The organism is Streptomyces sp. NPDC004031 (genome assembly GCF_053604375.1).
Genome location: NZ_JBSGHL010000007.1, coordinates 1 through 115343, shown reverse-complemented (window position 1 = coordinate 115343; position 115343 = coordinate 1). Strand labels below are relative to the sequence as shown.

The 115343-nt window shown below is 73.8% G+C and carries 94 protein-coding genes, 2 tRNA genes, 1 pseudogene and 1 riboswitch (1 of these 98 running past the window's edge); of the genes and pseudogenes, 34 read left to right on the top strand and 63 right to left on the bottom strand.

The features are described 5' to 3' along the window. From fxsT to ACWERV_RS06395, 7 genes are all read right to left on the bottom strand, one after another. A protein-coding gene (gene fxsT, locus ACWERV_RS06425) for an FxSxx-COOH system tetratricopeptide repeat protein (protein ID WP_452929503.1) crosses the window boundary here: on the bottom strand, window positions 1-3000 show its 5' portion. Its footprint begins 3 nt before the window's first position; only the first 3000 of its 3003 coding nucleotides appear in the window; its start codon is at window positions 2998-3000; the stop codon falls past the left edge of the window. A 279-nt stretch (window positions 3001-3279) separates the two neighbouring features. Then, window positions 3280-4692, bottom strand: coding sequence for an aKG-HExxH-type peptide beta-hydroxylase (locus tag ACWERV_RS06420; RefSeq protein ID WP_452929500.1), 1413 nt, complete (start codon window positions 4690-4692; stop codon window positions 3280-3282). Further along, window positions 4689-5867: an FxsB family cyclophane-forming radical SAM/SPASM peptide maturase gene (locus tag ACWERV_RS06415; RefSeq protein WP_452929497.1), complete on the bottom strand. Its 1179-nt coding sequence runs from the start codon at window positions 5865-5867 to the stop codon at window positions 4689-4691. The genes ACWERV_RS06420 and ACWERV_RS06415 overlap by 4 nt, the downstream gene beginning before the upstream one ends. A gap of 334 nt (window positions 5868-6201) precedes the next feature. Next, on the bottom strand, window positions 6202-6372 hold the full coding sequence (gene fxsA / locus ACWERV_RS06410; protein ID WP_398183095.1) for an FxSxx-COOH cyclophane-containing RiPP peptide: 171 nt from the start codon (window positions 6370-6372) through the stop codon (window positions 6202-6204). Between the two features lie 30 nt (window positions 6373-6402). Beyond that, window positions 6403-9810 (bottom strand): SAV_2336 N-terminal domain-related protein, encoded by a 3408-nt coding sequence (locus tag ACWERV_RS06405; RefSeq protein WP_452929495.1) that lies wholly within the window; start codon window positions 9808-9810, stop codon window positions 6403-6405. Between the two features lie 7 nt (window positions 9811-9817). After that, the gene (locus ACWERV_RS06400) at window positions 9818-10858 is read right to left on the bottom strand and encodes an AAA family ATPase (RefSeq protein ID WP_398183427.1); all 1041 of its coding nucleotides are present in this window, start codon (window positions 10856-10858) and stop codon (window positions 9818-9820) included. A 48-nt stretch (window positions 10859-10906) separates the two neighbouring features. Further along, window positions 10907-12970, bottom strand: a complete 2064-nt coding sequence (locus ACWERV_RS06395) for a VMAP-C domain-containing protein (protein ID WP_452929492.1) — start codon at window positions 12968-12970, stop codon at window positions 10907-10909. 136 nt (window positions 12971-13106) lie between these two features. On the opposite strand from ACWERV_RS06395, the gene ACWERV_RS06390 reads away from it, so the two are divergent. The 3 genes from ACWERV_RS06390 to ACWERV_RS06380 all read left to right on the top strand — a co-directional run bounded on the left by ACWERV_RS06390 (window position 13107) and on the right by ACWERV_RS06380 (window position 15250). Next, a complete protein-coding gene (locus ACWERV_RS06390; protein ID WP_398183086.1) occupies window positions 13107-13292 on the top strand; it encodes a DUF6104 family protein in 186 nt (61 codons plus the stop codon). Between the two features lie 156 nt (window positions 13293-13448). After that, on the top strand, window positions 13449-14285 hold the full coding sequence (locus tag ACWERV_RS06385; protein WP_398183083.1) for a DUF4097 family beta strand repeat-containing protein: 837 nt from the start codon (window positions 13449-13451) through the stop codon (window positions 14283-14285). Between the two features lie 5 nt (window positions 14286-14290). After that, window positions 14291-15250, top strand: coding sequence for a helix-turn-helix transcriptional regulator (locus ACWERV_RS06380; RefSeq protein WP_452929488.1), 960 nt, complete (start codon window positions 14291-14293; stop codon window positions 15248-15250). 11 nt (window positions 15251-15261) lie between these two features. Here ACWERV_RS06380 and ACWERV_RS06375 read toward each other — a convergent pair whose 3' ends face one another. The 3 genes from ACWERV_RS06375 to ACWERV_RS06365 are packed head-to-tail and all read right to left on the bottom strand — an operon-like array spanning window position 15262 to window position 18379. Then, window positions 15262-16227 (bottom strand): zinc-binding dehydrogenase, encoded by a 966-nt coding sequence (locus ACWERV_RS06375; protein WP_398183078.1) that lies wholly within the window; start codon window positions 16225-16227, stop codon window positions 15262-15264. Between the two features lie 20 nt (window positions 16228-16247). Further along, window positions 16248-17006, bottom strand: a complete 759-nt coding sequence (locus ACWERV_RS06370) for a hypothetical protein (RefSeq protein WP_452929485.1) — start codon at window positions 17004-17006, stop codon at window positions 16248-16250. Next, entirely contained in the window at window positions 17003-18379 is a 1377-nt protein-coding gene (locus ACWERV_RS06365; protein WP_452929484.1) for a right-handed parallel beta-helix repeat-containing protein, read from the bottom strand. Before ACWERV_RS06365 ends, ACWERV_RS06370 begins: the two co-directional genes overlap by 4 nt. Window positions 18380-18446: 67 nt before the next feature. Between ACWERV_RS06365 and ACWERV_RS06360 the strand changes: the two genes are divergently transcribed. Next, the gene (locus tag ACWERV_RS06360; RefSeq protein ID WP_452929481.1) at window positions 18447-19634 is read left to right on the top strand and encodes a Dyp-type peroxidase; all 1188 of its coding nucleotides are present in this window, start codon (window positions 18447-18449) and stop codon (window positions 19632-19634) included. 69 nt (window positions 19635-19703) lie between these two features. Here ACWERV_RS06360 and ACWERV_RS06355 read toward each other — a convergent pair whose 3' ends face one another. Then, window positions 19704-21911, bottom strand: coding sequence for an SdrD B-like domain-containing protein (locus ACWERV_RS06355; protein WP_452929478.1), 2208 nt, complete (start codon window positions 21909-21911; stop codon window positions 19704-19706). 331 nt (window positions 21912-22242) lie between these two features. Here ACWERV_RS06355 and ACWERV_RS06350 point away from each other — a divergent pair, with 331 nt between their 5' ends. Continuing rightward, entirely contained in the window at window positions 22243-22776 is a 534-nt protein-coding gene (locus ACWERV_RS06350) for a hypothetical protein (protein WP_452929476.1), read from the top strand. A 282-nt stretch (window positions 22777-23058) separates the two neighbouring features. Here the strand turns inward: ACWERV_RS06350 and sodN are convergent, their stop codons facing one another. Next, on the bottom strand, window positions 23059-23454 hold the full coding sequence (sodN, locus tag ACWERV_RS06345; protein WP_031522406.1) for a superoxide dismutase, Ni: 396 nt from the start codon (window positions 23452-23454) through the stop codon (window positions 23059-23061). 138 nt (window positions 23455-23592) lie between these two features. On the opposite strand from sodN, the gene sodX reads away from it, so the two are divergent. After that, on the top strand, window positions 23593-24018 hold the full coding sequence (gene sodX, locus ACWERV_RS06340; protein WP_398183062.1) for a nickel-type superoxide dismutase maturation protease: 426 nt from the start codon (window positions 23593-23595) through the stop codon (window positions 24016-24018). Here the strand turns inward: sodX and ACWERV_RS06335 are convergent. The 4 genes from ACWERV_RS06335 to ACWERV_RS06320 form a co-directional block, all read right to left on the bottom strand. Beyond that, window positions 23922-24554 carry a CGNR zinc finger domain-containing protein gene (locus ACWERV_RS06335; protein ID WP_452929471.1) on the bottom strand — a complete coding sequence of 211 codons (633 nt, stop codon included), beginning with the start codon at window positions 24552-24554 and terminating at the stop codon, window positions 23922-23924. The genes sodX and ACWERV_RS06335 overlap by 97 nt on opposite strands. Before the next feature lie 173 nt (window positions 24555-24727). Beyond that, window positions 24728-25534, bottom strand: coding sequence for an amino acid ABC transporter ATP-binding protein (locus ACWERV_RS06330; RefSeq protein WP_398183054.1), 807 nt, complete (start codon window positions 25532-25534; stop codon window positions 24728-24730). 3 nt (window positions 25535-25537) lie between these two features. Next, complete coding sequence (locus tag ACWERV_RS06325) at window positions 25538-26515, bottom strand: amino acid ABC transporter permease (RefSeq protein WP_398183050.1); 978 nt, start codon at window positions 26513-26515, stop codon at window positions 25538-25540. A gap of 1 nt (window position 26516) precedes the next feature. Then, complete coding sequence (locus ACWERV_RS06320; RefSeq protein WP_398183047.1) at window positions 26517-27494, bottom strand: ABC transporter substrate-binding protein; 978 nt, start codon at window positions 27492-27494, stop codon at window positions 26517-26519. Window positions 27495-27926: 432 nt separating this feature from the next. Here ACWERV_RS06320 and ACWERV_RS06315 point away from each other — a divergent pair, with 432 nt between their 5' ends. Together ACWERV_RS06315 and ACWERV_RS06310 are read left to right on the top strand one after the other, a co-directional pair. Continuing rightward, a complete protein-coding gene (locus tag ACWERV_RS06315; protein ID WP_398183044.1) occupies window positions 27927-29141 on the top strand; it encodes an NAD(P)-dependent malic enzyme in 1215 nt (404 codons plus the stop codon). Window positions 29142-29588: 447 nt separating this feature from the next. Then, on the top strand, window positions 29589-31619 hold the full coding sequence (locus ACWERV_RS06310; RefSeq protein WP_452929468.1) for an N-acetylmuramoyl-L-alanine amidase: 2031 nt from the start codon (window positions 29589-29591) through the stop codon (window positions 31617-31619). Window positions 31620-31688: 69 nt separating this feature from the next. Here the strand turns inward: ACWERV_RS06310 and ACWERV_RS06305 are convergent, their stop codons facing one another. Further along, window positions 31689-32606: a MurR/RpiR family transcriptional regulator gene (locus tag ACWERV_RS06305; RefSeq protein ID WP_452929465.1), complete on the bottom strand. Its 918-nt coding sequence runs from the start codon at window positions 32604-32606 to the stop codon at window positions 31689-31691. A 150-nt stretch (window positions 32607-32756) separates the two neighbouring features. Here ACWERV_RS06305 and ACWERV_RS06300 point away from each other — a divergent pair, with 150 nt between their 5' ends. From ACWERV_RS06300 to ACWERV_RS06285, 4 genes are all read left to right on the top strand, one after another. Beyond that, window positions 32757-33656 (top strand): 1-aminocyclopropane-1-carboxylate deaminase/D-cysteine desulfhydrase, encoded by a 900-nt coding sequence (locus ACWERV_RS06300; RefSeq protein WP_452929462.1) that lies wholly within the window; start codon window positions 32757-32759, stop codon window positions 33654-33656. A 55-nt stretch (window positions 33657-33711) separates the two neighbouring features. Continuing rightward, window positions 33712-34263, top strand: a complete 552-nt coding sequence (locus ACWERV_RS06295) for an N-acetyltransferase family protein (protein ID WP_452929459.1) — start codon at window positions 33712-33714, stop codon at window positions 34261-34263. Window positions 34264-34463: 200 nt separating this feature from the next. Further along, the gene (locus tag ACWERV_RS06290) at window positions 34464-34877 is read left to right on the top strand and encodes an ATP-binding protein (protein WP_031520302.1); all 414 of its coding nucleotides are present in this window, start codon (window positions 34464-34466) and stop codon (window positions 34875-34877) included. Window positions 34878-35000: 123 nt separating this feature from the next. Further along, a complete protein-coding gene (locus ACWERV_RS06285) occupies window positions 35001-36017 on the top strand; it encodes an RNA polymerase sigma factor SigF (protein WP_398183028.1) in 1017 nt (338 codons plus the stop codon). A gap of 272 nt (window positions 36018-36289) precedes the next feature. Here ACWERV_RS06285 and ACWERV_RS06280 read toward each other — a convergent pair whose 3' ends face one another. Beyond that, the gene (locus tag ACWERV_RS06280; RefSeq protein WP_452929456.1) at window positions 36290-36763 is read right to left on the bottom strand and encodes a hypothetical protein; all 474 of its coding nucleotides are present in this window, start codon (window positions 36761-36763) and stop codon (window positions 36290-36292) included. A gap of 48 nt (window positions 36764-36811) precedes the next feature. On the opposite strand from ACWERV_RS06280, the gene ACWERV_RS06275 reads away from it, so the two are divergent. Both ACWERV_RS06275 and ACWERV_RS06270 read left to right on the top strand, forming a co-directional pair. After that, window positions 36812-37780 carry a diacylglycerol/lipid kinase family protein gene (locus ACWERV_RS06275; RefSeq protein ID WP_452929454.1) on the top strand — a complete coding sequence of 323 codons (969 nt, stop codon included), beginning with the start codon at window positions 36812-36814 and terminating at the stop codon, window positions 37778-37780. Between the two features lie 320 nt (window positions 37781-38100). Further along, a complete protein-coding gene (locus tag ACWERV_RS06270; protein WP_031520293.1) occupies window positions 38101-38358 on the top strand; it encodes a WhiB family transcriptional regulator in 258 nt (85 codons plus the stop codon). A gap of 131 nt (window positions 38359-38489) precedes the next feature. On the opposite strand, the gene ACWERV_RS06265 is transcribed toward ACWERV_RS06270, so the two are convergent. After that, complete coding sequence (locus ACWERV_RS06265; protein WP_452929648.1) at window positions 38490-39941, bottom strand: sensor histidine kinase; 1452 nt, start codon at window positions 39939-39941, stop codon at window positions 38490-38492. Window positions 39942-40740: 799 nt separating this feature from the next. Continuing rightward, complete coding sequence (locus ACWERV_RS06260; protein ID WP_452929449.1) at window positions 40741-41826, bottom strand: SIS domain-containing protein; 1086 nt, start codon at window positions 41824-41826, stop codon at window positions 40741-40743. Window positions 41827-42010: 184 nt separating this feature from the next. Between ACWERV_RS06260 and nagB the strand changes: the two genes are divergently transcribed. Further along, window positions 42011-42796 carry a glucosamine-6-phosphate deaminase gene (gene nagB, locus ACWERV_RS06255; protein ID WP_398183016.1) on the top strand — a complete coding sequence of 262 codons (786 nt, stop codon included), beginning with the start codon at window positions 42011-42013 and terminating at the stop codon, window positions 42794-42796. Window positions 42797-43136: 340 nt separating this feature from the next. On the opposite strand, the gene ACWERV_RS06250 is transcribed toward nagB, so the two are convergent. From ACWERV_RS06250 to ACWERV_RS06235, 4 genes are read right to left on the bottom strand one after another with little or no spacing between them, the layout of a single operon-like run. Further along, window positions 43137-44759, bottom strand: coding sequence for a glycoside hydrolase family 3 protein (locus ACWERV_RS06250; RefSeq protein ID WP_452929445.1), 1623 nt, complete (start codon window positions 44757-44759; stop codon window positions 43137-43139). After that, window positions 44756-45640, bottom strand: a complete 885-nt coding sequence (locus ACWERV_RS06245) for a carbohydrate ABC transporter permease (RefSeq protein WP_452929442.1) — start codon at window positions 45638-45640, stop codon at window positions 44756-44758. The genes ACWERV_RS06250 and ACWERV_RS06245 overlap by 4 nt, the downstream gene beginning before the upstream one ends. Continuing rightward, window positions 45637-46638 carry a carbohydrate ABC transporter permease gene (locus ACWERV_RS06240; protein ID WP_452929439.1) on the bottom strand — a complete coding sequence of 334 codons (1002 nt, stop codon included), beginning with the start codon at window positions 46636-46638 and terminating at the stop codon, window positions 45637-45639. The genes ACWERV_RS06245 and ACWERV_RS06240 overlap by 4 nt, the downstream gene beginning before the upstream one ends. Before the next feature lie 41 nt (window positions 46639-46679). Continuing rightward, window positions 46680-47987 carry an extracellular solute-binding protein gene (locus ACWERV_RS06235; protein WP_452929436.1) on the bottom strand — a complete coding sequence of 436 codons (1308 nt, stop codon included), beginning with the start codon at window positions 47985-47987 and terminating at the stop codon, window positions 46680-46682. 319 nt (window positions 47988-48306) lie between these two features. On the opposite strand from ACWERV_RS06235, the gene ACWERV_RS06230 reads away from it, so the two are divergent. The 5 genes from ACWERV_RS06230 (at window position 48307) to ACWERV_RS06210 (ending at window position 55037) form a co-directional block, all read left to right on the top strand. After that, complete coding sequence (locus ACWERV_RS06230; protein ID WP_031520277.1) at window positions 48307-49077, top strand: GntR family transcriptional regulator; 771 nt, start codon at window positions 48307-48309, stop codon at window positions 49075-49077. Window positions 49078-49221: 144 nt separating this feature from the next. Continuing rightward, complete coding sequence (locus ACWERV_RS06225) at window positions 49222-49479, top strand: DUF3311 domain-containing protein (RefSeq protein ID WP_398182999.1); 258 nt, start codon at window positions 49222-49224, stop codon at window positions 49477-49479. Continuing rightward, window positions 49476-51128 (top strand): monocarboxylate uptake permease MctP, encoded by a 1653-nt coding sequence (gene mctP / locus ACWERV_RS06220; RefSeq protein WP_452929433.1) that lies wholly within the window; start codon window positions 49476-49478, stop codon window positions 51126-51128. The genes ACWERV_RS06225 and mctP overlap by 4 nt, the downstream gene beginning before the upstream one ends. Window positions 51129-51357: 229 nt before the next feature. Continuing rightward, a riboswitch (cobalamin riboswitch) is annotated at window positions 51358-51449 on the top strand. A gap of 151 nt (window positions 51450-51600) precedes the next feature. Next, window positions 51601-54003 carry a ribonucleoside-diphosphate reductase subunit alpha gene (locus ACWERV_RS06215; protein WP_452929430.1) on the top strand — a complete coding sequence of 801 codons (2403 nt, stop codon included), beginning with the start codon at window positions 51601-51603 and terminating at the stop codon, window positions 54001-54003. Next, the gene (locus tag ACWERV_RS06210; RefSeq protein WP_452929428.1) at window positions 54003-55037 is read left to right on the top strand and encodes a ribonucleotide-diphosphate reductase subunit beta; all 1035 of its coding nucleotides are present in this window, start codon (window positions 54003-54005) and stop codon (window positions 55035-55037) included. The genes ACWERV_RS06215 and ACWERV_RS06210 overlap by 1 nt, the downstream gene beginning before the upstream one ends. A gap of 18 nt (window positions 55038-55055) precedes the next feature. On the opposite strand, the gene def is transcribed toward ACWERV_RS06210, so the two are convergent. The 7 genes and pseudogenes from def to ACWERV_RS06175 form a co-directional block, all read right to left on the bottom strand. Further along, window positions 55056-55691: a peptide deformylase gene (gene def / locus ACWERV_RS06205; RefSeq protein ID WP_452929426.1), complete on the bottom strand. Its 636-nt coding sequence runs from the start codon at window positions 55689-55691 to the stop codon at window positions 55056-55058. Window positions 55692-55857: 166 nt separating this feature from the next. Beyond that, window positions 55858-56871, bottom strand: coding sequence for a tetratricopeptide repeat protein (locus tag ACWERV_RS06200; RefSeq protein WP_452929424.1), 1014 nt, complete (start codon window positions 56869-56871; stop codon window positions 55858-55860). A 348-nt stretch (window positions 56872-57219) separates the two neighbouring features. Then, window positions 57220-57768 (bottom strand): annotated as a pseudogene (locus ACWERV_RS06195) (HD-GYP domain-containing protein); the annotation flags it as partial. 392 nt (window positions 57769-58160) lie between these two features. After that, entirely contained in the window at window positions 58161-58445 is a 285-nt protein-coding gene (rsrA, locus tag ACWERV_RS06190; RefSeq protein ID WP_398182980.1) for a mycothiol system anti-sigma-R factor, read from the bottom strand. Next, a complete protein-coding gene (locus tag ACWERV_RS06185) occupies window positions 58442-59107 on the bottom strand; it encodes a sigma-70 family RNA polymerase sigma factor (RefSeq protein WP_398183420.1) in 666 nt (221 codons plus the stop codon). The genes rsrA and ACWERV_RS06185 overlap by 4 nt, the downstream gene beginning before the upstream one ends. Before the next feature lie 329 nt (window positions 59108-59436). Then, on the bottom strand, window positions 59437-60162 hold the full coding sequence (locus ACWERV_RS06180) for an alpha/beta hydrolase family protein (protein WP_452929421.1): 726 nt from the start codon (window positions 60160-60162) through the stop codon (window positions 59437-59439). Then, window positions 60162-60977: an SOS response-associated peptidase gene (locus ACWERV_RS06175; protein WP_452929420.1), complete on the bottom strand. Its 816-nt coding sequence runs from the start codon at window positions 60975-60977 to the stop codon at window positions 60162-60164. The genes ACWERV_RS06180 and ACWERV_RS06175 overlap by 1 nt, the downstream gene beginning before the upstream one ends. A 102-nt stretch (window positions 60978-61079) precedes the next feature. Between ACWERV_RS06175 and ACWERV_RS06170 the strand changes: the two genes are divergently transcribed. From ACWERV_RS06170 to ACWERV_RS06155, 4 genes are all read left to right on the top strand, one after another. After that, window positions 61080-61793 carry a M50 family metallopeptidase gene (locus ACWERV_RS06170; protein ID WP_398182970.1) on the top strand — a complete coding sequence of 238 codons (714 nt, stop codon included), beginning with the start codon at window positions 61080-61082 and terminating at the stop codon, window positions 61791-61793. Between the two features lie 286 nt (window positions 61794-62079). Continuing rightward, window positions 62080-63495 (top strand): 3-phosphoshikimate 1-carboxyvinyltransferase, encoded by a 1416-nt coding sequence (gene aroA / locus ACWERV_RS06165; RefSeq protein ID WP_452929418.1) that lies wholly within the window; start codon window positions 62080-62082, stop codon window positions 63493-63495. 3 nt (window positions 63496-63498) lie between these two features. Then, window positions 63499-64515 carry a ribosome small subunit-dependent GTPase A gene (gene rsgA / locus ACWERV_RS06160; RefSeq protein ID WP_452929416.1) on the top strand — a complete coding sequence of 339 codons (1017 nt, stop codon included), beginning with the start codon at window positions 63499-63501 and terminating at the stop codon, window positions 64513-64515. A 161-nt stretch (window positions 64516-64676) separates the two neighbouring features. Next, on the top strand, window positions 64677-65000 hold the full coding sequence (locus ACWERV_RS06155; RefSeq protein ID WP_398182961.1) for a DMT family transporter: 324 nt from the start codon (window positions 64677-64679) through the stop codon (window positions 64998-65000). Window positions 65001-65042: 42 nt separating this feature from the next. Here ACWERV_RS06155 and ACWERV_RS06150 read toward each other — a convergent pair whose 3' ends face one another. Beyond that, complete coding sequence (locus ACWERV_RS06150) at window positions 65043-65612, bottom strand: TetR family transcriptional regulator (RefSeq protein ID WP_398182958.1); 570 nt, start codon at window positions 65610-65612, stop codon at window positions 65043-65045. A 159-nt stretch (window positions 65613-65771) separates the two neighbouring features. Here ACWERV_RS06150 and hisN point away from each other — a divergent pair, with 159 nt between their 5' ends. Further along, window positions 65772-66572, top strand: coding sequence for a histidinol-phosphatase (gene hisN, locus ACWERV_RS06145; RefSeq protein WP_452929412.1), 801 nt, complete (start codon window positions 65772-65774; stop codon window positions 66570-66572). Between the two features lie 212 nt (window positions 66573-66784). Further along, window positions 66785-67183 carry a CBS domain-containing protein gene (locus ACWERV_RS06140; RefSeq protein WP_031520237.1) on the top strand — a complete coding sequence of 133 codons (399 nt, stop codon included), beginning with the start codon at window positions 66785-66787 and terminating at the stop codon, window positions 67181-67183. Between the two features lie 56 nt (window positions 67184-67239). On the opposite strand, the gene ACWERV_RS06135 is transcribed toward ACWERV_RS06140, so the two are convergent. The 5 genes from ACWERV_RS06135 to ACWERV_RS06115 all read right to left on the bottom strand — a co-directional run bounded on the left by ACWERV_RS06135 (window position 67240) and on the right by ACWERV_RS06115 (window position 74598). Next, window positions 67240-68403 carry a hypothetical protein gene (locus ACWERV_RS06135; RefSeq protein ID WP_452929409.1) on the bottom strand — a complete coding sequence of 388 codons (1164 nt, stop codon included), beginning with the start codon at window positions 68401-68403 and terminating at the stop codon, window positions 67240-67242. Between the two features lie 264 nt (window positions 68404-68667). Beyond that, window positions 68668-68744: transfer RNA gene (locus ACWERV_RS06130), tRNA-Met, on the bottom strand. Window positions 68745-68883: 139 nt separating this feature from the next. Further along, window positions 68884-70992, bottom strand: coding sequence for a tetratricopeptide repeat protein (locus ACWERV_RS06125; RefSeq protein ID WP_452929406.1), 2109 nt, complete (start codon window positions 70990-70992; stop codon window positions 68884-68886). Window positions 70993-71453: 461 nt separating this feature from the next. After that, a tRNA-Met gene (locus ACWERV_RS06120) sits at window positions 71454-71530 on the bottom strand. Window positions 71531-71571: 41 nt separating this feature from the next. Continuing rightward, window positions 71572-74598, bottom strand: a complete 3027-nt coding sequence (locus tag ACWERV_RS06115; protein ID WP_452929646.1) for a UPF0182 family membrane protein — start codon at window positions 74596-74598, stop codon at window positions 71572-71574. A 144-nt stretch (window positions 74599-74742) separates the two neighbouring features. On the opposite strand from ACWERV_RS06115, the gene ACWERV_RS06110 reads away from it, so the two are divergent. Then, window positions 74743-75309, top strand: a complete 567-nt coding sequence (locus ACWERV_RS06110; RefSeq protein ID WP_452929403.1) for a PPA1309 family protein — start codon at window positions 74743-74745, stop codon at window positions 75307-75309. Between the two features lie 90 nt (window positions 75310-75399). Here the strand turns inward: ACWERV_RS06110 and ACWERV_RS06105 are convergent, their stop codons facing one another. The 4 genes from ACWERV_RS06105 to ACWERV_RS06090 form a co-directional block, all read right to left on the bottom strand. After that, window positions 75400-76485 (bottom strand): YlbL family protein, encoded by a 1086-nt coding sequence (locus ACWERV_RS06105; protein WP_452929401.1) that lies wholly within the window; start codon window positions 76483-76485, stop codon window positions 75400-75402. A 70-nt stretch (window positions 76486-76555) separates the two neighbouring features. Beyond that, the gene (locus ACWERV_RS06100) at window positions 76556-76747 is read right to left on the bottom strand and encodes a hypothetical protein (RefSeq protein ID WP_452929398.1); all 192 of its coding nucleotides are present in this window, start codon (window positions 76745-76747) and stop codon (window positions 76556-76558) included. Between the two features lie 170 nt (window positions 76748-76917). Next, window positions 76918-77457: a molybdenum cofactor biosynthesis protein MoaE gene (locus ACWERV_RS06095; RefSeq protein WP_452929643.1), complete on the bottom strand. Its 540-nt coding sequence runs from the start codon at window positions 77455-77457 to the stop codon at window positions 76918-76920. Window positions 77458-77585: 128 nt separating this feature from the next. Then, window positions 77586-78689 carry an SDR family oxidoreductase gene (locus tag ACWERV_RS06090; RefSeq protein ID WP_398182935.1) on the bottom strand — a complete coding sequence of 368 codons (1104 nt, stop codon included), beginning with the start codon at window positions 78687-78689 and terminating at the stop codon, window positions 77586-77588. A gap of 167 nt (window positions 78690-78856) precedes the next feature. On the opposite strand from ACWERV_RS06090, the gene ACWERV_RS06085 reads away from it, so the two are divergent. Together ACWERV_RS06085 and ACWERV_RS06080 are read left to right on the top strand one after the other, a co-directional pair. Then, window positions 78857-80374, top strand: a complete 1518-nt coding sequence (locus ACWERV_RS06085; protein WP_452929394.1) for a zinc-dependent metalloprotease — start codon at window positions 78857-78859, stop codon at window positions 80372-80374. Beyond that, window positions 80371-80904, top strand: coding sequence for an NUDIX hydrolase (locus ACWERV_RS06080; protein WP_452929392.1), 534 nt, complete (start codon window positions 80371-80373; stop codon window positions 80902-80904). The genes ACWERV_RS06085 and ACWERV_RS06080 overlap by 4 nt, the downstream gene beginning before the upstream one ends. Window positions 80905-80979: 75 nt before the next feature. On the opposite strand, the gene ACWERV_RS06075 is transcribed toward ACWERV_RS06080, so the two are convergent. The 4 genes from ACWERV_RS06075 to ACWERV_RS06060 all read right to left on the bottom strand — a co-directional run bounded on the left by ACWERV_RS06075 (window position 80980) and on the right by ACWERV_RS06060 (window position 84772). Further along, on the bottom strand, window positions 80980-81744 hold the full coding sequence (locus tag ACWERV_RS06075; protein WP_452929389.1) for an AIM24 family protein: 765 nt from the start codon (window positions 81742-81744) through the stop codon (window positions 80980-80982). A gap of 16 nt (window positions 81745-81760) precedes the next feature. Next, window positions 81761-82444, bottom strand: coding sequence for an AIM24 family protein (locus ACWERV_RS06070; protein WP_398182923.1), 684 nt, complete (start codon window positions 82442-82444; stop codon window positions 81761-81763). A 6-nt stretch (window positions 82445-82450) separates the two neighbouring features. Next, window positions 82451-84100 carry a TerD family protein gene (locus ACWERV_RS06065; RefSeq protein ID WP_452929386.1) on the bottom strand — a complete coding sequence of 550 codons (1650 nt, stop codon included), beginning with the start codon at window positions 84098-84100 and terminating at the stop codon, window positions 82451-82453. 72 nt (window positions 84101-84172) lie between these two features. Then, entirely contained in the window at window positions 84173-84772 is a 600-nt protein-coding gene (locus ACWERV_RS06060) for a M48 metallopeptidase family protein (protein ID WP_452929383.1), read from the bottom strand. Between the two features lie 338 nt (window positions 84773-85110). Here ACWERV_RS06060 and ACWERV_RS06055 point away from each other — a divergent pair, with 338 nt between their 5' ends. Further along, window positions 85111-86484, top strand: coding sequence for an ABC1 kinase family protein (locus ACWERV_RS06055; RefSeq protein WP_398182914.1), 1374 nt, complete (start codon window positions 85111-85113; stop codon window positions 86482-86484). Between the two features lie 37 nt (window positions 86485-86521). Here the strand turns inward: ACWERV_RS06055 and ACWERV_RS06050 are convergent, their stop codons facing one another. From ACWERV_RS06050 to ACWERV_RS06030, 5 genes are all read right to left on the bottom strand, one after another. Next, window positions 86522-86698 carry a hypothetical protein gene (locus tag ACWERV_RS06050; protein WP_452929380.1) on the bottom strand — a complete coding sequence of 59 codons (177 nt, stop codon included), beginning with the start codon at window positions 86696-86698 and terminating at the stop codon, window positions 86522-86524. A 108-nt stretch (window positions 86699-86806) separates the two neighbouring features. After that, complete coding sequence (locus ACWERV_RS06045; RefSeq protein WP_398182908.1) at window positions 86807-87127, bottom strand: hypothetical protein; 321 nt, start codon at window positions 87125-87127, stop codon at window positions 86807-86809. Then, entirely contained in the window at window positions 87124-87483 is a 360-nt protein-coding gene (locus tag ACWERV_RS06040) for a WhiB family transcriptional regulator (RefSeq protein ID WP_031520210.1), read from the bottom strand. Before ACWERV_RS06040 ends, ACWERV_RS06045 begins: the two co-directional genes overlap by 4 nt. Window positions 87484-87643: 160 nt before the next feature. Beyond that, window positions 87644-87982 carry a hypothetical protein gene (locus ACWERV_RS06035; protein WP_452929376.1) on the bottom strand — a complete coding sequence of 113 codons (339 nt, stop codon included), beginning with the start codon at window positions 87980-87982 and terminating at the stop codon, window positions 87644-87646. A 137-nt stretch (window positions 87983-88119) separates the two neighbouring features. Further along, window positions 88120-90339: an ATP-dependent DNA helicase UvrD2 gene (locus ACWERV_RS06030; protein ID WP_452929374.1), complete on the bottom strand. Its 2220-nt coding sequence runs from the start codon at window positions 90337-90339 to the stop codon at window positions 88120-88122. 148 nt (window positions 90340-90487) lie between these two features. On the opposite strand from ACWERV_RS06030, the gene ACWERV_RS06025 reads away from it, so the two are divergent. Further along, on the top strand, window positions 90488-90745 hold the full coding sequence (locus ACWERV_RS06025; RefSeq protein WP_398182897.1) for a glutaredoxin domain-containing protein: 258 nt from the start codon (window positions 90488-90490) through the stop codon (window positions 90743-90745). Between the two features lie 87 nt (window positions 90746-90832). On the opposite strand, the gene nudC is transcribed toward ACWERV_RS06025, so the two are convergent. The 6 genes from nudC to ACWERV_RS05995 all read right to left on the bottom strand — a co-directional run bounded on the left by nudC (window position 90833) and on the right by ACWERV_RS05995 (window position 100964). Further along, a complete protein-coding gene (gene nudC / locus ACWERV_RS06020; protein ID WP_398183412.1) occupies window positions 90833-91774 on the bottom strand; it encodes an NAD(+) diphosphatase in 942 nt (313 codons plus the stop codon). Window positions 91775-91958: 184 nt separating this feature from the next. Continuing rightward, a complete protein-coding gene (locus ACWERV_RS06015) occupies window positions 91959-95432 on the bottom strand; it encodes a UvrD-helicase domain-containing protein (protein WP_452929371.1) in 3474 nt (1157 codons plus the stop codon). 90 nt (window positions 95433-95522) lie between these two features. Next, window positions 95523-96335 (bottom strand): hypothetical protein, encoded by an 813-nt coding sequence (locus tag ACWERV_RS06010; RefSeq protein ID WP_452929369.1) that lies wholly within the window; start codon window positions 96333-96335, stop codon window positions 95523-95525. 183 nt (window positions 96336-96518) lie between these two features. Next, window positions 96519-100157, bottom strand: a complete 3639-nt coding sequence (locus ACWERV_RS06005) for a UvrD-helicase domain-containing protein (RefSeq protein WP_452929366.1) — start codon at window positions 100155-100157, stop codon at window positions 96519-96521. A gap of 155 nt (window positions 100158-100312) precedes the next feature. Continuing rightward, window positions 100313-100570 carry a hypothetical protein gene (locus tag ACWERV_RS06000; RefSeq protein WP_452929363.1) on the bottom strand — a complete coding sequence of 86 codons (258 nt, stop codon included), beginning with the start codon at window positions 100568-100570 and terminating at the stop codon, window positions 100313-100315. 13 nt (window positions 100571-100583) lie between these two features. Then, a complete protein-coding gene (locus ACWERV_RS05995) occupies window positions 100584-100964 on the bottom strand; it encodes an MGMT family protein (RefSeq protein ID WP_452929362.1) in 381 nt (126 codons plus the stop codon). Window positions 100965-101137: 173 nt separating this feature from the next. On the opposite strand from ACWERV_RS05995, the gene ACWERV_RS05990 reads away from it, so the two are divergent. From ACWERV_RS05990 to ACWERV_RS05980, 3 genes are all read left to right on the top strand, one after another. Continuing rightward, the gene (locus ACWERV_RS05990) at window positions 101138-104170 is read left to right on the top strand and encodes a lysylphosphatidylglycerol synthase domain-containing protein (protein WP_452929640.1); all 3033 of its coding nucleotides are present in this window, start codon (window positions 101138-101140) and stop codon (window positions 104168-104170) included. Window positions 104171-104355: 185 nt separating this feature from the next. Then, window positions 104356-105054, top strand: a complete 699-nt coding sequence (locus tag ACWERV_RS05985) for a hypothetical protein (protein WP_452929360.1) — start codon at window positions 104356-104358, stop codon at window positions 105052-105054. After that, window positions 105042-106115: a hypothetical protein gene (locus ACWERV_RS05980; protein WP_452929357.1), complete on the top strand. Its 1074-nt coding sequence runs from the start codon at window positions 105042-105044 to the stop codon at window positions 106113-106115. The genes ACWERV_RS05985 and ACWERV_RS05980 overlap by 13 nt, the downstream gene beginning before the upstream one ends. 101 nt (window positions 106116-106216) lie before the next feature. Here the strand turns inward: ACWERV_RS05980 and moeZ are convergent, their stop codons facing one another. The 7 genes from moeZ to ACWERV_RS05945 all read right to left on the bottom strand — a co-directional run. Next, window positions 106217-107395 carry an adenylyltransferase/sulfurtransferase MoeZ gene (moeZ, locus tag ACWERV_RS05975; RefSeq protein WP_398182871.1) on the bottom strand — a complete coding sequence of 393 codons (1179 nt, stop codon included), beginning with the start codon at window positions 107393-107395 and terminating at the stop codon, window positions 106217-106219. Window positions 107396-107524: 129 nt separating this feature from the next. Further along, the gene (locus tag ACWERV_RS05970; protein WP_452929355.1) at window positions 107525-108364 is read right to left on the bottom strand and encodes a spherulation-specific family 4 protein; all 840 of its coding nucleotides are present in this window, start codon (window positions 108362-108364) and stop codon (window positions 107525-107527) included. Continuing rightward, the gene (locus ACWERV_RS05965; RefSeq protein WP_452929353.1) at window positions 108352-109266 is read right to left on the bottom strand and encodes an NAD-dependent epimerase/dehydratase family protein; all 915 of its coding nucleotides are present in this window, start codon (window positions 109264-109266) and stop codon (window positions 108352-108354) included. Before ACWERV_RS05965 ends, ACWERV_RS05970 begins: the two co-directional genes overlap by 13 nt. A 179-nt stretch (window positions 109267-109445) precedes the next feature. Next, window positions 109446-110402, bottom strand: coding sequence for a hypothetical protein (locus tag ACWERV_RS05960; RefSeq protein WP_452929349.1), 957 nt, complete (start codon window positions 110400-110402; stop codon window positions 109446-109448). Window positions 110403-110650: 248 nt separating this feature from the next. Beyond that, the gene (locus ACWERV_RS05955; protein ID WP_452929346.1) at window positions 110651-112330 is read right to left on the bottom strand and encodes a DUF3492 domain-containing protein; all 1680 of its coding nucleotides are present in this window, start codon (window positions 112328-112330) and stop codon (window positions 110651-110653) included. 690 nt (window positions 112331-113020) lie between these two features. Further along, window positions 113021-114595 (bottom strand): DUF3152 domain-containing protein, encoded by a 1575-nt coding sequence (locus ACWERV_RS05950; protein ID WP_452929343.1) that lies wholly within the window; start codon window positions 114593-114595, stop codon window positions 113021-113023. A gap of 8 nt (window positions 114596-114603) precedes the next feature. Continuing rightward, a partial coding sequence (locus ACWERV_RS05945) for an alpha/beta fold hydrolase (RefSeq protein ID WP_452929341.1) occupies window positions 114604-115343 on the bottom strand: 740 nt, incomplete at its 5' end.

Below are 115343 nucleotides of genomic sequence, written 5' to 3'. Positions count from 1 at the left end.
GGAGCTGAACGGCTCGAAGTCCCAGTAGGGCCGGGTACGGGAGCGGGCGGCGACGGTGTGCGGGTGCTGCGCGCCGAGCGTCCCGGACAGGATCGCCAGCGCCTCCTCCTCGACCTTGTCGGCCTCCGGGCGGCGGCGCAGGTTGCGCAGGTCGGTCGCGAGCGCGATCCGGCACGACAGCGTCAGCGGGTGGTCCTTGCCGAGCGCCGCGGTGGCGCGCTCGGTGGTGATCCGCGCCAGGTCCGCGGCGCCCTCGGGGTCGCTGGCGAGGTTGCGGGTGGCGGTGGCGTTCAGGGCGCAGCCCAGGGTCCAGGGGTGGTCCTCGCCGACCGCGGCCGTCATGGTGATCAGCGCGGACTCGATCTCCAGCTGCGACTGCCGGCGTTCGCCCGCGGCCCGCAGGATCAGCCCGTGGTTGCCGAGGATGCCCGCAGTGTAGGGGTGCTGCTCGCCGAGCTGGAGGCGGTACTCGCGCAGCACGAACTCGCCCATCTCGCGGGCCTGGTCGAGGTCGCCGTGCTCGCGCTGGAAGGCGGAGTAGCTGGCCTTGACGCGCAGCGTCTGCGGGTCGCTGTCGCCGAGGACGCGCTCGCAGCGCTCCAGCAGCCCCGCCATCAGCGCGGCCGCGCGCTCGCGGTCACCGCCCCGGTAGTAGCACTGCGAGAGATTGTGCTCGGCGCGCAGCGTCTGCGGGTTGTCGGCGCCGAGGACGTTGCGGTGCATCTCGCAGTTGCGCTCCTGCACGGAGGTCGCTTCCTCGTAGCGGCCCAGCAGGCGCAGGTCGTGCGCGAAGGAGTTCTCCGACGACAGCGTCCAGTTGTGCCGTTCGCGCAGCAGCTCGCGGCGGGCCTCCATGGTCGCCTGGTCCAGCCGCAGGGCCTGGTCGTAGCGGCCCAGCAGCCGGTAGGTCATGGCGAGGTTGTTCTGCGTGCTCAGCGTCCTGGAGTCCAGCTCGCCGACGAGTTCGCGGTAGCCGTCGCGGGCGAACTCCAGCAGCCGCAGGGCCTCGTCGAACTGGGCGAGGCTGCGCAGGTCCGCGGACAGGTTCCCGGCGGCGCGCAGCACCAGCAGGTCGCGGTCGCCGCGGTCCTGGCGGAGCCGGTCGTAGGCGTCGCGGTCCAGGGCCTCGGTGGCGCGGACGTCGCCGGTGGCGCGCATCAGGTTGGTCTGGTGGTGGATCAGGTCCCACAGCTTGGGGTGCCCGGCGGGCAGCAGCCGCGGCCACTCGGCGGCGGCGACCTCGGCGATGGCCAGCCCCGTGCGGTACTCGCCCGACAGGTACAGGTAGCGCAGGCAGTTGAGCACCATGACCTGGATCTCCGGGTTGGTGCTGGCCAGCGCGCCGGAGGCCTCCAGGTGCGGCACGATCTCCGCGTAGCGCGTCCACAGCCGGGTGTCGGCGGGCCGCGCGGGGTCGGCCGCGGCGAGGATCTTGCGGACGACACGGGAGTAGTCGGCCTGCTCGTCCTGCGGCATCTCGGCGCGGACGGCCTGGTGGACCAGCCGGTGCATCTGGACGACCTCGTTGGTGCCGACGGTCTCCTCGGCCGCGATCTCCTGCGGATCGACCTGGATGACGGACCACTGGGCGAGCTTGTCGATCGCGTTGTTCCACAGCACCGAGTCGCCGAGCAGCCCGGCGAGCTTCTCGGGGACGTCGCGGATCTGCATCTCGCGCAGCAGCCGCACCGGGATCGGGCCCGGGGCGAAGAAGACGCACAGCCGCAGCAGGTCGACGGTCTCGGGCTTGTCCTCGCGGAGCCGGTTGAGCAGTATCGAGAAGGCCGTGTAGTAGGTCATCTGGAAGTCGGCGGCGACCTTCAGCCCCGGTTCGACGTCCGCACCGCGGCGCAGCAGTTCGATGTACTCGTCGACGGAGGTGTTGGAGTCGTTGAGCGCGCCCGCGTTCTGGTCCAGGGCGAGCGCGAGGTCGCCGAGGGCGTCGGCGAGCCGGTCGGCCTCGGCCTCGTCCAGCCGCGGCGCGCGCCGGCGCACGAACGCCACCGACTCCACCCGGTCGTAGACCGGCACTTCGATGAGCGAGCTGTTGTGCTCGCCCCACTCCCGGTTCTGCGAGGTGATCAGTACGTGCCCCGGTCCGCTGGGCACCAGGTCGTAGACGTCGTCGGGCTGGTCGGCGCCGTCCAGCACGACCAGCCAGCGCCCGTACGGCTCCCCGCGGCGCAGCGCGTCGCGCACGGCGCGCAGCCGCTCGCCGTACTCGCGCCCGGTGACCAGTTCGAGGGCCGGGGCGAGGCCCGCGAGCTTCTCGCGCAGCGTGCCGCGCTCGGCCGCGCGCACCCACCACACGGCGTCGTACTCGGTCTGGAAGCGGTGGACGTACTCGGTCGCGATGTGTGTCTTGCCGACGCCGGACAGGCCGTAGAGCGTGACGACGGCGGCGCCGGGGGCGGCCTGCTGGAGGGTGGTGTGCAGCTCGCCGAGGAGTTCCTCGCGGCCGGTGAAGCGGGTGTTGCGGCGCGGCACCCCGCCGTAGACCGCGGGCTGCTCCAGCGGGAAGCGCGGACCGCCGGTGCCGCCGAAGGTGTCCCCGGCGGCGGCGCGCGAGGGGGTGATGCCGAGCCGGGCGAGCAGCCGCCGCTCGGCCTCGACCGCGCCCAGGCCCCACAGATCCGCGGCGGACAGCGCGACCGCCGCGCTGGGCAGCGCGGCCGAGGTCACCGAAACGGCGGCGAAGCGTTCGCTGTTGGGCGGGACGACATGGCGCAGCGCGGAGTTCCACTCCTCGTGGGTGCGCGGGCCGAGCCGGAAGTACCACTCGGACAGCACGATCAGCACCCGGCCCTCGGCCAGCAGCAGATCGCCCAGGACCTCTTCGAGGCTGGCCTCGGGAGTGATGTCGAGGCGCTGGAGCACCACCCGCACGCCGTGCTTCTCCAGCCTGCTGGCGATCCAGGAGGCCCAGGCGCGGTTGTACCCGGCGAAGCTGATCGTCACCGGTCCGCGTGCGAGTGCCGCCGTGCTGCGCCCTCCGGGCATTCGACCGTCTCCCTCGTGTGGTGCATGCGCCGTTCTGACGGGCCGCCAGGCGGCCTGGGCCAGAAACTACACTGATTGATCCCCCGTTGACGCGACGTCATGCCGTTTCGGGGGCGTTCCGGTCACTTCGGACCGCCGTCCGGTCGGCCGTTCGGTCGGCGGCCGGGTCGGGGGCCGGGTCGGGGGCCGGGGCGGGGGTCCGGTCGGGGGCCGCGGGTCGGGCGCCGGGGTGCCCGGTACGGCGGTGTTCCGCCCCGCGCCCCGCCGTCCGGCCCGGCCTCAGACGACCTGGCGGCGCCACATCACCCGGGACGTCTCGACGTAGGCGGTGGCCCGCGCCAGATGGCCGTCCGGCGGGGCGTGGTCCTTGAGCCGGGCGTGGTGCGCGGCCATCGCGGTGACCAGGGTGCGGCCCTGCGGCGTGAGCCGGCTGGACCCGAGCAGCTGCGGCAGCGCGGCCTCCACCTGCTGGCGGCAGCGGCTGTGGTCGGCCCAGGCCGCGTCCCGCACGGCGGGCGGCGCGCCGCTCAGCGCGACCCGCTGGTGGAAGTCGGCGAGCGCGAGATGGGCGTACGCGCCCTGGAAGAGCCCGTCGAAGGGACGCGGGTCGGGCCGCCAGGGGGCCCAGTAGCGCGGCTCGTCGCCCGCGGTGTGCAGCACGGTCACCGACGAGAGGGCCAGCAGCTTGGTGTGCTGCAGCTCGTGCACGATCGTCCCGGCCAGTTCCAGGCCGCTGCGCGGGACGCTGGTGAGCACCGCGCCGAAGGCGTCGCCGCGCGTCGCGCTGGAGCGGGCGGTGGGCGAGCCCGCCAGCGGGACGAAGCAGTCCAGCAGGCTGTCGGCCTCCACCGCACGCTCGCCCGTGCCGAGCAGCAGCAGCGGGCGGGCGTCCCGCCAGGCGCTGCGCCAGGCGGCGTGCCGGCTCACCCCGAGCGAGCCGGAGGCGCTCAGGCCGTACGGGTTGGTGCTGCGCTCCTCGTCGCGGTACGGGTCGCTGTCGTCGACCAGCACCGGGCGGCCGCCGGGCCCCCACAGCGCGCGGATCGGCCGCCAGGCCTCGGCGGCGGAGCGCCACACCCCGTCCGGCCCGCGCCGCACCTCGACCCGGGCGGCTCCGGTGGCCGTCCCGCCCGGGTGCGGGCCGTCGTGCCCGGCGGGGCCGTCCCCCGCGGTCGCCCCGCCCGGCGCCAGGTGCAGCCACAGCCGGTTGCCCTCCCCCGCCACCCTTACGGTGCCGGGCCCGCCGGGGACGGCGCAGCCGCCCAGGGTGGGCAGGGCCAGCACGCCGTCGTGCACGGGCACGTCCGCGGTGAAGCGCAGCCCGGCGCGCGCGGCCGCGGCGGCGGCCAGCGCCCCGAGGTGGGCGAGCAGGGCCGCGGGCCCCGGACCCGTCCCTTGCGTCAGGGCGCGCAGGGCGCGTTCGGCCCAGCCGCCGGTCAGCGGGTAGTCGACGACGCGCCGGGCGGCGGCCGGGTCGGCCCGCTCGGCGGCGACCAGCAGTTGCCAGTCGGCCTGCACGCGGGCCGCGGCGGCGGGCGGCAGCACGGACGGCGGGGCCTCGGCGACGGCGTCGAGCAGCGCGCGCAGCATCAGCCGCCGGCGGCGGCGCTGCTCGGCCACGAGCATCTCCAGCGCGGCGGCGTCACCGCCGGTGGTGCCGAGGGTGCGGAGCAGGGCATCGGGTACGTTCACCGGACTGTCTCCCGGGGGGCGTGGCCGCCGGATCCGGCGCCCGCCGCGGCGGCGAGCCGGGCGCCGATGTGGCGGATCAGGAACGCGAGGTCGGCGCAGTAGACGGAGGGGTTGCGGAACCCCTCGCCGGCCAGGTAGCGGTGGGCGTAGTGGCCGCCTCCGCAGACGGTCACCAGCGGGCAGGCCCGGCAGACCGGGCCGAGAGCGGTCAGGCCCGCCTGGCGGGCGGCCACTCCGGGGTGGGTAAGGACGTCGTCGAAGCTGTGCCGGAAGACGTCCATCCCGGTGGCGGCGGCGCCCTCGTAGGCGGACTTGAGTGAGTCGACCTGCTCGATGCTGCCGTCCGTCTCGACGACGACGGCGGTGAAGGGCTGCAGCCCGAGCCGCTCGGTGGCCGCGGGCACCCCGAGCAGCAGCGCGACGCACTCCTCGAACAGCCGCACCCGGGTGCGCCGCCGGTCCGCCTGCCACCAACGGTCGAAGACGGCGGTCAGCCAGCGGCCGTACGGCGCCGGGTCGCCCGGCGGCGCGGGGAGTCCCGGCGGCGGCGCGGACCAGTTACCGTGCGGCAGCAGCAGGTCGATCGCGGGCGGCCCGAAGTCCAGCAGCGACTCGTAGACCTCGACCGGGTCGTACCGCAGGTCCACGACGCTGAGCACCCCCGCGTACGCCTCCGGCGCGGTCTCGGCGAGCACCCGCAGCCCGGCGGACGCGGCGGGCCACCCCGGCCGTCCGGCGTGGTCCACCCGCGCGGTGTTGTGCGCCGCCCGCCCGCCGTCCAGGCTGACCCCGACACGTATCCCGGCCGCGGCGAGCGTACGGACGGCGTCCGCGGTCAGCAGCGTGGCGTTCGTCTGGACGGTGGCGTGCACGGTCGCGGGCACGGTCCGCCGGACCAGCCCGACGTCGTCGGCCAGCCGTTCGGCACCGGCCAGCAGCGGCTCGCCGCCGTGCAGGACGACGGCGACCTCCCGCAGCCCGTGCGCGACGGCGTGCTCCGCGATCCGCTCGGCGGTACGCCGTACGACCCCCGCGGCGGGCTGCCGCGGCCGCCCCCGCCACCCGTGGTCGGGCCCGGCGTAGAGATAGCAGTACGTACAGGCGAGGTTGCACCGGCTGTGCGTCTTGAGCACGAACTGCCGCACGGGCTCCCCGCCCGGACCCCCGGCCCCCATGCCCTTGGACCCCGCGCCCGTCGCGGCCCCGTCCTGCGTACCGGGCTCCCCCGCACCGCCCACGTCACCCGGGCGCGCGTCCCCGGGGCCCGGCGGGAAAACGTCCGGGGTGGCCGCAGGGGGCGGGGCAGCGGGGCGCGGGCCCTTGCGCGTCGGCCGCTGCGCCACTTCCGCCTCCCCCTCCGTCGGGGCCGCCCCGTCGGCCCACGCGGTGATTCCCGCCGGGTGGCGGGGTGCAAACGCGGTGCGCGGCTTTTGGCCGTAACTCCGCGACGGGCGTCCTGTTGAGGGGTGTTCCGGACGGGGTGCGGGGGGTGTGCGGGGACTGCGGGGGTCACATCGCGTTGTCGAAGCCCCACAGCGCGCCTCCGCCGGGGGCGGCGGCGCGCTCGCGCAGGTCCTCCACCAGGGCGGCGAGGACGGGGTGGTCGACCGTGCGGAGGGATTCCAGGTCGAGGGCGAGGACGTCGGGGGCGGGTTCGGTGTCGTGCGGGTCGGTGTGCATCGCGGCCCTCCGTCGGGGGGTGAGTCGGTTTCAGACGTCGTTGCTCAGTGCCGCCAGCCGCTCCGCGGACCGGCGTCCGGCCTCGCCGCCGTCGTCGGGCAGCCTGCGCCACCAGCCGGTCGCGGCGCGGTACGCGTCCGTCGCGGCCCGTCTGCGGTGCGCTGCTTCGTTGACCGCTCCACGCCAATGATGCGCCTGCGCGGCCAGCCGCACCATGGGCAGCGGGTCGGCCGCTCCGGTCGCGGCGCCGGACGCGGCCTCGGCGGCGCGCCGGTAGGCGTCGTCGGCGAGGTCGAGGCGTTCGCTCCGCCCGGTGTAGGCGTGGGCCAGCCGGTGGACCTGGCCCAGTTCGAAGGCGATGCGGGCGATCTGGGCGGGGTCGACGGCGGGCTGGGCGGCGCGGCCGAGCACCCACTCGGCCTCCCGCAGATCGACGAGGTCGCCCTCCGCGAGGTAGCGGAGCACGAGTGCCTGGCCGAGCATCAGCAGGCGCGACGGCAGCCGCGGGTCGCTCTCCGGGGTCTCGGTGCGGCATTCGCGCAGCACCTGCACGGCGGTGTTGACGAAGGTCTCGCCGCCGGGGAGCCCGGAGCGGTTCAGCAGGACGGCGCCCCATTCGGCGACCAGGCTGCTGTATTCGGGGCGGTCGCGCGGGGTGAGCCGGCAGGCCTCGGCGAACCGGCCCGCGGCGGCCTCCAGTTCGCCGGGCGGGCCGCCCTCGGTGTAGCGGGCGGCGCGGATCCGGCCGGCTCTGGCGAAGATCTCGGCACGCTGGAGGCGGTCGCGGGTCAGGCCGAGCGCCCGGTCGACGTGCCGCTGCGCCTCGGGCAGCCGGCCGCCGGCGGCGAGCAGCGCGTCGACGAGTTCGAGCAGCGCGCGGACGATGCGTTCCGCGCCCGCTCCCGCCCCGGGCGCACCACCCGTACCACCGGCGGCGCCAGAGGGAGCGGCGGAGCCCGCCCGTTCCAGTTCCTCCAGCGCTCCGGTGAAGGAGGCGGCGGCCTGCTGCGCGTACAGCTGCCTGCGTTCGGTGTCCGGCGTGGTGCCGGACAGCCGCAGGAGGGCGCGGCCGCGGGCGGTGGCCAGTGCGCTGGGGCGCGCCTCGGTGGGCGGCCAGGCGTCGGCGAAGGCGTCCAGCATGCCGACGGTCTCCTCCAGGAGCGCGGTGTCGCCGCTCAGCTCCCACTGGCTCTCCAGCACCTGGACCCGCTCCAGGGTGGCGCGCAGCACCCCGCCCGCCTCCAGGCCCGGTACGGCGCACAGCGCGGTGAGTTCGCGGTCGGCGCGGCGCAGGTGCTCCAGGGCGCCGCGGATGTCGCCGACCGCGGTGCGGTCGTCGGCGCAGGCGCGCAGCACCCAGGCGAGGACCTCGCGGGCGCGGACCGAACCGGGGTGCGAGACGGCGATCTTCGCGGCCTCCTGCGCCTCGCGGAGCAGCTCGGGGCTGCGGCGCAGCCGCCACAGCCGGATGAGCTGCTCGGCGAACTCGGCCCACAGTTCGGGGTCGGTGGCGTGCCCGCGCTCCTGCCGGGTGGCGGTGCGCAGCAGCGCCACCGCGTCGATCAGGTTCTGCACCATGTCCTCGGACAGGAAGGCCGCGACGAGTTCCCTGGCCTCTTCCAGTGCCGCCGCGCCGGTTCCGGTACGGCCCGCGGCGGTGAGACGGCCGCCGGACGTGCCCGGCGTGCCGTCGGCGCCGCCGTCCGTCCCGGCTTCCGTGCCGTCCGGCGCGACGAAGCGCTCCAGCACCCGCGCAGCCACTTCCGCGAAGGGCTGGGAGCCGTCGGCGCCCGCGGTGCCGCCCTCGGCGAGGGCGGCCCGGCGCGCGGCGGCGGCCACGGCGGCGTCGGCGACGGGGTCGGCGGGGCCGTCGGTGAGCTGGTTGACGGCCATCGCGAGGAAGTTGGGTCCGCCGCGGCCGAAGCGCTGCTCGACGTACGCCGAACAGTGCTTGAGCACCAGCGCGGCCTCGTCGCGGCCGAGCGGCAGCAGCAGTTCGTCGCGTACGCCGGGCGTGAACTCGTACCACCGGTGGTCGTCGCCGTCCGTGCGGACGACCAGTCCGCTGAGCAGCACCTCGGCCAGTTCCGCGGGGCCGGACAGCGGCAGCATGGTGCGCTGGACGATCTGCATGACGGGCAGGAAGAGCGGCGCCGCCGAGAGGTAGACGGCCAGGTGCGAGGCGGCGGGCGAGGCGGAGGAGCGGAACGTCTCGACGAGCGGGCCGGGCGGCTGCGGGGTGCGGCGGGGGCGGCCGGGGCTCGCGGGCTGGTCGGAGCGCACCCAGCCGACGGCGGCGGGCACCTCCCCGGCCCCCGTCCCGGCCAGCAGCCGCGCCCACGCGCCGAGCGCCTGCGCGGTGGGCGGCAGGACGGGTACGGGCAGGGCGTCGCCCGCGGGCGGGGTGGTGAAGCCCCCGGCGCCGGCGGAGAAGCGCAGTGCGGCGGCGGGCAGCGGCCCCTCCGCGCGGTGCAGCACCCCGTAGGAGACGGGCAGCCGGGTGCGGGCCCACAGCCGGGTCGGCAGCGGCTGGAGCACGGCGACGGGCCCGTACGCGGCGAGCCGGTGCATCAGCCGGTGCGCCTGCCCGGAGCGCCACAGCGGGCCCACGCAGTCGCTGACCAGCAGGGTGATCCGGCGTCCCGTGGGGTCGCCGAGCTGCTCGGCGGAGCGCAGTTCGGCGGGCTCGGGGTCGAAGTGGCGGCTGACGGCGGGGCTGCCCTCGGGCCCGGCGTGCAGGTAGCGGACCTGCACCTCGTGGAAGGCACCGAGGCGTTCGAAGACCCCGCCGAGGTCGCGCAGCATGCGTTCCCACACGTACATCGACGAGGACGCGTCCATGAGCAGCTGCATGGTGGCGTTGCCGCGCCGGTCGGGGCGGAAGACGGGCAGCAGCAGGCCGCCGGCCAGCGCGGTGCGCTCGGCGGTCGCGGCTTCGTCGAGCAGGCTGCGCAGCGGGCGGGCGGGCGTGTGGTAGCGCTGCAACGGGCGCAGGGCGGCCTGGAGTTCGAGCAGCCGGGGCAGCGCGGGAGCCTCGGGTACGGCGACGGCGAGGCCCGCCGGACCGGTCCGGGCACGGCCGGTGTCGCCGCCGCCCGGGTAGAGGTGCAGCATGCCGGGGGGCTCGTCCTCGGGCGGGGCGAGCCGGCTCCCGGCGCCGTCGCTGCCGTCGGCGGGCACCTGCGGCAGGTCGCCGGGGGTGCCCGCGCCGCCGCCACCGGTCGGCGGCCGGTCGACGGGGCCGGGCGGCGGGACGGGCTCGCGGGCGGTGGGCTGCGACCAGCGGGCCAGCCACAGGGCGTCGGCCAGTTCGTCCTCGCCCGGGTGCAGCCCGGCGCCGCTCAGCCGCCCGACGAGTTCGGCGACCGGGTCGGGCGGGCCGTCCGGACCGGGCCCGGCGGGGCCGGGCGGCGCGGAGGTCTCGTGCTCGGCGTCCACAGCCGCCTCACCTGGGCCGGTCGAGCCGCTGGATGAGCATGTCCGCGAGCCGGGAGCGGGTGGGGGGCGCGGCATGGTGGGTGAGGTAGATCGCGTTGAGCAGCTGGTCGGTGGCCAGCAGTTCGCTGCGCGAGCGGTCCAGGAAGCGGGTCACCAGCTCCTCGCTCAGCTCGGCCGCCTCGTCGCCGAGGTGGGCGCGCACGACGGTGGAGAGCCGCTGGTGGTCGGGGCGGTCCAGCTCCAGGTGGATGCAGCGGCGCAGCAGCGGCGCCGGGAAGTCCCGCTCGCCGTTGCTGGTGAGGATCACGAACGGGAAGGCGTGGCAGCGGATCCTGCCCTCGTTGACGGTGACCTTGGCGCCGTCGTCGGTCATGACGTCGACCTGCGGTTCGCGCTCGGCGAGCCGCTCCAGCTCCGGGACGCCGAACTCGCCCTCCTCCATGACGTTGAGCAGGTCGTTCGGCAGGTCGATGTCGCTCTTGTCCAGCTCGTCGATGAGCAGCACGCGGGGCTTCCTGGTCGGCAGCAGCGCGGTGCCGAGCGGGCCGAGCCGGATGTAGCTGCCGATGCCGCCGGGCGGGGCCGTCCCGGTGTTGGCGGCGATCTGGGTGTCCTGGAGGCGGGCGATGGCGTCGTAGCGGTAGAGCCCGTCCTGGAGGACGCTGCGGCTGACGATCGGCCAGTGCAGCACCCGGCCGAGGCCCAGTTCGTGCGCGACGGCGTGTGCCAGGGTGCTCTTGCCCGAGCCGGGGCTGCCGGTCACCAGCAGCGGGCGGCGCAGGTACAGCGCCGCGTTGACCATCTCCAGCTCCTCGGGGCTGGGGCGGTGCATCTCGGCCATGTGCCGGAAGGCGCCGAGGCGGCGGGTGGACGAGCTGTCCGGGCCGGGTCCGGGCGCGACGAGCGGGCCGCCGTCGAAGTCCCGCCAGGGTGGTGGGGCGGGCAGCGCGTCGATACGGGTGTGCGGCTCGCCGGTGCCGCGGTAGATGAGCCAGTCGCCGGCCTGTCCGCCCGGTGCCGCCTCCGCCGCGCCCGCCGTCTCCGGCACACCTGTGGTGTCGGCCGTCTCACTCACCGCGGTACCTCGCATCCGTCGTCACGGTGCCTCCAATAGGTCGTCCGCCCCCGGCAGGGGGCGCGTCGGATCCGTGCACAGCATCGTCAGCCCGGTCGCCCAGTAGCTCTCCGGCACCTTGCGGGCGACCTTGGCGCGCAGGTCGGCGAGGGCGGCGGGGAGCCGGCCCGCGGTGCGCGCGACCCGTACGGTATGGGCCACCCCGCGGTGGAAGTCGGCGCACAGCATGTCCTGGCCGACCGGTTCGTGACGCCACAGCGCGACGCTGTAGCCGCTCAGGAAGACCCGGTTGAGGGCGTCGTGCGCGGTGTCCGCGCTGCGGCACAGCACCGGCAGGGTGTCGTTGAGCCGGTCGCGCAGCGCGCTCTCGCCGGGCAGCTCGCTGGGAACGCCGTCGTCGCAGTCCAGGACGTCGGGGCGGGGGCGCTGGGTGGTGAGCGCGTCCCAGCGGGCGACCCGGCGAGCGGCCTGCTCGGCGTCCTCGGGGGGTGTGTCGGTGCGCCGGATCACGACCGGCCGGTCGGGGGTGAGGGTGCCGCCGCCCGGTCCGAACGGCCAGTCGGCGGCGGCGAGCGGGATGAAGTCGCCGGGCACCGCGAGCTGCAGCGGGGCCAGGACGCGGGCGGAGTCGCAGCGGCGGAAGGCCTCGCGCAGCGGCTGGCGCAGCGCCCCGGGCAGCGCGGCCAGCTCGGTGCGGAAGCCGTCCTCGATGACCTGCACCCGCCCTTCCGGGTGCATCACGGTGACCCGCCAGTCGAAGCGGCTGGGATCCCAGCCGTCCCCCGGGAAGAGCAGCAGGACCGCCTCGGGCCCGGTCCACTGCTCGGGCGTGAGGTCGACGCTCGTCCGGCCGCGCGAGCCCGCGCGCGAGCGCCGCTCCTCGCCCAGGGTGAAGCGGAAGACCCGTTCCAGGGCGGCCTCGCCCGCGTGGCCCTCCGCCCACTCCCACACCGCGCGCTCGGCGGGGTCGTCGAGGTCGCCGAGCCGGTCGGCGGTCGCGGCGAGCATCGCGTAGCGCAGCACGGCCTGCATCTCGGTGGTGCCGCGCCGCAGCTCGTAGAGCAGGCCGAGGCCGTCCCGCCAGGCGCGCGGGGCGAGGTCCACCTCGAAGGAGGTGCGGCGGGCGTTCTCGACGATCTTGCGCAGGGTCTCCGCGTCGGACGGCGGCGGGAGCTGCGCGAGCAGGCCGAGCAGCTTGGTGCGCAGGCCCGGGGTGAGGGCGCGGCCCGCGCACGCGTCGATCTCGCTGTGCACGTCGGTCCAGGTGTCGCCGCTGCCGCTGACGGAGTTGTGCCGGTCGGCGTGGTGGAGGTCGTGCGCCGACATCACCCGCTGGTAGAGGTCGGTGACCGGCTCCGGCTGGTGCCGGTCCACGGCCGGGCCCCGCTCGACGCCGGGCAGCCGCCGTAACTGCTGGACGGGGACGGCGAGCCCGCCGTCCTGGTGCGCGGTGCGCTGCGCCTTGACGACCCCGATGACCTCGCCGCGCACCAGGTCCAGCACCGGGCCGCCGGACACGCCGTGCGGGATCTCGTCGTCGCCGAGCCGCAGCATGCTGCCGAGCTGGCCGCGGACCGTGCAGCGGCCGTCGAACGCCTCGACGTCACCGGTCAGCTCGGTGTAGCCGAGGTACGCCACGAGGCTCGCGGGATACGTGCGCGGGGTGCGCTCGCTGAGGTACACGCACGGGTGGTCCACCGGATCCAGCAGCCGCACCAGGGCCAGGTCGGGCGCGGGCCAGGCACCGCGGCCCTCCCACACGGCGGGCTCGGCCCACTCCACGACACCGTCGAGCATGCGCTCGCCCCAGCCGACCGTGACCTTCGCCTCAGCGGCCTCCACCGGCTCGCCCGCCGCCGTCTCCTCCTGCGCCCCGTCCGGCCCGGCCGCCTCGCCCGGCGCGCGGCTCACCACATGGGCGCAGGTCAGCACCCACTGCGGGGCGACGAAGAAGCCGCTGCCGTAGAGCGGGTGCCCGGCGCCGGCCCCGTGGATACGGACGGTGGCCCTGCGGGCCAGCGGAACGAGGTAGTCGGCCGGGTCCGCGTCGTCGGCCGGGTCGGAATCGGCGCTGTGCGGTGTCACCCCGTCCCCCTCACGCCGTCGCTCGCGTCCCCCTCCGGGGCTGCTCCTATCCTTGCGGTTGCAGCTGTTTCCCGTCCCCGTCCTCCGCAGTTCTTCCCCGTCCTGTTACCGTCCCACCCCTGTTCTGGAGCAGATCTTGTACTTCACCGACCGCGGCATCGAGGAACTCGCCGACCGGCGCGGAGAGGAGGAGGTCACGCTCGAATGGCTGGCCGACCGCCTCCGCGAGTTCGTCGACCTCAATCCCGAGTTCGAGATCCCGGTCGAGCGCCTCGCGACATGGCTCGCCCGCCTCGACGACGAGGATGACGCCGACGACTAGCCCGCCGGTTGCGCCCCGGGGTGCCCCCGGATGCGCTTTTCGCGACCTTCCGCGCGCGGGGCTGGGCCTCTTCTTGACACGAGCGGGACGCGATATATCGTGTGACTCAAGCAGACGCGGTATATCGCGTCCCGCTCGCCCACAAGGAGGCGCACGATGAACGACCGCACCGTCAGCGAACCCGGCACGTTCGAGTTCGAGGGCGCCCTCGACACGCTCTGCGTCCGCATCGTCGGCGGCGCCGTCAACGTCGTGGGCACCGGCGAGGGCCCCGCCCGGATGGAGATCACCGAGCTGGCCGGACCGCCGCTGATCGTGACGCAGAAGGGCCGCACCCTGACCGTCGCGTACGAGGACCTGAACTGGAAGGGCTTCCTCAAGTGGCGCGAGCGGCACAGCTGGCGGCGGCGCGCGGTGATCTCGCTCGCGGTGCCGCAGCAGACCTCCGTGGAGGTCGGCGTGGTGACCGCGGGTGCGGTGATCTCCGGGATCAGCGGCTCCACCGTGGTGCAGGGCGTCAACGGCGACACCACCCTCGTGGGCCTCACCGGCCCGGTGAAGGCGCACACCGTGGCCGGCAACGTCGAGGCGCAGTCGCTGTCCGGCGACCTGCGGGTCAACACCGTCAGCGGTGACCTCACCGTCGTCGAGGGCAGCGGCCCCGGCGTGCACGCGGACTCGGTCAGCGGGTCGATGGTGCTGGACCTCGACCCCACGGCCGGTGCGGACGTCCACCTCACGACGGTCTCCGGCGAGATCGCCATCCGCATCCCCGAGCCGGGCGACGCCGATGTCGAGGCGAACACCACGAGCGGCAAGGTCTCCTGCGCCTTCGACGAACTGGAGGTCAGCGGCATGTGGGGCGCCAAGCGCATCACCGGCCGGGTCGGCGACGGCGGCACCCGGCTGCGTGCCACCACCGTCTCCGGCTCCATCGCGCTGCTGCGCAGGCCTCCCCTGGAGGACGCGCCCTCGTTCCGGAAGGACCTCTGATCACCATGGCGCCCGTCTTCGCCCACGGCCGGCTGCGGCTGTACCTGCTCAAGCTCCTCGACGAGTCGCCGCGGCACGGTTACGAGGTCATCCGGCTGCTGGAGGAACGCTTCCACGGCCTGTACGCGCCCTCGGCCGGCACGGTCTATCCGCGGCTGGCCAAGCTGGAGAAGGAGGGCCTGGTCACGCACTCCACCGAGGGCGGCCGCAAGGTCTACTCCCTCACCGACGAGGGCCGGGCGGAGCTTGCCGCGCGGGCCGACGAGATCGCCGGTCTGGAGGCGGAGATCCGCGCGTCGGTCTCCTCCCTCGCCGCCGAGATCCGCGAGGACGTCCGGGGCGCGGCGGGCGACCTGCGCCGCGAGGTGCGGGCCGCCGCCCAGCAGGCCAGGACGAAGCCGGAGGACGCGGGGTATCCGTACCGCGAGGCCACCAGGGAGTGGAAGGAGCAGGCCAAGCAGGCCCGGGAGGAGAGCCGCCGGGCGAAGGAGGAGGCGCGGGCGGCGCGCAAGCAGGCGAAGGACGCGCGGGACGCGGTGGACAGCGCGCGGGACGAGTTCCAGCGCATCGCGCACCAGGTGCAGAGCCAGGTCCAGGAGCACACCAGGACCGGCGACTGGCAGTCCGGCCTGCGCGAGGGCCTGGCCGAACTGAGCCGCGAACTGGGCCGGTTCGGCATCCCGGGCATGGGTACGGCCGCGGGCCCGGACGCGCCGAAGTCCCCGTGGGCACCGCCGCACGAGCCGCCCGCCGGGGAGGAAGCGGAGGACGGGCAGGACGACGCGCCGCCGTCCGACAACCCGGTGCGGGACCTGGAGCGGCTGCTCGACCGCTTCCGGGACGACGTGCGCGACACGGCCCGCGATCACGGGGTGACGGACCCGCAGCTGCGCGAGGTCCGCCGCCACCTCAAGGCGGCGGCGGCCCGTATCGCGGCGACGCTGCACGGCGGCAAGCAGCTCTGAACGGCCGGGCGTCAGCGGTTGGTGAGCACGATCTTCCCGAAGACGTCACCGCTCTCCAGCCGCTCGAAGCCCTCGCGGGCCCGGTCCATCGGCAGCACGCTGTCGACGACCGGGCGTACGCCGGTGAGCGCGCAGAAGTTCAGCAGGTCCGCCAGCTCTTCCTTGGAGCCCATGGTCGAGCCGACGACCTTCAGCTCCAGGAAGAAGATGCGGTTCAGCTCCCCGGCGGGCGGGTTGGGCCCGCTGGTGGCGCCGGAGATGACCAGGGTGCCGCCGGGGCGCAGGGATGTGACGGAGTGCGACCAGGTGGCGGCGCCCACCGTCTCGATGACCGCGTCCACCCGCTCGGGCAGCCGGGTGCCGGGCTCCACGGCGGCGTGCGCGCCCAGTTCCAGCGCCCGTTGCCTCTTCCCCTCGTCACGGCTGGTTGCGTAGACTCTCAGCCCTGCGGCACGAGCGAGCACGATCGCGGCTGTCGCCACCCCGCCCCCCGCGCCCTGCACGAGCACCGCGTCCCCGGGGCGCACCCCGGCGTTGGTGAAGAGCATCCGGTACGCCGTCAGCCACGCGGTCGGCAGGCAGGCCGCCTCCTCGAAGCTCAGCCCGGCGGGCTTGGGCAGCACGTTCCACGCGGGCACGCTCACCAGTTCGGCGAAGGTGCCCTGGTACTTCTCCGTCAGCAGCGAGCGCCGCTCGCGCGGGCCGACCCCGTGGCCGGTCTGCCCGATGACGGAGTGGACGACGACCTCGTTGCCGTCCTCGTCGGTCCCGGCGGCGTCGCAGCCGAGGATCATCGGCAGGCTCTCCTCGCCCAGTCCCACCCCGCGCAGCGACCACAGGTCGTGGTGGTTGAGCGAGGCCGCCCTGACCCGTACGGTCGTCCAGCCCTCCCGCTTCCCCGGCTCCGGCCTCTCCCCCGACTCCAGCCCGGTCAGCGGCTGCTTCTTGTCGATGCGCGCGGCATACACAGCAAACATCCCCGCACGCTAACGCACGTTCACGGGGTGGCGGCAGATGGCCCGGCCGGGGCCGGGCCGGGGTAGGGGGCGGTGAGGTCGGCGGTCATCCAGCCCGGGGAGCCGGGCAGCTCGGCGGAGAAGCGGCGCAGCAGACCGGCGGCGTCGATCCAGTAGCGGGTGTGGCCGCCGGCCGCGGGCGACGGCGTGCCCGGGGCGGAGGGAGCCGGTGTGCCGGGGGCGGCGGGGCCCGCGTATTCGGTGACGGGCCGTCCGCCGACGGTGGTGGCACCGATCCTGGCCGCCCCGCTGCGGGCGAGGAGCTGGGCGTTGTCGGGGCGGTCGGCGGCCAGGCCGAGGAGCAGGGCGAGGGCGGTGTCGACGGTCGAGGTGTCCGGGTCCAGGGGGCGTTCGGGGCTCCAGCCGCCGCTGGGCGGCTGCGCGGGGGCCGGGCCGGGCCAGTCGAAGTGCGCGGCGACGGTGGCGCGGTTCCAGCGCAGCAGGTGCTGCCAGTGCCGCGCGGTGCCGGGGGTGGCGTCGCGGAGCAGGCCGTAGCCGGTGTGGGCGCGCCAGTCCAGGCGGGCGTCGAGGACGACCCGGCTGCCGGGCAGCGGCACGGTCGCGGTGACGTGGGCGCTGCCCGCCCGGTAGTTGGTGAAGCGGGTGAGGGCGAGCGACTCGGCCTGCTGCCCGGTCAGCGGCGCCGGGTGCGGGGTGCCGCCGGAGTGGCCGCATCCGGCGAGCGGGAGCAGGGCGGCAATAAGGGCCGCCGTGAGGCCGCGGCGAAGGCGGCGGGTCATCGGCCCGCCTCCCGGGGGGAGTTGGTGCGGGCCGTGCGGCTGTCGTCGGCGAGCAGGCCGGGGCCGGGCAGCGGCACGCGCTCGGGGTGGACGGCCCCGGGCAGTCCGGTGGCGGGCTGCGCGGGGGCGGTGGCGGCGTGCGGCAACTGGGGCTGGGCGGGCGGCGGGGCGACGTCCAGGAAGGGGATCCCGGCGGGGGCGGGGGTGATGCGGAGGGCGGGCCCGGCGGAGCGGGTGTTGCCCCGCGGGCAGCGGGCGGTGGCGGCGAGACCGGCGGGGAGGGTGCTGTGCGCGGTGTTGTCCTGGAGGCAGTTGCCCTGGCCGGGGGCCCGCTGGGAGGCCTGGTAGGCGATGTCCACACCGTTGCCGGTCACGGTGTTGGCGGTGAGGCGGTTGCGCAGCGGGGGGAGGTCCTCGTTGGAGGCGAGGACGACGCCGGCGCGGGAGTTGCCGGTGACGAGGTTGCGCCGGATGTCGTTGTCCGTGCCGCCCGCGATCCCGATGCCGATGCCGAAGCCGCCGTCGGCCTGTTCGGGCGTGGCCGCCTCGGTGTTGTCGGCGACGAGGTTGCCCGCGACCGTCGCGCCGCTCTGCGGCACGTAGGCCTCCAGGTACTCGGAGTCGACGGTCATGCCGACCCGGTTGCGGGTGAAGCGGTTGCCGAGCACCCAGATGTCGCCGCCGGCGTTCGTCCCCTCGTAGCCGACGGCGTTGTACTCGGCGACGTTGCCGCGCACCAGGATGTCGCAGGGCCTGCACTGGCCGACGTAGAGGCCGGAGTCCGCGCTTCCGGAGGCGTGGTTGTCCTCCAGGACGCCGTGCCGGGCGTTGAAGGCGTAGATGCCGTAGAGGCCGTTGGCGTGCGCGGTGACGTAGCGGACCCGGAAGCCGGTCAGCGGCGGGTACCTGGCCGGGTCGAGGCGGGTGTAGCCGTCGCTGCCGCGGGCGATGCCGTCGGCGCCGTCCGTCATCCCGGTCACGAGGACACCGTTGAGCAGGTGGTTGCGCACGGTGAGGTTCTCCACGGAGACACCGGGGGCGGTGACGACGACGCCGTTGTTGCGGCGGCCCTGGCCGTCGATGACGACCCGGTTGCGGTCGGTGCCGCGCAGGACCACCCGTTCGGTGCGGATCCGGACGCTCTCGTGGTAGACGCCGGGCGACACCAGGACGAGGCCGCCGGGCCGGGCGCGGTCCACGGCGGCCTGGATGGTCGGCGCCTGCGCCGGGACGCGGATGACGCCCACGGGACCGCCCGCCTTGGCGTCCCCGGCCAGGGGACCGCAGCCCCCGCACAGCACGGTCAGTACGGCGGCCAGGGCCAGGAACGTCCAGCGGGCGGGCCCGCGGCGGCGGGGGAAGGCAGGGGGCACGGTTCGTTCTCCTCGGGCGGGGCGGCCCGGGTGCCGGCCCCCTCGGAGAGCACCTTAGAGTGTTCACGTGACTACCGAGAGTGCCGACATGACGGGAGCACCGGATCTCCGGCCCACCCTCCCCCGGCGCCATCTGCTGGGCGGCGCGGCCGTGTTGACGCCCGCCCTGCTCGCCGGGTGCACGACCGGGACGGCCCGCACCCCCGCGGCCGGGAGGGCGCCCGGCGCCGGGGGCGCGGCCGCGGTCGCCGCGCGGGGCGCCCGGCAGGCGGGGGTGGACCGGCCCGCCCAGCCGCAGCCGCACCTGGAGCTGGCGGTCTTCGACCTGCCCGGCGGCCGGGACGCCGCCCGGTCGGTGCTGGCGGAGCTGGGCGGCCGGATCGGCGGGCTGCTCGCCGGGGCGGACCCACTCCTGGCGGGGCTGCCGCCGGGCGATCTGACGGTGACGGCCGGGGCCGGTCCGCGGGTGGTGCGGATGGCGGGCGAGCGGCTGCCGGGCGCGCAGGCGCTGCCCGCGTTCGCGCGCGAGGCCGTCGCGGACGCGGACCGCGGCGGCGACCTGATGCTCCAGATCTGCGCGACCGACCCGCAGGTGGTGACGCTCGCGGGGATGTCGCTGCGCGCCCTGCTGGCCGCCCGGTCGGTCCGTCCGCGCTGGTCGCAGTACGGTTTCCGGCCGCCCGCGGCCGCGCCCGGCCCGGTGCGCAACCTGCTGGGCTTCCTCGACGGCGTCTCCGTGCCGCGCACCCCGGAGGAGATGTCCCGCGAGGTGTGGCTGCCGGGCCCCGCGCCGGTGCGGGACGGGACGGTCGCGGTGGTCCGCCGGATGCGGCTGGACGTGCCGGGCTTTCTCGCGCTGGGCGTCCCGGCACAGGAGCGGGCGGTCGGGCGGCGGCGCGCGGACGGGGCGCCGCTGTCCGGCGGGGGCCCGGACGCGGCGGTGGACCTCGGGGCGAAGTCGGCGGCGGGCCGGTACCTCGTCCCGGCGATGGCCCACGTACGGCGGGCGCACCCGGCCGAGACCGGCAGCGGCCTGATGCTGCGGCGCGGCTACAGCTACGCCAACTCCCCCGCGGACCAGGGCCTGCTGTTCGTGTCCTTCCAGCGCGAGCTGAGCACGTTCACCCGGACGCAGGCGCGGCTGGACGACGGGGACGCGCTCATGGCCTTCGCCACGGCGACGGCCTCGGGGAGCTTCCTGGTCCTGCCCGGCTTCTCGGCGGCGCGCCCGCTGGGGTCGTCGCTGTTCGGCTGAGCGGCCGTCACGTGCCGCGGGGAGGGACCGGTGGGGTCCGGTCCCTCCCCGCGGTTCACCCGTCCGGGGTCAGGTGCCCATCCACAGCCCCGCGTCGATCGAGTGGTCGACGGTGCCGGGCGGACCGGTCGTCACGGTCGCGACGGCGGTGTCGGACTCCTCGTCGTCACCGGTCGGCACCGCGTCGGAGTTGATGTCGTCCCCGGGGCGCCCCTCGCGGGTCCACCACAGCTCGCCCGGGTCGAGCGGGCCGTCGGGGATGGCCGACACGTCGGCGGTCGACTTGTCGAAGGTGAGCGTGTACGCGGTCTCCGGGCGCAGCCCGTCGCGGTGGTCGAAGTAGTACTCGCCGTTGGCATCGGTGCGCTTGACGGCCACGACCCGGCCGCTGCTGTCGCGCAGGGTCACGGTGACCCCGGGGATGCCGTGCGTCTCCTGGCTGCCCTGGGTGCCGCCGCCGTCGTCGTACCAGACCCGGTTGCCGATCTGCACCGGCGGCTCGTCGCACAGCAGCTCCAGGTCGCCGAGGCCGTTGGCCTTGCCGAAGCCGCCGTCGTTGGCGTAGACGACGCCGAAGCCCTGCTGGGAGGGGTCGTTGCCGCGGCTGCCGGTCTCCCGGTCGAACCAGCCGACGCCGCCGGCGAACAGCTCGCGGGCCGGGTCGAGCATGGTGCTGGCGATACGGCCGTTGCCGAGCGGCAGCGCGAGGGCGCCCTGCGCGGTCTCCTGGTGGTACTGCCCGGTGTAGTAATAGTCGCCGGTGTAGAACTCGTTGCCGCTGCGGGGGCAGCCGGGGCCGCCCTCCCAGACGAAGTCGCCGGCCGTGTCGCGGCAGACCTTGATGATGTCGCCGCCGGTGGCGTTGGTCTCCAGCTTGTCCGGGTTCGCGTTCGGGTTGGGGCTGTAGATCTGCAGCCCGTGCTGGTCGCCGGTGCGGTCACGGAAGCCGAGGACGAGCGAGCCGTCCCGCTCGACCTCGATGTCGCTGAGCATCGGCTGCGGGTAGGCCCAGGCCCCCGTCCCGGGGGCGACGGGGAACTGCGTGAGGTCGTCCCTGGTCCACGGGTTCCAGTTGCCGGGGGTGGGGACGACGGCGGGGTCACGGGGGAAGTTCAGCGGCTGGTCCACCAGCGGGGTGCCCAGGAAGGTGCCCGTCGCCGGGTTGAACTGCCACACCACGGCCTTGAGGTCGGACACGTTCTGGCTGGACTGCGCCGAGCACACACCGCCCGCGTACAGCACGCCGTCGCGCCAGCCGAGGCCCATGGGCCGCCAGTCGTCCGGGTTCGCGCACGCCGAGTCCGGGATGTCGACCGGCGCGCCGAGCGGGGCCGCGGCGGTGGGCTGGGCGGCGTCGTACGTGTAGAGCTTGCGGTCCTTCATGTTGACGACGTAGAGCCGCGAGCCGTCGCCGGAGATCTCGACGTCCCCCAGCGACTCCTGGCCGACGACCGCCGCGAAGGGGGCGTCGAGCCGGTTGCCCTGGTTGTGGGGCGTGCTGCCCGCGTTCGGCACCGTCGTGAACAGGGTGGTGGCGCCGGTGTCGCGGTCGGTGACGTAGATCGCGCCGGGGCCGCCGGGCCCGTAGGTGGTGTGCCGCTTGGCATAGGCCCCGGAGAAGATGCGCCGGTCCTTCTTGCGGTAGGCCAGCCCGTAGAGCGCGCCGGTCTGGCCGACGGAGGTCAGGCGGCGCGGGTTGCTCTGGTTGCCCTGGGTGTCGCCGCGCGAGCTGTACGGGAAGGTGACCAGGGTCTTCTGCCCGGGTTTGGTGGCCGCCTGCTGGCAGGGCGTCACCAGGTCGGGGTTGTCCTGGCAGTAGTCCTCGGGGTTCCAGACGCCGAAGTTCAGCGTGGCGTCGTTGCCGTCGTTGAGGTCCACGAAGGCCAGGTGGGAGGACAGCCCGGTGCCCGCCAGCGAGGGGCTGAGGAAGCCCTGCCCGGTCTGCGGGTCGTACTTGTTCGGCCAGTCCAGCAGCTCCACCTTGTACTGGCCGTTGGAACGGCTCCAGTTGGTGGTGTCGATGGTGACCGTGCCGTCGCGGCCGATCGGGTACTCGCGGCAGGTACGGCTGCGGCGGTCCTCGCACAGCCGTACCCGGCCGGGCCCCAGCGGGACCTGGATGGCGTCGTTGCGATCGCCCTTGGCGGCGAAGTCGCGGAAGAGGTTGACCGTCAGCTTGCCCTCGCCCGCCGAGGCGGTGGCCGGCTGCGGCGGCATCAGGGCGCCGGCCGCGCACAGCGCGCCCAGCACCCCCAGCCACGTCTTGCTCCTGAACACTTCTCTCCTGTGGTGGAAGCAGATGGAGTGGAACGCCAGGAGTCCCGCCGGTACGGGAGGAACAGGAAAATGCCGGACGGAACGCCGGGTGCCACCACAGAGAGTAAGGGAGAAACTACTCAGCGTCGCCTGTTCGGCCACAGGAAGCACCGAACAGGCGACGCCGGGCGCGGGCCGCGCACCCCGGGGGCCCGGACTGGGCCCCGGTGCCGTCGATCTCCGGCTGGTTCGTCCAGACCGTCAACAACCAGGGCACGTGCTCGACAGGGTTCGCTCCCGCGTGGTGCAGTTGGCCGAACCAGAAAGCGTGACGGTGGGAGGAGTTCCTGCGATGACGCACGTGATCGCCCCCCGGGGCCTGCGGATCCTCGGCATCCTGGGCATCGCCGCCTTCTCGGTGATCGGCCTCGTCGTGGTGGCCCACCCCGGTGTGGACGCGAGCCTGAAGGGACGGCTGGTCGCGGGAAGCGCCATGTCCGTCACGATCTGGCTGCTGTGGAACCTCGCCCTGGCACCCCGCATAACCCTGGAGCCGGGCGTCGTCGCCGTCCACTACCCGGGCATGGTCCGCAGGATCCCCGCCGCCACCATCGTCGACGTCCGCGTCGAACGCGGCGACCTGGTCATCAGGACAGCCGACGGACGTACGGCGAAACCCCCCACCCTCCGCGCCTCCGTCGCCGGGGCGGCGACCGGAAACCGCGGAGCACGATCCGTGCGCCACCAGATCCTCGACCACGCCCACCCTGCCTCCACCACAACGGCGGATTCCCCCACCCACACACAGACCCTCCTCAGACCCCGCCTGCCTGTACTCCTCGTCCCACTGGCAGTGCTGTGGACCGAAGCGTTCCTCCTGCACTAGGGCGCGTATCGAGTCGTGATCAATCTGCGGCATCCGCCTTCCAGCGCCTTCGAGGCCCTGCTGGAGGATCCGATCGCGGAAGCCGCGAAGCGGGGTGATGTCGATCTGTCTCCGGTCGGCATCGGGAAGGCGCACCAGCAGCAGGCCCATGCCCCGAGCGACAGACGGAGGAAGACCGCACCCGGTCCGCCATGGACGCCGTGCTCGGCGGCTTGCGGACCGGGTGCGGACCGAGTGACCAGACGATCAAAGAAACCGCAGGTCAGACGGCCTAGGCAAAGATCAGGCCTTCTTGGTCTCCCAGAAGATCTTGTCGATCTCGGCGATCAGGTCCAGGGCCTTCTGCCCGGTGGCCGGGTCGTTGGAGGCCTTGGCGGCACTGAGGGCCTTCAGGGTGTCGTTCACCAGCTGGTGCAGCTGGGGGTACTTCTCGAAGTGCGGGGCCTTGAAGTAGTCGCTCCAGAGCACCGAGACGTGGTGCTTGGCCAGCTCCGCGCGCTGCTCCTTGATGACGACGGCGCGGGTACGGAAGTCCGCGTCCTCGTTGGCCTGGTACTTCTCCTGGACCGCCTTGACGGACTCGGCCTCGATGCGGGCCTGGGCCGGGTCGTACACGCCGCAGGGGAGGTCGCAGTGTGCGCTTACCTTCACCTTGGGCGCGAACAGGCGAGTGAACATGGCTGTCCTTCCTCGTGATCGTCTTTCAGGTGGGACATTACTCCCTGGAGGAGTCGTTTTCTCGGGTGCCCCAGGTGGCTTAGGCCAAAAGTCTGGTGACACCCTGGGGCTGGTGGAGGAACGAGCCGGGAGGCGGTAATGCGGGAGCAGGGGGCCAGGCTGTCGTGGCAGCTGGTCGAGGTCACGGGCCCGTCGATGGCGCCCACGCTGCTGAACGGCGACTGGCTGCTGGTGCAGAAGATCAGCAGCGGCGCCGAGCTGGTACGCGAGGGTGACGTCGTGATCATGCGCCATCCGCTGCAACAGGATCTGCTGATCGTGAAGCGGGCCGTGGAGCGGCGCGAGGGGGGCTGGTGGGTACGCGGCGACAACACCTTCGTGCAGAACGACAGCCGGGAGTTCGGCGTGGTGCCGGACGACCTGATCACCGCGCGGGCCCGCGGGCGGTTCCGGCCGCCGCGCGAGCTTCAGCGGTCGGTCGCCGGGGTGGCCTCGTGGGCCGCGTCGTGCGTACGGCCGCTGCGGCCCGACCGGTCGCTCTCCAGGCGCTTGCGGGCACGGTAGGCGGCGACGTTGGCGCGGGTGGCGCAGCGGTCGGAGCAGTAGCGGCGGGACCGGTTCGTCGAGGTGTCGACGTAGGCGTTGCGGCAGGGCGCCGCCTCGCACACGCCGAGCCGGTCCACGCCCAGCGTGGTGAGCTGGAAGGCCAGGCCCATGCAGGCGGTCGCGGAGTAGCCCGCGGTGGCGTTGACGGCCTGGTCGGCGAGGTGCATGTGCCAGTCGGGCCGCCCGGTCTCGTCGTCCAGGGTGTCGTGGCCGGAGATCTGCGGGCTGACCGGGAATTCCAGCATCAGCGCGTTGAGCAGGTCGACGGCCCGTACCTCGTCGCCCTCGTCGGCGGCCTCGAACACGCCGCGCAGCCGGGTGCGCACGGCGCGCAGCCGCGCCACGTCCGCCTCCACCGCCCGGGAGGCGGCGTGGGTGCCGGGCCCGAGCAGCTCCCGTACGGCGTCGACGGAGGTGAGGGCGTCCTCGCCGCGCAGCGGCTGCTCGGTGTTGACCAGGCGCACGGCCAGGTCCGCGTAGTAGGCCAGATCCACGGTGGTCCTCTTGGTCCCTCGGTCCTCGTCCTCGGCGGGTGCCGCCGGGCCGCGTAACAGCCCGGTGGGCTTCCAGGCTATTACGACGGGCAACACGCCCGGGGCCACCCGTCCGGCGGAAGGGCGGCCCGGGGCGGTCCCGGCGGGTCCCGGCGGGTCCCGGCGGGCCGCCGTCAGAGCACCTTGGACAGGAACGCCCTGGTCCGCTCGTGCTGCGGGTCGGCCAGCACCTCGCGGGGGCGGCCGGACTCGACGACGACACCGTCGTCCATGAAGACGAGCGAGTCGCCGGCCTCCCGGGCGAAGCCCATCTCGTGGGTCACCACGATCATGGTCATGCCGTCGTCGGCGAGGCCGCGCATCACGTCCAGGACGTCGCCGACCAGCTCCGGGTCGAGCGCGGAGGTCGGCTCGTCGAAGAGCATGAGCTTGGGCTCCATCGCCAGCGCGCGGGCGATGGCGACGCGCTGCTGCTGGCCGCCGGACAGCTGCGCGGGGTAGTTCGCGGCCTTGTCGGCCAGGCCCACCCGCTCCAGCAGCGCCCCGGCCCGCTCCCGGGCGGCGGCCCGGGACTCGCGCTTGACCTGGACGGGGCCCTCCATGACGTTCTCCAGCGCCGTCATGTGCGGGAAGAGGTTGAAGCGCTGGAAGACCATGCCGATGCCGCGCCGCCCGGCGGCCACCTCGCGGTCGCGCAGCTCGTGCAGCCGGTCGCCGCGCTGCCGGTAGCCGACGAGCACACCGTCCACGTACAGCCGCCCGGCGTTGATCTTCTCCAGGTGGTTGATGCAGCGCAGGAAGGTGGACTTGCCGGAGCCGGACGGGCCGATGAGGCAGCACACCTCGCCGGGCGCGACCTGGAGGTCGATGCCCTTGAGGATGTGCGCGGCGCCGAAGGACTTGTGGACGCTCTCGGCCCGCACCATCGGCTCCACCCCGGAGACCGGGGGGGCGGACTTGTCGAGGCTGGGGGTGCTCATGGGTCAGCCCACCTTCGGTCGGCGCAGGGTGGCCATGCCGGCCAGGTTGGCCCTGACCTTCTGCCACGGGGTCAGCGGCAGCGAGCGCTGCGAGCCGCGCGCGAAGCGCCGCTCCAGATAGAACTGGCCGACGCTGAAGACGCTGGTCAGCACCAGGTACCAGACGGACGCGACGAAGAACATCTCCATGATCGCGTTGGAGCTGACGCCGATGTCGGAGGTGGCGCGCAGCAGCTCCGCGTACTGCACGACCGACACCAGCGAGGAGGTCTTGAGCATGTTGATGAACTCGTTGCCGGTCGGCGGGATGATCACCCGCATCGCCTGCGGGAGCACGATCCTGGCCATCGTGCGCGGCCCGGTCATGCCGAGCGCGTGCGCGGCCTCCGTCTGGCCCTCGTCGACCGACTGGATGCCGGCCCGGACGATCTCCGCCATGTACGCGCCCTCGTTGAGGCCGAGGCCCAGCAGGGCGGCCACGAACGGGGTCATGACGGCGACGGTGTCGTTCTTGTACAGCGGCATCAGGTTGATCGTGTGGAAGATCAACGAGAGGTTGAACCACATGAGCAGCTGCACGTAGACCGGTGTGCCGCGGAAGAACCAGATGTACAGCCAGGCGACCGCGCCGGTGACCGGGTTCTTCGACAGCCGCATCACGGCGAACAGCACGCCGAGCACCAGGCCCATGGCCATCGCGCACACCGAGATCAGCACGGTGTGCCAGACGCCGGTGAGCACCGTGTGGTCGAAGAGCTTGATCCCGACGGTGTGCCAGATGATCTTGCCCTGCGAGAAGCCGTACGCCAGCCAGCCCAGCAGCGCCACCACGACGACGGCGGCGACCCACCGCCCGTAGTGGCGTACCGGGACGGCCCGGATGGCCTCGTAGGGCAGCCCGGCGGGGGCGGGAGCCGGGACAGGTTCCGTGGAGGGGCCGGCCGCGTCCTCGGGGACGCGGCCGGCGGACGTCCCGCTCACGTCACGAGCCGCCGTTGATCGCGACGGCGGGGATCGCGCCCGTGGAGGCGTTCCACTTGTCCAGGATCTTCTTGTACGTGCCGTCCGCGACGATCGCGTCCATCGCAGCCTTCAGGGCGTCCCGCAGCTGGGGGTCGTCCTTGCTCACCGCGATGCCGAAGGGCCCGGCGTCGAACGGGTCGCCGGCCACCTCGAAGTCGGCGCCGTTGCTGGAGGTCTGGGCGATGTAGGCGGCCACCGGGGTGTCGTTGAGGTCGGCGACCGCGCCGCCGGCCTTGACCCGGGTCTGCGCCTCGGCGTCGGTGTCGAAGGCCTGGATCGTCAGGCCCTTGGCGCCGCACGCGGTCTTCTGCTTCTTGAAGGCGTCCTCGTAGATCGTGCCGCGCTGCACGGCGACGGTCATGCCGCACAGGTCGGAGAGCTGCTTGACGCCCTTCGGGTTGCCCTTCTGCACCAGGAGCGAGGAGCCGGAGTTGTAGTAGTCGACGAAGTCGACCCCGTTGCCGATCTTCTTGCCCTTCTCGTCCAGACCCTGCTGGCGGGCCTTGGTGTCGCTCATAGCGGACATCACGATGTCCGAACGGCCGGTCTGGAGCGACGTGATGAGCCCGTCGAACTTGCCGTTGGTGAACTTGAACGTCACCCCGAGCTTCTCGCCGAGCGCCGCGCCGAGGTCCGGGTCGATACCGACGATCTGACCGTCCTTCGTCTGCTCCATCGGGGCGTACGAGGCGTCCGTGCCGACCTGGATGACCTTCGAGGACTGGTACTTCTGCGGCAGCTTGGCGAACAGCGAGTCGGGAGTCGCGCTGGTCGTGGCGCCGTCGGCGGCCGTGGAGGGGCTGCTGCCCGCCGCGGGCGAGTCGTCCTTGGTCTGGTCGCCGCACCCGGTCAGGACCAGGGCACCGGCCGCCGCGACGGCGGCGACCGCACTGAGCCGGGACAGGGCGGTGGTACGCCGGGACATGCGTGCCGTCATCGCTGCGTCCTCCTGAAGAGGTGAGTGGTGGTGCTCGGGGCTGGCACACGCCTTCGGGTGTCGCCACCGTGTGTGATCTGTGCATCTTGCCATCCGGACTGCGCCGCTCGGGGTCCCCGTTGTGTCAAAATCGCATAACGGGCGATCCCCGGGCTCCTCTCGGGCCGGCACACCACGGCAGGACCACGAGGGGGCCATGCCCGTCAGGGCCGCACGGCCACACGGTGGTTGCGGCTCGCGGTAACAGTCATCCGGTAGAACGGATTCTCACCCCTCATCCGGGGCCGGTGCGCGTGCGGCGCACCAGGCGTCCCCAGTCCGCCGATTCGCTCACTCGTTCGCCGTGGGCAGGACGCCGGCCCGCCTCCTCCCGTGCGCGCGCTCGCGTGCGGGACGAGCATTTCCCTCAACCACTGACAAAGGGGTCAACACGTGGCAATCGAGACCGTCAATCCCAGGACGGACGGCGATACCGGCGGCGACGCGGAGGACATCCCGCTCGATCCGGTCTTCGCGCTGCACCGCGGCGGCAAGATGGAGATCACCTCCACCGTGCCGGTGCGGGACGCCGCCGACCTGTCGCTCGCCTACACGCCCGGGGTGGCCGAGGTCTGCACGGCCATCGCCGAGGAACCGGAGCTGGTGCACGACTACACCTGGACGTCGCAGGCGGTGGCGGTGGTCACCGACGGCACCGCGGTGCTGGGCCTGGGCGACATCGGACCGCGCGCGTCACTGCCGGTCATGGAGGGCAAGGCGATCCTGTTCAAGCAGTTCGGCGGGGTCGACGCGGTGCCCATCGCGCTGGACTGCCGGGACGTCGACGAGATCGTGGAGACCGTGGTCCGGCTCGCCCCGTCCTTCGGCGGGATCAACCTGGAGGACATCTCCGCGCCGCGCTGCTTCGAGATCGAGCGGCGGCTCAAGGAGCGGCTGGACATCCCGGTCTTCCACGACGACCAGCACGGCACCGCCGTCGTCACGCTCGCCGCGCTGCGCAACGCCGCCACCCTGACGGGCCGCCGGCTCGACGGCCTGCGGGCCGTCATCTCCGGCGCCGGGGCGGCGGGCGTGGCCATCGCGCGCATCCTGCTGGAGGCGGGCATCGGGGACGTCGCGGTCGCCGACCGCAAGGGCGTGGTCCACGCCGGCCGCGACGACCTCAACCCGGTCAAGCGCGAGCTGGCGTCGTATACGAACCGCGCGGGGCTGACCGGCTCGCTGGAGGACGCGCTCGCGGGCGCGGACGTCTTCATCGGCGTCTCCGGCGGCACGGTCGCCGAGGCGGCGGTCGCGAGCATGGCGCCGGGCGCCTTCGTCTTCGCGATGGCCAACCCGACGCCGGAGGTCCACCCGGACGTGGCACGCCGGCACGCCGCCGTCGTCGCCACCGGGCGCAGCGACTTCCCCAACCAGATCAACAACGTGCTGGCCTTCCCCGGCATCTTCGCCGGCGCCCTCCAGGTGCGGGCCTCGGCCATCACCGAGGGCATGAAGCTCGCCGCCGCGGAGGCGCTGGCCGGGGTGGTCGCGGCCGAACTGAGCGCGGAGTGCGTCATCCCGTCGCCGTTCGACCCGCGGGTGGCGCCCGCGGTGACGGCGGCGGTCGCCGCCGCGGCGCGCGCGGAGGGCGTCGCCCGCCGCTGAGGCACGACCGCCCGGACCGGCCTCGGGTGTGACGAGCGTCACATACCGGAAGGTGTCACAAAATCCGGGACGGCACAGTCTTAAGGCCGTCCGGAGTGACACCGGGCACCCCGAGCACCCCCGCGCGCCGGCTCCCCGTACCGGCGGACGGGGGTGCCGTACGTGACCGGCCCGCCCCCCGTACGGGGCGGGCCGGCCACCACCGCCGGGCCGCCGGCGTCCCGCCTCCCCGCCCGACGCCGCGCCCCGGCCGCGGGGCCACCGGGAAAACCGCCCGACACCGCGCACGGTTCTCCGGCTCCCACCGCTCCCCACCAGGACCTGGCAAAAACTTTCAGGATTTACGCCCCGGGTGTTGCTCGTTTCCACTCCGGCTCGTCAGGCTGCGCACTGCACGTATCTCTCCGCCTCTCACCGCACGCCCACCCGTACCGCGAGGGAGCCTGAATGCCGCGCCGCCCGCACCGCACCGCCCGCCACACCCGCGCCCTGACGCTCGCCGCAGCCCTGGCGCTGCTCGGCGGGCTCACCAGCGCCGCCGCCGGGGGCGTGGCGACCGCCGGGGCCGCCGACCCGCAGACCGGGCGGCAGGCGGAGTTCACGGCGGCGGCACGGGAGTTCGGTGTCCCGCTGCCGGTCCTGGAGGCGGTGTCGTACTACGAGACGCGCTGGGAGGCGCACTCCGGCCAGCCCAACGCCGAGGCGGGCTACGGCCCCATGAACCTCACGAACCTGACCGCCGCCACGCTCGACGACGACGGCCTGAGCACCCAGTCCCCGCGCTACGCCGACCTGCTCACCGCCCCCGCCGAGCACACCGCGGGCGCCGCCGCCGCGCTGCTGGGCGCGGACACCGCGGCCGTCACCGGCGACGAGGCGCAGAACATCCGCGGCGGCGCCGCGCTGCTGGCCTCCTACGCCCGCGGTTACGGCCACGGGCGGCTGCCGCGCACCACCGACGGCTGGTACGCGGCCGCGGCCCGCTACAGCCAGTCCACCGAGGACACCGTCGCCCAGGCCTTCGCCGACGGGGTGTGGTCCACGCTGGCCGCGGGCGCCTCCCGCACCACCGCCGACGGCCAGCTGATCACCCTGGCCCCCGTCCGCCACCTGCACCCGAACCGCGCGGACGTCCGCAAGCTCGGCCTGAAGGAGGTGACGCCGCCGAGGAGCAGCACCCCCGCCGAGTGCCCGAAGTCGCTGCACTGCGACGTCATCCCCGGCGCGTACACCCTGCTCGACCCCTCGGACCTCGCCGACTACGGCAGCCACGACCTCGCCGACCGGCCGAACGGCGACCTCGACATCCGCTACATCACCCTGCACAGCACCGACGAGACCTACGACGGCACCCTCGACCTGTTCCGGGACCCGACCTACGCGGCCGGCGCGCACTACGTCGTACGCTCCGGCGACGGCCAGGTCACCCAGATGATCCCCACCAAGGACATCGCCTGGGACAGCGCCAACCGGTCCTTCTACCAGCACTCCGTCGGCATCGAGCAGGAGGCGTGGGCCACCCACGGCGCCACCTGGTTCAGCGAGGACCTCTACCGCTCGACCGCCTCACTGGTGCGCTACCTCGCCGCGAAGTACGACATCCCGCTGGACCGCGCGCACATCCTCGGCCACGACAACATCCCCGGCGGCACCGAGGCGGGCATCGCCACCCAGCACTGGGACCCGGGCCCCGGCTGGGACTGGGAGCACTTCTTCGACCTGCTGGGCGCGCCCATCCGGGCGACCGCCCCGGCCGGCAGCCCCACCGTCGCCATCAAGCCGGGCTACGCGCACAACCTCCAGTCCACGACCTACTGCGACGACGTGCAGGGCTACAAGCAGTTCCCCGGCCCCTACCGCAGCTTCGACTGCCCGGTCTCCGCGCCCGGCCAGGCCGCCTCGTTCGTGCCGCTGCACACCGCGCCCAGCACCGACGCGCCGCTGGTCGCCGACCCGTACCTGCACCCGGACGGCTCGGCCGGGACGACGGCCATGAACGACTGGGGCGACAAGGCGCCCGCCGGTGAGCAGTACGTCGTCGCGGACCGGGTGCCCGGCTGGACGGCGATCTGGTGGGGCGGCACGAAGGCGTGGCTCCAGGACTCCGCCGCGCACCCCACGACCGTGCCCGTCAAGGCCGCGCGCATCGTGCCCAAGCCCGGCCGGACCTCGGTGCCCGTCTACACCACGGCCTACCCCGAGGCGTCCGCCTACCCCGCCGACTTCGTCGCCTTCGAGGGCGGCACCGCGCCGCGCCCGCAGCTGGCCCGCGCCAAGTACACGATCCCGGCCGGGCAGTCCTACGTCGCCGCCGGTCCCGCCGTGCGCACCGACTCCTACTTCGCCATCTACTACGACGGCTCGGCGCCGTACGACCAGCACGACTTCCTCGGGCAGACCAAGGTGTACGAGATCGTCTACAACCACCGGGTCGCCTTCGTGAACGCCGCCGACGTGGACCTCGTCCCCGCCGGCTGACGACTCCCGGTTCCCCGCGCCGATGGGGGGCGCGGGGGACCGCGGGTGAGCCCGTGCCCGCCGCCCGGGTCAGGCCGGGCGGTCGGACTCCAGGGCCTCGTGCGTCAGGTGCAGGGCGCGCGAGGACTTGTCGTACGTACGCTGCGCCACACACACGAACAGGCAGTCGACGACGACCAGCTGGCTGATGCGCGAGGCCATCGCGCCCGGCCGGAAGGTCGTCTCCCGGCCCGCCGAGACCAGCACGTGGTCGGCGGTCCTGGCCGCCGTCGACAGCGGGTGGTTGGTGATCACCACGGTGGTCGCGCCCTCGGCCGCGGCCCGCCGCAGCGGCTCCAGGACGTCGCGGCTCTCCCCCGAGTGCGACACCGCGAGGAAGACGTCACCGGGGCCCAGCAGCACCGCGCTGGTCAGCGCCGACTGCGAATCGGTGTGCGCGTGGCAGGCCCGCCCGATACGGGCCAGCTTCTGCTGGAGGTCCTGGGCGACCAGCCCCGAGGCGCCGACCCCCGCGATGTGCAGCTGCCCGCCGCCGACCACGGCGCGCACGGCGCCGTCCAGCGCCTCCGGGTCGAGCTGGGTCGCCGTCTCGCGGACGGCCTGGGTCTCGGTGTGGACGAGCTTGCCGATGACGGTGGCCGCCGAGTCGTCCGGGCTGATGCCCGAGCTGAGCGTCGAGCGCGGCTCCTGCTTGGCCGCCGACACCGCGAGCGCGAGCCGCAGCTCCGGGTAGCCCGCGAAGCCCAGCGCGCGGGCGGTGCGGACGATCGACGACTCACTGGTGCCGGCCAGCGTGCTGAGTTCGGAGATGGTGCTGCGGGCCACCTGCGCCGGATCCTCCACGATCAGCGTGGCGATCCGGGCGGCGGCGGGGGTGAGCGAGGGCAGCAGCCCCCGCACCATCGCGGTGAGAGCGTCGGCCGAGTCACTGGGCGCAGTGGCGTCGAGGGACCGGTCGGTGGGTGGTTCCTGGACTATGTGGTACACCCGACCAAGGATGCACCCGGCAAAGCCCCTTCTGGGAACCGTGGGGGCGAAATCCCGCCCCGTGGACGGCGGCCGCCGTCCACCGCCGGACGGCCCGGCCCGCGCTACGCGTGTCACACGTCCGGGTGACACCCGGGGGACAATGTCCGGGTGAGCACCCCCGCCCCTCCCCCGCCCTCACCGCTGGCCCCGCGGCCGCCCTCACCGCTGACCGAGGCCGAGGACGAACGGCTGGCCCGGCACGGGGTACGGCTGCTGCTCAAACGCGACGACCTGGTGCACCCCGCGCTGCCCGGCAACAAGTTCCGCAAGCTGCGGCCCAACCTCGCCGCCGCCCTGGAGCAGGGCCACGACACGCTGCTCACCTTCGGCGGCGCCTACTCCAACCACCTGCGGGCCGTCGCCGCCGCCGGGCGCCTGCTGGGCCTGCGCACCGTCGGCGTGGTCCGCGGCGAGGAGCTGGCCGGCCGCCCCCTCAACCCGTCCCTCGCGCGGGCCGCCGCCGACGGCATGGAGCTGGACTTCACCGACCGCGCCGCCTACCGCCGCAAGGACACCCCCGAGCTGATCGCCACGCTGCTGGCCCGCCACGGCCGCGCCTACGTCCTCCCGGAGGGCGGCTCCAACGCGGCCGCCGTACGGGGCTGCGCCGAACTGGGCCGGGAGCTGCGCGGCGCCGCCGACGTGGTGGCCGTCGCGTGCGGCACGGGCGGCACACTCGCGGGCCTGGCCGCCGGGCTGGACGACACGCAGAATGCCCTCGGCTTCCCCGTGCTGCGCGGCGACTTCCTCGACGCCGAGGTGCTGCGCCTCCAGCAGGCCGCGTACGGCGCCCGCCGCGGCCGCTGGCGGCTGGAGCCGCGCTTCCACCACGGGGGCTTCGCCCGCAGCACCCCCGAACTGGCCGCCTTCGCCGCGGACTTCGCCGAACGGCACGGCCTGGCGCCGGAACCGGTGTACGTCGCGAAGATGCTGCACGGCGTCATGACGCTGGCGGACGAGGGCGCCTTCCCGCCGGGCACCCGCGTCGCCGCGGTGATCACCGGCTGATGTGCTCCCGTGCGCCCCTTACGCCTGTCACATGAAGCGACCGTAATCTTGGGGCATGATCCGCGCCGCGACGCCCGCCGATGTGCCCGTCCTGCACGCCCTGATCCGCGAACTCGCCGACTACGAGAAGGCGTTGAGCGAGGCCAGGGCCACCGAGGAGCAGCTGCGGGAAGCCCTCTTCGGCCCCGACCCGGTCGCCCACGCGCTCGTCGCCACGGACGGCCCGGACGCCGAGCCGGTCGGCTTCGCGCTGTGGTTCCGCAACTTCTCCACCTGGACCGGCACGCCCGGCCTCTACCTGGAGGATCTGTACGTACGGCCGCAGGCGCGCGGCGCCGGGCACGGCAAGGCGCTGCTGGCCGCGCTCGCCGCGATCTGCGTGGAACGCGGCTGGTCGCGCTTCGAGTGGGCGGTGCTCGACTGGAACGAGAAGGCGCTCGCCGTCTACCGCGCAGTCGGCGCCCGCCCGCAGGACGAGTGGACCGTGCAGCGGCTGACCGGCCCGGCCCTGGCGGCGCTCGCCGCGCAGGCGCCCGGCGCCCCGGGCGCCCCCGGCACCGGAGCGGGCACCGGCACCGACAACCCGGCGAACCCGTATGCGAATTGAGACCCCCACCCCTGACGGACCGTCCGTACCCTTGCGCTTACCATGGGTGACAGCGCGGTATCGCGCTCGCACCCCGCGCGGACCGCGGACCGGTTCACCCATGGCGGCGACCGTCCTCCGTCCGGGCGACAGCAGGGCGCGGATCGCGATAGCGTCGCTGCGAACCAGAGCAATCACTGTGTGCCACCGTGGAGGTGAGGGTGTCCCAGAGCGCAGGCGACCCCGGGTCGAAGGACTTCGTCGAGGTCCGGCTGCCCGCGGCAGGGGCGTATCTGTCGGTGTTGCGGACGGCCACGGCCGGACTGGCGGCACGGCTGGACTTCACCCTCGACGAGATCGAGGACCTGCGGATCGCCGTCGACGAGGCGTGCGCGATCCTGCTCCAGCAGGCGGTCCCCGGCAGCGTGCTGAGCTGCGTCTTCCGGCTCGTCGGGGATTCGCTGTGGGTGACCGTCGCGGCCCCCACGACCGACGGGCGGGCACCGGAGCGCGACACGTTCGCCTGGACGGTGCTCTCCGCGCTGGCCGGCGAGGTGGACTCCACCGTCGCGGAGGACAAGACGGTCAGCATCAGTCTGCACAAGAAGCGCGGCGCCGTTCCAGGGCTGTCGTGACACCGGCGGGCGCGGCGGCGGCCCCGCCGCCCGCACCGCCCAGGTCAGCGTGTCCCCGGTCCAGCTGCGGGCCGGTGACGGTACAACCGTGCAGGAATCGACGGGGAAGACGGGGATATCGCGATGAGTGCTGAGCTGTCCCGGGACGAGAACCCCGGCACCCCCGCGGAGCGCGACGTGCCCGCGGCGCGCGGCCGAGCCGCGCTGCCCGCCCAGGCCCCGGACCGCTCGGCCCCGGCCGGGCAGCAGCGGCGGCACACGGCGGGCGAGGGCGCCAGGCCCCACCCCGTCGATCCCGCAGACCGGAACGACGTGGATGAAGACGCGGCGGAGCAGGCGACGACGATGGACCAGGAGCACGCGCACGACCAGCAGGAGCACGACCCGCAGGACCGCTCCGGGGCGCGGGCCCTCTTCGTCGAGCTGAGCAAGCTCCCGGAGGGCTCCCCCGAACGGGCCGAGCTGCGCAACCAGCTCGTCCGGATGCACCTGCCGCTGGTCGAGCACCTCGCCCGCCGCTTCCGCAACCGCGGCGAGCCGCTCGATGACCTCACCCAGGTCGCCACGATCGGCCTGATCAAGTCGGTGGACCGGTTCGACGTCGACCGCGGCGTCGAGTTCTCGACGTACGCGACGCCCACGGTCGTCGGCGAGATCAAGCGGCACTTCCGCGACAAGGGCTGGGCCGTACGCGTCCCGCGCCGCCTCCAGGAACTGCGCCTCGCCCTCACCACCGCGACCGGCGAACTCTCCCAGCGGCACGGCCGCGCCCCCACCGTCCACGAACTCGCCGAGCACCTCAAGATCTCCGAGGAAGAGGTCCTGGAGGGCCTGGAGTCCGCGAACGCGTACAGCACGCTCTCCCTCGACGTCCCCGACACCGACGACGAGTCCCCCGCCGTCGCCGACACCCTCGGCTCGGAGGACGAGGCCCTGGAGGGCGTCGAGTACCGCGAGTCCCTCAAGCCGCTGCTGGAGCAGTTGCCGCCGCGGGAGAAGACGATTCTGCTGTTGCGGTTCTTCGGCAATATGACGCAGTCGCAGATCGCGCAGGAGGTGGGCATCTCCCAGATGCACGTCTCGCGCCTTCTCGCGCGGACGCTCGCGCAGCTGCGCGACAAGCTCCTCATCGACGAGTAGCCGCCCGCGTCGGGCGGCACCCGTTTCTCCGGGGCGCGCCCCGGGGCCCTGCGTCGGGCAGCACCCGTTTTTTTAGGGGCGCGGGGAACTGCGCGCTCAGCCCACCACCGGGGTGCGGGTCGGATACCGACCCAAGGGGTCTCTTCGGTCCGTACCGGACCACCGGCCGGTGGTGGGTTGCTCGCGCAGTTCCCCGCGCCCCTGAAAAACGGGGGCCCGGCGGCGCAGGCGCGCCCTCGAAAACGCTCGGCCCCCTGCGTAAGGGGGAGGTCCTAGTGGTTGAGGCGGCGGATGCCGAGCGCGTCCGTGGTGGCCGGGTGGGCGAGGAGGACGAGGCCCGCGAGGGCCAGAAGGCCGAGCACGGCGCCGCCCGCCACCACCCCTCCGGAGGAGGAGCGCAGCATCGTCCACGCCACGGGCAGCGCCAGCAGCTGCATGATGAGCGCGGGGCCGCGGCTCCAGCGGCGCGCCTGCCGCAGCCCGTACGCCGCGGACAGCGGGATCGCCGCGAAGACCAGGACGGTGAGCCCGGCGAGCACCGCGTGGTCGCTGCCGGTGAAGAACATGGTGACGCCCCACACGGCGATGACGAGCCCTTCGAGCCCGGCGATGGCGGCGGCGCCGTGCAGCCGGGCGCGCCCGCCGCGCGTGGGGGCGGCCGGTACGGGCTCGGCGGCCTCTTCCGCGGGCTCCGCCGCGACGGCGGTGTCGAGGTCGGGCGCGGGGTCCTGGGGGGTCTGGCTCACACCACTCAGCGTAGCCCGAGCCGAAAAAGCGTAGGTACGCTATCGACCATGCGTGCACTTCTCGTCGTCAACCCTGCCGCGACCACCACCAGCGCTCGGGTGCGCGACGTGATCAGCACCGCATTGGCCAGCGACCTGAAGCTGGAGGTCGCCACGACCGAGTACCGCGGGCACGCCCGCGATCTGGCGCGGCGCGCGGTGGAGGGCGGTCAGACCGAGCTGGTCGTCTCGCTCGGCGGCGACGGCACGGTCAACGAGGTGGTGAACGGGCTGCTGCACCACGGCCCCGACCCGGAGGCGCTGCCGCAGCTCGCGGTGGTGCCCGGTGGCTCCACCAATGTCTTCGCCCGCGCGCTGGGGCTGCCCAACGACGCTGTGGAGGCGACCGGGGCGCTGCTGGACGCGCTGCGTGCCGGGTCGTCGCGCACGGTGGGGCTGGGGCTGGTGAGCGGCACGCCGGGGACCGAGGACGAAGGGGTGCCGGACCGCTGGTTCACCTTCTGCGCGGGGCTGGGGTTCGACGCCGGCGTGGTGGGGCGGGTGGAGCAGCAGCGGGAGCTGGGCAAGCGTTCGACGCATGCGCTGTATCTGCGGCAGGTGGCCCGGCAGTTCGTCGCCGATCCGAACCGCAGGAGCGGGACGATCACGCTGGCGCGGCCGGACGAGGAGCCGCTGGCCGGGCTGTCGACGGCGATAGTGTGCAATGCCGCACCGTGGACGTATCTGGGCAACCGTCCTATTTACGCATCTCCCGACGCATCCTTCGACACCGCGCTTGACCTGCTGGGCATTCGCAAGATGTCCGCATTGTCGGGAACGCGTTACGCTGCACAGTTGCTCCGGTCCACCCCGGAGCGCGGCCCGCGCGGCAAGCACACGGTCGCACTGCACGATCTGACCGACTTCACCTTGCAATCGCAGGCTCCACTGCCCTTCCAGGTGGACGGTGACCACCTGGGGCTGCGTACGAGTGCGACCTTCACAGGCGTACGCCGTGCACTGCGTGTGATTGTGTAAGTCGAAGAGCCTAAAGTCCTTTTACTCGAACGTTTAGGCTGCCCCGCACCCCATGGAAGTACGGCTGTGATCGACGCGACACCGAGGAATCAAAAAAAACTTCCTTGAAGGGGTTGTATCTCCAGCCGAGGTTTGCGAGTCTCTACATGGCGATCGGGACGGCCGACCAACCGGCCCCCTTGAGAGCCCGAATCTGAGACCTCACACCCGCGGGACTGCACCAGTGAAGACTGGGTGGCGTCCCGTTCCCTGTGAAGGGATTCGTGAAAGCGTTCACATTCACAAGCAACGAGCTTGTCACACGAGGAGTTGGAGCAGCCATGGACTGGCGTCACCGCGCCGTTTGCCGCGAGGAAGACCCTGAGCTCTTCTTCCCCATCGGCAACACCGGTCCTGCGCTGCTGCAGATCGAGGAAGCCAAGGCCGTCTGCCGCCGCTGCCCCGTCATGGAGCAGTGCCTGCAGTGGGCGCTCGAAAGTGGTCAGGACGCCGGTGTCTGGGGTGGCCTCAGCGAGGACGAGCGTCGCGCGATGAAGCGCCGCGCCGCCCGCAACCGGGCCCGCAACGCCAGCGCCTGACGCGCAACACCTTCCGACCGAGCCGCAGCGCGCAGCACCTGTCCCACGCGCAGCACACAGCATCCGGAAGCCCCCGTACCAATGGCGGTACGGGGGCTTTCGCGTGTCCGCGAACGGTCAGCCGCGAACGGTCAGCCGGCGAGCGGGAGTTCGAGGATGACCCGGGTGCCGCGGTCCGGTGCGGGCACCATGTCGAAGGTGCCGCCCAGCTCGCCGACCACGAGGGTGCGGACGATCTGCAGGCCCAGGTTGCCGGTCTGCTGGGCGTCGAAACCGGGCGGCAGGCCGCGGCCGTCGTCCTGCACCGTGATGGTGATCAGCTCCCGGCCGCGGGTCGCGGTGATGTCGACCGAGCCCGACTCCCCCGGCCCGAAGCCGTGTTCGAGGGCGTTCTGCAACAGCTCGGTCAGCACCATCGACAGCGGGGTGGCCGTCCGCGCGGTCAGCACGCCGAAACGGCCGGAGCGGCGGGCGGTGACCCGGCCCGGGGAGATCTCGGCGACCATCGCCAGCACCCGGTCGGCGATCTCGTCGAACTCCACGCGCTCGTCCAGCGTCTGGGACAGCGTCTCGTGCACGATGGCGATCGAGCCGACCCGGCGCACCGCCTCCTCCAGTGCGGAACGGGCGCTCGCCGAGTCCATCCGGCGGGCCTGCAGCCGCAGCAGCGCCGCGACCGTCTGGAGGTTGTTCTTCACCCGGTGGTGGATCTCCCGGATGGTCGCGTCCTTGGTCATCAACTCGCGCTCGCGCCGCCGCAGTTCGGTAACGTCGCGGAGCAGCACCAGCGAACCGGTGCGAACGCCCTTGGGTTTGAGCGGGATCGCGCGCAGCTGAATGACCCCGTCACCGCCCTCGACCTCGAACTCCCGCGGCGCCCAGCCGCTCGCCATCGTCACGAGCGCCTCGTCCACCGGCCCGCTCGACTCCGGGGCCAGTTCGGCGGTGGTCTTGCCCAGATGGTGGCCGACCAGGTCGGCGGCCAGCCCGAGCCGGTGGTAGGCGGACAGCGCGTTGGGGCTCGCGTACTGCACGGTGCCGTCGGCGTCCAGCCGGATGAGCCCGTCACCGGCCCGCGGCGAGGCGTCCATGTCGACCTGCTCGGCGGGGAAGGGGAAGGAACCGGCCGCGATCATCTGTGCGAGGTCGCTGGCGCTCTGGAGGTAGGTGAGCTCCAGCCGGCTGGGGGTGCGGACGGTCAGCAGGTTGGTGTTGCGGGCGATCACGCCCAGCACCCGGCCGTCGCGCCGTACGGGGATGGACTCGACCCGTACGGGGACCTCCTCGCGCCACTCCGGGTCACCCTCGCGGACGATCCGCCCCTCGTCGAGCGCGGCGTCCAGCAGCGGCCGCCGCCCGCGCGGCACCAGGTGGCCGACCATGTCGTCCTGGTACGACGTCGGGCCGGTGTTGGGGCGCATCTGCGCGACCGAGACGTACCGCGTGCCGTCCCGGGTGGGCACCCACAGCACGAGGTCCGCGAAGGACAGGTCGGACAGCAACTGCCATTCGGACACCAGCAGGTGCAGCCATTCCAGGTCGGAGGCGTCCAGCGCGGTGTGCTCGCGTACGAGGTCGTTCATGGAGGGCACGTCTGCGAGCGTACCCGCAGGCCCCAGGGGGGTGCGCCCGGCGGGTTTTGCGGGCACACTTTGTTCAGGCGCGGCACGAAATCGGGGCCGACCCATTTACAGGGCCCATTGGTCTAGTCCACAATGGGCGCCGGAACACGACGTCCGCCCTCCCCGCACAGGAGCGCGGAACGAGGCGGGGCGTTCTCTGCCCTGACTACGCCGCCGCCTCGCTGTCGGCGCCTAACGGGTCCGCGGGGACCGCACACCCCGTCGGCCACGGCCGCCGGCGCAAGCTCCGGGCTGCGGTGCGATGAGGCTGAGGGTCCTCTCTGCACCGCGGCCCGAAGTTGTCTCCGGGCCTCGGCGCAGACCCGCCCCCTCCTCTGCCCCGCCGGGCCACCCGCCCTTCCGCCCCTGCGGGGCACCCGTTTTCAGGCTGCACCTACGCTGCGGAGCTCCCCTCTTTCGGGCTGCGCCCGCGCGAGGGGGGTGAGCGTTTTTTCAGGCTGCGCCTGCGCTGGGAGCACCCGTTTTCGGGCTGCGCCCGCGCGGGGCACCCGTTTTCGGGGCTGCGCCCGCGCCGCAGGGCACCCGTTTTCGGGGCTGCGGCTGCGCCGCAGGTCACTCGTTTTTAGGGGCGCGGGGAACTGCGCGAGCAACCCACCACCGGCCGGTGGTCCGGATCGGACCGAAGCGACCCCTTGGGTCGGTATCCGACCCGCGCCCCGGTGGGGGCGGGCCGCGCAGTTCCCCGCGCCCCTAAAAACGGGTGCCCGGCGGGGCTGGGGTGCCGGCCGCCGGGGGAGGGTCAGCGGGTCTCCGTGATTTTGGCGATCGCTCGCGGGGAGTCGGGGTTCTGGCCGCGCGCCATCGCGACCTCGTAGGCCAGCCGCTGGAGGGGCAGGATCTCCAGGACGGGCTGCAGCGCCTCCTGAAGGTGCTGGGTGGGGAGGACGAAGCCCCCCGACGCCGCGCGGACCGCGGCTTCGGGGCCGACCACCACCAGGTCGGCCCCTCTGCTGCGGAGCCGGTCCAGGACCGGCTGGAGCGCCTGACCGCCACGCCCCTCCGTCACGATCGCGATGACCGGCGAGATGTTGTCGACCATGGCCAGCGGCCCGTGCAGCAGGTCCGCCCCGGAGTAGGACAGGGCGGGCACGTAGCTGGTCTCCATGAGCTTGAGGGCGGCCTCCTTGGCCGTGGGGTAGCCGTAGCCGCGGGACGTGATGACCATGCGCTCGGCGAAGCGGTAGCGGCCCGCGAGGTCGCGGACCTCGTCGCCGCGGTCGAGGACGCGCTCGGCGAGCTCGGGGAGGCCCTGGGCGGCGGGGAGGCCGTCCTGGCCGCCCAGGGCGGTCACGAAGAAGTACAGGGCCAGCAGCTCCGCCGTGTACGTCTTGGTCGCCGGGAGGGCCCGCTCCGGGCCCGCGAGGAGGTCGATGTGGAATTCGGCGACGTCGGCGAGCGGCGAGTCGGGGTTGTTGGTCAGCGCCAGCGTGATCGCCCCGGCCTCCCGGGCGGCCTGCGTCGTGGCGGTGAGGTCGGGTGACCCGCCGGACTGGCTGACGGCCACCACGAGGACGTCGGCGAGCTGCGGCCGGGCCCCGTACGCGGTGATCGTGGACATGGAGGCGAGGCCGCACGGCAGGCCCAGCTCGACCTCGATGAGGTACTTCGCGTAGAGGGCCGCGTGGTCGGAGGTGCCGCGCGCGCTGAGCAGCACGAAGCGGGGGCGGCGGGCCGCGACGGCGCGGGCGGTCGCGGTGATGTCGGGGACCGCCCGGTCGAGGATGCGCCGCAGGACCGCGGGCTGCTCGGCCATCTCCGCCGCCATGATCGCGCCGGGCCGTTCCGCGCCGCGGGCCGGGCCCGGGGGCGCCGTGCCGTCCGTCATGTCCACCCGCCTCCGTCCCGCCGGGGAGCACTCCAACAGTCGACCACAGGAGGCGGCGGCCCGCGCGCGGAGCGGGCCGCCGCGCGGGGTGCGAACAGGGGTACGGGTGGCCCTCGGCCTGCGGGGGAACACCTGCTAGATTGGTCTATACCACACTCACCGCTCCAGAAACGGCAGGCCCAGCGTGGAAGTTGTCATCGTCCCGGACGCGGCGGCAGGCGGCGAAGTGATCGCGGAGACCATGGCCGCGCTCATCCGCCGCAAGCCCGACGCGCTGCTCGGGGTCGCCACCGGCTCCACCCCGCTGCCCGTCTACCAGGCGCTCGCCGCCAAGGTCCGCGGCGGCGCGGTGGACGTCTCCCGCACCCGGGTCTGCCAGCTGGACGAGTACGTGGGCCTGCCGGCCGGCCACCCCGAGTCGTACCGCTCCGTGGTGCTGCGCGAGGTCGTGGAGCCGCTCGGGCTGTCCCCGGAGTCCTTCATGGGCCCGGACGGCAGCGCGGAGGACGTGCAGGGCGCGTGCGAGGCGTACGACGCGGCTCTCGCCGCCGCGGGCGGCGTAGACCTCCAGCTGCTGGGGATCGGCACGGACGGGCACATCGGCTTCAACGAGCCGTGCTCGTCGCTGGCCTCGCGCACCCGGATCAAGACGCTCACCGAGCAGACCCGGGTCGACAACGCCCGCTTCTTCGACGGCGAGATCGAGCAGGTGCCGCACCACGTCATCACGCAGGGCATCGGGACGATCCTGGAGGCCCGCCACCTCGTGCTTCTCGCCACGGGCGAGGGCAAGGCGGAAGCGGTGGCGCAGAGCGTGGAGGGCCCGGTCGCCTCGGTGGTGCCCGCGTCCGCGCTCCAGCTCCACCCGCACGCGACGGTGGTCGTCGACGAGGCGGCCGCGTCCAAGCTGAAGCTTGCGCCGTACTTCCGCGCGACCTTCGCGGCGAAGCCGCACTGGCAGGGGCTGTAGCCCCTGCCGCGTGGGGGCTCTCTGCGGCGCAGGGGGCTCGTTTTTAGGGGCGCGGGGGGGCACCTCCCAGGCGAAGCCTGGGGGAGAACTGCGCGGCCCGCCCCCACCGGCCGGTGGTCCGGAGCGGACCGTACTGCCCCTTCGGGCCGGTGACTACCCGCGCCCGGTGGGGGTTGAGCGCGCAGTTCCCCGCGCCCCTAGTAGTTGCCCGGCGCGGCAGGCGCAGACTGAAACGCTCACCCCGCGCCGCATGCGCAAGGCGAAATGCCGGACGCCGGGCTCGGCTCAAGGATTACGGCCGGGCCCGGCGTCCGGGTCGAGAGCGCCCCCCGCGAAGGGGTCAGCGCGCGCTGACGATCGCCTCCGCGGCAGCCTCACCGCAGACGCGGGCCGCGCCGTGCGTGGCGAGGTGGAGCGCTCCCGTGGGCGGGGCCTGCGGGACGCCCATCTCGACGACCACCGTGTCGGGGCGGGCGGCGACCACACCGGCCAGCGCCTCGGACATCCACGCGTGCCGGTGGACGTCGCGGACGACGGCGACGATCCGCCGCTCCCCCGCCGCCGCCAGGACCTGCGCGGCGACCTCGGGGGCCGCGGGGGCCTCGGGAACCTCCTCCGAAGCGTCGGCCGGCTCCTCCGCCGACTCCGCCTCCTCCGCGGCGCGGTACGTGCCGGTCTCCGTGCCCGGCAGCAGCCGTTCGAGTTCGGCGGCGACGCCCCACGGGGTGTCCTCGCCGACCGCGATGTTGGCCACCGGGGTGAAGGCCGCGACGTAGGGCGCGGACTCCAGGGGGGCGAAGCCCGGTGCGCGGGTGATGCGCAGGGCGCGGCGGGCGGCCTCCAGGCCGACCTCGGAGGCCTCGGCCTCGCCGGGGGCGGCCGCGGTGCTGCCGGGTGCGGTCCCCTCCGCTGCGCCCGGCCGCTGCGCCGCCGCCCACGCGGCGAGGTCGCGGACCCGCTCGGCCGCGTCGGCGAGCCGTTCGCGGGACAGCTCGCCGGCTTCGACGGCGGCCACGATCGCGTCCCGCAGGGCGAGTACGGTCTCCTCGTCGGCGAGGCCGCCGCCGACACAGATCGCGTCGGCGCCGGCGACCAGCGCGAGGACGGTGCCGCGCTCGATGCCGTACGTCGCCGAGATGGCCTGCATCTCCATGCCGTCGGTGACGATGAGGCCCTCGTGGCCGAGGCCGCCGCGCTCGCGGGGTGCGCGCAGCAGGCCGGTGAGCGCGGCGGGGCTGAGGGTCGCGGGCAGTTCGGGGTCGAGGGCGGGCACGAGGATGTGCGCGCTCATCACGACCTTGCTGCCCGCGGCGAGGGCGGCGCGGAAGGGCACCAGCTCGCGGGAGTGCAGGGTCTCCAGGTCGACGTCGATACGCGGCATGTCGTGGTGCGAGTCGACGGCGGTGTCGCCGTGGCCGGGGAAGTGCTTGACGCACGCGGCCACGCCCGCGGACTGCAGGCCTTCGACGTAGGCGGCGGTGTTGCGGGCGACCAGGTCGGGGTCGGCGCCGAAGGAGCGTACGCCGATGACCGGGTTGTCCGGGTCGGAGTTGACGTCGGCGGAGGGCGCCCAGTTGAGGTTCACCCCGCAGTCGGCGAGCCGGCGGCCCAGCTCGGCGGCGACCGCGCGGGTGAGCTTGACGTCGTCGACGGCGCCGAGCGCGAGGTTGCCCGGGAAGGACGATCCGCCGCGCGCCTCCAGCCGGGTGACGTCGCCGCCCTCCTCGTCGGCGGCAACGAGCACGTCCGGCCGCACCGCGCGCAGCTGGGCGGTGAGCGCGGCCAGCTGCGCGGGCGACTCGATGTTGCGGGCGAACAGCGCGACCGCGCCCAGGCCCTCGGCGAGCTGCCGCAGCAGCCACTCGGGGGCCTCGGTGCCCTCGAAGCCCGGCTGCAGGACGGTGAGCGCGTCGCGTACGAGCGACGGCGCGGGCGTGTCGGTGCCGGTGACGGCGGCGGTCATCCCTTCACCGCCCCGGCGGTGAGGCCGGCGGCCATCTTGCGCTGCACGAGCAGGAAGAGGATCACCACGGGGATGCCCATCATGGTGGAACCGGCCATCATCGGCGCGTACTCGGTGCCGTGCTGGGTGGTGAAGGTGCCGAGCCAGACGGTGGCCGTCTCGTGCTCCTGGCTCATCACCAGCAGGGCGTAGAGGAACTCGTTCCAGGCCTGGATGAAGCCGTAGATCGAGGTCGCGACCAGGCCGGGGGCCAGCAGCGGGAAGACGACGCGGACGAAGGCGCCGGTGCGGCTGCACCCGTCGACCATCGCGGCCTCTTCGAGCTCCTTGGGGATGTTGACGATGAAGCCGCGCAGCGTCCAGACCGTGAAGGGCAGGATGAAGGTCAGGTACGTCAGCACCAGGCCGCTGAGCTTGTCGATCTGGTGGATCTGGTTGAGCAGCAGGAAGACCGGGATGATCATCGCGACCAGCGGGACCATCTGCACGGTCAGGATGCCGACGATGACGGCCTTGCGGCCGCGGAAGGCGAAGCGGGAGATCGCGAGGGCCGCGAGCAGGCCGATGACCGCGCCGACCACGACGGTGGAGGCGCTGACGATCAGGCTGCGCTCGACCGGGCCCCAGAAGTCGGAGATGTTCAGGGCGCGCCGGAAGTTCTCCAGCGACACCGGGAACGGGAAGAAGTGCGGCTTGGGGTCGATCGCGTCCTTGGCCGGCTTGAAGGCCGTGTTGATCATCCAGTAGACCGGGAAGACGGTCACCACGAAGACCAGCAGGCCGAGGACGTTCCAGCCGATCTTGGCCTTGCGCCTGCGGCGCTCGGCCGCGGTGGCGGTGATCACCGGGGCGGCGCTCGGCCGCGAGGTCAGGGCGCTCATTCCACCTCTCCGATCTTCAGCATCTGCCGCATGTACACCGCGACCACGCCGAGCAGCAGCAGGACGGTCAGCAGCGCGATGGCGGAGCCGGCGGCGTAGTCGTTGACGCCGAAGGCCTTTTCGTACGAGTAGGTGGTCAGCAGCTGGAACTCCGGCTCGGGGTGGCCGCCGCGCATGAGCCAGACCTGGGCGAAGACGCCCATGTCCCAGATGACCGAGAGCGTGGTCATCATGACGACCAGCGGCTTGATGATCGGGAAGGTCACGTAGCGGAAGACCCCGAAGGCCGCGGCGCCGTCGAGCCGGGCCGCCTCCTCCAGCTCCTTGGGCACCTGGGTGAGGCCGGCGCCCAGGGTGATCACGACGAACGGGATCGCGCCCCACACCACCTGGAGCATGATCACCGACAGGCCCTCGGGACCGGAGGCGAACCAGTTGTGCCCGGTGTAGTCCACACCCGGCAGCTTGGTCAGCACCCAGTTCACGACGCCGTAGTCGCTGTCGAACATCCACTTGAAGACGGTGACGGCCACGACCACCGGCATGGCCCAGCTCGCGACGAGCGCGATGTTCACCAGGGTCCGCACCCAGCCGGACACGCGCTGCAGCAGCAGCGCGATCAGCATGCCGAACACCATGGTGAGGATGACCGCGGCGCCGGCGAAGACGATGGTGCGGACGACGACGTCCCAGAACTCGCTGTCCTTGAGGATCGTCGTGTAGTTGTCGAAGCCCACCCAGGTGGCGGGCTTGAAGCCCCACAGCTGGGGCTTCTTGTAGTCCTGGAAGGACAGGACGCCCAGCTTGATCAGCGGGTAGCCCAGCACCAGCACCAGCACGAGGAGGCAGGGTGCCAGCAGCAGCCAGGGGGTCAGCGCCCGGCTGATGTGGACCCGGCGACCGCGTGCGGCGCGGCGTCTCCCGGGGCCGTGCCCGGGAGGTGATGAGTGCCGCCGTGGCGGCGGCACCTTGGTGGTGGTGGTCTCGGCGGCACTCATCACGTGCTCCTCAGCGGTCCTGGTCTACGTTGCGAGGATGGTCAGTTCTTGACGTTGAGGACCTTGTCCATGGCCGCGTCAGCCGTCTTGGCCGCGTCCTGGACGGAGGCCTTGCCGGTGGCGATGTTCTGCAGCATGGTCTGGAGGGTCTGCGCCTTCTCCACGGTGCCCCAGCCGGGCGCGGTCGGAACGAACCAGCTCGAACCCGCGGCGGTCGCGGTGACCGCGGAGGCCGGGTCGCTCTTCAGCGTCTCCAGCTGCGTGTTGTTGTTCGGCAGGTTGCCCTTGCTCATGAGGACCTTCTGGCCCGCGGTGTTCGTGAAGTCGTTGATCCACTCGGCCGCCAGGTCGGCGTTCTTCGACTTCGTGGGGATCGCCAGGTCCGAGCCGCCGAGGAAGACCGGCAGGTTCTTGCCGGACGGGCCCGGCATGACGAAGTTCTCCAGGTTGTCCTTGAGCTTGCCGCCGGTCTTGTCGAACTTCGGGTCGGCCGCGGACGGGCCCTCCCAGCCGGGGGCGAAGATGAGGTCGGACTTGCCCTGGCCGTAGACGATGTAGCGGTCCGACTCGTCCTTGGTGAGGTCGCCGTGCATGTACTTGCCCATGGCGTCCTTCCAGGCGGTGAGGCCCTGGATGGCCTGCGGGCTCTCCAGCGAGCCCTTCCACTGGCCGCCCTCGTTGGTGGCGATGGCGCCGCCGGCGTCGTAGACGAAGGACATGGCCGCGTACCAGTCACGGGAGGGCTGGTACCAGGCGTTGAACTTCGCGCCCTGCTTGGACTGGATCTTGTCCAGGTCCTGCGTCAGCTCGGTCCAGTTCTTCGGGGTGGCCTTGATGCCGGACGCGGAGGCGATGTCCTTGCGCCACGTGGCGATGCGGGCAGCGGCGTAGTAGGGCACGCCGTACGTCTTGCCGTCGTAGCTGACGGACTGCTTGAGGGCGTCCAGCCACTGGGCGGAGTTGTCGAACTTCGACGGGTCGACCTCGGCGAACGCGCCTTCGGCCATGTAGGGCACCATCTCGGAGTTGCCCATCTCCACGACGTCGGGCGCCTTGTCGGTGGCGAGCACGGCGTCCAGCTTGGCATTCTTGTCCGGCCAGGCGTAGTACTCGTGCTTGACCTTCAGACCCGGGTGCTTCGCGGTGAGGGCGTCGTCAGCCGTCTTGATCAGTTCCGGCCAGTTGTGCTGCGCGTCCACCGTCAGCCAGACGGTGATCGACGACGCGCTGGACCCCTTGTCGCCCCCCGACGACGAGGCCTTGTTGTCGTCCTTCTTGTCCGATCCACATGCCGCGATACCGACGATCATGGTCGCGACGCCGATCGCCGCGATGAGCTTGCGCTTCACGCCACCCTCCTCAGGATGCCCGAAACTCCCCCCACCGCCGGAAATGCCGGACTCCGCGTACGCCGCGGAGTCCGATACTTGCTCGTGGGTCTGGGATTTGGTCGTTAATGGTTTAGACCAGTACCGGGAGCTTGGCCTAGACCTTTAGGGGTGTCAAGGGTGTATAAGAACACCCGTCGGGTCTGTTATCGGACCGACACCTGAGGGGGACCAGGACCCCGCCGCCTCTCTCCCGCGGAGCCGCGCGTGCCACCATGTGAGCCGCGATCAACGGAGGAGCCGGACCACGGCAGCACGAGCGCAGTCGGGAGTAGACGTCATGGAGAGCGACGCGGTCACCAGTGCGGAGACGACGACGGGCGGCACCGCCGGCCGTACCGCACGGGTGCCCAAGTACTACCGGCTCAAGCGCCATCTGCTGGACATCACCCAGACCATGCCGCCCGGCACCCCGGTCCCGCCCGAACGCACCCTCGCCACCGAGTTCGACACCTCCCGTACCACCGTCCGGCAGGCCCTCCAGGAACTCGTCGTCGAGGGCCGGCTGGAGCGTATCCAGGGCAAGGGCACCTTCGTGGCCAAGCCCAAGGTCTCGCAGGCGCTGCAACTGACCTCCTACACCGAGGACATGCGCGCCCAGGGCCTCGAACCCACCTCCCAGCTGCTGGACATCGGCTACATCACCGCCGACGACCGGCTCGCCGGACTGCTGGACATGAAGGCCGGCGGCCGCGTGCTGCGCATCGAGCGGCTGCGGCTCGCCAACTCCGAGCCGATGGCCATCGAGACCACCCACCTGTCCGCCAAGCGCTTCCCGGCGCTGCGCCGCAGCCTCGCCAAGTACACCTCGCTCTACACCGCGCTGGCCGAGGTCTACGACGTCCGGCTCGCCGAGGCCGAGGAGACCATCGAGACGTCGCTTGCGACCCCGCGCGAGGCCGGACTGCTGGGCACCGACGTGGGCCTGCCGATGCTGATGCTCTCCCGGCACTCGATCGACACCACGGGTGAACCGGTCGAGTGGGTGCGCTCGGTCTACCGCGGCGACCGGTACAAGTTCGTGGCCCGTCTCAGCCGCCCGACCGACTGACACGGGTGCCCCTACCGGTGCTTTCCGGTCACCCGCGCGGCTGACCTGGGAAGGAATCCGTGCACGGGTAGTGACTGCCGACGCTAGCCTCCCCTAGATTTCCTGGCCATTACACGCTGCTCTAGGGGACGGGAGCACCAGCACATGTCACAAGCACCACCGGACCCACGGCCACCGGTCGTCACCCCCACCCGGGTCGTCGCCGCGCTGTGCCTGCTCGCACCGTTCGTCGCCCTGCTGTGGGTGGACTCGTACGCCCGCACGACGCCGGCCTTCATCGGCATCCCGTTCTTCTACTGGTACCAGATGGCCTGGGTACCGGTGGCGGCCGCGCTCACCTTCACCGCCTACGTGCTCGTACGGCGCGAGGAGCGCGCCCGCAAGGGAGGTGAGGACGCGTGAAGGACGGCGTCAACGGCGTCGCGCTCGGCGTCTTCATCTTCTTCTTCCTGGCCGTCACCGTGCTCGGCTTCTTCGCCGCGCGCTGGCGGCGCGCCGCGAATCCGCTGCACCTGGACGAATGGGGCCTGGGCGGACGCAGTTTCGGAACCTGGGTGACCTGGTTCCTGCTCGGCGGCGACCTGTACACCGCGTACACCTTCGTCGCCGTGCCCGCCGCGATCTTCGCGGGCGGCGCCGCGGGCTTCTTCGCGGTGCCCTACACGATCATCACCTACCCGCTGGTCTTCCTCTTCCTGCCGCGGCTGTGGTCGGTCTCGCGCCGGCACGGCTACGTCACCTCCTCGGACTTCATCCGCGGACGGTTCGGCTCCAAGAGCCTGTCGGTGGCCGTCGCGATCACCGGCATCATCGCCACGATGCCCTACATCGCCCTCCAACTGGTCGGCATCCAGGCCGTCCTGGACGTCATGGGCGTGGGCGGCAGCGACGGCACCAACTGGTTCCTCAAGGACCTGCCGCTGCTCATCGCCTTCGGCGTGCTGGCCGCCTACACGTACTCCTCCGGGCTGCGCGCGCCCGCGCTCATCGCGTTCGTCAAGGACGCGCTGATCTACATCGTGATAGCGGTCGCCATCATCTACATCCCGTACAAACTGGGCGGCTTCGACGACATCTTCCGCAAGGCCGGCGACGCCTACGCCGTCACGAACAAGCAGGGCGTCCCCCGCGGCTCCCTGGTGACCGGCCCGAAGGCCCAGTGGGCGTACGCCACGCTCGCGATGGGCTCGGCGATGGCCCTCTTCCTCTACCCGCACTCGATCACCGCCGTGCTGTCCGGCAAGAGCCGCGACACCATCCGCCGCAACACCACTATCCTGCCGCTGTACTCCCTCATGCTCGGCCTGCTGGCGCTGCTCGGCTTCATGGCCATCGCGGACGGCGTCGGCGCGGGCAACCCGAAGTACAACAACCAGCTGGCCATCCCGCAGCTGTTCGAGAACATCTTCCCGTCGTGGTTCGCGGGCGTCGCCTTCGCCGCGATCGGCATCGGCGCGCTCGTCCCCGCGGCCATCATGTCCATCGCCGCGGCGAACCTGTTCACCCGCAACATCTACAAGGACCTCATCAAGCCGGACGCCACCCCCGCGCAGGAGACCGCGGTCTCCAAGGCCGTCTCGCTCGTGGTCAAGGTCGGCGCGCTGGTGTTCGTCCTCACCATGGACAAAACGGTCGCCATCAACTTCCAGCTGCTGGGCGGCATCTGGATCCTGCAGACCGTCCCGGCCATCGTGGGCGGCCTGTTCACCCGCTGGTTCCACCGCTGGGCCCTGCTCGCCGGCTGGGCGGCGGGCATGTTCTACGGCACATGGAAGGCCTACGAGCAGTCCAGCCCGTCGCAGTCGCACTTCGGCGGGAACGCGGACATGATCCCGTGGATCGGTGAGAAGGGTTACATCGGCCTGACCGCGTTCGTGCTCAACGCGGGCGTCGCGATCGTCCTGACGGTCGTCCTGCGGGCCCTCAAGGCACCTGCGGGCGCCGACGAGACCTCCCCGGCGGACTACACCGCCGAGTCCGCCCCGGAGATCCCCAGCCCCACCACGCCGCCCGACCCGGCCGTCTCCCCGGGCCTCCCCGAACCGGCGTAGGGCCCGCGCCCCGCAGGGGCGCGGGGAACTGCGCGAGCAACCCACCACCGGCCGGTGGTCCGGCACGAAACCGAACCGCCCCTCAGGGCCGGTGACGACGTGCACGCGGTGGGTGGCTGAGCGCGCAGTTCCCCGCGCCCCTTAAAAACGCGCTCCCTCACGACACAACATCTGGGGCTGCGCAGCAGCCAGCGGCACAAGATGTATGCTCAACTCCGCTGCCCGCAGGGGAAGCCGGTGCGAATCCGGCGCTGCCCCGCAACGGTGAGCTGCCGCGCGCCAAAGCGCACGGCGGCGGAGCCCGATCGCCTGCCGGCAGACGGCGTCCCGGTCGGCCGACCGCGGCGCCGCTGTGTCCGGGCCTCGTGGAGTGGGCTCAGCGGACGCGGCTCGGCATGCCCGCAGGGCGGTCGCGGCCCCCTCCGTCCCTCCCCGCGTGGCCGCCGCCGCTCACGAGGGAGACCGCATCACCGTGACCATCGCGCCAGAAGCCCCCGCAGCCCCCGCCGGTACCCCCGGTACCACCTCCGGCGCGCCCGACAGCGGCGACCTGCTGCGTACCCTCGTGGAGCTGTGTACCGACCTTCCCGACACCGACCCCGGCAGGGTCGCCGGTGCGGCGCTGCGGGGGCGCAGCGCGGCCGCGGACACGGCGGAGCTGCGGGTGCTGGCCACCGAGGCGGCGGCCGGGCTGATCTCGGAGGACCCGGCGTACTCGCGGCTCGCGGCGCGGCTGCTGACCGTGACGATCGCCGAGGAGGCCGCGTCACAGGGCTCGGTGTCCTTCACGGCCTCGATCGCGGTGGGGCACCGCGAGGGCCTGGTCGCCGACCGCACCGCCGACTTCGTCACCCGGCACGCGGCCCGGCTGGACGCCCTGGTCGAGCGGGCGCTCACCGAGGGCGCCGACGACCGCTTCGGCTACTTCGGCCTGCGCACCCTCTACACCCGCTACCTGCTGCGCCACCCGCTGACCCGCAAGGTCATCGAGACCCCGCAGCACTTCATGCTGCGGGTGGCCGCGGGGCTGGCCGAGGACGAGAGCGCCCCGGCGCTGGACGAGGTGGCCGCGCTCTACCGGCTGATGAGCGCGCTGGACTACCTGCCCAGCTCCCCCACCCTCTTCAACTCCGGTACGCGGCACCCGCAGATGTCGTCGTGCTACCTGCTGGACTCGCCGCTGGACGAGCTGGACTCGATCTACGACCGCTACCACCAGGTGGCCCGGCTCTCCAAGCACGCGGGCGGCATCGGTCTGCCCTTCTCCCGGATCCGCGCCCGCGGTTCGCTCATCCGCGGCACCAACGGGCACTCCAACGGCATCGTGCCGTTCCTGAAGACGCTGGACGCCTCGGTCGCGGCGGTGAACCAGGGCGGCCGCCGCAAGGGCGCCGCCGCCGTCTACCTGGAGACCTGGCACGCGGACATCGAGGAGTTCCTGGAGCTGCGCGACAACACCGGTGAGGACGCCCGGCGTACGCACAACCTGAACCTGGCGCACTGGGTGCCGGACGAGTTCATGCGCCGGGTCGAGGCGGACGCCTCCTGGTCGCTGTTCTCGCCCGCCGACGTGCCGCAGCTCGTCGACCTGTGGGGCGACGACTTCGACGCCGCCTACCGCGCAGCCGAGGCCGCCGGGCTCGCCCAGCGCACCATCCCGGCCCGGGAGCTGTACGGCCGCATGATGCGCACCCTCGCGCAGACCGGCAACGGCTGGATGACGTTCAAGGACGCCGCCAACCGCACCGCCAACCAGACCGCGCTGCCCGGCCGTACCGTGCACTCGTCCAACCTGTGCACGGAGATCCTGGAGGTCACCGACGACTCCGAGACGGCGGTGTGCAACCTCGGCTCGGTCAACCTCAGCTCGTTCGTCACCGCCGACGGGGACATCGACTGGACGCGGCTGGACGAGACCGTGCACACCGCGGTGACGTTCCTGGACCGGGTCGTCGACATCAACTACTACCCGACCGAGCAGGCGGGCCGCTCCAACTCCCGCTGGCGGCCAGTGGGCCTGGGCGTGATGGGGCTCCAGGACGTCTTCTTCAAGCTGCGGCTGCCCTTCGCCTCCCCCGAGGCCCGCGCGCTGTCCACGAAGATCGCCGAGCGCGTCATGCTGGCCGCCTACGAGGCGTCCTGCGACCTCGCCGAGCGGCACGGCCCGCTGCCCGCCTGGGCCGAGACCCGGGCCGCCGCGGGCGTGCTGCACCCGGACCACTACGGCACCGCCACCGCGTGGCCCGAGCGCTGGGCGGCGCTGCGCGAGCGCGTCGCGGCGCACGGCATGCGCAACGCGCTGCTGCTGGCCATCGCCCCGACCGCGACCATCGCCTCGATCGCCGGCTCCTACGAGTGCATCGAGCCGCAGGTCTCCAACCTCTTCAAGCGCGAGACGCTGTCCGGCGAGTTCCTCCAGGTCAACTCCTACCTGGTGGCCGACCTCAAGCGGCTCGGCGTGTGGGACGAGCAGACCCGCGAGGCGCTGCGCGACTCCTCCGGCAGCGTCCAGGGCTTCAGCTGGATCCCGGCCGAGGTGCGCGAGCTGTACCGCACCGCGTGGGAGCTGCCGCAGCGCGCCCTCATCGACATGGCCGCGGCCCGCACCCCGTACCTGGACCAGAGCCAGTCGCTGAACCTGTTCATGGAGACGCCCACCATCGGCAAGCTCTCCTCGATGTACGCCTACGCCTGGAAGCAGGGCCTGAAGACCACGTACTACCTGCGCTCGCGCCCGGCGACCCGGATCGCCCGCGCCGCGCAGGGCTCCGCCCCCGCCTCCGTCCCCGTACCCGCTCCCGCATCCGCCGCCGCGGCCGCCGACGCCGTCGCGTGCTCCCTGGAAAACCCCGAGTCCTGCGAGGCCTGCCAGTAATGACCAGCACCACCCCCACGAAGAACCTGCTCGACCCGGGCTTCGAACTCACCCTGCGGCCCATGCGCTACCCGGACTTCTACGAGCGCTACCGCGACGCGATCAAGAACACCTGGACGGTGGAGGAGGTCGATCTGCACTCCGACGTCGCCGACCTCGCCAAGCTCACCCCGGGCGAGCAGCACCTCATCGGCCGGCTGGTGGCGTTCTTCGCCACGGGCGACTCGATCGTCTCCAACAACCTGGTGCTGACCCTCTACAAGCACATCAACTCCCCCGAGGCGCGGCTCTACCTGTCCCGCCAGCTCTTCGAGGAGGCCGTGCACGTCCAGTTCTACCTGACGCTGCTGGACACCTACCTGCCCGATCCGGCCGACCGGGCCGCGGCCTTCGACGCGGTCGAGGAGATCCCGTCGATCCGCGAGAAGGCGCAGTTCTGCTTCCGCTGGATGGCCAACTTCGACGGTCAGGGCGCCGAGAAGATCGACAGCCTGGAGACCCACGAGGACCGCCGCAACTTCCTGCTCAACCTGATCTGCTTCGCGGCCTGCATCGAGGGCCTGTTCTTCTACGGCGCCTTCGCGTACGTCTACTGGTTCCGCTCGCGCGGGCTGCTGCACGGCCTGGCGACCGGCACCAACTGGGTCTTCCGCGACGAGACGATGCACATGAGCTTCGCCTTCGACGTCGTCGACACGGTGCGCAAGGAGGATCCGTCGCTCTTCGACGAGCGGATGCAGCAGGAGGTCACGGACATGCTGAGGGAGGCCGTCGAGGCCGAGCTGCAGTTCGCCCGTGACCTGTGCGGCGACGGACTGCCGGGCATGAACACCGACTCCATGCGCGAGTACCTGGAGTGCGTCGCCGACCAGCGGCTCGCCCGCCTCGGCTTCCCGCCGCTGTACGGCTCCCGCAACCCCTTCTCCTTCATGGAGCTGCAGGGCGTGCAGGAGCTGACGAACTTCTTCGAGCGCCGGCCCTCCGCCTACCAGGTGGCGGTGGAGGGCTCGGTCGCGCTCGACGAGGAGTTCTAGGACGTCCCGGGGGCGGCCTCAGTCGTTCGGCACCGTCGCGAACTTCGGGGTCGCCTCCGCCATCTGGCGCATGACGTCCTTGCGGTCGCGCTTGGAGAGCCGGTCGATGTAGAGCCGCCCGTAGAGGTGGTCGGTCTCGTGCTGGAGGCACCGCGCGAAGAAGCCGGTGCCCCGCACGACGATCGGATTGCCCTCCAGGTCCTGCCCGCGGACCACCGCGTAGTCCGGGCGCGGCGTCTCCATGTACGCGCCCGGCACCGACAGGCAGCCCTCGTTGGAGTCGTCCAGGTGCCGCTTGTCCGCGGGCAGGTCCTCCAGCACGGGGTTGCACACGGCGCCCACGTGCCGGACGTCGTTGTCGTCCGGGCAGTCGTAGACGAAGACCTTCAGGTCCACACCGATCTGGTTCGCGGCCAGGCCCACGCCCTCGGCCGCGCGCTGGCTGGCGAACATGTCGTCGACGAGGGCGGTCAGCTCCGCGCCGAAGTCGGTGACGTCACGGCACTCCCGGTGCAGCACGGGGTTGCCGACCACCGTGATCGGCCGCGCGGTGCCGCGCACCCGGTGGGCTTCCTCACGGGCGGCGCCGTCGGTCACGTCGTCGACGAACGTCTCCCCCTCCTCCGGAGGGGCGGTGTCAGCGGTCTGCGCCATCGTTCTGCTATCGCCTTCCAGGCCGGTTCACTAACCCGTCCAGAGTACGGGAGTGGACCGCGGGCCAGGCCGGGTACGCCCCCGGCCGCCCCGCCCCGTACGGCGCCGCCCGCGCCACCGGCGGAGAGCGGCACCCGGCGGGGTACACCGGCGGACCCGGCAGGGGTCAGCAGACCTCTTCCAGGTCGCGCCACGCGCGGGTGGCGGGCGAATCCGCGACCCAGCTGTCGAGCAGCCCCTGGACCAGCCCGGCCGGAGCGGCGATCCCGCACTCGCGTTCCTGCGACCAGTGGGACCCGCCCCCCGAGTCGCTGAGGTGGCTGAGATGCCCGGGGTGGCCGGGCTCACCGTGGTCGTGCGGGTCGCGGCGCGCGGAGCCGTCGTCCGTGGGCATGCGGCTCTCGGAGCACGTCCGGCACAGCAGCCGTACCGACGACGACCAGTCCTCGGCGGCGTAGCCGGCCTCCGCGGCGAGCCGTTCCAGGGCGTCCCGGTCCGCCGGGGCCTCCGCTTCGAGCAGCACCAGCCACGTCGGGACGGGGGACGGCGCCCACAGCTCGATCTCGTCGAACACCGGGTAGACCGCCCCGCCGGATCCGGAGCCGGAACCGGCCGCGGTGGCCCGCTCACCGTGCGCGACACCCTCGTGCAGCACGACCTCGCCCCAGCGCCGTCCGGACGACGGCAGCGGGATCGACAGCACCTCCACCCGGCACGGGTCGAGCCGGCGGCCCCACACGACCTCCGCCTCGCCCTCCGGCGACAGCCGCACCGTGGCGCTGCCCAGCGGCAGCCGCGCCGACTCCTCGCCGCTGCGGGCGGCGGTACCGGCCGGCATCCGCAGGCCGTACGCCTGCCAGGCGCGGCGGGCGAGGGGCCAGTCCTGGAGGGCGGTCGCGGCGATGCCGAGGTTCCACCAGTCGGGCGCGCCGACCGGCTTGTCCAGCAGGGCGACCGCGCGCAGCCCGGCGATCCGGGCCTGTGCCCAGTCGTGCCGGAACTTGTGCAGCAGTGCGAGGTTGTACCAGGACTCGGAGAGCCAGGGCTCCAGGTCGGCCGCCCGGGTCAGCAGCGCGCCCGCGTCCTCGTAGCGCCCGTCGTCGATCAGTGAGAACGCCTGGTCGGTGGCCTGCCGCCAGGTGGGCGACGGCCGGTGCCGCACTCTGCCGAAGATCTTCAACGTCGTTACCGCCTGCCCGCTCAGCCGATCACTGCCAGGACGTCGCCTTCCGCACCACGATCACGTCGTCCCCCGGAGGGCGCGCACCGCGGGGTGCGGCCCCATCGCGTACCGCCCGTACGTCGTCGGACAAGCGGCTCCACACACCAACCTCGCACATTTCGGCCGCGCTCTCAGCCCGACGTCCGTGTGCCTCCCGCCGCCGTCCGGCAGCGGGCTCTCCCTGCCTCCTTGCCATACCCGTGGGCATCCAACCATGCCGAGGCGGGCCGCTCCACCAGCACCCGGGCGAGTCGCCGTCACCCGAAAGGCCTACGAGCGGTAGGCGGGCCGCCCGTACACCGTGCGGGTCACGGGCGGTGGCCAGGGGTGACGCGCCAGGGCCCGGGAGAGCGCGGCGACCACCGACGGGTCGAACTGGCTGCCCGCGCACCGGCTCAGCTCCGCGAGCGCGGCACTCACCGGGCGCGCCGGGCGGTAACTGCGGTGGGAGGTCATGGCGTCGAGCGCGTCGGCCACCGACACGATGCGGGCCGGCCAGGGAATGCGGTGCCCGGCGAGGCCGTGCGGGTAGCCGCCGCCGTCGAAGCACTCGTGGTGGTGCAGCACCGCGACCCGGGCGACCGCGGGCACCTGGTTGCCGCTGACCAGCGCGTAGCCGTGCCGCGGATGCCGCCGTACGACGTCCTGCTCGGCGGGCGTGAGCGGACCGGGCTTGCGCAGCAGGCGGCCGGGCACGGCGAGCTTGCCGATGTCGTGCAGGGTGCCGGCGAGCCGCAGGTCGGCCACGAGGTCCTCGGCGAGGCGCAGTTCGGCGGCGATCAGGGCGCTGGCCTGGCCGACGCGGTCGCCGTGCCCGCGGGTGTAGGGGTCCTTGAGCTGCATCGCGGCGACCAGGGCCGCAGCACGAGGCAGAAAGCTTTCTGCCTGCCGCTCGGCCACGTCGCACCCCTCTTCACCGGGGTACGTTCCCCCGGCCCTCCCCACGCTAGGGGCCCGCCCCTGCCCCCGGGTCCCCTTACCCGGGCCATCCCCCGAACGGGGTACCCCCGTACGAATCCCCTCACGGGGGAGCTGACGCGCCGGGCGAGCGTTTTCAGGGGCGCGTGGGGGCACCTCCCAGGCGGAGCCTGGGGGAGAACTGCGCGGCCAGCCCCCACCGGGGCGCGGGTCGGATACCGACCCAAGGGGTCGCTTCGGTCCGATCCGGACCACCGGCCGGTGGTGGGTTGCTCGCGCAGTTCCCCGCGCCCCTGAAAAAACGGGTGCTGCCCGCCGCAGGGGGAGGGTCAGGCCGTGGGTTGTTCGGCGGCGGATTCGTCGGCGCGGATCGACTCGATCCGCATCATCACCTTCGACCGGAGGTCGGTCGGGACGTCGTCAGACCCACAGCACCGTTTGACGAGCTTCTTCACCGCCTGCTCCAGCCCGTACTTCTCCAGGCAGGGATGGCACTCCTCGAAGTGCTCCCGGAACTTCGTGCACGCGTCCTCGGACATCTCGTTGTCGAGGTATTCGTAGAGGTGCCCCAGCACCTCCGAGCAGTCCGTCTCATGCGCGTTGCCGCAACTCATGAATCCGCGCCCTTCTCGCTTCCCGCGCCCGCCGGGACCAGTCCGCGGTCACGTGCGTAGTCCTCCAGCAGCTCGCGCAGCTGACGGCGGCCGCGGTGCAGCCTGGACATCACCGTGCCGATGGGCGTTCCCATGATGTCGGCGATCTCCTTGTAGGCAAACCCCTCGACGTCCGCGAGATAGACCGCGATACGGAATTCCTCGGGGATCGCCTGGAGCGCCGCCTTGACGTCGGAGTCGGGCAGGTGGTCGAGCGCCTGCGACTCCGCGGAGCGCAGGCCGGTCGACATGTGCGACTCGGCGCGCGCCAGCTGCCAGTCCTCGATGTCCTCCGAGCCGCTGCGCAGCGGTTCGCGCTGCTTCTTGCGGTAGGAGTTGATGAAGCTGTTGGTGAGAATGCGGTAGAGCCAGGCCTTGAGGTTCGTGCCCTCGCGGAACTGGTGGAAGGACGCGTACGCCTTCGCGTACGTCTCCTGCACCAGGTCCTCCGCGTCGGCCGGATTGCGGGTCATCCGCAGCGCGGCCGAGTACATCTGGTCCAGGAACCCGAGGGCGTCCCGCTCGAAGCGCTGGGCGCGCTCCGCGCTGCTTTCCGCTGCTTCCTGACCGGACGCACCCGCGGTTTCCGCCGTGCTGTCGTCGGTGCCGGTGACCGGACCCACCTCCTCAGAAACGCCAGCGAGCCCCAAAGCGGACACGCTCGTCTCGGAGGATATTGCACTGGCGAGGGTCACGCCCGGTCCGCCCTTGGCGGCGTCCTTGCCCTCGCCACCTGTGGTCCAGTCGGCCCAGTTCAGGTAGGGCGCTGCCGCCGCCTGCTGGGCGGCGGCCTCGGCCCGGGGCCGGCATGCGGCTGAAACCATGCGGGTGCCTCTCTCGCCACTTCACCAAAGCTGCTGGGGTGCTGTTGTACGTTCTGACGCTTGCCACAACGCCGGTGCCGCCGCCCCCATTCCCGGCCGCCGCGGAACGCGGCCCGGGGGCGTGCGGCTCAGCGGCGGCCGCTGCGGGTGCCGGTGCGGCCGCCGGTGGGGCCGGTGGCGTGGCCGAGCCCGGCGAGCCAGTCGGTGACGGCCCCGGTCAGCAGGGCGAGTGCGGCCTCCTGGGTGAGGGCGGCGCGCTTGGGGACGGCGAAGGAGTGGTTGGCGCCGGGCACCTCGACGGGGCGGTGGCGCGGCGGGAATTCGGCGGGTTTGCCGAAGGGGTCGTTGCCGCCCTGGACTGCCAGCAGCGGCAGGACGGCGGCGGCCCCGGTCAGTTCGGCGGCCCGGGAGGATTCGGGGCGGCCCGGCGGGTGCAGCGGGAAGGCCAGGGCGAGGACGGCGGCGGCGCCGAGCGCCTCGCCGGTACGGCAGGCCACCCGGGCGCCCGCGCTGCGGCCGCCGGCGACGACGGGCAGGCCGGGGGCGGCGAGCGCGGGCCACAGGGCGGTCCAGGCGGTGTCGAGGGCGGCGGGGGCGGGGGCGAGCTTGCGCCCGGCGACCCGCCAGGGCTGCTCCACGAGGGCGACCTCGACGCCCGCGGCGGGCAGCGCGGCGGCGAGCGCGACCAGGTCGGCGGCCTCGATGCCGCCGCCCGCCCCGTGGCCGAGGGCGAGCACGCTGCGCGGCCGGGCGGCGCCGTACCAGCTGATGCGGGCGGGACCGGCCGGGGTGTCGACGTCCTGGACGCGGCCGGGCGTGGGGGCGGGGGCGGGCTCGGGTGGTGCGGGGGGCATCAGAAGAGGGTCTCCTCCTCGGGCGCGGGCAGCTCGTCCAGCAGTTCGGGCCCGTTGTTCGCGACGTTGCTGACCGCGGTGCCGACCGGGTAGGCGCGCAGCAGTCCGGGCGGCGGCGGGGCCAGCAGGTCCTGGAGGGCGTCCGGGTCGGTGGTGCGCGGGTCGAGCCACGCGTCCCAGTGGTCGGGGGTGATCATGAGCGGCATCCGGGGGTGGATGTCGGCGAGGGAGCGCGGGCCCTGGCCGTCCCACCCGGCGAGGTCGGTGGTCTCGGCGGCGGTCGTCATGACGGTGCAGGTGGTCCACCAGGCGCGCGGGTGGTCGTCGGGCAGCGTGCGGTCGCGCCAGAACTCGTACAGCCCGGCCATGGCGAAGACCGAGCCGTCGGCGGGGGTGACGAAGTACGGCTGCTTGCGGGCGCGCTTGCGCCTGCCCTGTTCCTCCAGCTGCCGCTCGCCCGCGCCGGTGACCCACTCGTAGTAGCCGTCGGCGGGTATCAGGCAGCGGCGGGCGGCCAGGGCGCGGCGGTAGGAGGGCTTCTCGGCGGCGGTCTCGGCCCGCGCGTTGATCATCTTGACGCCGACGTCGGGGCTCTTCGCCCAGGACGGCACCAGGCCCCAGCGCAGCACGCGCAGCTGCCGTACCGGATCCGGGGAACCGGAATCCTTCACCGGGCGGTCCAGTACGACAGGGACGTCCTTGGTGGGCGCCACGTTGTAGTCCGGGGCGAGGGCCTCGGTGGGCTCCCACTTCTGGACGTCGAAGATGCCCGTGAGATCTTCGGGTTTCCGGCTCGCCGCATATCGACCGCACATGAGTGACACACTGCCACGACCGCGGGCGGCACCGGGAGCCGACTCGCACGGACGTACGAAAAAAGCGGACGAACCACCGGCTTGTGGGGAAACGGGCACCGAATGAACGTCGCGGACATCAGCGAGATGTGGGACCGGCTGACCGGGACCCAGGCCGACCCGCCGCGCTGGCTCGTCGGGGCGACGGCGGCGGTGGCGCTCGCCGTGGTGCTGTCCGGCGGGGCGTGGCGGGTCGCGCGCAACGCGGTCACGATCGCGCACGAGGGCGGGCACGGCCTGGTGGCGCTGCTCATGGGGCGGCGACTCGACGGCATACGGCTGCATTCCGACACCTCCGGGTTGACGGTCTCGCGCGGCAAGCCGCACGGTCCGGGCATGGTGCTGACCGCCGCCGCGGGGTACACCGCGCCGCCGCTGCTCGGCCTCGCGGGCGCGGCGCTGCTGGCCGCCGGTCACATAACCGCACTGCTGTGGGGTGCGACCGCGCTGCTGCTGGTGATGCTGGTCATGATCCGCAACGCGTACGGCGCCCTCACGGTGGTGCTGACCGGGGCGGTGTTCCTGCTGGTGTCGTGGCTGACGAAGGCCGAGGTGCAGGCGGCCTTCGCGTACCTGGTGGTGTGGTTCCTGCTCGCGGGCGGTGCCCGGCCGGTCGCGGAGCTCCAGGCGAGCAGGCGCCGGGACCGCAGCGGGGCCTCGGACGCCGACCAGCTCGCGCGGCTGACCCGGACGCCCGCCGCGCTGTGGCTGTTCTTCTTCTACGGGGTGGCGGTGTGCGCGCTGGTGGGCGGCGGCCGCTGGCTGCTCATGCGCTGAACCGCTGGACCGCTGAGCGGCTCGTCCGCTGGTCCGCTGGTCCGCTCGTCCGTTCGTCCGCCGAGCCGCTGACCCGCCCACCCGATCGGCCGCTGATCGGCACGGTGCGCGCCGGGGCGGCCGGCGGGCGGGGCCGCGGGGGTGCCCGATGACCGGCGATGACCGTACGCGACCGCGGAATCAGAGCTTCCGGTCCTGATGGCCACCGTATGACCGCAGGTTTCCGGGAGGTTTCGACGTATTCGCCAACTTATCCCCCCGTACCCGAGCCACTACGCTGGGGCTCATGAGCGACAGCGCCGCGCACTCCCCCCTCTGGTGGGCCGCCCCCACCGCGCCGGGCGCCGTTGACGCGACCGTCACGGTGCCGGGATCGAAGTCGGTGACCAACCGTGCCCTGGTGCTCGCCGCGCACTCCGCGGAACCCGGATGGGTGCGCCGCCCGCTGCGCAGCCGGGACACCGTCCTGATGGCGGAGGCGCTGCGCGCCATGGGCGTCCAGATCGACGAGACCGTCAACCCCGACGGCGGCGAGGCCTGGCGGATCATCCCCGCCGGGCTGTACGGCCCGGCCACCGTGGACGTCGGCAACGCCGGGACGGTGATGCGCTTCCTGCCGCCGGTCGCCGCGCTCGCCGACGGGCCGGTCCGCTTCGAGGGCGACGCCCGCGCGTACGAGCGCCCGCTGCACGGCGTGATCGACGCGCTGCGCGCCCTGGGCGCGCGGATAGACGACGAGGGCCGCGGCTCGCTGCCGCTGACGGTGCACGGGGCAGGGTCGCTGACCGGCGGCGCGGTGGACGTCGACGCGTCGTCCTCGTCGCAGTTCGTCAGCGCGCTGCTGCTGTCCGGGCCGCGCTTCAACAAGGGCCTGGAGGTGCGGCACACCGGCCGCACCCTGCCCTCCGTACCGCACATCCGGATGACGGTCGACATGCTGCGCAAGGCCGGCGCCCGGGTCGATGCCCCGGAGGACGGCGGCGCCCCGAACGTCTGGCGGGTCACCCCGGGCGCGCTGCTCGGCCGCGACCTCACGGTGGAGCCGGACCTGTCCAACGCCGCACCCTTCCTCGCCGCCGCGCTCGTGACCGGCGGCAAGGTCACCGTGCCGGGCTGGCCGCGCCGCACCACCCAGCCGGGTGACGCGCTGCGGGAGATCTTCACCCGGATGGGGGGCGCGTACGAGCAGAGCGACGGCGCGCTGACCTTCCGCGGCACGGGCCGGATCCGCGGCATCACCGCCGACCTCGGCGCGGTCGGCGAACTGACCCCGGTGATCGCGGCCGTCACGGCGCTGGCCGAGGATCCGTCGGAACTGACCGGCATCGCCCATCTGCGACTGCACGAGACCGACCGGCTCGCGGCGCTCGCCAAGGAACTGGGCGCGCTCGGCTGCGACGTCGACGAGACCCCGGACGGGCTGCGCATCCGCCCCCGCCCGCTGCACGGCGGCGAGTTCCGCACGTACGACGACCACCGGCTGGCCACCGCGGCGGCGGTGCTGGGCCTGGCCGTGGACGGGATCTGGGTGGAGAACGTGGCGACGACCGGCAAGACCCTGCCGGACTTCCCCGAGCTGTGGACGGCGATGCTGGGCGGCGGCGACGTGGCCGAGGGCGACGCGACGGGCGGGGCCGCCGCGGCCCAGGCAGAGAGGGCCGCCGGTCCCGGCGGCCGTACGGGTACGGCGGGGCGGGGCTGAGCAGTGCGGCGTTACGGCAAGAACCCGGACGAGGACGACGTCAGAGTCCGCCCCAACCGCAAGGGCAGCCGCCCGCGGACCAACATCCGCCCGCAGCACGCGGACGCCGCCGAGGGCATGGTGCTCACCGTCGACCGCGGGCGGCTCACCGTCCTCGTCGGCGACCGCGAGATCACCGCGATGAAGGCGCGGGAGCTGGGCCGCAAGTCCGCGGTGGTCGGCGACCGGGTCGCGGTCGTCGGCGACCTGTCGGGCGCCAAGGACACGCTCGCCCGCATCGTCCGGGTCGAGGAGCGCCGTTCGGTGCTGCGCCGCACCGCGGACGACACCGACCCCTACGAGCGCGTCGTGGTCGCCAACGCCGACCAGCTGGCCATCGTCACCGCACTGGCCGACCCCGAGCCGCGCCCCCGCATGATCGACCGCTGCCTGGTCGCCGCGTACGACGCCGGGCTGCGGCCGCTGCTGGTGCTCACCAAGTCCGACCTCGCCCCGCCCGGCCCGCTGCTGGAGACGTACGGCGCCCTGGACCTGGACTACGTCGTGACCAGCCGCGACACCCTGCAGGCCGGGGGCGCTGACGCGGTGCGCGAACGGCTCGCCGGACGCGTCACCGCCTTCGTCGGGCACAGCGGCGTCGGCAAGACCACGCTGGTCAACGCGCTGGTGGAGCGGCAGCGCACGACCGGCCACGTCAACGCGGTCACCGGCCGCGGCCGGCACACCACCACCTCCGCGCTGGCCCTGCCGCTGCCCGGCGACGGGCCGGAGGGCGAGGCCGGATGGGTGATCGACACCCCCGGCGTACGCTCCTTCGGGCTGCACCACATCGACCCCTCCCGTGTCATCCACGCCTTCCCGGACCTGGAACCCGGCACGGTGGACTGCCCGCGCGGCTGCTCGCACGACGAGAAGGACTGCGCGCTGGACGCCTGGGTGGCCGCCGGACACGCCGAACCGGCCCGGCTCGACTCGCTGCGCCGCCTGCTGGCCACCCGGGAGCGTCGCGAGGGCGACTGACCGGTACGGTTTGGGCGTCCGCTCCACTTTCGGCCGCGCTGTGTGATGATCGGCAGCGCACGTGGGGACGAGCGGCAGCAACCCGCGTGCGCGGCGGTGCGACAGCTGCGTGCCGCGCGCGGTGAACGAGCCGACGAACGAGCCGAAACGGAGGCGCCCGGATGGCCTGGCTCCTGGTGGTGGTCGCGGGTCTCATGGAGACCGGCTTCGCGGTCTGCCTGAAGCTGTCCCACGGCTTCACCAGGCTGTGGCCGACGATCGCCTTCGCGGCGTTCGCGCTCGCCTCCTTCGGACTGCTGACGCTGTCTCTGAAGAAGCTGGACGTCGGCCCCGCCTACGCGGTGTGGACCGGCATCGGCGCCGCGGGCACCGCGATCTACGGCATGGCCTTCCTCGGCGACCTGGTCTCGTCGCTCAAGCTCGCCTCGATCTCGCTGGTCATCGTCGGCGTCATCGGCCTGCAGATCTCCGGCTCCTCGCACTGACACCGGCGGCCGGTCGCTCCGGTCCCGCCACGTTCGGCCGCGTCACCTGCGGCCGTGTGCGGGCGGGTCGAGCAGGCCGCGGATCAGCTGGCCGATCCGCAGGCACGACTCCTCGTCGTCGGCGGCCGGCGCGATCACGTACGACAGCGTGAGCCGCAGCGCCGCCTCGCACGCCCAGCCGACGTCCTCCGGGAGCAGCCGCGGGCAACCGTCGACCAGGACGGCGACGGTACGGGCGTGCACCGCGGCCACCAGCCCGGCGCCGGGGACCGGGGAGCCCGCCGGGCCCGGCCCGGTCAGCGCGGCGTGCAGCAGCGGGCTGCGGCGGGCGCTGCGCAGCGTCCACCGCGCGGCGGCCGCGAAGCACTCCCCCGCGTCGGCGCCCGCGCACCGGGCCGAGGCCAGCGCACCGTCCAGGCCCGTCAGGAAGTCCTCGGTCTCGCGCCGGGCGAGCGCCTTGGCCAGGCCGTCCTTGCTGCTGAACTCGTTGTAGAGGGTCTGCCGGGACACCCCCGCCGCGGCGGCCACCTCGGTCATGCGCACCGCCGCCCAGGGCCTGTCGCCGAGCGCGGCGAAGGCAGCGTCCATGAGTGCGTCTCGCGCGGTAGGCATCGGCGCCTCCAGGCGGTGCCTCCGGGCCGCCACGGCGGGCGGCGGGTCGGACGGACAGGCCGTACGGGGAGAATTGACGCACCACCAGGGCCTGTCAAGGCCCCGCGTCACGGGCCGGTGGCGGCCGGGCGCGCACCCCGCCGCGCTACTGTTCGGCACATGCCCGACTACAACGACGACCTGCGGCTCGCCCATGTGCTGGCCGACGCCGCCGACGCCGCGACCATGGCCCGCTTCCGGGCACTCGACCTCAAGGTCGAGACCAAGCCGGACCTGACGCCGGTCAGCGAGGCCGACAAGGAGGCCGAGGAGCTGATCCGCGGCCAGCTCGCCCGTGCCAGGCCGCGCGACGCGGTGCTCGGCGAGGAGTACGGCACGACCGACGGCGCCGGTTCGCGCCGCTGGATCGTCGACCCCATCGACGGCACGAAGAACTACGTGCGCGGGGTGCCCGTGTGGGCCACCCTGATCGCGCTCGTGGTGCGCGGCGAGCAGGGCGACGAGGGCGTGGTCGGCCTAGTCTCCGCCCCGGCGCTCGGCCGCCGCTGGTGGGCCGCGGCGGGCAGCGGCGCGTTCACCGGGCGCAGCCTGACCTCCGCGAGCCGCATCCACGTCTCGAAGGTCAACCGCCTGGAGGACGCCTCCTTCGCGTACGCCTCGCTCGGCGGCTGGGAGGACCTGGGCCGCCTCGACAACTTCCTCCACCTGTCCCGCAACTGCTGGCGGACCCGCGGCTACGGCGACTTCTGGCCCTACATGATGGTGGCCGAGGGCTCCGTCGACATCTGCGCCGAACCCGAGCTGAGCCTGTGGGACATGGCGGCGAACGACGTGATCGTCCGCGAGGCGGGCGGCCGCTTCACCTCCCTGGCCGGGACGCCGGGCCCCTTCGGCGGCAACGCGGCCGCCTCGAACGGCCTGCTGCACGACGAGCTGCTGGGCTACCTGGGCGACTCCTGACCCCACCCCCGGCGCGGAGGAGCGCGCCGCGCCGGGAGAGCACCTCCGCGCGCGGGCCGCGGGCGCCGCGCGCCTCCTTCCCTCCGCGGGCCGTGCGTGTGACTATGTAAGTGCCGCCGCTTGTGAATTTGTGAAGGCTTTCACGGGCATTCCACAGGAACGCAGCCGGTCCGGCACGCATGTCCGCCGCACAGCCAGGAGGTGCCCTGACCATGCTGGTCCGCGACGCGATGAGCACGGTGGTTCTCACCATCGGCCCCGCACACACGCTCCGCCAGGCCGCCCAGTTGATGTCCGCCCGCCGGGTCGGCGCGGCCATCGTCCTCGACGCCGACAACGACGCCTGCGGGCTCGGCATCCTCACCGAACGCGACGTCCTCGACGCGGTCGGCGCGGGCATGAGCCCCGACGAGGAACCGGCCCACGCCCACACGACGACCGACGTCGTCTTCGCCGCGCCCCAGTGGACGCTGGAGGAGGCGGCCGCCGCGATGGTCCGCGGCGGGTTCCGCCATCTCATCGTCCTCGACGGCCCCGCCCCGGTCGGCGTCGTCTCCGTCCGCGACATCCTCCGCGTCTGGGCTGCCGCCGGCTCGCCGGTCACGGTGTAGGACCTCCCCCCGCGGAGGGGCCGCGCCCCGAGAACGCTCACCGCGCGCGGCAGAGTTCACAGGCGGGCCGCGGCGCGGCGGACCGCGGGTTCGGGGCGGACGGAGCCGAGCCAGCGGATCTCCGCCGGGACCCCGCCCGCGGCCCGCGCGGCGAACGCGGCGAAGACCTCCCGGGCGACCCCGGGATCGGAGTCGTGGGCCAGCGGCCCGAGCAGGGCCACGAGTTCGGCCCGCGGCGCCAGCCGCCCCACCGCGTGGACCGCGGCACGCCGCACCGCCGCGGGCGCGGACCGCCGCCGGTCCAGCAGCCGCATGAGCACGGGCACGTCCCCCGCGTCCCCGCACTCCCCGAGCCCGGCCGCGAGACCGGCCAGGTGCCGGGCGGGTGTCGTCCGTCCCGCGCGGGCGATCTGCCGCCGGTAGACCGCGGAGGGCGGCTCACCGCGCCCGTACAGCAGCCAGCGGGCCGTCGCCCTTACGATGCGCGCGCGGTCCGCGAGCGGGGCGACCAGGCGGGTCGCGGGCACGTCCAGGGGCAGCGCCGAGACCGCGAGTTCGCGCACCCCCGCGTCGCGGGCCTGGAGGAGCCGGGCCGCCTGGCCGGGGTCGAGGTCGAGCAGGCGCTGCGCGCACAGCGTGCGGCACTCGTGGTCGTGGTGGTGCAGCGCCGTGCTGAGCAGGTCGCCGCACGCGTACTCCCCCACCTCCACGGCAAGTGCGAGGCCGAAGCGGCGGGCGGGCCCGTCCGGATCCGCCGCGAGCGCCCGCAGGGCCCGCCGGTACGGGGGGCGGCACAGCAGCCGGCGGTAGTCGCTGAGCAGCGCGCCCGTACGGCGGCGGCCCGCGAGCCGCAGCAGCACGCGGACGGCGGCGGCCACCTCGTCGGGGGCGCTTTGGGCGAGCAGCGCGGCCGTCGCCCGGGTCCGTACGGGCTCGACCCAGTCCGCGCTGCGCAGCGCCAGGCCCGCGGCGGCCGCGGGCCCGCCGCGGTCGGCCAGCCCCGTGACGGCGGCCTCCCGTACCCGGCCGTCGGGCGCGAACGACCGCAGGAGCAGGGCGAGTACGTCCCAGCCCGCCGCCTGCGGGGTGTCGGCGCGGCGGGCGGCACGGTCGAGTCGCAGCAGCAGCCGGGGCGGGGCCGCGCTCAGCGCGGCGAGGGCGGCCGCACGCTCGAACGGTGCGCCCTGGGCGGGCAGATCGAGCAATCGGTGGAGCAGCACCTCCGCGTCCGCGGCCCGGCCGCACTCCGCCTCCCGGCACCACGCGGCCCAGCGTGCGCCGGCCTCGGCGGCCGCCGTGCCCCGATCGCGCCGATCCCGACTCCGCAGCCACCGCCACACGCGCGCCTCCTGAGGATCCGTCAGTTCATCCTCTCTTCAGCATTCCCTTCCGGGGTGCCCGCCTCCACCTGATATGCCCGGACTTTGCCCGAAGCAGAACAAAAAACGAAGGCCCGGAGGCAGATGCCTCCGGGCCTTCGTCCGTGGTAGCGGGGACAGGATTTGAACCTGCGACCTCTGGGTTATGAGCCCAGCGAGCTACCGAGCTGCTCCACCCCGCGTCGTTGTGCTTTTACCTTAGCGGAGGGCTTTTGATCAGCGCAAATCCGCTGGGCCGCGGGGCCGACGATTCAGGCCGCGCCTGCGCCGCGAGGCGCCCCGCGGTGCAGGCGTGAGTTCGTCCCGGCCCGCCCCGTGGGGCTACGCCGTGAGTTCACTCGTCAAGGCAGCCGTCAGGCGGGTGGCGCGTTCGGCGACCTCGGCCGGGCCGCAGGCCACCGCGCGGGCGCACCAGGTCTGCGCGTCGGCGAGGCGCCCGTGGCGGGCGGAGAGCAGGGCGAGGCGCAGGGCCGCGCGGCCGTGTCCCGCGTCGGCGGCGCGGGTCCACCACAGCGCAGCCTCGGGCTCGCTGCCCTCGCGGGCCAGCAGCAGGCCGAGGTTGAAGGCCCCGTTGCGCGAACCGGCCTCCGCCGCCAGGCGGTACCAGTGCGCGGCCAGCTCGATGTCGCCGCGCTGCGCCGCGGTCATGCCGAGCCGGACCTGCGCGCGGCTGTGCCCTTGCCGCGCCGCCCGCTCGTACCACTCTGCCGCCTCGTCGCCGAAGACCTCCGCGCCCTCGAACTCGCGGGCGCGGGCGTCGAGCAGCGCGCCGAGGCGGAAGGCCGCCTCGGGGCTGCCGCCGCCCGCGGCGCACCGCAGGTGGCGTTCGGCGCCGTGGTGGTCGCCCTCGCGCTGGAGGGCGATGGCCACCTGGAGGGCGGCTCCGGCGTGCCCGGCCGCGGCGGCGCGGTCGTACCAGATCCGCGCGGCGGCGGGCTCGTCGCGCCCGGCGTAGAGGATGCCGAGGTTGAAGGCGGCGTCGATGCTGCCGGCCTCCGCGGCCTTGGAGAACCACGGCTCGGCGCCGTCCGCGTCGCCGTGCTGGAGCAGCAGGACGGCGAGCGCGTTGGCGGCCTCGCGGTGTCCGGCGTAGGCGGCCTTGCGGTACCACTGCTCGGCCTGCGGGGCGCGGCCCTGACCGGCGCAGAGCAGGCCGAGGTTGTAGGCCCCGTTGATGTCGCCGGCGTCCAGGGCGGCGCGGTACCACCGCTCGGCGGTCTGCGGCTCGCCCTCCTGGGCGTGCAGCGCGCCGAGCGCGTTGGCCGCGTTGCCGTCCCCCGCCTGGGCGGCGCGGCGCCACCAGGTGGCGGCCTGGTCGAGGTCGCCGGCGTCGCGCAGCAGGAAGCCCAGGGCGCAGGCGGCCTTGGCCTCGCCGTCGCGCGCGGCGGTGAGGTACCAGTGCGCGGCCTCCTTGGCCTCGCCGCGCTCCTCCAGCAGGTTGCCGAGCCGCAGGGCGGCGCGGCGGTGGCGGCGGGCGGCGGACTGCCGGAACCACTGCTCGGCCTCGTGGCTCTCGCCGCGGGCCGCGCAGAAGCGGGCGAGGCGGTAGGCGGCCTCGCGGTGGCCGTGCTCGGCGGCGGCGCGGAACCACCGCTCGGCGGCGCCGTCGCGGCGGTGGTCGAGCAGGTCGGCGAGCGCGTAGGCGCCCAGGACGTGGCCGGACTCGGCGGCCTGGCGCAGCCAGTACTCGGCGCCGGGCTCGTCGCCGCGTTCGCGGTAGTGCCGCCCGAGGGCGTGCGCGGCCGCGGCGGAACCGGCGACGGCGGCGATGCGCCACCATCCGGCGGCCTCGTCGGCGCGGCCGCGCTGGTGCAGCAGCAGGCCCAGGTTGTTGGCGGCGGCGCGGTCGCCGTGCTGGACGGCGGCGCGCAGGTACGGTTCGGCGCCGTCGAGGTCGCCGCGGCGCAGCAGCAGGGTGCCGAGCGCGCTCATCGCGCCGGGGTCGCCGCGTTCGGCGGCGCGCCGGTGACGGGCCTCTATCTCGGCTTCCTCGCGCAGCGCGAGGGTGTCCTCGTCGGGCAGCTCGAAGGGCGTGTCGGCGTCCGCCTCGGCCGCGGCGGGCGCCAGTCCGGCGGCCCGCGCGATGTCGGAGGCGGTGAGCGCGGTGGGCACCCCGGCGGGTACGCCCGCGCCCGCGCCCTGTCCGGCGGGCAGTGCGGTACCGCGCTCGGGCGTCTTCCCGGCGAAGGCCCCCTCGGCGGGGACGCCGGGAATGCCGGGCTCGGCGGGGCGCGGGGCGGGGACCAGGGCGGCGACGGGTGCGGTGGTGGTGAGCGGGGCGGCCGGGCCGGCGGGCACGGCGGCGGGCGCGCCCGGGGCCGGGGCCTCCGGGGCGCTCGGGTCAGTGGCGGCGGGCAGCACGAGCTCGCCCGCCGGACCGTGGCGACCACGGTTCTGACGAGTGTTCAGCAGTCTTGCACCATCCCCCATGAGCTCCATCGTCGCACCACCCGCTAACGGCGTACACCTGGTATACCCCAACCCGCCGGTCTCTACAGCGTTTTGTCGACTTCCCGACATGACGTCACACCAAACGCTCCTTCCCCGGATTCATCCGAACAAGCGAAGAGGCCCGAAGTCGCTTGACTTCGGGCCTAGTTCATGCCGCAGCAGGGACAGGCCGCGGACCCGCGGTTTTCCGGGCCGCGCGCCCGGTACGCCGCGCGTTCGCCGGGCCGCTGCGCCCCGCGTCGATCGTTCGAGGGCAATCTAGCAGAGCTTCGCACCTCCGCGTCACGGGCGTTCACGCTCCGTCATCACCCGTCTGCCGCAGCGCGGAAGCGGCGGGCCCGCGCCGCCGCGCCGCCGCGCCTCGCGCGAGCGGGGTCGCCCGACGGGACGCCCACCACGCACGAGACCCCCTCCGGCCGGAAGCCGGAGGGGGTCTCGATTGGTAGCGGGGACAGGATTTGAACCTGCGACCTCTGGGTTATGAGCCCAGCGAGCTACCGAGCTGCTCCACCCCGCGTCGTTGTGTTCTCACCGTATCACGGAGTGCCCGCCGCTCTTTCAGTCTTTTCCACCCGCCCCCGCGGAAACCCCCGGGGTGGCCGTGGGCTTCTCCGCCGGAGCCTCGGGCGTCGCCGGAGCCTCGGGCGTCGCCGGAGCCTCGGGCGTCGCCGGAGCCTCGGGCGTCGCCGTGGCCTCGGGCGTCGCCGTGGCCTTCTCCGCCGTGCGCGCCTTCGACAGCGCCGCGTCCAGCCGTCGCTGGGCGGCGTCGTAGGCGGCCCGGTCGCCCTTGCGCTCGGCGGCCTGCCGGTCGGCGTAGGCCTGCTGCGCGTCGTCGAGGGCCTGGTCGAGCGTGGCGTCCTGGTCCGTCCCCGGCGTGGCGGCGGTCTTGGACGCGGCGGGTCCGAGGAGGTCGTCGAGGGCCTGGTCGAGCGTCGGCCGGTAGCTGGTGCGGTCGCCGTAGACCGCGGCGACGCTGACCAGCTGCGGGTAGTCCGCCTTGGCTGCGCGCGCGTAGACCGGTTCGACGTAGAGCAGGCCGCGGTCCAGCGGGATGGTCAGCAGGTTGCCGTGGACGACGGTGGAGTCGGCGCCGAGGCGGGTGAGCTGGTCGGCGGCCGGGGCGGAGCGGCCCGCCGCGTCGATCGCGGACTGGACGGCCGCCGGGCCGTCCGCGTCCGCCCCCGCGGATATCCGCAGCAGCCGGATCGTGCCGTAGTCGGGGCTGGTCGCGTCGGCGTCGACGGCCATGAACGCGCTCATGTTCTCCCCCTTGGCGGGGGTGAAGGTGCTGGTGAGCGAATACGTCTTGGCGCTCGTACCGCTTCCGCCGGGCATCCGCAGATCCAGGTAGTACGGCGGCACCGCCTTGCCGGCCTTGGCCGCCGCCGGGTCGTCCGGCACGTCCCACACCTGGCCGGGCGCGCGGAAGTCCGCGGCCTTGGTGACGTGGTAGGTCGTGAGCATCTCGCGCTGCACCTTGAACAGGTCCTGCGGGTAGCGCAGGTGGGGCAGCAGCCCGGCGGGGATGGCCGACTTGGGTTCGACGGTGTGCGGGAAGGCCTTCATCCAGGTCTTGAGCACCGGGTCCTGCTCGTCCCACTGGTAGAGGGTGACCGTGCCGTCGTAGGCGTCGACGGTGGCCTTCACCGAGTTGCGGATGTAATTGACCTCGTTCTGCCCGCCCAGGACCTGGCGGCGGTTGTCGGTGAGCGAGTCGGACGTCGCGTCGGCGAGCGTGGTGCGGCTGGCGTAGGGATAGTCGTCGCTCGTGGTGTAGCCGTCCACGACCCACAGCACCTTGCCGCCGACCACCGTGGGGTAGGGGTCGCCGTCGATCGTCAGCCAGGGCGCGACGGCCGCGACGCGCTCCTTGGGGGTGCGGTTGTAGAGGATCTTCGCGTTCTTGCCGATGGCGTCGGAGTACATGATGCGCGGCTCGCCGAGGCTGATCGCGTACGCGGCGCGCGTGAGCGGGTTGCTGAGGCTGACACCGCCCTTGCCCTGGTAGGTGGTCGTCCCGCCGCCCTTGGTGCCGCCGGGGTAGTCCATCTCCTGGGTGCCGCCGCCGACGATGGCGTACTGCCGGGTCTGCTCGCCGAAGTAGATCCGCTGCTGGTAGTCGCCGGAGGGGCCGAGCGCGCTGGTGTCCTGGTCGCCGAAGAGCGGGGTGCCGTCGCTGCTGGTCGTGCTGCCGTCGGCGGTGACGACGCCGTACCCGTGGGTGTAGACGAGGTGGTCGTCGGTCCAGTCGCCGTGCGGTATGCCGTCGCTGTTGAGTTCGCGGACGCCGACGACGGTGTCCTTGCTGGTGCCGCCGTCCTGGTAGCGGTCGACGTCCAGGGTGGAGGGGAACTCGTAGGAGGAGCTGCCGCGCTGGAGCGTCTGGAAGGCGGGCGAGACCACCTTGGGGTCCAGCACCGTGGGGCTCGCCGCGTCGGCGGCCTGCTGGCGCAGGCTGCCGTCGGCGGCGCCCGTCCCGGCGGCGTCGGTGGTGGTGGACGACGCGGGGGCGGCCGGGTACTGCGTGACCTGGGCGTCCGCGAGGCCGTACGCGGCCCGGGTCGCGTCCAGGTTCTTCTGCACGTAGGGCGCCTCCTTGGCGGACTCGTGCGGCAGCACCTGGAACTTCTGCATGACGGCCGGGTAGAGCCCGCCGATGAGGATCGCCGAGAGCACCATCAGGCCGAAGCCGACGGTCGGCAGCGTCCAGGTGCGGCGCCACGCGGTGGCGAAGAAGAGCAGCGCGCAGATCACGGCGATGCCGCAGAGGATCGTCTTGGCCGGCAGGTAGGCGTTGGCGTCGACGTAGCGCAGGCCCGTCCAGCCGCGGGCGGTGCGGTAGCCGCCGGAGCGCACGGCCAGGGCGTAGCGGTCCAGCCAGTAGGCGGCGGCCTTGAGGGACACGAACAGGCCCAGCAGGATCGCCAGGTGCGCGGTGGCGGCCCCGGTGGCGCGCGCGCCCGGCGAGGTGAGGCGCACCCCGCCGTAGAGGTAGTGCACCACCGCGGCGGCGACGAGGGAGAGCACGACGACCGCGAAGCCGAAGCCGACGAGGAAGCGGTAGCAGGGCAGCTGGAAGGTGTAGAAGGACACGTCCTTGTGGAACTGCGGGTCCTTGGTGTGGAAGGGCGTCGAATGCGCCATCAGCAGCCAGGAGCGCCACTGGGTGGCCGCCGCGCTGCCCGAGATGATGCCGAGCGCCCCGCAGATCCCGGCGAGCACCCACACCCGGTAGGGCGCCAGGCCCATCCGGTAGCGGTCCAGGCTCTGCTCCTCGCTGGACATGGCGCTCAGCGGCGGGCGCAGCCGGTAGGCGAGGTACATGTTCAGGCCGACGCCGAGGGCCATCAGCAGGCCGAAGCCGACGAAGAGCGCGGCCTTGGTGCGGGTCATGGTGGAGAAGACCGAGGAGTAGTGCACCGAGCGGTACCAGAGCAGGTCGGTCCACAGGCCCGAGAAGGTGACGAGCCCGGTCATCAGCACAGCCAGGACGCCGAGGACCACGATGAGCGCGACAGCCGCGCGGGAGCGGCGCACGGGCCTCCGGCTGTGCCCTGCCGCCCCCGCGCCGCCGCGGTCGGGCATCTGGAATACCAAGGGTTGCGCACCTCGAATAGTGGCGAATGTCGGCTTTTGTCCGCTGGTCCCGGGTCGGACTCCCACACATGCAACTTCACCACGCTTTGGCCGGTTCCCGATTCCGGCAGGGGAAGGGGGAGGATACGCACCATGTCCAACAACGCGACCGATGGAACGCCGCTCGCGGCGAACCCGCTGACCCGTGCCGTCCTGGAGATCGACGACTACGCCTCCGGCCTCGGCTGGGACCAGCCCGCCCGGCTGTTCGCCCTTGTCGACACCGCGCAGCTGAGGGCCCAGGAGCCCGCGCTCGCCGCGCAGCTCGGCCTGGCGGGCGAGGAGGCGGCCGCCGCCGCGGGGGCCCTCACCCCGATCGAGCAGGACGAGCTGCCGGAGGGCGCGCCGCTCGACGAGTTCCTGGCCACCATCGCCTGGCCCGACGTGATCACCGGCTGCGCCCTGACCGTGGAGCGGCTGATGCTGCCGCCGTCCGCCGAGGCGGCGATCCCGAAGGGCATGGACGACGCGTCGCTGTCCGCCTGGGTCGCCGCTCACCCGGAGCGGCAGGAGGTGCGCATGACGGTCGCGGTGCTGCGGAACGGCGCGCGTGAGTCGGCGGTGCGGCTGCGGTCGAAGGACACCGCGTCGGAGGTGCTGACCGGCGGCGGCCTGGTGCCGGGACTCGCGGACGCGCTGTCGGCGACGTTCGAGGCGTAGCGCGGGCGCGTACTGCCACGGGCGGCACGTATGTGACGGGCTGGGCATACGGCCGGGGGCTGCGCGTACTGCCGCGGGTGCGGCGGTGCGTCAGCTCTTCGTGCAGCTGGGCAGCGCCTTGGTGTTGCCGGACTTGATGTTCGCCAGCGCCTGCACCGCGTCGTCCAGGGTCGTGATCTTGACCAGGGTGAGGCCGCCGGGGATGTCCTTGGCGGCCTCGCCGCAGTTGTCGGCGGGCGTCAGGAAGTACTGGGCGCCCTTGTTGCGGGCGCCGATCGTCTTGAGGCTGATGCCGCCGATCGGCCCGACGGTGCCGTCGTCATCGATCGTGCCGGTGCCCGCGACGAAGTGGCCGCCGGTCATGTTGCCGGGGGTCAGCTTGTCGATGATGCCCAGGGCGAACATCGTCCCGGCGCTCGGGCCGCCGACGTCCGCGAGCTTGATGTCGATGGCGAACGGGAAGAGGTGCTCGACCCCGGCCTGGATGCCCACCACGGCCCGCTTGGGCCCGGCGTCGGCGGACTGCCGGGCGGTGACCGTGATCTTCTCGCCGGGCACGTCGTCGACCGCCTTGCCCTTGGCCTGCGCCGCGGGGACGACGGTGAAGACCACCGGCTCGCCCGGCTTGTGCTTGGTGACCAGCGTCGCGACGTCGTCCGGCTGCTTGACCTCGGTGCCGTCGACGGCCTTGATCACGTCGCCGGCGTGCAGCACGCCCTGCGAGGCGCCGCCGCTGACCACCGCGGCCACCACGACGCGGGACGGCACGGGGATGTTCAGCTCCTTCAGCGCCGCCACTTTGGCGCTGTCCTGCGACTGCGTGAACTCCTCGGCGTTCTGCTGGTCGGCCTGCTCGGCCGTCTGGCCCTTGGGGTAGAGCGTGTCGTGCTCGACGACCTTGTCGTCGTGCCGCAGCCAGCCGAAGACGGACTCGACCAGGTTCATGTGGTAATCGGCCCCGGTGACCCGGACCGTGGTCATGTTCAGGTGCCCGTCGGCGGGGTAGGTCTTGCGCCCCGAGATCTGGATCACGGTGTCGCCGCCGTAGGTCCCCAGGGTGTTCACCGTGGGGCCGGGTGACATCTCCGAGTAGGGCGTCGGGACGAGCAGCGCGACGCCGAGCAGCGCTATCAGCGTGAGCGTCGAGGTGATCAGCGTCGCGGTACGACTGGGCATGGAACGACAGTACGTGACCGGTGTGCGGTCCGGCCCCCCGGGTGAGCCCGGAAGGGTAGCCGGGCGGGCCTCAGACGGGCTCGGCGTCGGTCTCGTCCGTCTCGCCCTTGCCGATCGTCAGCGGCGGCCGCTCGCCGGGCTGCATGGCCGTGCGGAATCGCTCGTAGCCCGCCAGTGACGCGCCGTCGGAGTTGGTGCGGCCGCGGGCCGCCCAGCGCGCCCAGACCACGGCGACCAGCACACCGAACAGGGGAATGACCAACCACGCAAGTGCCGCCACGGCGAACTCCCGACCCGACGCATGACGAAATCGTCACATACCGACCTATGAGCAGATTAACCACCCACCAGGTCAACGCTCGGCCGGGGCGCGGGGTTACGCAACCGGAATTCCCCCTGGCAGCCGACCGCCCGCGGCGCGGGGCGGGGCGGTCAGACGCCGACCCACTCCTCGGTGCCGTCGGCGAAGGTCTGCTGCTTCCAGATCGGCACCTGGCTCTTGAGGTCGTCGATGAGCCTGCGGCTCGCCGCGAAGGCCTCGCCCCGGTGCGGGCACGACACCGCGACGATCACCGCGAGGTCGCCGACCCGCAGTTCGCCCACCCGGTGGACGGCGGCCAGCGCCGTGACCGGGAAGTCGGCCGCGACCTTCTCCGCGACCTGGCGCAGCGCCTCCTGCGCGGTGGGGTGCGCGGTGTACGTCAGCCCGGTCACGGCGGCGCGGGCGCCGCCGTCGTGGTCGCGCACCGTCCCGACGAACAGCGTCGTACCGCCCGCCGCGTCGTCGCCGACCGCCGTGACGACCTCGTCCACGGACAGCGGGGTGTCGCGGACGGCCAGCAGCCGGATCGGGCCGACGGCGTCGGTGCGGTCGGCCGTTCCCCCGCGGTCGGCGGCCGTTCCCCCGCGGTCGGCGGCCGTTCCCCCGCGGTCGGCGGCGTCACTGCGGTCGGCGGGGTCGGTGGGTGTCATACCAGCCATGCTTCCTCATCCTCCCGCGCCGCGGAAAGCCGCTTCCGGTGTGGCCCCCGCCTCCCCCCGCCTCCCCCGGCCTCCCCCGCTGCCCGCCCGTGCCCCGTCCCGCCCCCGGTCCCGCCCGCTCAGATGCCGCGCCGCTTGCGCGCCCGGCGGACCAGCGCCGCCGTGCCGACCAGCGCGACCGTGGCCCCCGCCGCGCCCAGCGTGGTGGCGTCCTTGCGGCCGAGCCGCCGCCCGGCCACCGAGTTGCGGCCCGCGACCTCCTTGAGCAGCTCGGCGAGCACCTCCTCGTTGGTCCACCGCGGCCGCCAGCCCGCCTCGTGCAGCCTGCTGCCGCTGACCACCCACGGGTGCATGGTGTAGGCGAGGTCGCCCGCGGGCGAGGGTGTCAGCCCCAGCCGGTGCAGCCGGGAGGCGGCGCCGAAGGCGATGGCGGGCGGCAGCTCCATGCGCCGGATGCCGCTCAGCTCCTCGACCTCCTCCTGCTCCAGCCAGCCGTCGCAGCCGACGGCCATCTCCCCCTCGACCTTCTCCAGCACCGCGTATTCGAGCGCCGACACCAGGTCCTCGACGTGGCAGAACTGCCAGCAGGGGCGGCTGCCCGCGACGACCAGCAGCCGCGGCGACTCGAAATACCTGGTCAGGGCGGTGTCCGTGCCGCCGACCAGCACCGCGGGGCGCAGGATCGTGACGTTCAGCCCGGGGTGCGCGCGGGGTGCGCGGCGGCCCAGCCGCTCGATCTCCAGCAGGTCGTCGACGAAGCTGGCCTCGGACGTGGCGCGCAGCGGCGCGTCCTCGGCGAGCGGCACGTCGTTGTCGGCCTGGGCCCCGTAGACCATCGCCGAGGTGCACAGCACGACCCGGCGCACCCCGGCCGCCGCGGCGGCGGTGAGCACGGTCTGGGTGCCGCGCACGTTGAAGGCCGAGCGGGCCTTGGGGTCGGACTCCAGGTCGAGGTCCACCGCGAGGTGCACCACCACGTCCGCGCCGCGCAGCCGCTCGGCGATGGCCGGGTCGCGCACGTCGAGCACCCGCCACGCCGCCTCGGGCACCTCCCCGCGCCGCTCGTCGATCGCCAATACCTTCCTGACCTGGTCGGACTCGGTCAGGCGGCGGGCCAGCGCGAGCCCGACGCCGGACGCGGCACCGGTGACGGCGACCACCGGTCCCGTACCGCCGCGGGCGGCGCTCCGCTCTGGGCGAACGTGTCCATCTGGGGAACTCACCGGGTGTCTCCCACGGTTGTCTCAGTTACGTACGCGGCCTTGCGTACGCGGCCCGTACCCGCCACGCACGCAGCCATCCTGCCGGACAGGTGTCTAGGCTTGGAGGTACAGCCCATCACACCCGGCCGACCACGACAGCCCACCACGACACAGATCCGAGGAATCCCGTGAGCGACATCCCATTCGGATTCGGCGTCCCTCCGGAGGAGCCCGAGGACGGCGACGAAGGCAAGCAGCGCAAGGGCGGTGGGGAGGGCGACGCCACCGGGGGAAGCGGCGGTCCGGCCAATCCGTTCGGTTTCGGGGGCGCGGGCCCCTTCGGCGCCAATCCCTTCGGCGCCGGCGGCGAGAACCCCTTCGCCGCGATGTTCGGCTCGATGAACCCCGGCGACCTGGGCGCGGCCTTCCAGCAGCTCGGCCAGATGCTCTCCTACGACGGCGGCCCGGTGAACTGGGACATGGCGCGGGACATCGCCCGGCAGACCGTCGCGCAGGGCACTGCGGACGGCGTCAAGGACTCCTCCGTCGGCCGGGCCGACCGCGCGTGGGTCGAGGAGGCCGTGCGGCTGGCCGACCTGTGGCTGGACGGTGTGACGTCGCTGCCCTCGGGCGCCCGCACCGCCGTGGCCTGGAGCCGCGCGGAGTGGGTCGAGGGCACGCTCCCGGTGTGGAAGGACCTGGTGAATCCGCTCGCCGAACGCGTCGCGGGCGCGATGGGCGACGTCATGCCGGAGGAGATGCAGGCCATGACCGGGCCGCTGCTCGGCATGATGCGCTCCATGGGCGGGGCGATGTTCGGCTCCCAGATCGGGCAGGCGCTCGGCACACTGGCCGGTGAGGTCGTCGGCTCGACCGACGTCGGGCTGCCGCTCGGCCCCGCGGGCAAGGCGGCGCTGCTGCCGGCCAACGTGGCGGCGTTCGGCGCCGGGCTCGGGGTGCCGATGGAGGAGGTGCGGCTGTATCTCGCCCTGCGCGAGGCCGCCCACCAGCGGCTCTTCGTGCACGTGCCGTGGCTGCGGGCCCATCTGTTCGGCGCGGTCGAGGGCTATGCGCGGGGCATCAAGGTGGACACCGCGCGGCTGGAGGAGGCGATCGGCCAGCTCGACCCGACGCAGCCCGAGCAGCTCCAGGAAGCCCTCCAGGGCGGCATGCTGCAGCCCGAGGACACCCCGGAGCAGAAGGCCGCGCTGGCCCGGCTGGAGACGGCGCTCGCGCTCGTCGAGGGCTGGGTGGACGCGGTGGTGCACGCCGCCGCGGCCCCGCACCTGCCGTCCGCGGGCGCGCTGCGCGAGACGCTGCGCCGCCGCCGGGCGACCGGCGGGCCCGCCGAGCAGACCTTCGCGACGCTGATCGGCCTGGAGCTGCGCCCGCGCCGGCTGCGGGACGCCTCGCGGCTGTGGGCGTCGCTGACGGACGCCCGGGGGGTCGACGGGCGGGACGGCCTGTGGGCGCACCCCGACATGCTGCCGACCGCCGCCGACCTCGACGACCCGGACGGCTTCGTGCACCGCGAGTCCCTGGACATCGACTTCTCCGAGCTGGACCGCATGCTCGGCGAGGCGGCGGACGGCACCGACGGCGCCGACAACACCGACACCACGGACCGCGCCGACGACGCGGACGCCGGAGAAGGTGACGAGGACGGCTCCGCCGGGGGCCCGTCGAAGGGTGACGGCGGCAAGTGAGCGCACTGTACGCGGACACCGTCGCCGTCCTGGAGGGCTGGCAGGCGCCCTCGGCCGAGCAGGACGTGCTGCGCAAGGACTATCTGGCACATCTGGCCGCGCACGGCGAGAACGGGCTGTGGAAGCCGTGCGAGGCCGGGCACATCACCGCCAGCGCACTGGTCGTGGACCCGCCGCGGGAGCGGGTGCTGCTGACGCTGCACGCCAAGATCAAGATCTGGCTCCAGATGGGCGGCCACTGCGAGCCGGAGGACGGCGCGCTCGCGCAGTCCGCGCTGCGCGAGGCCACCGAGGAGTCGGGCCTCGCGGGGCTGCGGCTGCTGGCGCCGCAGCCGGTGCGGCTGGACCGGCACCTGACGCCCTGCGCCTGGCATCTGGACGTGCAGTACGCGGCGCTGGCGCCGGAGGGCGCGGCGCCGGTGATGAGCGACGAGTCGCTGGATCTGAAGTGGTTCGGTTACGACGAGGTGGCCGAGGTCGCCGACACCTCGGTGCGCAATCTGCTGGCGGGGGCGCGCGCGCTGCTGTGAGCGTGCGGGAGGGCCGGGAGGACGCGGTGCGTCCTCCCGGCCCTCCTTCCGTGTCGGCGGGGGTCGGCCGGACGGTCAGTTGGACCAGATGTTGCCGGGGTTCTGCCCGCGGGCGCCCTGCTGGCCCATGCCGTACTGCCCGCGCAGGCCGCCGCCGATCTCGGCGTGCTGCGGCGGCATCTGCTCACTGGGCTGCACCAGGACGTAGCCCTGGCCGACGAAGTTCAGCTCCCAGCCCTCGCCGGTGTTGCCCCGGCGGCGCCAGACCGAGCTGCTGCTCGTCTGCGCCTGCATCTGGACCCGCAGGCTGCTGGACCAGGCGACGACGGCGTCCGCGTCGCACGACACGTACTTGTCCGGCGTGACCTGCATCAGCAGCGGCTTGCCCGAGGTCATGAGGGCGACCTTGCCCTGACCTGCGATGTTGAGGTTGTACTGACCCGTGCCGGACAGGCCGAACTGGCTGTCCACCGCGATGACGTCCCAGTGCAGGCCGGAGTCGAGGGCGAGGACGTAGGCGCTGTCCACCGTCAGGCCGTCGTGGTCGACGTCGAGGATGTGGATCTGCTGCGCGAGGTTGGCCAGGTAGACGGTGCCCTGGCCGGAGCAGCGCATCAGGTCCAGGCCCTCGCCGGTGCGGTAGCGGGCACCGCGCTGCTGGTGGGACTGGTACTCGCCGTCGAACTCGATCATCCCCTGGTAGGCGACCATCGAGCCCTTGCGGGCCAGGCAGTCGGGCCCGGTGTTGCCGTCGAGGCGCACCCGCAGCAGGTAGGAGTTCTGCAGGCTGTAGTGGTCCTGGTTCTGGACCTCGGTGTACGCGAACAGCGGACTCTGCATGATGTGTCGCTCCCCCTCAGCCCCGCGCCCGCAGGCGGTCGGTGCTGTCCTCGCTCGGCTGTACCACCACGAAGCCCTGCCCGGAGAAGGCGATCTGGAAGGCCTCCCCGCTGCCCCGCCCGATGAGCGAGCCGGCCCTGAAGCTCCGCTTGGCCTTCATCTTCAGGCCGGACGACCAGGCCACCAGCGCGTCCGGGTCGACGTACGTCTCGTCCTCGCCGCGGCCGCAGTCGACCACGATCGGGGTGCCGCGGGAGGTGACGGCAACCCATCCGCTGCCGGACACCCCGACGTTGAACAGGCCCTGCCCGGCGAACTTGGCCAGGCCCTTGACCCGCTCGACGCCCCAGGTCAGATGGGCGTCGAAGGCGAGCAGATTGGTGCCGTTGACCGACACCGACTCGTTGTTGAGGTTCAGGCACACCACGTCGGCGCCGTAGTCGGCCAGGTAGAGCAGGCCGTCACCGCTGCACTTCATGATCGGCGTGCCCTCACCGGTCAGCCACGCCGAGGCCATCTGCCGCACCGCCGGGGGATTCGGCTCGTACTGCACGAAGCCCTCGTAGGCGACCATCGAGCCGGTGCGCGCGAAGAGGTCCTGGCCGGTCACCATGGCGACCTTGAGCATGTGTGAGCCGTGGTTCTCCATCCGGGCCGCCACCGGGGTGGGTGCGTAGCCCGCGATCATCTGCTGGTCCATGGCGGGTCACACCTCGTAGGGCTGGACGACGATGAAGTTGCCGGGAGCGCCGCGGAACTGGAGGTTCACGGTCTCGCCGCTGTGGCCGGGGTAGGCGCTCCTGCGCAGCCGCACCTGGCTGGAGACGATCACCTGGGCGCCGGCCGACCACGCCACGATGGCGTTGCTGTCGGCGTAGGTGGTCGGGGTGACGGGCAGCACCACCGGGACACCGTGGGTCTTGACGACCACCGTGCCCGTGCCCTGGAAGAGCATGGTGAACAGCGCGCCGCCGGGGATGCCGTGGCCCTCGATCCGGCGCACCTCGTGCTGGAGGCTCTCGTCGAAGGCGAGCACATTCTCCGCGGAGACGCAGATGGCGTCGTTCTGCAGCTCTATCGGGTGCAGGTAGGCGGCGTTCTCGGCGAAGAAGACCTGGCCGTTGCCGGTGCAGCGCATGAGCTGCATCTCCTGGCCGGTCATGTTGCCGACGATGCGGCCGGTGAAGCCCGCGCCCTTGTAGGCGAAGTCGACCTTGCCCTGGTAGAGCACCATGCTGCCCTGCCGGGCGAGCACCGGCTGACCGCCGCCCTGGGCGAGGTCGGCGCGCATCATCTTCGGATTCTGCGCCGTCCAGCGCTGGCCGGTGGGCAGCTCGCGGTACTTCTGCATGACCACGGCCATCCCCGCGCCCTGCGTCGGGACGGGCGGCTGCCCGTACCCCGCGGCGGGGGGCTGGCCGAAGGCGGGCTGCTGGCCGCCGAAGGGCGGCTGCGCGTAACCGGGCGGGGGCTGCTGGCCGAATCCGGCGGGTGCGCCGGGCGGGCCGGGCGGCTGGGCGTATCCCGGCGGGCCGGGCTGGCCCGGGAAGGCGCCGGGGGCGCCGGGGGTGGGGCCGGGGGGCGGGACCTGGCCGAAGGGCGGCGCGGTGGGCTGGCCCAGCGGGGCGACCATGGTGGGCGCCTGGTGGACGTCGCCGGGCGGGGTGCCGAACGCGGGCGGCGCGGGGGCCGGGGCGGGCGGCGGCGTACCGAACGCGGGCGGGGCCGGGGCGGCGGCGCCCGGCGGCGGGGCGAAGCCCGGGGCGGGCGCGGGCGCGCCGGGGGGCGGCGCGAAACCGGGGGCGGCGGCGGGCGCGGCGGGCTGCTCCTCGGCGACCTCGCCGCCGAAGTTCTGCAGCAGCGCGGCGAGCCCGCCGTCGAAGCCCTGGCCGACCGCGGCGAAGCGCCATACGTCCTTGAGGTAGATGTCGGCGAGCATCACCGCGCGCTCGGTGGAGAACTCCGCGCCGGTGAACGAATAGCGCACGACCTCCTCACCGCCCGCGACGAGCCGCAGGTAGCCGGGGCCGATCTGCGACATCTGGCCGTCGCCGTCGATGGTCGCGGTGAAGCTCAGCCGGTGCACCGCGGGGGGTATGCGGTCCAGCGTGACCCGGAAGGACTCGGTGTCGCCGGACTGCGCGCCCAGCAGCTGGATGGACTCCTCGGGCGACTTCGGCTGGTTGAAGAAGACGAAGTAGCGGTCGTCCGACAGCTCTTCCTTGGCGTCCAGACCGAAGCAGCTGATGTCGAAGGTGAGGCCCGGCGCGGCGATCGAGACGCCGACGTACAGATCCGTACCCGCGGTCAGATCGCTGATCTTGGCCTTGTGGCCGCGCTGGAATTCCCTGGCCATGGATCGACCGGCCCCCATCCCGTCTGGCGTGCGTGTGCGTTGCGACAGGCTAACCGGTCACGCCGACAGGGGCTATTCCCCCATGGCCTCGGTGGCCTGGAGGTCCTCCCCCTCGTCCCGGCCGCCCCTGGCCTCACGGTCCGCCACCCCCTCCAGGAAGCCGCGGGCCCGCTCGGTGCGCGGGTAGCTGTCCAGCAGCTTCCAGAAGGCGGGGCCGTGGCCGGGCACCAGCAGATGCGCCAGCTCGTGCAGCAGGACGTAGTCGATGACGTACTCCGGCATGCCCTGCAGGCGGTGCGAGAGCCGGATGGTGCCCTCGGACGGCGTGCACGAGCCCCAGCGGGAGTTCTGGTTGGTGACCCAGCGCACCGTGTCGGGTACGGCGCGTCCGCTCAGGTACTGGCCGGACAGCCGTTCCGCGCGGGCGGCCAGCTCCGCGTCGCCGGGGGTGCGGCGGCTCTCCTGCGCGGCCAGCTTCTCCAGCATCACCGTGACCCAGCGCTGCTCCTCGGCCGCCGACATGCGGGCCGGGATCAGCACCACGGTGCGGTCGCCGTCGCGATAGGCGGACACGGTCCGCCGCCGCCGGGCACTGCGGCGGACTTCCACCGTGCTCGTCCGGTGGCTGCGGGCGGGCTGGCTGGCGAGATTGTGCGCTGGATCGGCCGACACGCTGTCGACCGTACCTGCTGTCCGTCCGGGAAGTCCCGTCTCCAGGCCGGTTGCCCGGGGAATCACGACCCTTCTTACGCATATTGAACGACTTTCTTCACCGGATCCCCTCCGAGACCCGTCGCTCACCTGCGTTTTTACGGCCCCCGAGGGGCTGCGGCCGACAGGGCGACCTTCCCCACACCCTGTGGACAACCTGTACGGGGAGGGGGCGCGATACGGCATTCTGAAGGGGTGGACACGGAGAGTGACAGCGTACGTATCCTGACCTGCTCTTGACCGGGCAGGCGGCGGGGCCAGGCACAATGGCGAAGTGACCGACGCGAAATGAGGCGCGCATGTCCGATCTTCCGCGCAAGGCTGTGACCCGTACCGCGAAGCTGGCTGCACTGCCCCTGGGATTCGCCGGGCGGGCCACGCTCGGGCTCGGAAAGCGGCTCGGGGGCAGGCCGGCCGACGAGGTGGCCGTCGAGTTGCAGGAACGCACCGCGGAGCAGTTGTTCAAGGTGCTGGGCGAGCTGAAGGGCGGGGCCATGAAGTTCGGCCAGGCCCTGTCGGTCTTCGAGTCGGCGCTTCCCGAGGACGTCGCGAGCCCCTACCGCGCGGCGCTGACCAAGCTCCAGGAGGCGGCCCCGCCGCTGCCGGCCCGCACCGTGCACCGGGTGCTGGCCGAGCGGCTGGGAGCGGACTGGCGTTCGCTGTTCGCCGAGTTCGAGGACACCCCGGCCGCGGCCGCCTCGATCGGGCAGGTGCACCGCGCGGTGTGGGGCGACGGACGCAAGGTCGCGGTGAAGGTGCAGTATCCGGGCGCGGGCGCCGCGCTGCTGTCGGACCTGTCGCAACTGGGCCGGGTGGCACGGCTGTTCGGGCCGCTGGTGCCGGGCATGGACGTCAAGCCGCTGCTGGCCGAGCTGCGCGAGCGGGTCGCGGAGGAGCTGGACTACGCCCTGGAGGCGCAGGCGCAGCACACCCACGCGGTGGAGTTCGCCGGGGATCCGGATGTCGTGGTGCCCGACGTGGTGCACCAGGCCGACCAGGTGCTGGTCACCGAGTGGATGGACGGGGTGCCGCTGTCGGAGGTGATCTCCGGGGGCAGCCCGGAGATGCGCGACCGGGCGGGCCAGCTGCTGGCGCACTTCCTCTTCGCGGGCCCGGCGCGCACCGGGCTGCTGCACGCCGATCCGCATCCGGGCAACTTCCGGCTGCTGACGGACGAGGGCCCGGTGTCCGGCTGGCGGCTGGGCGTGCTGGACTTCGGCACGGTCGACCGGCTGCCCGAGGGCCTGCCGCTGCCGATCGGCACCGCGCTGCGGCTGGCGCTGGAGGGCGAGGCGGAGCAGGTGCACGCGATGCTGCGCGAGGAGGGCTTCGTCAAGCCGACGATCACGCTCGACTCCGACGCGGTGCTCGACTACCTCAAGCCGATCATCGAACCGGCCGGGCGCGAGGAGTTCGCCTTCGACCGGGCGTGGATGCGCGCGCAGGCGGCCAGGATCGCCGATCCCCGCTCGCCCGCCCACCAGTTGGGCAAGCAGCTCAACCTGCCGCCGTCCTATCTGCTGATCCACCGGGTGACGCTGAGCACGGTGGGCGTGCTGTGCCAGCTGGGCGCCACCGTGCGGCTGCGGGCGGAGCTCCAGGAGTGGCTGCCCGGCTTCGCCGCGGAGGGCGGGAAGGAGTCCGGGCCGGACGAGGGCGCCGCGGCGGGCTGAGGGCGTCGCCGCGGCCGGGTGAAGCGGGGCGGGGCGGTCACCACCAGGAGGAGTCGAGCCGGCTCTCGATGCTGCGCAGGTGGCGGCGGGCGCAGTCGTCGCAGAAGTAGACGCGGCGGCCGTTCTCGACGGAGCAGGTCCAGGTCAGCGGCAGTCCCTCGCGCGTGGCCCCGCAGCGCGCGCAGGTGGTGGTCTGGTCGTTCTTGTGATCCACCGGGCGACGATACCTCCAACCGCGCACGGTTGCCGGACAACGCACCGCGGGGCCGGTCCGAATGGACCGGCCCCGCGGTGTCGTCGGTACTGCCGGGTGGTGCGGCCGTTACTGCATCACGGCCAGGGCCAGCGCCCGCCGGGCCCGCAGCGAGGCGCGTTCGGCGCGCCGCTGGAGCCGCCGGGCGGCCAGCAGGTGCGAGGCCCTGCGTTCTTGCTCGGCCTCCGACATCCGCTGTTGCATATGGGCACGGGCCAGGGCTTCGGGCATGAGTTGCATGTGGTGGTTCCTGTTCTGGTGCGACGCCATGGCGTCAGAGGTACGAGCGGTCTGTTCGAGGCGGCTGGGAGTCATCGGGGCCTGATTCATCGGATCGTGGGTGGCGGGACGGTCGATCGTCCCCGGGGTGGTGAGCCTGCGCGTGTTCATGCCGCGACCGCGTTCTTGCGCGGACGGCCACGCGGACGCTTGCGGGGTACGACGACGCCCTGGATGAACAGCTCGCCGCCCCAGACACCCCAGGGCTCACGGCGGTCCTTGGCACCGGCGAGGCAGGCCTCGCGGACCGGGCAGGTCTGGCAGAGGGACTTGGCGTACTCCACGTCGGCCGGGGACTCGGCGAAGAAGACCTCCGGGTCGTAGGTGCGGCACGGGACGGGGACGCCGAGGCGCTCGATCTCGTCGTCGAGCTCGGTCAGGGGAAGCAAGGTGGTCTCCGGGGGCTGTGCGGGCGGGCGGCTCGGGTCGGGGGCGGGTCCGGACGGTGCGTGCTGGGCGGTGTGCACGGTGTGTTCGTTCCTCGTCTTTCGGGCCGGCCGGGTCGGCCGGTGTGCTGTTGTGTCTGTCTGTCCGCGGACGACGGCGTCCGTCCGCGGGCGGAAAACAGAAGGGCCGCGGATCCCGGTCTGGGATTCCGCGGCCCTGAGGTGCCGACCTGATGCGATGTCAGGCTGGATCACTCCAGGGTTCGAGCCCGCGGAAGGCCCACTTACCGAACTGCTGCGTCTTCTGCTGTCCATTGCCGAAGCCATGGGCGCCTGCGGCACCGATGACGGTCTGGTTGCCGGCATCCGCTGCCACCGCCGCGCGGCCGAAGGCATACGCCTTCGCCTGCGCTGCCGCTACCGCGGACGCCTCGGTCGGTCGCTCACTGCGCAGCCGGGCAGCCGGAGCTGCCGCGAGAAGCGCGGAGGACATCAGACCGGTGGCAGCCGAGGGCATGCCGAGAATGGCGGGGGCGACCGGACGATCGGTCAGTTTCGTGATCAGAATCTGCGTGGACATCTGGCTCGCCTCCTCTCGGCGTCTCGTAAGGCTGATGAACCGTTCTTGCGTATTACATCACGATCGGGCGGGCTCTTGGAAGAGCCGTTCTCAACCGCGCTCGTGAAGGCTATGGGGACCCCCGCGGGATGCGCAAACTATTTTTCGGCTCCTTCTTCAGATTTCTCGGAAGCTTCTCGCGCGGCCCCCTCGGCCCCGTCCGCGGCCTCGTCCCCGGCCTCGCCCGCGCACAGCGCGAGCACGTCGGCCCCGAACTTGTCGAGCTTGCGCGCGCCCACCCCGGGGATCACCGCGAGGCCCCCGGCGTCCTCCGGCCTGACCTCGGCGATCGCCAGCAGCGTCCGGTCGGTGAAGACGCAGTAGGCCGGCTGGCCGAGCGCCTTGGCCTGCTCCGAGCGCCAGGCGCGCAGCCGCTCGAACAGGCCCTCGTCCAGATCCGACGGGCAGTCCTCGCAGCGCATGAGCTTGATCTCGCGGGCGTCCGACAGCGTCCGCCCGCACACCCGGCACAGCACCGGGCCGCGCCGCTTGCGCCCGCCGGAGCCGCGCTCCACCCCGCCCGCGCCGCCGCCCGCCGTGCGGGCGCCGCGCGGTGCGGAGCCGGGCCGCAGCCCGTCCAGGAACCGGGAGGGCTTGCGGGTGCCGCGGCCGCCGGGCGAGCGGGACAGCGCCCAGGACAGCGACAGGTGCTCCCGGGCCCGGGTGACGCCGACGTACAGCAGCCGGCGCTCCTCCTCGACCTGCTCGTCGGTCTTGGCGTAGGTGATGGGCAGCGTGCCCTCGGTCAGGCCGACGACGAAGACCGCGTCCCACTCCAGGCCCTTGGCCGCGTGCAGCGAGGCGAGCGTGACGCCTTCCACGGTCGGGGCGTGCTGCACCCCGGCCCGCTCGTCCAGCTCGGCCACGAAGTCGGCGAGCGTCGCGGCCGGGCGGGCGGTCGCGAAGTCCTCCGCGAGCCGCACCAGCGCGGCCAGCGACTCCCAGCGGTCCCGCACCGCGCCGGATCCGGCGGGCGGCTCCGAGGCCCAGCCGCGGGAGCTGAGGACGGCCCGTACCTGGTCCGGCACCCCGGCCGCGGTCTCCTCCGGGTCGGTGGAGGCGCGGGCGGCGCCGCGCAGCAGCATGCCCGCCTCGCGCACCTCGGGCCGTTCGAAGAAGCGCTCGGCGCCGCGCAGCTGGTAGGGCACCCCGGCGTCGGCGAGGGCCTGCTCGTAGACCTCGGACTGGGCGTTGATCCGGAAGAGCACCGCGATCTCGCTGGCGCGGACCCCGGAGTCCATCAGCTCGCGGATCCGCCGGGCGGCTCCGGCGGCCTCGGCGGGCTCGTCGGCGTACTCGGTGTACGAGGGCTCGGGGCCGGCCTCGCGCTGGGAGACCAGTTCCAGGCGGTGCGCGGCGGCCTGCCCGCGGGCCTGTCCGAGCAGGCCGTTGGCCAGGGAGACCACCTGGGGTGTCGAGCGGTAGTCGCGCACCAGCTTGACGACGGTGGCGTCCGGGTAGCGGGAGCGGAAGCCGAGCAGATACTCGGGGGTGGCGCCGGTGAAGGAGTAGATGGTCTGCGACGCGTCGCCGACCACGCACAGGGTCTCCCGGCCGCCGAGCCACAGGTCGAGCAGCCGCTGCTGGAGCGGGCTGACGTCCTGGTACTCGTCCACCACGAAGTGCTGGTACTGGGAGCGGACGGTGTCGGCGACGTCCGGCCGGTCCTGGAGCACCCCGACGGTCAGCAGCAGCACGTCCTCGAAGTCGATCATGCCGCGGTCGCGCTTGAGCTGCTCGTACGTGGCGTAGATCCGGGCGACCTCGGCGGGGTCGCGCGGTACGTCCCGGCCCGTCTTGGCGGCGACCGCCGGGTAGTCCTCGGGCACGGTCTGGGTGACCTTGCACCACTCGATCTCGCTGGTGACGTCCCGCAGCTCGTTGCGGTCGAGCCGGATGCGGCTGCGCGCACCGGCCTCGGCGACCAGCTGGACCTTGCGCTCCAGCAGCCGGGGCATCTCGCCGCCGATCGCGCGCGGCCAGAAGTACTGGAGCTGGCGCAGGGCCGCGGAGTGGAACGTACGGGCCTGGACGCCGCCCGCGCCGAGCTGCCGCAGCCGGCCGCGCATCTCGCCGGCTGCCCGCGCGGTGAAGGTGACCGCGAGCACGCTCGCCGGCTGGAGGATGCCGGCCCGCACGCCGTAGGCGATCCGGTGGGTGATCGCCCGGGTCTTGCCCGTGCCGGCACCGGCCAGCACGCACACGGGGCCGCGCAGCGCCGTCGCCACGGCGCGCTGCTCGGGGTCGAGGCCGTCGAGCACCGCGTCCGCCGACTCGGGCGCCGAGGGAAAGAGCGTGTCGTGGGTTGTCGCAGTCACACCGCCACTCTGCCAGGTCCGGCGGACAGCCCGGGAAAGTTGTCCACAGGCCCCACCCGAACCGGGCCCCGCGCCGGGTCCGGAATGCCCGCCGGGGGCCAGGCGTTAGCGGAGTGCCAGATTTTCTCGCGACGAGGAGCGACCACCGATGCCGGGCACCGTGACCATGTACAGCACCAGCTGGTGCGGCTACTGCCGCCGACTGAAGTCCCAGCTCGACCGCGAGGGCATCGCCTACACCGAGATCAACATCGAGGAGCACCCGGACTCGGCCAAGTTCGTCGAGGAGGCGAACGGCGGCAACCAGACCGTGCCCACCGTCCAGGTCGTCCCGTCCTCGGGCGCCGCCGAGGTCGTCATGACCAACCCGAGCCTGGCCCAGGTCAAGCAGGCGCTCGGCGTCTGAGCCGCCGCCCGCCCGCCCCGGGACCGCGCGCGACGGCCACGTGCCCCACGGCCACGTACCGCACGGCCCCGCTGCCCCGCCCCGCGCTCAGGGGCGGGGCAGCGGCGCTCCGTACCACTGCTCGATGAGCCGGGCGGCGATGGAGATGCCGAACGGCGGCAGCACCTCGCCGGAGGCGAAGGCGGCGCGCAGCTCCTCGCGGGAGAACCAGCGGGCCTCGTGGATCTCCTCGCCGTCCACGCTGATCTCGGACGACGTCGCGCGCGCGAAGAAGCCCAGCATCAGGCTGGACGGAAAGGGCCACGGCTGGCTCGCCATGTACGTGACGTCGTCGCCGACCGTGACGCCGACCTCCTCGGCGACCTCGCGGCGCACCGCCTGCTCGATCGCCTCGCCCGGCTCGACGAAACCGGCCAGCGTGGAGAAGCGGCCCTCCGGCCAGTGCAGCTGGCGGCCCAGCAGCGCGCGGTCCTGGTCGTCGGTGACGAGCATGATGACGGCGGGATCGGTGCGCGGGTAGTGCTCGGTCAGGCACGCGGGGCAGCGCCGGATGTGGCCCGCGGCGGCGATGACGGTGCGTTCGCCGCAGCGGGAGCAGAAGCGGTGCATGCGCTGCCAGTTCTCCAGTGCCACCGCGTGCACCATGAGGCCCGCCTCCAGCGGCGAGAGCAGCCCGCCGACCTCGCGCAGCCCGGCGGGCCGCGCGGCGCCGTCCATCCGGCCGGGCAGCGCGTCCTTCTGGAGGGCGAAGTAGCGCACGCCGTCGGGGTCGATACCGAGGAAGTAGCGGTGCATCTCGGTCTCCGGCGCGTCGAACGCCGGGGTCATGACCAGTTCGGTACGGCCGTCGGGGGCGTCCTCGACCAGCACCTGCCCGCCGGAGACCACGAAGACCCGGGTCGTCGGGTGGCTCCACGCCGCGGCGAGCCATGCCTCGTCCGTCCGGTGGTGCGCGGCGCGGTCCACCCCCGTGTAGGTGAGGGCGAGCGGGCGGTCCTTCGCGTCAAGTCCGGTCAAGGTCGTTTCCATCTCCCCGTCGAGCGTGGGTACGTACACCGGCGCACCACCTTGTCGTCCGGCAGGTGCCAACCTCCGGCGGCCAGGGAAATTCCCGGTGACGGTACGGATACGCCACGTCGTCCGAGGTGGAGCGCGCCCTATGAGCGTAGCCCGGCTCGCGGTGCGCCCGCGGAACGGGACCCGCCGAGCCCGGTCAGCCCGCTGCCAGCAGCCTCTCCAGCGCGGTGCGGTCCGGCAGCGGGGCCGGGCGCACGATCTCGCCGCTGCGCACGAAGAGGAAGGCCGCGGACACCCGCTCGGGCGGCACGCCCAGCATCTCCGCCCAGGCCAGCCGGTAGATCGCCAGTTGCAGCGGGTCGGCGGTCGCCCCCGGGTCGCGCCCGGTCTTCCAGTCGACGATCTCGTACGTGTACGCGTCCGGGCCGGTGTCCTGGCCGCGGCCCGGTTCCGTCCCGCCCGGCGCCACGGCGTGGCGGTACACCGCGTCGATCCGGCCCCGCACGACCCGGCCGCCCAGCGTGAGGTGCACCGGGACCTCGACCCGGTACGGGGTGCGGTCGGCGTAGGGGCTGCGCAGGAAGGCCTCCTTGAGGGCCGTCAGGTCGGCCTCGTCGGCGATCTCGTCGCCGCCCTCGATACCGGGCAGGTCCTCGGGTCCGAAGAGCGGGCGGGCGTCGTAGCGGGACTGGACCCAGGCGTGGAAGCGGGTGCCGCGGCGGGCGGCGGGCGCGGGCGGGTGCGGCAGCGGGCGGGCCAGCTCGCGGGCCAGCGCCTCGGGGTCGGAGGCCAGCAGCATGAGCTGGCTCGCGGTGAGGGTGGGGGGCAGCGGGACGTCCCGCACGGTGGCGCGGGAGCGGCGCAGCTCGTCGGCCAGCGCGTCCAGGTCGCGGTCCCAGGACGCGACGAGCCGGGCCTCGGCCGGATCCAGCCCGTCCCCGCCGGTGACGCCGTCGCCCGTACCGGCGAAGCCCCGGTCACCGGGGTCGCCGGGGCCGTCGGGACCGTCGGGGTCCCGGTCGTCGAAGCCGTGCGCCGGGTCGGCTGCCTCCCGTGCCCCGGGGATCGCGGCCGGGCCGCCGCCGTACACCTCGGCTCCGCCCTCCTCCTGCGCCGCGTAGGCCAGCACCCGGCGGGCCGCGGTGCGGCGGCGGTGCAGCGCCCGCGGGTCCAGGGGCAGCGGCCAGGCGGGTTCGGCGGTCTGTTCCAGGGCGGGGTTGGCGGCGCCCTGCTCGGGCTCCTCCGCCCAGGCCTCGATCTCGCCGTACCCGGCCTCGCAGTGCGCGCGCAGGGCGTCGAGGAAGGCGGAGGGCCCGAAGGGGGACTTCTGCGTCGGCCCCCACCAGTGGCCCGAGCCCAGCAGCAGGGAGCGGGGCCGGGTGAAGGTGACGTAGCCGAGCCGCAGCTCCTCGATGCGCTGGTGCTCCTTCATGGCCTCGCGGAAGCCGTCGAGCCCGGCACGCGTCCACTCCGGGACGTCCGGCAGGGTGGCGGCGTCGCCGCGCAGCCCGTGCGGCAGCACCTTGGCGTTGACGGGCCACAGCTCGCGCCCTCGGGTGCTGGGGAAGCCCCGGTCGACGAGTCCGGGCACCACCACCACGTCCCACTCCAGGCCCTTGGACTTGTGCGCGGTCAGCACCTTGACGGTGTTCTCGCCGCCCGGCAGCGAGCTGTCCAGGCCCTTCTCGTACTCGGCGGCGGTGTGCAGGAAGCCCAGGAAGGCCAGCAGCGTGGCCTCGCCGTCCAGGGCCGCGAAGCCCGCGGCGACGTCCAGGAAGTTCGTGAGCGTCTCGCGGCGGCGGGCGGCGAGGGCGTGCGGGGAGGCCGACAGCTCGACCTCCAGGCCGGTCACGGCCAGCACCCGGTGCAGCACGTCCATCAGCGGGTCGGCCAGCGAGCGGCGCAGGTCGCGGATCTCGGTCGCGAGCCGTGCGAAACGCACCCGGGCCTCGGCGGAGAAGGGCAGGCCGTCGTCGGGGCCGGGGAGATCGGCGAAGGTCTCCAGCGCGTCGGCCAGCGAGACGACCTCGGCCGGGTCGACGCCCTCCACGGCGGCGGCCAGCCGGTCCCGCCCGTCCCCGCCCGCGTCGGCCCCGTGGCGGACGAGCAGCCGGGCGCGGCGGCCCAGCAGGGCCAGGTCGCGCGGGCCGATCCGCCAGCGCGGGCCGGTCAGCAGCCGTACCAGGGAGGCGTTGGCGGTCGGGTCGTGCAGCACCTCGCACACCGCGACCAGGTCGGCGACCTCCGGCAGGTGCAGCAGCCCGGACAGGCCCACGACCTCGACGGGCACCTCGCGGGCCACGAGCGCCGCGTGGATCTCCGGGAAGTGCGCGGCCGTACGGCACAGCACCGCGATGCCGCCGGGGGGTGTGCCGGTGCGCACCAGGTGGGCGACGGAGTCGGCGAGCCAGGCCGTCTCGTCCGCCTGGGTGGGCAGCAGGGCGCAGCGCACCAGGCCGTCGTGCTCGGCGCCGGGCGCGGGCCGCAGCGCCTCGACGCCCTCGTGGCGGGCGCGCAGCTCCGCGGCTAGGGTGTTGGCCAGGTCGAGCAGGCGGCCGCCGGAGCGGCGGTTCTCGCTGAGCGCGTAGCGGTCGGCGGGGCGGCCGTCGGCGTGGGGGAAGTGCGCGGGGAAGTCGTCGAGGTTGGCGACGCTGGCGCCGCGCCACCCGTAGATGGCCTGGCAGGGGTCGCCGACGGCGGTGACGGCGTGGCCCGTGCCGCCGCCGAAGAGCCCGGCCAGCAGCAGCCGCTGGGCGACGGAGGTGTCCTGGTACTCGTCGAGCAGCACCACCCGGTACTGCTCGCGCAGCGCGGCGCCGACCTCGGGGCGGGTCTGCGCGAGCGTCGCGGACAGCGCGATCTGGTCGCCGAAGTCCAGCAGGTCGCGCTGCCGTTTGCCCTCGCGGTAGGCGGCCGCCAGCCCGGCGAGGTCCTGGCGGGCGGCCACCGCCTGGCGGACGTCCTTCACCCAGGCGAAGCCGCGGCGGGCGGGGTCGAGACCGGCCAGCTCGGCCGTCAGCCGCTCGTCGTACGCGCGCAGCCGCTCGGGCGGCACCAGGTGCTCGGACAGCTCCCCGGCGAGCGCCAGCAGATCCCCGACGAGCGTGGGCAGGCCCTTGGTGAGCGCCGGGTAGGGCCCGGGGGCGGCCCGCAGCACCTGGGCGGCGAGCTGGTAGCGGGTGGCGTCGGCCAGCAGCCGGGCGGTCGGCTCCAGGCCGATGCGCAGGCCGTGGTCCTTGAGCAGCTGCCCGGCGAAGGCGTGGTAGGTCGAGATCTGCGGCTCGCCGGGGTGCCCGGCGTCCGGATCGGCGCCGGGATCCGTGCCGGAATCCGTGCCGGGATCGGCCGTCCGGGCCTCGCGGCGGCCGGGGGCGTCGTCCGGGTCGCCGTCCGTCACGCCCGCCCGGACCAGCGCCTTGCGGACGCGTTCGGCCAGCTCACCGGCCGCCTTGTTGGTGAAGGTCAGGCCCAGCACCTGCTCGGGCGCGACCTGGCCCGTACCGACGAGCCAGACCACCCGGGCGGCCATCACCGTGGTCTTGCCGGAGCCCGCGCCGGCCACGATCACCCCCGGGGCGAGCGGCGCGACGATGCACGCCGTCTGCTCCGGGGTGAACGGGATGCCCAGCAGCTCCTTCAGCTGCTCGGGCGATTCGATGCGGGTCGCCACCCATGGAGGCTATCCGGAGCCGCCGACACCGGGAGCCGCTGGCCTGCTGCGATACCCCGCACGGGGCACCGCGGCAGGCCGGCGTGCCGGTCAGATGTGCAGGCCGCCGGGGCCGCCGACCTTGCTCGGGTCGATGGTCAGCGAGGGCGGCGGCGCCGTCACGTTCGGCTGCTTGCCGAAGTCGGAGAAGACCATGAGCATCGGCTGGCCGTCGCTGGTGCCCTCCGCCCGCACGATGACGGGGCTGTCGCCCGTCGTGACGGATATGGTCGTCTTGTCCTTGTCATCGGTCTCAAGGAGCTGGAACACCTGCTGGCCGCCGACCGTGGCCGTGTGGCCCTTCGTCAGCGTGCTGGTCGTGTCCCCGTCGTCCTCGCTGAGCGTGTCGATCATGCCGTTGAGGTCGCACATGGTCTTGAAGTTGTCCTCGTCGTCCGAGTCGAACTCGGAGGAGGGGATCTTCACCCACTTGTCGCCGATCACCTTCGCGGACTCGGCGTCGGCGTTCTCCGTCCAGAAGGTGTTGTCGCCCTTCATGTACGTGTAGTCGCCGCCGGTGAAGATCAGCTGGACCTTGCCCTGGCCCATGTCCACGGCGAGGGCGCACTTGTTCGTCGTCGTCAAGGTGCCCTTGACGTGCATCTGGCCGGTGTCCGCGTCCGAACCGGACAGCTCGTACGTCATGGCACCCGTGTCGCGCATGCCCTGCTCGGCCTGCTTGAGCACTTCCTCCGCCGTCTTGTCCGCGAAGGGCTCGGCGGCCGTCGTCGGCGCCGCCGTCGTCGCGGCGGGCTTCAGCAGCGGGGCCGCGTCGTCGCCCTTGTCACCGCCGCATCCGGTGAGGGCGGCGCCTCCCGCCGCTACGGCGCAGAGCGCCGCGATGAACGTTCGTGTGGCCGGCATGGCCCGTACCCCCTCGATACCGTGCCGGCAACGCCCGCGTGGGCGCGCTTCCCCACCCCGGGTGGCACAGGAAAACCATAGCGGGCGCCACCGACACCGAAGGCCGCGCCCGTTCGCGCGGCTCGCGCGCGCTCTCCCGTCGCCCGGCGGCAGCATGTCGGCCACCCGGCAGGCGGTTTCCCGTCACTCGACGACCTGCCGCCCCTCCGGGCGGGCCGTGCAGGAGGCGCGGAAGGCGCAGTGCGCGCAGTGCTGGCCGGCGGCCGGGGTGAAACGCTCGTCCAGCACCCGGGCCGCGGCCGTGGCCAGCAGGTCCTCGGCCCACTCCCCCGCGAGCGGCTCCTGCCGCTGCACCGCCGGCACGGTCTCGCCGCCGTCGCGGCGGGCCGCGCCCAGCCGCAGCTGGACGAGTTCGGCCCCGCCCGCGGGCGGGGTGGCGCCGCCGAACAGCGGATCGACGGCGCCCTCGCGCACCGCCAGCTGATAGACGGCCAGCTGCGGGTGGCGGGCCACCTCGGCGGCGGTCGGCTTGGCACGGCCGGTCTTGAAGTCCACGACGTAGGCGGCGCCCTGCGCGTCCGTCTCGACCCGGTCCATGCTGCCGCGGATCCGCACCTGGGCGTCGCCCGCGGCGAGGGTGACGTCGAAGTCGTGCTCGGACGCGACCGGGGTGCGGCCGCGCTCCATGACGTGCCAGCGCAGGAAGCGCTCCAGGGCCGCGCGGGCGTTGTCCTTCTCCTGCCGCGACTTCCACGGCGCGTCGAAGGCGAGCGCGTCCCACACGTTGTCCAGCCGGGCCATCAGCACGTCCAGGTCCGCGGGCGCGCGGCCGGACGCGACCTCGTCGGCCAGCACGTGCACGACGTTGCCGAAACCCTGCGCGGCCGTCGCGGGCGGCTCCGCCTTGACCTCACGGCCCAGGAACCACTGCAGGGCGCACGTGTTGGCGAGCTGGTCCAGCGCGCTGCCGGACAGGGCGACCGGCTGGTCGCGGTCCCGCAGCGGTACGGCCGAGGCCGTCGGCTCGTACAGGCCCCACCAGCGGCCCGGGTGCGCCGCCGGGACCAGCGGGTGGCCGTCGTCGTTCAGCGCCGCGAGCCGCGCCAGGCGGCGGGCGGCCGCGTCCCGCAGCGCGGGCGAGGCCGCCGGGTCGACGGCCGTCGCCCGCAGCTCCGCGACCAGCGCGGCCACCGCGAGCGGGCGGCGCGGCCGGTGCGTCACGTCCTGCGGCGGCACGCCCAGTTCCGCGAGGAAGCGGGACGGCTGGTCGCCGTCGTCCGCGGCGGACCGCACCGCCGTCACGAGCAGGCGCTCCGAGGCGCGGGTCGCCGCGACGTAGAACAGCCGGCGCTCCTCCGCGAGCAGCGCGCCCTGGCTCAGCGGCGGAGCGATGCCGTCACGGCCGATCCGGTCCGCCTCCAGCAGCGAACCGCGGCGGCGCAGGTCGGGCCACACGCCCTCCTGCACGCCCGCGACCACCACGAGCTGCCACTCCAGGCCCTTCGCGCGGTGCGCGGTCATCAGGCGCACCGCGTCCGGGCGGACGGTGCGGCCGCTCAGGGTGTCGGCGGCGATGTCGTGGTGGGACAGCTCCTCCAGGAAGTTCAGGGCGCCGCGGCCGCCCGTGCGCTCCTCCGCGCGGGCCGCCGACTCGAACAGCGCGCACACCGCGTCCAGGTCGCGGTCGGCGTTGCGGCCCGCCGCGCCGCCGCGCAGGGCGGCCCGCTCCAGCCGGGCCGCCCACGGGGTGCCGTCCCACAGCGCCCACAGGGCGTCCTCGGCGGTGCCGCCCGCCGCGAGCGCCGCACGGGCCCGGCCCAGCAGCGCGGCCAGGCGCCGCGGGGCGCGGGCGTACGAGGCGTCGTGCGCGACGAGCCGCCGCGGCTCGCTCAGCGCCTCCGCGATCAGCTCGTCCGACGGCCGCGGTACGGCGGCCCCCGCCGCCCGCTCCTCCTCCCGCAGCGCACGCCCCAGCCGCCGCAGATCCCCGGCGTCCATCCCCCCGAGCGGCGACCCGAGCAACGTGAGCGCGTCCTCGACCCCGACCCGCACACCGTCCGCTGCCGCGGAGGAGGCCACGTCTCCGGCGCCGTCCGCCTCTCCGGCGGGGGGCGGTACGGATCCGGCGCCGTCCGCCGGGTCCCCGGCGGTCTCCGCCTGCCCGCGGAAGTCCTCACCCGGCGCGTCCCCGCCGACCGGACCCGCAGGAAGCGCCAGGCCCGCGGGCACGGCCCCGGCGCCGTCCCCCGCCTCCGCCGGGTCCCCGGCGGTCCCCGCTTGCCCGCGGGGCCCGGCGAAGTCCTCACCCGGCGCGTCCCCGCCGTCCGCCGCCTCCGCCAGGTCCCCGGCGGTCTCCGCCTGCCCGTCGGCCCCAACCAAGTTCTCACCCAGCGCGTCCCCGCCGTCCGCCGCCTCCGGCGGGTCCCCGGCGGCGTTCTCGGTCGCTCGGTCGGGGAGGAGGGAGGTCGCGGCGAGGTGGAGGGCGAGGAGGAGGGGGGTCAGGGCGGGGTCGGTGTGGAGGGGGGTGGTGGAGGGGGGGAGGTCGATGGGGACGCCTGCCGTGGTGAGGGCGCGGCGGAGGGGGGCGAGGGCGGCGGTGGAGCGGGTCAGGACGGCCATATCGTGCCAGGGCAGCCCGTCCTCCAGGTGGGCGCGCCGCAGTGTGTCCGCGACGGACTCGACCTCCGCGCCCGGCGTCGGGTACGTGCGGACGGCCACCGTGCCGCCCGGCGCGAGCGCGGCCGGTGCGCGGTGGGCGCGGACGGCGGCGGCGGGGAGGCGGGGCAGCGGCATGCGCGCGGCGAGCTGCCGGGTCGCCGCGAGCAGTCCGGCGCGTGCCCGCCGCGAGGCGCGCAGCACCCGTACCGGCGCGGGGCGCCCGTCGCGCCCCGGGAACTGCTCGGGGAAGCCGAGGATGCCGTTCACGTCGGCGCCGCGGAAGGCGTAGACGGACTGGTCCGGGTCGCCGAACGCGACGAGCGTGCGGCCCTGCCCGGCGAGCGCCCGCAGCAGCCGCACCTGCGCGGGGTCGGTGTCCTGGTACTCGTCGACGTAGACGGCGTCGTAGCGCCGCGCCAGCCGCTCGTACACCTCGGGGCGCCGGGCCAGCAGTACCGCGCGGTGCACCAGTTCGGCGTAGTCGACCATCCCGCCCAGCTCGGTGACCTCCAGGTACTCGTCCAGGAAGGCGGCGGCCGCGGTCCAGTCGGGGCGGCCGATGCGTGTGGCGAAGGCGGCGAGCGCGTCCGGTCCGAGGCCCAGCTCGCGGGTGCGGGCCAGCACCGCGCGCACCTCGTCGGCGAAGCCCCGGGTGGTGAGGGCCGCCCGCAGGTCCTTGGGCCAGCGGACCCGGCCGAGGCCCTCCTTCTCCAGTCCGGGCTGCCCGGCGAGCAGCTCGCGGACCAGCAGGTCCTGCTCGGGCCCGGACAGCAGCCGCACCGGCTCCTCGAAGGCCTCGGGGCTCTGCTCCTCGCGGATCAGGGCGTAGCAGAAGGAGTGGAAGGTGCTCGCGTGCAGCCCGGCGAGGCCGCGCGCGGCCATCCGGTCGCGCAGATCGACGGCGGCGCGGCGGCCGAAGGTCAGGACGAGGACGCGGTCCGGCGCCGTCCCGGCCCGCACCCGGGCGAGTACGGATTCCACGAGCGTCGTGGTCTTGCCGGTGCCGGGCCCGGCGAGCACCAGCAGCGGACCGTCCCGGTGCTCAACCACCGCCCGCTGGTCCGCGTCCAGCACAGGGGGCCGCACGGGCTCCGGCGGGGTCCGCAGCAGCCGGTAGCCGGTTGCCGCGGAGGCCGCGGGGGCGGGAGGAGGAGACAGGATCACGTGGTTCGCCGGTTTCGTGGTGGTCGGTGGTGCGGGGGCGCGCGGGCGCGCCGGGTGGTGGGGTGCGTACGGCTCTACGCCGGGGTGGGCTCCCCGCGGCGCTCGCCGCTGTGCCGCGGGCGGTACGCGGCGGCCCGGGGGGCCGGCCCCCGACGCTACGCCGTCCGGCGGGCGGACACGCCACCGTGCGCCGGGCGGGTGCTCGCGGCGGCCTCCGCCGTGGCGTCGGCGGCGGTCGTCACCGTCGCGGAGGGGTGGTCGTCGGGTCGTCGCCGGATCACCGGACCGCGGGTGGTCGCCCGCGCCGTGCCCCGCGCCGCTGAGGACGCGCGCCCGGCGCCGCCGCGCCCCGCGCGGCCGCCCGGCGGGGCGATGCCGTGGTCCGGCCACGGATGGCGGAAGCTGGGAGGCATGAGTTTCCGGCCGTCAGCCGCCGTCCGCGCCGGGCGTGCGCCCGTCCCAGCGCGCCCGGCGCATGTCGATGCGCGGTATGTGGCCCTCGGCGGCGGGGCCCGCGGTGCGCAGCGGGGTGCCCTCGGCCCGGTAGGCGTCCAGTGCCCTCAGCTCGTGGCCGGGCAGCAGCGCCCCGTCGGCGCGGACGACGCGCCACCACGGCACCCCGCTGCCGTACAGCGAGAGCACCCGGCCGACCTGCCGGGGGCCGCCCTCGCCGAGCCACTCGGCGACGTCGCCGTAGCTCATGACGCGTCCGGGCGGGATCAGGTCGACGGTGTCGAGCACCTTGTCCGCGTATTCACCGGGACCGTCGGGGGCTTTCCCGGCGTTCTCCGCGCTCTCGTCGCTCATCCGCCCAATCCTGCCGCAGACCACCGACACCGGGGGGTTCCGGTGTCATCCGTACGGTGCTCATGCCACCATCGTCCCGGCGGTGACTGGTGATACGAGATCAAGAAGAGACCGAAGCGGATCAGCAGCCGGGCGCGGACGAGGCCGGAGCGGCCTCCCGCGCCCGTCGAGCGCTGCCCGCGCCCGGAAACGGGGGCGGCGCCCGGCCCCGTCCGCACACCGGTGCCGACGGCCACCGCGACCGGCCCGGCCACGGCGCCTCCGACGACGGGGGCGCCGACGGCGGCCCCGGGCGGGACGGCGAAGGGCCCGGCGGCGCCCCCGACCGACCGGACGCCGGGGGCACGCCCCCCGACCCGGCGCGTGACGGGAGCGGCAGGGGCGGGCACGGCGGGAAGGGCCCCGACGGCGGCGCCCCCCGTCCGACCGGCGGCTCGGGCGACACTCCGCCCGCCGACCGGGGCGACGGCGGGGAGGACGGCTCCCCCTCCGCCGACGGCCCGGGGCACGAAGAGGACCCCGGGCACGAAGAGGACCACGGGCACGGGCACACCGTCGTGCCCGAGCCCTACCCGGCGCCCGTCGCCGTCGACGAGCCGCTGCTCGCCGCGCGCGTGCACCGGCCCGCCGACCTCGTACGCTTCCTGCTCGGCCTGCTGGGCATCGCCGTCGTGCTGGCCGTCGCGGGGTTCGCGCACGCGACCACGACGGGCCTGGAGACGGACATCACCAAGGGCACGGACCACGCGCCCGACGTGCTGTCGTCGTTCGCGGGGCTGACGGCGAGCATCGCCGTGCTGATCGTGCCGGTCGCGTTCGCGATCGAGCGGCTGGCCAAGCGGGACGGGCTGCGGATCGCGGACGGGGTGCTGGCCGCGGTGCTGGCGCACGGCACCGCGCTGGCCACCGACCTGTGGGTGACGAATTCGGCGCCCGGCCCGATCCGCGACGCGCTCACCCACAACTCGCCGTCCGGCACGGGCATGACCGACCCCGTGCACGGGTATCTGGCGCCGGTCATCGCCTATGTGACGGCGGTGGGCATGGCGCGCCGCCCGCGCTGGCGGGTGGCGCTGTGGTTCGTGCTGCTGCTGGACGCCTTCGCGGTGCTGGTCGGCGGCTACACGACGCCGTTCTCGATCGCCGTGACGGTCCTGATCGGCTGGACGATCGGCTACGGCACGGTCTACGCGGTCGGCTCGCCGAACGTCCGGCCGACCGGCCGCCAGCTGCTCGCCGGGCTGCGCCGGGTCGGCTTCAGCCCGCAGACCGCCCGCCGGGTGCGGCAGGACGGGCCGGGGACGGCGGACACCGACCGCGGGCGCGGCTACCTGGTGACGCTGGAGGACGGTCCGCCGCTGGACGTCACGGTGGTCGACCGCGAGCAGCAGGCGCAGGGCTTCTTCTACCGCGCCTGGCGCCGGCTGTCCCTGGTCGGCGGCATCAACGAGCGGCGCAGCCTGCTGTCGCTGCGCCAGGCCCTGGAGCAGGAGGCCCTGCTGGCGTACGCGGCGATCGCCGCGGGCGCGAACGCGCCGAAGCTCATCGCGACCTCCGAGCTGGGCCCGGACGCCGTGATGCTGGTCTACGAGCACATCGGCGGGCGGCGGCTGGACGCGCTGGCCGACGAGGAGATCACCGACACGCTGCTGCGCGAGGCGTGGACGCAGGTCCGGGCGCTCCAGTCGCGGCGTATCGCGCACCGACGGCTGGTGGGCGAGTCGCTGCTGGTGGACCGGTCGGGGCGGGTCTTCCTGACCGATCTGCGGGGCGGCGAGATCGCGGCCGGCGACATCGTGCTGCGGATGGACGTCGCGCAGTTGCTGACGACGATGGCGCTGCGGGTCGGCCCGGAGCGCGCGGTCGCCTCCGCGGTCGCCGTGCTCGGGCCGGACGCGGCCGCGAACGCGCTGCCGCTGCTCCAGCCGATCGCGCTGAGCCGCGCCACCCGCGCCCAGCTCAAGCAGCTCGGCCGGGAGCGGGCGCAGCGCGAGCGGGAGGCGGTGCTGGCGGCGTCCGCGCGCGAGAAGGAGGCCCGCGACCAGCGGCGGGCGCAGGAACATCTGGAGGCGGCGGGCCGCCGCGGCGCGGTGCGGGCCGCCGCCGAGCAGCCCGAGACGGACGAACGGGACGGCAAGGCGGTCTCGAAGGCGGAGCGCAAGGCGGAGAAGCGGGCCATAGAGATCGCCCTGGAGGAGGCCCGCGAGGAGGATCTGCTGTCGCGGATCCGGCAGCAGGTGCTGCTGATCCGCCCGCAGGCCCCGGTGGAGCCGGTACGGCTGGAGCGCATCAAGCCGCGCACGCTGATCACCGTCATCGCGGGCGCCTTCGCCGCGTACTTCCTGCTGTCGCAGCTCAGCTCGGTGCCGATCGGCCACGCCATCGCGCACGCGGACTGGCGGTGGGCGCTGGTGGCGGTGGCGGGCTCGGCGGCGAGCTATGTGGCGGCGGCGTGCGCGCTGGCCGGTTTCGTCCCCGAGCGGCTGTCGCTGCCGCGGACGGTGCACGCGCAGGTCGCCGGGTCGTTCGTGAAGCTGGTGGCGCCGGCCGCGGTCGGCGGTGTGGCGCTCAACACCCGCTACCTGCAGAAGGCCGGGGTGCGCCCGGGGCTCGCGGTGGCGAGCGTGGGCGCCTCCCAGCTCGTGGGCCTCGGGATGCATGTGCTGCTGCTGATGATCTTCGGCTTCATCACGGGCACGGAGAAGACGCCGTCGCTGTCGCCGTCCCGCACGGTCATGGCGGGGCTGCTGACGGCGGGCGTGCTGGTGCTGGTCGTCACGGCGGTGCCGGCGCTGCGCAAGTTCGTCTCGACGCGTGTGCGGGCGCTCTTCGCGGGCGTGGTGCCGCGCATGCTGGACGTCCTCCAGCGCCCCGGCAAGCTCGCCACGGGCCTGGGCGGCACGCTGATGGTCACGGTGACCTTCGTGGTCTGCCTGGACGGCTGTGTGCGCGCCTTCGGCGGGAGCCTGAGCTACGCGACGATCGCGGTGGTCTTCCTCGCGGGCAACGCGCTGGGTTCGGCCGCCCCGACGCCGGGCGGGGTGGGCGCGGTCGAGCTGGCACTGACCGGTGGTCTGATCGCGGCGGGCCTGCCCAAGGAGGTGGCCACGCCCGCGGTGCTGTTCTTCCGCTTGCTGACGTTCTGGCTGCCCGTGCTGCCCGGCTGGCTGTCCTTCACCCAGCTCAGCCGGCGCGGCGAGTTGTGATCCGGGCGCGCGGCGGGGGCGCGTTCGAGACACGGCCGTGACCGAATCCGCACACCGGGGCACTCGTTTGCGCCTTCCGCTTTCTGTACGGTGAGTTTCCTGGAATCGGGGACCAGTTGGGTGGTACGCGTCTGCGCCGTACCCCGCGGTCCCGTGTCGGGACGGCCGGACGGGGAGCCGAACGTATGCGAGCCCACAGGGCGCTGACAGGCTGTGCGGTGGCGGTGGCCGCCGCGGTCGCCGCGGTGGCGACGGCGGGGTGCGGGAGCAGCTCGGGGTCGGACAAGGGCAAGACGATCGATGTGCCGTCCGCCACCACGGCCTCCGCTCCGGCGTCGACAACGCCGTCGTCGTCCGGGTCCAGGCCCGGGGCGCCGCTGACGATCGACCCCGCCGTGGCGCTGCCCGCCGACGTGAAGGTCGTCTTCGACTGGACGATGCCGGCCGACACGGCGCAGAACGCCGCGCTCACGGCCGCCGCGAACTACCTCCAGGCGGTCGACCACGCCGTGGTGAAGCAGAACCTCCAGGACCCGCCGCTGTACGCGCACGCGGCGAACACCGCGCTGGAGCACGGCAAGGACTTCGTGCGGGCCAACATCAGCGGCAAGCTCACGCTCAGCGGCACCGACCGCTTCTACCTGCCCGCCTTCGCCGAGGGCAGCGGCGGCGCGAAGGCCACGTCGGTGGGCATCACGCTGTGCGAGGACCAGTCGAAGCTCTACAGCAAGGAGATCGCCACCGGGAAGGTGCGCGTGACCGGTGACGACCCCCGCAACTACCTCGGCTACTCCCTGGTCGTGGTCAAGGTCGCGACGGCGCACCCGTTCTGGCAGGTCCAGGGACTCGCCGTGCAGGAAGGGGCGAAGCAGTGCATGCAGTAGGAGTGCCCGCGGCGATATGCCGCGGATTCGTGGTCGCCGGGGTGCTGGTGCTGGCCGCCGCGGGTCCGGGTTTCGCGTACACCGGCCCGTCGAAGTCGACGTCCGGCGACAGCGACGGCAGCGGTCTGCTGGCGGCGGGGGTGCACGTCACCTACCCGTCCGGCAGGACGAGCAAGGGCGCCACCGTGCCCATGGGCTCGTCGAACGTGACGTGGACGCCGCCGCCGTGCTGGATCGGCCCGGTCGGCGACCCGAAGACGTTCAAGGAGAAGGTCCTCAAGCAGGTCGCCGACACCAATGTGCCCGGCCAGGCGAACTACGCGCTGGAGGCCATGAACGAACTCCAGCGGCACTACCAGGAGGGCTACACCTGGGACGGCGGGGGTGACGGCTACAAGGACTTCAACCTCGACAAACAGGGCAAGGGCCAGTTCTGGGGTCCGATCTCCAACCCGGAGATGGGCAACGACCCGCGCACCATGGACTGCAACGGCACGCTGCCCTTCTGGGTCGACAACGGCAAGCTGCCGCCCGCCGGCACCCCGAACGTCATCACCGTCGACATGCTGTCGAAGCTGGCGTACGCGAACACCCGGGTGCCGGGCGTCACCGTGGTGACGAGCCCCGCCAAGACCCAGACCGTCAACCTGCCGACATGGGTGCGCCTCACGCAGAACTACAGCCCCGTGCGCGTCCGCGCGTACGTCGACCTCGGCGGCGGCGCGCAGCTGTGGGCCGAGACGAAGGCGGTGCCGCAGCCGGTCGAGGTCGACCCAGGCGAGGCCGACGCGACCCGCTACCCCGCCTCCGGCCTGTGCCCGGTCGCCGCGAACGGCTCGGTCGGCGCGGCCTACAACGGCGACGCCAGGGCGATCCCGCCGTGCGGCATGACCTACCGCCGCTCGACGGTCGGCAGCGCCCCCTACCCGCTGAAGGTCACCGTCACCTGGAAGGTGAGCTGGACGGGTTCGGGCGGCGCGGGCGGTGACCTGCCCGACGGCGTGGTCAGCAACACCCCGCAGCAGGTGACCGTCCGGGAGATCCAGGCCGTCAACCGCTGACGGCACCGCCCGGCACTCCCGTACACACGACGGCGGGGCCGGCACGCTCGAAGGGTGCCGGCCCCGCCGTCCGTCTGCGGTGTGCCGTGTGCGCGCGCCGGTCAGTAGATCGGCTTGTGCGGCTCCACCGTGTTGACCCAGCCGACCACGCCGCCGCCGACGTGCACGGCGTCGGAGAAGCCCGCGGACTTCAGGACCGCCAGCACCTCGGCGCTGCGCACGCCCGTCTTGCAGTGCAGCACGATCCGCTTGTCCTGCGGCAGCGTCTCCAGAGCGCTGCCCATCAGGAACTCGTTCTTCGGGATCAGCTTCGCGCCCGGGATCGAGACGATCTCGTACTCGTTCGGCTCGCGCACATCGATGATCTCGATGTTCTCGCCGTCGTCGATCCACTCCTTGAGCTGCTTGGGAGTGATCGTCGAACCGGCCGCCGCCGCCTGCGCCTCCTCGGAGACGACGCCGCAGAAGGCCTCGTAGTCGATCAGCTCGGTCACCGTGGGGTTGGTGCCGCACACCGCGCAGTCGGGGTCCTTGCGGACCTTGACCGTACGGTAGGTCATCTCCAGGGCGTCGTAGATCATCAGCCGGCCGAGGAGCGGCTCGCCGATGCCCGCGAGGAGCTTGATCGCCTCGTTGACCTGGATGGAGCCGATCGACGCGCACAGCACGCCGAGGACGCCGCCCTCGGCGCACGAGGGGACCATGCCGGGCGGCGGGGGCTCCGGGTACAGGCAGCGGTAGCAGGGGCCGTGCTCGGACCAGAACACCGAGGCCTGGCCGTCGAAGCGGTAGATCGAGCCCCACACGTACGGCTTGCCGAGCAGCACGCAGGCGTCGTTGACCAGGTAGCGGGTCGCGAAGTTGTCGGTGCCGTCGACGATCAGGTCGTACTGGGAGAAGATCTCCATCACGTTGTCCGACTCGAGCCGGGTCTCGTGCAGCACGACGTTCACGTACGGGTTGATGCCCAGGACGGAGTCGCGGGCGGACTCGGCCTTGGAGCGGCCGATGTCGGACTGGCTGTGGATGATCTGGCGTTGCAGGTTCGACTCGTCGACCTCGTCGAACTCCACGATGCCGAGCGTGCCGACACCGGCGGCGGCGAGGTACATCAGGGCGGGCGAGCCGAGACCGCCGGCGCCGACGATCAGCACCTTGGCGTTCTTGAGCCGCTTCTGCCCGTCCATGCCCACATCGGGGATGATCAGGTGACGCGAATATCTGCGGACCTCGTCAACGGTGAGCTCGGCGGCCGGCTCGACCAGGGGTGGCAGCGACACAGGGACCTCAGCAATACGGTTGGTCGGTCTCAGACGGTACGGGCGCGTGTTCGTACACGCATCCCTGCAACACTGCCACGCCGGTCTTCATTCCAAGACACCCGGTCCGCAGGCCGAGACGTCCGGCGGTCACATGGTGGGCGGCGGCCGGTCCGCGCCCCCTCCGCCGCCCGGCCCGGAACCCGCCGCGGACGCCGGTCCGGCCTCCGCCCCGCCGACGGCCCGCACCAGCCGGTCCCAGTATCCGGGCAGGCCCGACCACGGGTCGGTGCCGCCGCGGTCGCCGCGGTCGGTCAGGCACACCGTGGCCGCGCCCTGCCAGCGGGCGATGCGCAGGGCACCGTCCAGATGCAGGCCGGGCACGGAGTGCACGAGGTGGACGAACGTGGACGGCGGGTGCGCCGCCGTCCACTGCGGGGCCTCCGACCAGCGGTAACGGTCCCAGGGCCCGGCGAAGGTGACGAGCTGGTCGGCGATCTCCGCGTAGCGCGGGTGCGGGTGGACGCCGTGGCCGAGCACGACGGGCCCGGCCCCCGCCGACGGGGCGCCGCCGCCCGCCGGTTCGCGGCCGAGCAGCGCGCGCAGCGTCGTCACCGCCCAGTGGCAGTCCGCGGCATGGTCGCGGCCGGTGGGCGCGCGGTCCAGGTAGAAACCGTCGACCTGGTACCAGTCGAGGTAGCGGGAGGCGTCGGACACCAGCTCCCCGAAGGGCCGGTCGCCGTACGCGGCGTCCAGCGTCCCGAGGAGTGGGACACCGTTCTCACGGACGCGCGCGGTCACCTCCGCGTACAGCGGATCCGGCCGGCTCCCCGGCCCGCGGCTCACGTCGAACGCCGCCCAGCGCAGATCGGCCCCGGGCCGCGCGAGTTCGGCCCACTCGGCCGGGGCCATGAGCGGGTGCACGAGCCCCGGCACGGCGAGCCCGGTCCCGGTGCCCGTGGTGCGGGGCGCCTTCGTCACACGCGGCACGCCGCCTCCATCCACACGTCGGCCAGCGACTCCTCCAGGCCGATCCGCGGCCGCCAGCCCAGCCGGTCGCGCGCGGTGCGGACGTCGGCCTGCTGCCACAGACCGCAGCCGTCCGGGTACGGCGGCACCGCCGCGCCCCCCGCCGGCGGCTCGTCCAGCTCGCGCACCGCGCCCTCGTAGCCCGCGACGTGCGCGAGGGCCGCGGCCATGTCGCGCATCCGCACCGCGCGGCCGCTGCCGATGTTCACCACGCCCTGCGCCGCCGACAGCGACGCGGCGTGCACCGCGCGGGCCACGTCCCGCGCGTCGACGAAGTCGCGCTGCACCGCGAGGCCGCCGAGCCGCAGCTCGGGCTCGCCGTTCTGCATCGCGCGGCGCAGCGCCTCGGCGATCCGCCCGAGCGGCGCGCCGGTCGGCGTGCCCGGCCCCACCGGGCTGAACACCCGCAGCACCACGGCGTCCAGACCCGAACCCAGCACCAGCTCCGTCGCGGCGAGCTTGCTCACCCCGTACGGCCCGCCGGGCCGCGGCGCCGCGTCCTCCCCGGTGGACGACCCGGCGGGCGACGGCCCGTACTCCGACCCGCAGCCCACCTGGACCAGCCGCGCCCCGACCCCGCTGCGCCGCATCGCCTCGCACACGGTGGCGACGGCGACGGTGTTCTGCCGCGTCAGCTCCCTTGCGCCGCCCCGGGTCGTCCCGGCGCAGTTGACGACCACGCCCGGGTGCACCGCGTCCAGGAACCGGGCGAGCACCCCCGGCGCCCCGCTCGACAGGTCGAACCGGACATCGGCGTCGTCGCTGCGCCCCAGCGCGGTGAGCTGCACCGCCGGATCCGCGAGCAGCCGCTCGGCGACATGCCGCCCCAGGAACCCGTCGGCCCCGAGCAGTAGCACTCTCATCGAAGACCTCCCAGCGCGGGAGCGGTACGGGCGGCGCCACCGGGCGCCGCGGGGGTACGGCGGGCGGGGCCCGCGGGGACGCCGGCCAGGTGGCCGGCGCTGCCGTTGCCCGGGGCCGGTGGCGCCGGGCGGGGGATGTGGGTGGTCAAGGGTCGTTCTCCTGAGGGGTTGTGACAGGGTCAGTCGCGGGCGTACGGCAACGGGCGGTGCGCGGCCGCACGGCCGAGCAGCCGGAAGGCCCGGACGGCGAGCACGAGCGCGGCGGCGCCGCACACCGCGGCCTCCGCCGTACCGCCCGGCGGCGCCACGTGGCCGGGGGCGGCCGCGAGCCCGAGGGTCAGCGCCTCGGCCGCGCACGCCGCGGCGAGCCCGCCCGCCGCGGGCCCCGGACGGCCGTGGACGGCCAGCAGCCGGGCGGTGAAGAGCAGCACGCCGAGCGCCGCGGGCCCGGCCAGCGGCGCCGACCCGGCCAGGGCGGCGGCCACCAGCAGCAGGCCGGTCAGCGCGGCGGCGTACCCGGCGAGGGCCGCCGCCAGCCGGGGCCGCACGGCGTCGGCGAACTCGGCGAGGCCGTGGCTCGGGGCGAGCTGGGCGCGGGCGGCGACCGCGAACCAGCGCGCCAGCAGCGCCGCGGGCAGCAGGCTCAGCGCCAGCGCCGCGAACGCCGCCGTATCCGCGCCCGTGTCGAAGGGCCCGCGCCCGGCGAGCACGGTGACGGCCGGCGGCCCGTACAGCGCGAAGGCCAGCAGCCCGTACGTCCACACGGCCGCGCCGGCGCCGTACGCGACCCGCAGCGGCCCGCCCCGCAGCGCCGCCCACAGCGCGACCGCGGCCAGCGCCGCGACCGGTCCCGCCGCCGCGGGCAGCCCCGCGGCCAGGACACACCCCGCCCCCGGCAGCAGATGCGCGGCCACCGCCCGCCCGCGCAGCCGCACGGCCCCCGCCGCCGGACGCTCCGGCCGGGCCACCACCCGCGCGGCACGCGGCACCCGGGCGTACAGCTCCTCGGCCAGGCCGAACACGTCACGGTGCCGCAGCCGGCGCGCCTCCCCGTCGCTCACGCCGTACGCCTCCAGCCCGGCGGCGATCTCCCACGCGTCGACGGCCCCGGCGAGCATGGTCCGGTGCCGGTGCATCACGGCCCGCACCGGATCGGCGGGCCCGCGCCGCCGGGACACCCCGCGCGCGACCTCGGCCCGCGGCGCATGCGTAATCGATTCGCCACCCCCGCGAGCCCCCGAGCGCCCCCCCGACGCCCCCTCTGCCGCGACACCGCCGCCGGACTCCCCGCCCCCGTCCGCGGCAGACGGCCCGGCGGCGGCGCGGGCGAACAGGCGGGTGAGGTCGAGATCGGCGTCGGGCGGTATCGGAGAAGGGTGGGGGGTCATGAGCGGACCGTTTCGGGGAGGGGGGACCACGCGGGGTGGGCCGGGGTGGGGGCCAGTCGGCTGGGGGCGAGGGATTCCGCGGGGGTGGTGAAGGGGCGTGGCGCGCCCCGCGCGTCGAGGAGGGCCGGGCGGCGGGCGGGGTGGTGGGCCACCACCCCGAGGTAGCTCTCGCGGAAGGCGTCCACGGACGCGGTGACGGTGAAGAGGGCGAGCGCGCGTTCGCGGGCCGCGGCTCCGAGCCGGGCCGCACGCTCCGGCCCGCGCAGCAGGTCGAGGGTCGCCTCGGCGAGCGCCTTCGGATTGCGCGGCGGCGCCACGAGCCCGGTCCCGCCGATGACCTCGCGCACCGCGCCGACGTCCGTCGACACGGTCGGCCGCCCGCAGAACATCGCCTCGACCAGGCTCAGCGGAAAGCCCTCCGCGCAGCTCGACAGCACCACGACGTCACCCGCCGCGTACGCGTCCGCGGCCTCCGGCGCGCCCGGCGAGCCGATCTCCTCGAAGCTCACCGGGCTCTCGCCCACCGCACGCGCGTCCGCCGCCTCGTCCGGGAAGAGCTGCGCGGCGAGCGTGCGGCAGTGGCCGAGGTAGGCCGCGGCGCGCTCGTCCACCGCGCGGGCGTGGAAGATCCGCAGCCGCGCCCGCGGCTCCTCGCAGCGGATCGCGTGGAAGGCGTGCAGCAGCGCGATGAGGTCCTTCGCCGGGTCCACCCGGCCCACCCACGCGACCGTGGGGTCCGCGTGCGCCACCTTCTGCTCCGCGTTCGCCTCGGCCTCCGCCGCCGCCCCGGCCCGCGCGAAGCGCCCCGCGTCGATCCCGGGATGGATCGTCCGCATCCGCTCCGGCGGCGCCCCGCACCGCTCCTGCCAGCGCCGCACGTGCGCGGACCCGGGCGTCACGAGCGCGGCCTGCCGGTAGGCCTCGCCCGACAGCAGCCGGTGCAGATCGCCGAGCAGCGCCCGTACGGCCGGGGGCAGCCCGGCGGCCCGGTGCGCCAGCAGCGCCTCCCGGGCGCGGACGGTGTACTCGGTGACGACGAGCGGCGTACCGCAGAACCGTTTGGCCAGCAGACCCGGCAGTGCGGCGGGCCCGCCGGACACCGCGTGGCAGACGTCCACGGCGCCCAGCTCGGCCGGGCCGTACCACTCCACGGACAGCGGCCGCAGCAGCCGCTCCAGCTCGTCGACGACCGTCAGCAGCTCCGTCACCACGATGTCCGCGAGCACCGGGCGCACGCCGGGCGCCCGGCACGCCGCCTCCAGCTCGGCGAGCGCCTCGTCCCCCCGCAGCAGCGCGGGAAGCGTGCCGGGACGCTCCTGGGCGAGATCCGCGAGCGCGTACAGCCCACTGGCGAAACGGTCCGCCCGCCCCGCCGGACTCCCCCCGGCCGCCCCCGCCAGCGCCTCCGCGAACTCACGGAACCCCCGGCGGAAAGCCCCCCGCACGACCCGCCGCGGCGGGTCCGCCACCGCGGGACCCCACAGCCGCACCTGCCGCACCCGCCCCACATGGGCCGGGCACTCCACATGCCCGGCCGCCTCCACGCGCGGCGAGCGGCTCAGGGCGTACACGTCGAAGTCGTGACCGGGCAGCCCCCGCACGAGGCGGTCGCACCAGGCGCCACCCTCACCTCTTGCGTACGGGTAACCACCCTCGGTAAGTAATCCAATCCGCACGGGTCCGGCCCTTCTCGTCCGTCGCACCCGGCGGGTCCGTGTCCCGCCCGGCGCGACGACCGTATTGCGCCGTCCGGGCATGGCGGCGGACGGTTGTCCGCGACGCCATCAAAAGGGGTGAACGGGCGTAACCTCTCCCAACCCCGCGCGTTGCACCCCCCGCACGCTCCGGGGTGCCTCTTGCGGTGGCGTTCGCGATCCCCCGCCGGTGGTGGGCTGATCGCGCAGTTCCCCGCGCCCCTTTGCGCCACGGGGTGCCTGTTGCGGTGGCGTTCGCGATCCCCCGCCGGTGGTGGGCTGATCGCGCAGTTCCCCGCGCCCCTTTGCGCCACGGGGTGCCTCTTGCGGCAGGCCCCGCGATCGTCCGCCGGTGGTGGGCTGGTCGCCCCGTTCTCCCCCAGGGCTTCGCCTGGGGGCACCCCCACGCAGCCCCTGAAAACGCTCACCCTCACCGGCAGGCAGCCGCTACTCCGCGTGGAGGGGGACGGTGCGGGGTGCCCCCGCAGGAATGCGCTGGGAGGGGCTCACCAACTACGGGGGAGGGTGAAGGCGCATTCCGAGGAGGTGCCCCGTGGCGGCACCCGACCCAGCGGCGGCGGCGCCGCGCAAAGGGGCGCGAGGAACGGCGCGGGCAACCCCCCACCCACCGCAAGGTCGCGCGGCGAACCGCAACAAGCCCCCCGGAGCGCCCTACGGATAAGGCCAAGCGTTCGGCTTGCACGTCGGCCCGCCGTTCAGCGAGAGGAACTTCGTCTGCTGCATCATCACGGGCGCCGGGGCCCCGGCGGTGGGGCACCCCACATGGTGGTGCCCCAACCGGTGCCCCACCTCGTGATTGATCAGCATCTGGCGATACGCATGCATCAGCTCCGGCCCGAACGTATCCGCCCCCTGCGCCCAGCGGTAAGCGTTGATCATCGTCCGCGGCGTCGACGCCGCATCGCACGACACGTTGTCGATCGTCGTGTCGAGCCCCGACTTCGCGCACCACTTCGCCGTCGTCCCGGGGCTGGCGAGCGTGACGACGATGTCCGCGTCCCCGCTCGCGACCCGCTCGAAGGTCATCGTGCCGCCGTGGCCCCAGCTGCGGTCGTCGTTGAGGGTGCGGAAGACGGTGTCGCTGAAGAGCTGCGGGTCGAGCGGGAGGCCGCGTTCGACGTCGACCCGGAAGGTCATGACCTTGCCCTTGCCGGGCGCGGCCTGGTGGCCGGGGACGGTGTCGAAGGCGCCGGACAGCTTGAGGTCGGCGGCCAGCGGGTACTGCCGGTCCATCTGCTGGTCGTAGTCGAGCAGCGACGTCGTGGGCGTGGCGGACGCCGTGGGTGCGGCGGCGGCCGAGGGTGTGAGCGCGGGCGGCGGGACGTCCGCGCTGGTGGGGTCGGGGCCGGGGTGCTTGCGGCCGAGGCCGGAGAGCGGGTTGCCGGTGGTGACGGCGGCGACGGTCACGACGGCCGCGGCGGCGATCCCGGTGATGCCCGTGATGGTCCAGACCCGGCCGAGCCTGCGGCGGGGCCCGGTGCCGCCGGGGGCCGCGGGGTCGGCGGGGAGGACGGGGCCCGGCTCGGCGGCGGGTTCGGTGCGCGGGGCGGGCACCTCGAAGGCGTCCAGGAACTCCTGGCGGGGCCGCGGGACGCCGCCGCCCGGCGGGTGGACGCGCGGTCCGCGCAGTTCCGCGGCGGTGGCGGCGTCCTGCGCGGCCCAGCCCTCGGCCCATTCCTCGACGGGGTCGAAGGGCAGGTCGCGGCGCCGCACGCCGTCGTCGGCCCAGGTGTCGGGGGCTCCCCAGGCGGCGTGCTCGGGGTGTTCGGGGTGGTGCGGCGGGCGGGCCTCCACGGAACGCGGCCGGGCGCCGGGGCCCTGCGGGCGGACGGTGGCGAAGGCGCCGGAGTCGACGAAGGGGTCGAACGGCTCGGTGTAGGGCCCGACGGGTGTGCGCCGCCGGCGCCCGCTGCCGGGGGTGCCCAGCGCGGTTCCGGGGGGCGCGAAGGTGCCCGAGCCCATGAGGGGTCCACCGGCCTGCGGGCCGCTGCCCCCGGCGTGCGGCGCGCGGCCGTCCGTCTCGGGACCGCCGCCCACCTGCGAGAGACCGCCCGTCCCGGAGAGGCCGCCGGTGAGTCCCCCGGGCTGGGGGAATGCCCCGGTGGGGCCCCCGGACTGCGGGGCACCGCCCGGCCCCGGGAGGCCCCCCGTCCGCGGGGTGCCGCCGGTCCGTGCGTCGCCGTTGCCGGGGCCGTCCTGGCCGTCCCGCGCGCTGTGTTTGCCCACGCCCTCGATCAGCTCCCGCTTGCCGCAGTGCTCATGCCCGTCGCCGTGCCCGGCGTACCGCCCGCGCCGCCCGCGCCCGCCGTGCCGGTCGTACCGGTCGTCGCCGCGACGCTACCCGTGGCGGCGGCGCCGTGGGGCCGGGCCGCGATTTCCTGGCGGAGATCGCGGAAAGCCCGCTCGACGAGCCGCGGGTGCTCCATCATGGCGACGTGCCCGCTGCGCGGGATGGTCAGCAGCCGTGCGTCGCGGAAGGTGCGGTAGGCGCGGCGGGCCATGCGGTAGGACACCAGCTTGTCGCGTACGCCGTAGACCAGCAGCGTCGGTGCGAGGACGCGCTCGGCCTGGCGCCACAGGGCGTGCTGGCCGCCGAGCGTGTACGCGTTGACGATGCCGCGGGTGGAGCGGATCGTCACGTCCCAGAAGTACGGCAGGTCCACCCGGCGCTGGTACTCGGTCGCGGCGGCGGCGCGTTCCGCGGGCCCGACGACGGAGGGGTCGGCGTAGCACAGCGACAGCAGCGCCTGCGTGCGGCGCTGTGCGGACCATCCGCGGGTGGCCCGCAGGTAGAGCGCGGGGGTGCCGGGCAGGGCGGCGAGCGCGGTGGGCAGCGCGGTGGGCTGGATCCGCAGTTCGGGCAGCGCGGGCGACACGAGCGTGAGGGTGCGGACGAGGTCGGGCCGGGCGGCGGCGACCTTGACGGCGACGGCGCCGCCCATCGAGTTGCCGAACAGGTGCACGGGCCCGCGGC

What these genes read in the sequence shown, in the direction of transcription:
- sodX (WP_398183062.1), top strand. Translation starts at nt 23,593, where the DNA reads ATGCGGGAGCAGGGGGCCAGGCTGTCGTGGCAGCTGGTCGAGGTCACG.
- ACWERV_RS06115 (WP_452929646.1), bottom strand. Translation starts at nt 74,598, where the DNA reads ATGCCCGACCGCGGCGGCGCGGGGGCGGCAGGGCACAGCCGGAGGCCC.
- ACWERV_RS06350 (WP_452929476.1), top strand. Translation starts at nt 22,243, where the DNA reads ATGACGCACGTGATCGCCCCCCGGGGCCTGCGGATCCTCGGCATCCTG.
- ACWERV_RS06045 (WP_398182908.1), bottom strand. Translation starts at nt 87,127, where the DNA reads ATGAACACGCGCAGGCTCACCACCCCGGGGACGATCGACCGTCCCGCC.
- ACWERV_RS05965 (WP_452929353.1), bottom strand. Translation starts at nt 109,266, where the DNA reads ATGAGAGTGCTACTGCTCGGGGCCGACGGGTTCCTGGGGCGGCATGTC.
- ACWERV_RS06415 (WP_452929497.1), bottom strand. Translation starts at nt 5,867, where the DNA reads ATGGGGGCCGGGGGTCCGGGCGGGGAGCCCGTGCGGCAGTTCGTGCTC.
- ACWERV_RS06245 (WP_452929442.1), bottom strand. Translation starts at nt 45,640, where the DNA reads ATGAGCGCCCTGACCTCGCGGCCGAGCGCCGCCCCGGTGATCACCGCC.
- ACWERV_RS06375 (WP_398183078.1), bottom strand. Translation starts at nt 16,227, where the DNA reads ATGTTTGCTGTGTATGCCGCGCGCATCGACAAGAAGCAGCCGCTGACC.
- sodN (WP_031522406.1), bottom strand. Translation starts at nt 23,454, where the DNA reads ATGTTCACTCGCCTGTTCGCGCCCAAGGTGAAGGTAAGCGCACACTGC.
- nudC (WP_398183412.1), bottom strand. Translation starts at nt 91,774, where the DNA reads ATGGAAACGACCTTGACCGGACTTGACGCGAAGGACCGCCCGCTCGCC.
- ACWERV_RS06330 (WP_398183054.1), bottom strand. Translation starts at nt 25,534, where the DNA reads ATGAGCACCCCCAGCCTCGACAAGTCCGCCCCCCCGGTCTCCGGGGTG.
- ACWERV_RS06385 (WP_398183083.1), top strand. Translation starts at nt 13,449, where the DNA reads ATGAACGACCGCACCGTCAGCGAACCCGGCACGTTCGAGTTCGAGGGC.
- ACWERV_RS06150 (WP_398182958.1), bottom strand. Translation starts at nt 65,612, where the DNA reads ATGCCTACCGCGCGAGACGCACTCATGGACGCTGCCTTCGCCGCGCTC.
- ACWERV_RS06225 (WP_398182999.1), top strand. Translation starts at nt 49,222, where the DNA reads ATGTCACAAGCACCACCGGACCCACGGCCACCGGTCGTCACCCCCACC.
- ACWERV_RS06275 (WP_452929454.1), top strand. Translation starts at nt 36,812, where the DNA reads ATGCGTGCACTTCTCGTCGTCAACCCTGCCGCGACCACCACCAGCGCT.
- rsrA (WP_398182980.1), bottom strand. Translation starts at nt 58,445, where the DNA reads ATGAGTTGCGGCAACGCGCATGAGACGGACTGCTCGGAGGTGCTGGGG.
- ACWERV_RS06125 (WP_452929406.1), bottom strand. Translation starts at nt 70,992, where the DNA reads ATGGGGGATGGTGCAAGACTGCTGAACACTCGTCAGAACCGTGGTCGC.
- ACWERV_RS06265 (WP_452929648.1), bottom strand. Translation starts at nt 39,941, where the DNA reads ATGAACGACCTCGTACGCGAGCACACCGCGCTGGACGCCTCCGACCTG.
- ACWERV_RS06095 (WP_452929643.1), bottom strand. Translation starts at nt 77,457, where the DNA reads ATGACACCCACCGACCCCGCCGACCGCAGTGACGCCGCCGACCGCGGG.
- ACWERV_RS06250 (WP_452929445.1), bottom strand. Translation starts at nt 44,759, where the DNA reads ATGACCGCCGCCGTCACCGGCACCGACACGCCCGCGCCGTCGCTCGTA.
- ACWERV_RS06175 (WP_452929420.1), bottom strand. Translation starts at nt 60,977, where the DNA reads ATGTGCGGTCGATATGCGGCGAGCCGGAAACCCGAAGATCTCACGGGC.
- ACWERV_RS06285 (WP_398183028.1), top strand. Translation starts at nt 35,001, where the DNA reads ATGAGTGCTGAGCTGTCCCGGGACGAGAACCCCGGCACCCCCGCGGAG.
- fxsA (WP_398183095.1), bottom strand. Translation starts at nt 6,372, where the DNA reads ATGCACACCGACCCGCACGACACCGAACCCGCCCCCGACGTCCTCGCC.
- def (WP_452929426.1), bottom strand. Translation starts at nt 55,691, where the DNA reads ATGGCGCAGACCGCTGACACCGCCCCTCCGGAGGAGGGGGAGACGTTC.
- ACWERV_RS05960 (WP_452929349.1), bottom strand. Translation starts at nt 110,402, where the DNA reads ATGCACCGGCACCGGACCATGCTCGCCGGGGCCGTCGACGCGTGGGAG.
- ACWERV_RS06105 (WP_452929401.1), bottom strand. Translation starts at nt 76,485, where the DNA reads ATGCCCAGTCGTACCGCGACGCTGATCACCTCGACGCTCACGCTGATA.
- ACWERV_RS06210 (WP_452929428.1), top strand. Translation starts at nt 54,003, where the DNA reads ATGACCAGCACCACCCCCACGAAGAACCTGCTCGACCCGGGCTTCGAA.
- ACWERV_RS06180 (WP_452929421.1), bottom strand. Translation starts at nt 60,162, where the DNA reads ATGCCCCCCGCACCACCCGAGCCCGCCCCCGCCCCCACGCCCGGCCGC.
- ACWERV_RS06070 (WP_398182923.1), bottom strand. Translation starts at nt 82,444, where the DNA reads ATGGACCAGCAGATGATCGCGGGCTACGCACCCACCCCGGTGGCGGCC.
- ACWERV_RS06140 (WP_031520237.1), top strand. Translation starts at nt 66,785, where the DNA reads ATGCTGGTCCGCGACGCGATGAGCACGGTGGTTCTCACCATCGGCCCC.
- ACWERV_RS06380 (WP_452929488.1), top strand. Translation starts at nt 14,291, where the DNA reads ATGGCGCCCGTCTTCGCCCACGGCCGGCTGCGGCTGTACCTGCTCAAG.
- aroA (WP_452929418.1), top strand. Translation starts at nt 62,080, where the DNA reads ATGAGCGACAGCGCCGCGCACTCCCCCCTCTGGTGGGCCGCCCCCACC.
- ACWERV_RS06155 (WP_398182961.1), top strand. Translation starts at nt 64,677, where the DNA reads ATGGCCTGGCTCCTGGTGGTGGTCGCGGGTCTCATGGAGACCGGCTTC.
- ACWERV_RS06035 (WP_452929376.1), bottom strand. Translation starts at nt 87,982, where the DNA reads ATGTCCACGCAGATTCTGATCACGAAACTGACCGATCGTCCGGTCGCC.
- ACWERV_RS05995 (WP_452929362.1), bottom strand. Translation starts at nt 100,964, where the DNA reads ATGAGCGACGAGAGCGCGGAGAACGCCGGGAAAGCCCCCGACGGTCCC.
- ACWERV_RS06010 (WP_452929369.1), bottom strand. Translation starts at nt 96,335, where the DNA reads ATGCCGGCCACACGAACGTTCATCGCGGCGCTCTGCGCCGTAGCGGCG.
- ACWERV_RS06000 (WP_452929363.1), bottom strand. Translation starts at nt 100,570, where the DNA reads ATGCCTCCCAGCTTCCGCCATCCGTGGCCGGACCACGGCATCGCCCCG.
- ACWERV_RS06065 (WP_452929386.1), bottom strand. Translation starts at nt 84,100, where the DNA reads ATGGCCAGGGAATTCCAGCGCGGCCACAAGGCCAAGATCAGCGATCTG.
- ACWERV_RS06025 (WP_398182897.1), top strand. Translation starts at nt 90,488, where the DNA reads ATGCCGGGCACCGTGACCATGTACAGCACCAGCTGGTGCGGCTACTGC.
- hisN (WP_452929412.1), top strand. Translation starts at nt 65,772, where the DNA reads ATGCCCGACTACAACGACGACCTGCGGCTCGCCCATGTGCTGGCCGAC.
- ACWERV_RS06075 (WP_452929389.1), bottom strand. Translation starts at nt 81,744, where the DNA reads ATGCAGAGTCCGCTGTTCGCGTACACCGAGGTCCAGAACCAGGACCAC.
- ACWERV_RS06055 (WP_398182914.1), top strand. Translation starts at nt 85,111, where the DNA reads ATGTCCGATCTTCCGCGCAAGGCTGTGACCCGTACCGCGAAGCTGGCT.
- ACWERV_RS06370 (WP_452929485.1), bottom strand. Translation starts at nt 17,006, where the DNA reads ATGACCCGCCGCCTTCGCCGCGGCCTCACGGCGGCCCTTATTGCCGCC.
- ACWERV_RS06170 (WP_398182970.1), top strand. Translation starts at nt 61,080, where the DNA reads ATGAACGTCGCGGACATCAGCGAGATGTGGGACCGGCTGACCGGGACC.
- ACWERV_RS06110 (WP_452929403.1), top strand. Translation starts at nt 74,743, where the DNA reads ATGTCCAACAACGCGACCGATGGAACGCCGCTCGCGGCGAACCCGCTG.
- ACWERV_RS06230 (WP_031520277.1), top strand. Translation starts at nt 48,307, where the DNA reads ATGGAGAGCGACGCGGTCACCAGTGCGGAGACGACGACGGGCGGCACC.
- ACWERV_RS06320 (WP_398183047.1), bottom strand. Translation starts at nt 27,494, where the DNA reads ATGACGGCACGCATGTCCCGGCGTACCACCGCCCTGTCCCGGCTCAGT.
- ACWERV_RS06260 (WP_452929449.1), bottom strand. Translation starts at nt 41,826, where the DNA reads ATGACGGACGGCACGGCGCCCCCGGGCCCGGCCCGCGGCGCGGAACGG.
- ACWERV_RS06310 (WP_452929468.1), top strand. Translation starts at nt 29,589, where the DNA reads ATGCCGCGCCGCCCGCACCGCACCGCCCGCCACACCCGCGCCCTGACG.
- ACWERV_RS05985 (WP_452929360.1), top strand. Translation starts at nt 104,356, where the DNA reads ATGCGAGCCCACAGGGCGCTGACAGGCTGTGCGGTGGCGGTGGCCGCC.
- ACWERV_RS06270 (WP_031520293.1), top strand. Translation starts at nt 38,101, where the DNA reads ATGGACTGGCGTCACCGCGCCGTTTGCCGCGAGGAAGACCCTGAGCTC.
- ACWERV_RS06240 (WP_452929439.1), bottom strand. Translation starts at nt 46,638, where the DNA reads ATGAGTGCCGCCGAGACCACCACCACCAAGGTGCCGCCGCCACGGCGG.
- ACWERV_RS06295 (WP_452929459.1), top strand. Translation starts at nt 33,712, where the DNA reads ATGATCCGCGCCGCGACGCCCGCCGATGTGCCCGTCCTGCACGCCCTG.